The following is a 115343-nucleotide window of genomic DNA, read 5'->3' as shown; positions in this document are numbered from 1 at the left end:
GGCCTTACGCTTGGGCTTACTGGGCGATGATGACGTGTAACGTAATCTCTCCGCAGTTATTCTGGTTCAAGAAGATCCGTACGAGTATCCCTATCTCTTGGATTTTATCAATCGTGGTAAATATTGGGATGTGGTTCGAACGCTTCGTGATCATCGTGACCTCGTTACACCGCGATTACCTTCCATCATCTTGGGCGATGTTTTATCCAACATGGACAGACGTTGGTATCTTCGTTGGTTCAATTGGTTTATTCTTTACACTGTTCTTGTTGTTCTTACGTTTCTTACCGGGTATCGCGATTGCAGAGGTGAAGTTGCTGTTGAAATCAGCTTCATTACAGCAGAAGACTAAGCTGGCTCAAGAAGGCGCATTCCCGGCAGAGCAGGTGCAGCACTTTGCTAACTCACTGGACAAGTACGATTCAGTTACACAAGAGGACATTAACGCATTAAAACAAAAATAATAGCAATGAGCAATACAAAATATATATTAGGTAGTTTTGCTGATCCTGATGATATGATGCACGGGATTGAGAAATTGCAAGCAAACAATATCAGCATATATGATTGTTTCACGCCAATGCCTATTCACGGAATAGAAGCTAAATTGGGTGTAAAACCATCTCGCTTACCCATTGCAGCATTTGTTTTCGGTGCCTTGGGAACCTGTCTAGGTTTTAGCTTGTTATATTATACGATGGCGCATGATTGGCCGATGAACGTAGGGGGGAAGCCTTCCTTGCCTTTGCCAAACTTTGTTCCGGTAACTTTTGAGGTGACAATTTTATTGTGTGCACTTGGTATGGTGGCAACGTTCTTTTTTCGCAACCACTTGTTCCCAGGCCGTACTCCTCGTGTAATGGACTTGAGAGCGTCGGACGATCGTTTTATTATTGCGGTTGATGCTCATGAAAATACAGATCACGCTTTGGTTGAATCATTATTGACAGATGCTGGCGCGGTTGAGGTTAAATACAATGAAAGAAAATATGTTAGCTATGAATAAGAAGAATTTTCTTGGATCTGTATGTGCTGCATTTGCTTTGGCTGCAGTAGTTTCCAGCTGCGGCGATGGAAAGACACGTAGTACCGGATGGGAATTCTCCAGAAATATGTATGATCCGATTGCGTTCAATCCGGATCAGCCAAACGAAAACTTTAAGAACAAGATTACGGCACAGTTACCACCAGCAGGCACAAATCCAATAGGCTTCGAGCGTTTTGAATTTGCTAATTCTCTAGAGGAATATGAGCGTGCCGGAAGAGAGCTTACTAGCCCACTTGCAGTGACTCAAGAGAACCTTGCGAAAGGTGATGCTTTGTTCCATACGTACTGTGCGGTTTGTCACGGTCCGGAAGGTAAGGGCGATGGTCCTATTACAAAAGAAAGATCAGTTACTGATTCTAGAGGCACACGTGCGTTGGAGACATTCCCGCCGCCACCATCTTATCAGAAGTCAGATGCAGCATCGTCTTCAAGAGGTGGTGCGATGAGCGAATTGAGCGACGGTAAAATCTATCACACGATTTACTACGGTCATAACTCGATGGGGTCTCACGCCTCCCAATTATCGCCAGAAGAGCGTTGGCAGGTGGTCATGTATGTACACGAATTACAAAAAAAATAATCTAACATCAATATAGTAAATGGGAACTCACAATCATCATCACGATTATAATTTCAGCGAAAAATTCCAATTTGCTGGTATCGCCAAGATACTCAGTCTAGTTGGTATTGCCGTAGGTATTATAGCCATTGTTATGGGCCTAATATCAAGTGACCATATTATGGTTGAACGTACTTACGCAAACCTATTATTGATGGGTTATTATTTCACTTGTGTATGTGCTGCCGGGGCATTTTTCGTCGCCCTTCAAATGGTTACACAGTCAGGTTGGTCAGCAGGTTTACTGCGTATTCCACAGGCTATGGCTGGTGTTTTACCTATAGCTTCTATCATCCTATTGATTATCGTTGGCCTAGGTTTAACATCACATAATTTATATCATCATTGGAATGCTGATGGACTAACAGATCCAAACAGCCCAGCCTATGATAAACTTGTTGCAGGCAAGTCTGCATTTTTAAATGTCCCTGGTTTTTTGATCCGTCAAATTATCTTCATGGGTTCGTATAGCATTTTCGCTTTTGTCCTTACTAAATTATCATACAAGGAAGATTTAGAGGGCGGCCTGAATTCGTACAAAAGAAGCTTTAAACTTTCTGCCATCTTCTTAGTGATCTTCGGCTTCACGACACCAATTTGGTCGTTCGATACGATCATGTCATTGGAAGCGCATTGGTTCTCAACGATGTTCGGTTGGTACAACTTCGCAGCGATGTGGGTGAGCGGTATTGCAGCGATCGTTGTTATCGTGATTCTGGTAAAGAAAGCTGGTTACTTGGCTTGGGTTAATGAAAACCACTTGCATGATTTGGGTAAATTGATGTTTGGATTCTCCATTTTCTGGACATACGTTTGGTTCGCGCAGTTCATGTTGATATGGTATTCAAATATTCCAGAGGAAACGGTTTACTTCTACAAAAGATGGGAGCCTGAATACAAGCCATGGTTTTGGTTAAGCATTATCATTAACTTTGTAGCGCCATTATTGCTATTGGTTGACCGTGATGCTAAACGTAAAAACGGTATGATGTTATTTGTAGCGATTTTGCTTTTATGCGGTCACTGGTTGGATTATTATATTATGATTATGCCGGGTACTGTAGAGTCGCATCGCGGATTTGGCTTTATCGAGATTGGAACAGCTATTGGCTTTGTCGGTTTATTTACTTTTCTAGTGATGAGCAAACTGAGTAAACATCCATTGGCTCCGAAGAACCATCCATTTATGGATGAGAGTTTAAATCATCAAATATAGTTAGTTTCTAATCATAGCATAAAACGTTTAAACGTCTTAATAAGAAATGAAATTCAAAATTAATAACAGATTCAAAGCCGCGTTGGGATGCTTACTAGCCGTAGGATTATTGTTTTCTACACCTAGTTTTGCCCTTCAGCAAGATTCAACAGCGCAAGATACAACAGCTTCAATGGCTGCTGATACTTCTGCTGCTGCAGACACGGCTGCTGCTGCACCAGCAGCGACAGATTCGGTTTCTACAGTTTCTGCGGCAGGCGCTACCGCTGCTACAGCTACTGCAGCACCAGAGCCAGAGAAACAGATTGATCCGCAGGTTTACAAAAACATGACCTACTACATACTTTTGTTTTTGATCGTATGTACTATTGTTGCTGTAATCGGAAAAGTATTGTCAATTTATGAATTGACAAAGAAAATGAACGGAAAGTACAATCCGTTTGCTAATAATACGTTTCAAGGCGTTTTATTTATTGTCTTTTTAGTAGCGTTTTTGGCCTTCACTTATTACGGTTATGCTGTATGGGGTAGTTGGGCATGGCGTGACGCTGTGACCGAGCATGGACAGAAAATCGATACCATGTTTATCGTAACAACGGTAATTATCACCTTCGTGTTGGTGCTTGTTCATCTTCTGTTGCTGACGTTTCCCTATATCTACCGGATGCGTGCCAAGACTAAAGCTTACTACTACCCGCATAACGATACTATAGAGAAAATCTGGACTATCGTTCCGGCTATTGTATTAACGGTATTGGTATTGTTCGGTTTCTTTACGTGGAGATCCATCACTAACGTTCCTGAAGATTTACAGAAATCGGCTTTGCAAGTGGAAGTTTTGGGTGAGCAGTTTCAGTGGCAAGTGCGTTACCCTGGCGCTGATGGCGTGATTGGAAAGCGTAACTATAAGATGACTACACCGACCAACTCTTACGGTATAGATTTCAACGACAAAAGCGCGTGGGATGATATTCAAGCATCAGATATCGTTCTTCCCGTGAATAAGTCTGTACGCTTTCATATTATTTCCAAAGATATTATTCACTCGTTTTACATTCCTGACTTCCGTGTGCAAATTAACGCTGTACCAGGTATGACAAACTACTTCCAATTTACGCCGACTGTTACTACAGAGGAGATGCGTGAGCGTATGAACGATCCAAAATATGATTATGTAATGTTATGTAACAAAATCTGTGGCTCGGGACACTTTAACATGCAGAAGAAAGTGGTTGTTGTAACAGAAGACGAGTATAGAGAGTGGTTAAGTACGCAAAACAAATATTTTACTGAAGATTTGCAGAAAGAGTTTACAGCGGTAGATTCGAAAGATTCGAAAGAACTTGCTACAGCTTCACTAAATTAATTGAAATAAGAAATTATTAAAAGAATATGTCAAGTACAGTTATATCGCACGGCGCAGCTCATCATGATGCACATGATCATCATCATGAAACCTTCTTAACTAAATACATATTTAGTCAAGATCATAAGATGATCGCGAAGCAGTTTTTGATTACCGGTATCGTGATGGCGGTTTTCGCTATGGTGCTTTCAATTTTATTCCGTATCCAGTTAGCATGGCCGGAAAAAGATTTCCCAATCTTAGAAGTCTTTTTAGGTAAATGGGCTGAGGGTGGACGAATGAAGCCCGAATTTTTCTTATCCTTGGTGACTATCCACGGTACGATGATGGTTTTCTTCGTATTGACGGCTGGTCTATCAGGTACATTCAGTAACTTATTAATTCCTTATCAACTCGGTGCACGAGATATGGCATCTCCGTTGATGAATATGTTATCGTATTGGTTTTTCTTCGTTGCCTGTGTGATTATGGTTGCCTCTTTCTTTGTGGAAAGTGGACCAGCAGCAGCAGGTTGGACGATCTATCCGCCGCTATCCGCCGTGCCTACCTCTATTCCAGGATCTGGATTAGGAATGACGCTTTGGCTAGTGAGTATGACCTTGTTCATCGCTTCGCAGGTTTTAGGTGGTGTGAACTACGTAAGTACAGTGTTAAACATGCGCACTAAAGGAATGGATCTTTGGAAAATGCCATTGACCATTTGGGCTTTCTTCTTAACAGCGATAGTGGGTCTTTTGTCGTTCCCGGTTCTTGTTTCTGCGGTGGTTCTTCTGTTCTTTGACCGGTCTGTTGGTACATCATTCTACCTTTCTGATTTGGTTGTTCAAGGACAGATTCTTCCGAACGAAGGCGGTTCGCCGATCTTGTTCCAGCATTTGTTTTGGTTCCTAGGTCACCCAGAGGTATATATCGTGGTAATGCCTGCATTAGGTCTTACTTCAGAAGTAATCTCAACGAACTCGCGTAAACCGATCTTCGGTTACCACGCCATGGTTTATTCCCTAGTAGGTATTACGGTTCTTTCGTTTATCGTTTGGGGTCACCACATGTTCGTAACTGGTATGAACCCGTTCTTGGGCGGTGTATTTATGATCACTACGTTGATTATCGCGGTGCCGTCTGCGGTAAAAGCATTCAACTATATTGCGACACTATGGAGAGGTAATATCCGTTTCACTCCAGCGATGATGTTTGCTATTGGTATGGTATCGTTCTTCGTATCTGGTGGTTTAACAGGTCTTTACTTAGGTAACGCAGCATTGGACATCAATTTACATGATACGTATTTCGTTGTTGCCCACTTTCACTTAGTAATGGGATCTGCCTCTATCTTCGGAATGTTATGTGGGGTTTACCACTGGTATCCTAAAATGTTCGGTCGTATGATGGATACTAAATTAGGATATCTACATTTTTGGCTAACATTTATCGGAGCCTATTTGGTATTCTTCCCAATGCACTTTATGGGTATTGATGGTGTGCCTCGTCGTTACTATGCATTCACTGCATTTCCTTTCATGGAGAAATGGGTTTCTGTAAACATGTTGATCACTTGGGCAGCGATTATCGCCGGCTTAGCGCAGGTAGCCTTCCTTTGGAACTTCTTTAGCTCAATCTGGAGAGGTAAAAAAGCGACACAAAACCCTTGGAATGCAAATACATTGGAGTGGACAACACCAGTGGAGCACATCCACGGCAACTGGCCTGGCGAAATCCCGACAGTATACCGTTGGCCTTACGATTACAGTAAGCCTGGTCATGATACGGATTTCATCCCGCAGGATGTTCCTTTCTCTGAGACGATGAGCTCAAACTTACCACATGATTTTGAAGGTAATGAAGAAGCTATTCGCATTCAGAACGAGTGGAATAAAGCAAATAATAGAGAAATAATAGAAGGGTAGGTTTTTACCTACCTCTCTTTTACATAAGGTAAAGTAGAAGAAAGAGAGGATTCCATGTATCCGCGTGCAGAAAGACGGTTTATCAGGACAAATAGAATTACTATTATCGTCTTGTTTTTAGTGATCGCTGCGGGTGGGATCGTCAGAAGTACCGGATCGGGAATGGGCTGTCCGGATTGGCCAAAATGCTTTAATCGTGTGATACCGCCAACCGACATTACGCAACTTCCTGAAGGTTACGAGCAGCAGTATATAGACGGGCGTGCTAAAAAGAACCAGCGATTTGCGAAGATCGTCGAATTTTTTGGTTACCCGGATATGGCTGATAAGATTCGTCACGACGAGTCTATCCTAGAACATGAGTCATTTAACGCGGCCAAAACCTGGACAGAATATATCAATCGATTGGTTGGTGTTGCTGCCGGATTTGCCTTGTTGTTCTCTGCGGTCTTTTCTTTTACCTATTTAAAAACTAAGCCATCCATAGTAGGGTGGAGCGTTCTAAACGTTTTCGTTGTGGTTGTTCAGGCTTGGTTGGGATCGATCGTTGTTTCTACCAATCTTATGCCTTGGATCATTACCGTGCATATGTTGTTAGCATTACTCATTGTAGGCATTAGCATATACACCTTTTATCTGGCAACCACATCGCGAAATAAGTCCATTTTAAGCGGACAAAGCGTAGGGCCTTTAAAATGGCTAGCCATTTTAGCGTTGACACTAACCGTTGTTCAGGTTGTGTTCGGAACGGAGGTTCGCGAGACTATCGATCATTTAAATGATCAGGGTGTAGAGCGCGCAGATTGGGTAGCCCAATTAGGCCAACCTTATTTTATTCACCGTGTTTTGGCTTACACATCGCTAGGATTAAGTATTTTGCTGTTTTTCCTAGTAAAAAATAAGTTTAGTTCATTGACATTGCAAAGTAAGTATGCTTGGATAGTAATCGTGTTAGTGGGGATCCAGATGATGTCAGGAATAATCTTGGCACGTTTCAACGTCCCTGCGTTTGCACAAACAACCCATTTAGTCGTTGCCAGTTTGTTTTTCGGAGCACAATATTATTTGATGCTATTAATGACAAAATTAAAACGATAGTTTGTACAAAGTTGCGGACATTTGTGGCGCCTATTAACGGTTTAACAACGTATTAGCATAACGTATTCATGAAGGAGTTCATTTCTGATTTCAATAAATTAATTAAGCTTAGGCTGACTTTGACCGTCGTCTTTTCTGCATCTATCTCTTTTTTGATAGGGGCTAAGCAGCAAGGCGACATCATATGGTTAAATTGGTTGATTCTAACTATTGGCGGTTTTTTGGTAACCGGATCAGCAAATGGCTTCAATGAGATTATCGAACGTGATCTGGATAAGCTCATGAAGCGTACCGCAGATCGTCCGTTGCCGACAGGCCGGATGACGACCGGGCAGGCATTGGTGTTAAGCGTGTTTATGGGGATATTCGGCACATTGCTACTCGTTCGTTTGAACTTTTTAGCAGGGCTGTTGTCTGTTTTTTCCATTATTTTGTATGCCTTTGTGTACACGCCGCTAAAGCAAAAGTCACCAATTGCTGTTTTCGTAGGAGCATTTCCCGGCGCATTACCACCATTAATCGGTTATTACGCTGCCTTTAAATCTGCAGGTTTCGGTTTTGAATATGCGGCCGTGAGTGAAGCAGCTATCGTCATCACGCCTTGGGTGTTGTTTTTAATCCAATTTTTTTGGCAGTTTCCCCATTTTTGGGCAATTGCCTGGGTTGCTGATGAAGATTATAGAAATGCTGGATTCAGGCTTCTTCCAACGAAAGAAAAGGATAGCCTTTCTGCATGGATGATTTTTATATCCGCTATGTTGATGGTCCCTGTCGGTTTCTTACCGCTTTATTACGGTTTTGGCGGATGGGTGTTTACAGTGATTTCGCTCTTGGGCGGTTTGTTGTTTACCTATTATGGTTTTCAGCATGCTATGCAAAAGACGGAAGCGACAGCAAAAAAGGTGATGTTCACATCATTTTTTTATCTGCCCTTAACGCAGTTAGTTTTATTATTTGATTTTAATCCTTTTTCATAATGGATACAACAGAATACAAAACGGAAGAATTACTCCAATCCAGAAAAGCCAAGAAATTTAATCTTTGGCTTGGTATGATTGGTATGTTTATGATGTTTGCAGCACTATCAAGTGGATTTATCGTTTATACTGCAAGTGGTGTGGATAAGGGTATTAAAACCTTGTTGCCTGTTGCTTTTACCTACAGCACGATTGTGATACTTGTAAGTAGCTTAACATTGCACTTAGCCTTTCGTGCTGCAAAGCTCGAGCAATTGAGCAAGCAACGTATGCTGTTGTTGGTAACTATCGTTTTGGGCCTTGTGTTCTTTGCTATACAATTACATTCGTGGTCAGTGTTGGCTGAGCGCGGTATTTACTTTGTGAATAATAATGCATCGCAATCCTTTATCTATGTGTTTACAGGATTGCACTTAGCACATATTATTGCGGGCTTGATCGTATTGGTTCGTTGCTATCTGGGAGCGCTTAAGCCGATCCCTTTTCCGGACAACCAATTCCGCATGAATTTAGCCATTATATTTTGGCATTTTCTCGATCTTTTGTGGATTTATATTTATGTTTTCTTACTTTTGAATCAATAATAGTAAAAAATGAGTACAACAACTGTATCGCAATTAGATAAGGTAAAAGACGGCCCTTGGAGCGGTGGTAAGTCGCCTTGGAACTTAGAGTATGGAAAGATCATGATGTGGTTTTTCTTGGTATCGGATGCTTTTACATTTTCAGCATTCTTACTCTATTACGGCGCACAAAAATTTGCGCAACCTACATGGATTGATGCCGATAAGATTTTCCAATCGGTACCAGGCATCGTTGAGCACGGGCAACCATTGGTTTTCGTAGGTATTATGACTTTCATCCTGATCATGTCATCGGTTACGATGGTGCTTGCAGTGGATGCCGGACATAGAAATCAGAAGCAAGAAGTTGTCAAATGGATGCTATGGACTATTTTAGGCGGTATTTGTTTCGTCGGCTGTCAAGCTATCGAATGGACACATTTGCACCACGAAGGATTTTGGTTCGGAAGAAATCCAGCTACGGGACTGGAAGGCGATGCTGTAGCACAGGCTTTAGCTCCTTACTTTACCAAGGAAATTTCTTACACAGCTGCTTTACAGTTCTCTAATTTATTCTTCACTATTACGGGCTTCCACGGTTTCCACGTGTCTGTCGGCATCCTTTTGAATATCATTATTTTGTGCATGACACTAAATAATACATTCGAAAACCGCGGTACATATTTAATGGTCGAAAAAGTTGGCTTGTATTGGCACTTTGTGGATTTGGTTTGGGTATTCGTATTCACCTTCTTCTACTTGATCTAATTAGTTTCAGCATAATAATTTATATTAAGAAATGTCACATCACCACGAAAATATAGCAGCACACGACCACCACGATCATGGTGGAATGGATAAAAAGGGAATTTGGAAAGTATTCTTTATCCTTTTGGCCTTAACTGCTCTTGAATTTTTAATAGCCTTGGGCTTTGTACACCATTGGGGTGTCATCGAAAAAGGTATGGTCTTGAACGCTATTTATATAGCATTAACTTTGGTTAAAGCGTATTATATCGTTGCCTACTTCATGCACTTAAAATTTGAGAAATCAGGTTTCATTATTTGCTGTAGTATCGGATTTATATTTATTGTTTATTTTATCGTATTGTTATTGATCGAAGGTGATTATTTATTGCATCACTTGCAATCGCACCCTTTGTTTCCAAACAACTAATAAATTAAGAGGAACTCAATGAGTAACCGTACTCAAGGAAGGAAATCAAAAATAATTCTCCTGGCATTAATATTACTAGTGCCAGGATTTTTATATATAGCCGTCAACAGGTTGGGATCCAATCATTACGTTTCATTGCCTGTTTTTGGCGAAAAAAGGCTAAGCGGCGAGATGAAACGTAACTGGGGTAGAGAATATCCGGATACTATCTTTCATACATTGGGAGCGCTCAACTTCACCAATTTTGACGGTAAACCGGTAGCGTTTCCTGCATCAGATACAACAATAAACGTCGTCCACCTGTTTTATTCAAAAGACAAATCTTTTTCCAGGTTGATGATGGAAAATGTGCAAGGTCTTTCTGATCGTTTCCAGGAAAATCCGTTGATAAATTTCTATTCTATATCGGTTGATCCGTCAGAAAACGAAGCTTCCTTACTTTCCTTCACCAAATCATTCAAAGGACTGCAAAACGGACATTGGAAGATGGTTTTTGCTCCTTCATCCGATATCTTTTCCTACGCGAAAGAGCAATTGCTGATTGATGCGATGATTGATCCGACGGACTCTACCCGCTTTTTGATTAGTAACCAATTTGTTCTAGTTGACTCTAAACGACGTATTAGAGGATTCTACGACGTGAGTCAAAAAGGAGAGGTGGATCGACTGGAAGATGAAGTTAAGTTGCTCGTGGTTGAAGAGATTCGAAACAGACCTGCTAAGATAGCACAGAAATAGTTTTATGATTACCGAAGAAGAGAAGAAATATAAAAAGTGGATCGTCTTACTATCCATTGTTATCCCTTTGGCTGTTGCCGTTTTATTTGGGGTTAATTTAAGAAAGCTTGGCTACGATGTAACGCCGTTATCGTTTTTACCTCCAATATATGCGACTATCAACGGCTTAACGGCCGTGCTGTTATTCGCTGCAGTGGCTGCGATTAAGAAGGGGAAGGTCAAGTTGCATGAAAACTTGGTAAAGATATGTATGGCTTGCTCATTAGCCTTTTTAGTTATGTATGTAGCCTATCACATGACTTCCGATTCTACACCATACGGTGGCGAAGGTTTGATCCGCTATGTTTACTTCTTTATCTTGATCACACATATACTGCTGTCGGTAATCATTATTCCTTTCGTACTTTTTACTTTCGTTAGGGGAATTGCGGGCGCTTATGAACGACATAAGAAGCTTGCGAGGATCACGTATCCGATGTGGATGTATGTTGCAGTCACCGGGGTAATCGTGTATTTAATGATATCGCCTTATTACGTCCATTAATCGCTAGGCACATGAAAAGAGTTTGGATTTACCAAAGTAACCGTTTTCTGAAGACAGAAGAGATTACTCGAATAGAAGAAATTTTACAGGAATTTGTTTCGCAGTGGACAGCGCATGGCAGCCAGCTGGCTGGAAGCTTCGTCATTCGTTACGATTTATTCCTGATGCTGATGGTCGACGAAGAGCAGGCTATGGTGACAGGCTGTTCGATTGATAAATCCGTCCATTTGCTAAAGAAGATTGAACAGGAACTGGGCATAACTTTGTTCGATCGAATGCAGGTAGCCTATAAAACAGCAGATGATGAAGAACTACGCATCGCTAGCCGTGATGAATTTGCTGCATTAGTAAAAGGTGGAGACGTGAATAACGATACGATCGTTTTTAACAACATGCTTACGACAGTGGACGAAGTTGCGGAAAAATGGGAGGTACCTTTGAAGGATAGTTGGCACGCACGCGTGTTTTTATAAGGCAAATAAATAGGGCAGTTCCGCGGAACTGCCTTATTTATTTTACACGATAGCCTTCAGTAATTGCGGTGATGCTTGCCGTATTTCTTCACTGGCCTGTTCCTGATAGGCCTCAAAATTTTGGATAAACAAGCCTGCTAACCTATTGGTCTGCTGATCGTACGCATCTTTGTCCTCCCATGTATCTCTCGGATTTAAAATAGCATCTGGAACGCCGGAGCAAGACTGTGGCACGAGAACCGAAAAAGATGTGTGTGCGATAAAATGTGCATCACTTAGTTCGCCATTTATGGCCGCACGAATCAGGCTTCGTGTGTAACGTAAACTAATGCGTTCACCTATTCCATAAGCACCACCTGTCCATCCCGTGTTTACTAACCACACGTTTACGCTTGGGTTTTCATCCAGCTTTTTGCCGAGCAAATTCGCATATGTGGTAGGGTGGCTCGGTAAAAAGACCTTTCCAAAGCAAGCCGAGAACGTCGTCTGTGGCTCTTTAACGTCTACTTCCGTACCGGCGACTTTAGCGGTGTATCCCGACAGGAAGTGATACATAGCCTGTGCATTTGTCAACTTAGATATAGGTGGTAAAACGCCAAATGCGTCGCAAGTCAAAAAGAATATATTGTCAGGCGTTTTCCCTATTGATGGTGTCTTTGCTTTGTCAATATAGGCGAGAGGGTAGGCTGCGCGCGTGTTTTCTGTAATTGTACGGTCACTGTAGTCGACGGTGGTTGTGCCCTTGAAAAAACGCGTGTTCTCTAGCAAGCTTCCTGGACGTATGGCTGCGTATATTTGTGGTTCTTTATCGGCATTTAAATCGATGCACTTGGCGTAGCATCCGCCTTCAAAATTAAATATTCGATCTTGCGCCCAACCGTGTTCGTCATCGCCGATCAATTTTCTTGCGGGGTCAGCGGAAAGAGTCGTTTTTCCTGTGCCGCTGAGACCAAAGAAAAGTGCAACATCGCCAGCCTCTCCCTCATTTGCAGAACAGTGCATCGGTAAGACATCTTGCTGAGGCAGAAGGAAATTCAACACAGAAAAGATGCCTTTCTTCATTTCTCCAGTGTAGGCGGTTCCGCCGATCAAGATCATCCTTCTACTGAAATTTATGATGGAGAAATTTTCCTGTCTGGTGCCATCTACCAACGGATTAGCCAAAAAATCAGGCACTTGAAGAATCACCCATTCCGTTTGAAAATCGCTTAATTCTGCCTCTGTAGGATCAATAAAAAGATGATGGCAAAACAGATTCGCCCAAGGCGTGGTGTTTATCACGGTCACATTAATTCTATACTTGGGGTCTGCACCAGCATAGCAGTGACGCTTCCACATCTCTTTCCCTTGGATAAAGGCACTCATTTTCTTCAGCAGCGCATCGAAAACGTCCGTAGTTACTGGAATGTTGATTTCCCCCCAATCAACCAGCGTTTCCGTGGTCTCGTCTTTAACAATAAACCGATCTTTGGGCGAACGCCCGGTGAATTTTCCAGTTGTAATACAAAGTGCACCACGATCATTTAGCACGCCCTGTTTACGTTCCAGAGCTTGTTCGACCAAGCGGTTTGCTTCAAGCTGTACGTGTACATTTTCAGACAGACTAAGTAGGGACTGCCTCATGTTACATGGATTTGGATGTTTGTTTTCCTTTACCATACCATAATTTGTTTATGGCGCTAAGTTAGGCAGAATATGGCTGGGATAAACTGTAGGGATATTTTTAGTAAATAATCGAATAAAAAAGGTTAATCATTGAAAATCTGTTAGGATAAAATAGCAGACCCACTCTGTTTAGAGGTTTATGTCCTAAAATATTATTAATTTAAAAAATGAATTTACGGAAGTATTGATGCTAATCGAGGTAATTTATTGAAGTTTCTTCGTTTTCGATGCGTAAATACACCGTTTTCCCTAAGATTAAACTATGATTATTTTCGATGTGACCGGCGGGATAGCCGAAACAAACTGGAAAATCATATTCCAAGACTTTGTCCAGAATGATTTCCTCAAAACGCTGGCCGAATGATGGGTCGCTATCTTTTAAGCTGCTAAAGCCGCCTACGATTAAACCTTGAAGCTTTGCTAGTTTTCCTGCGCGTTTTAGTGTCCACAGCATACGGTCGATATTATAATACGACTCGCCTACGTCTTCAATGAATAGAATTTTACCATCATATGATCCGTCGGACGGCGATGCCAGGACGCTGTGTAAGATGGCTAAATTTCCGCCGATAAGCTGTCCATTTCCTGCTCCGGAACGATTTGGAAATCGGGATTGTTGATAGTGAAAGTCTATGCTTTCCCCGAATATTGCCTTTCTTAGCGATTCAAGAGCTTCCGCGGTACTATCGTCAAAAGATTTGGGCATTTGTCCGTGAATACTGGCTGTATTTAGATTATGTTGCAAATGGCTATGTAGTACAGTGATGTCACTGAAGCCAATAATCCACTTCGGCTGTTTTTCGAAACGGCTAAAATCCAAGCTATCGATAATACGGACAGTACCATAGCCGCCGCGCGCGGCAAATATTGCCTTAACATCGCTGTTGTCCAGCGCCCTTTGCAAGTCGCTGGCACGTAGCTCATCAGTCCCCGCAAATTGATTATACTGCGCGGTCACGGTTTCGCCAATGTCTACCTGTAATCCCCACTCTTGCAAGGCGGTCACGGCCACATCGATGGAACCCTTGATGTAGCTTGCCGGGCACACTATTGCAACCTTATCACCAGGTTTAAGAAATTCAGGTATTTTCATGCTGTACGCTTATTTTAAGCGCAAATTGAGTTATCTTTGTCAAAGAAACAAGTCTTTTGTTTACTTTTTCAGTCGTTATTGTTATTTAAAAATCGTTATACCTTGAGTATTTTATCCAAAAATCGTTTTACTATCACTTCGGCTCTTCCTTACGCGAATGGCCCTTTACATATCGGCCACCTTGCAGGCGCCTACATTCCAGCAGATATATTCGTTCGTTTTTTACGTTTAAACAATAAAGAAGTAGTATTCGTATGTGGTTCTGACGAACACGGAGCAGCAATCACTATTAAAGCGAAGAAGGAGGGCGTAACACCACGCGAAATTATCGACAAATACAACAAGCAGATCAAGGATAGTTTTGAAGATTTCGGGATCGATTTCGATATTTATCATCGTACTTCAGAACAAGTGCATCATGAACTTTCTCAGGAGTTTTTCTTGAATCTTTATGAAAAAGGGGAATTTATAGAGAAATTTTCTGAGCAATATTATGACGAAGAGTTTCACCAATTTCTTGCTGATCGATATATCGTGGGCACCTGTCCGCATTGCCATAACGACGGCGCGTACGGCGATCAATGTGAGAAATGCGGCACCTCTCTGAATCCGACTGATCTCATCAACCCGAAATCTACACTTAGTGGTAAAACGCCAATTTTAAAAGAAACAAAACACTGGTATCTGCCCTTGGATAAATATCAGCCTTGGCTGGAAAAGTGGTTGATCGAGGGTAAACGCCAAGAATTAAAATCCAATGTTTTCGGACAATGCCAGTCATGGCTGAAATCTGGACTGCAACCGCGATCGATGACACGCGATTTGGACTGGGGTGTTGATGTGCCGTTAGAAGAAGCCAAAGGGAAAAAACTATATGTATGGTTAGATGCGCCGATTGGCTACATATCTGCCACCAAACAATGGGCATTGGATAATGGAAAAGATTGGGAGACTTATTGGAAAAAGCAAGCAAACCCAGCAGATGAATCTACCTTGATCCATTTCATTGGTAAAGATAATATCGTTTTCCACTGCATTATCTTTCCTGCAATTTTGCATGCGCATGGCGAATACATTCTTCCAGAGAACGTACCCGCAAACGAGTTTTTGAATTTGGAAGGCGATAAGCTTTCCACATCTAGAAACCACGCGGTGTGGTTGCATGACTATCTTGCCGAGTTTCCGGGCAAACAGGATGAGTTGCGCTATGTGTTAAGCTCTATTCTACCTGAAACGTCAGACAGCGAGTTCACTTGGAAAGATTTTCAGTCGCGCGTAAATAATGAATTGGTTGCTATTTTAGGCAATTTTGTCAATCGGGTGATGGTGCTGTCACATAAATATTTTGCTGGAAAGGTGTCTTTAGGCTCTGCATTGACGACGCAAGATCAATCAGTGCTGTCCGAATTGGCCAGCTTTCCGAAAGATATCGAACAGTCCATTGGGCAATACCGTTTCCGCGAAGCGCTAAGCCATTTTATGAATGCAGCGCGCTTAGGCAATAAATACCTTGCCGATGAAGAACCTTGGAAAGTCTATAAAGAAGATCAAGAACGCGTAAAAACGGTGCTTTACGTTGCGTCACAAATTGTGGCCAACTTAGCTGTGCTTGCGCAGCCTTTCCTACCACGTACGGCGACGAAGTTATTTGCTATGTTGAATCTTACTGCGCAAAGTTGGGATCGTGCAGGTCTTGCTACCCTTATTTCTGAAGGACATGATTTGGGTGAAGCCGTCCTTCTTTTTGAAAAGATCACGGACGAGCAGGTAGCATTTCAATTGGAGAAACTGGCAAATGCGAAAGCTCAAAATGCTGCCAATAGCGCGCAAGCTGAGCCTGCAAAGGCAAATATCAGCTATGACGACTTTATGAAGATGGATATTCGTATCGGAACCATCTTGGAAGCAGAAAAAGTAGCCAAAACTAAGAAGCTGCTGAAATTAAAAATTGATACGGGGATTGATCAGCGTACTGTCGTATCCGGCATTGCCGAATACTTTGCCCCGGAAGATATCGTTGGTAAACAAGTTTCTATACTGGTGAATCTTGAACCCAGAGAGATTAAAGGCATTACCTCCCAGGGGATGATCTTGATGGCCGAAGATGCCGATGGCAGATTGGACTTTGTGCACCCTACATCGGCAATTAAGCCGGGAAGTAGCGTGCGCTAACTGACGAAGACTTTAGATGAAACGCGAGCGGACATAAAATTGTCCGCTTAGCATTTAAAAAATGCGTCATTGCCAGGAAGAATGGCGATCGCTGAAGGCAGCTCCGAAGGAAGCCAATCTGGCCTTTTTATAAACGTAAGGTCGCCTCGTCGTCGTTCCTACTTCTCGCGATGACGTGAATGTTTTGCTTGTCAGGACAGCCATATTTTTTTAATCGCCAATTTGTGCTGCTCATTTAAGATTGCGTCGTGTTTCCTCGTAGACACTCTATGCCCCAAACAAGACAAAACGCAATAAATGAAGGAACGACCCACCCCAGTTCATAAGAAAAGAATGGGATTTTGTTCAATACCGCTAATTGGTGGGGAGCAAGTAGCCCAAGAATATTCAGAACATTGCAAACGGCTATAATTGTGGATGAGATCAACGCCGCTATATAAGGCGACTTCGAGCTTACCAGTCGTCCGAGAAACACCACATACAATACCAAGGTAATCACGATGGGGTAGACAAAGGCTAATGGCGGATAAGCAAACTGAATGATATTGTCGACACCTGTGATTGATAACACAGCAGAGACAAGGCACGTAAGTGTGACAAGTAATTTATAGCTAAGTTTGCCGTTCGTGAGTGCGCTGAAAAACGTACCCACGGCAGCTGCAAGTGCAATGGCAGTAGTGAGGCAAGCTAGGGCTATACTTAATGCGATCGCCAAAGTGCCATATTTTCCCAATATACTATTTGAAATATGGATCAATAGTTCAGAACGTTTTATAGATGTATTTGCTATCCCTGCGGTAGCGCCGAGATAAATAAGTCCGCCATAGATAAACAGAAGACAAACGGCAGCCAGCGCCCCTGAAGCAATAACAACTTTATTTTTTTCACGAATCGAATGATATCCCTTGGCTTTTGTGGCCGCAATAATAATCCCTGCGAAAATGACAGAAGCTAATACATCTAAGGTTTGATAGCCCTCAGTAAAGCCCAACGCAAAGGATTCAGCGGTTGATAGCGCGCTTGCATCTGGCATTGCCGTTGGGTGCGCGATACCAGCTACGATCAATAAGGTAAGAATGACTAATAAAAAAGGCGTAAGAATATTGCCCACTAAATCCACGACTTTTGATGGAACGATAGCAAAAAGCCAAACTACAATAAAAAAAACAAGAGAAGTCCATAATGGATTACTGTTGGGAAAAGAGGGTAGGATACCAACTTCAAAAGTTGTTGCCGCCGTTCTAGGAAGCGCAATTAGCGGCCCGATACAAATCATGATCACCGCGCCCAACACGGTGGCTAAATTTTTGTTTACACGATTTCCAAGATCGTTGAATGTTTCTCCAGATTGTGTAACGGAAAGAATCCCAAGAAAGGGGAGTAAGATTCCGGTGAGGCCGAAAGCCAATATCGTTATCCAAATGTGGCTACCTACGTTTACTCCTATGAACGGCGGAAGTAGCAAATTGCCTGCACCGAAAAACATAGCGAACAAGGCAAATCCAATGGTAGCAATATCTCCAATTTTTTTCATATTCTTCTAAAAAAGTAAATCTCCGACTTGTTTAGCTTCCTTGACATCGTGCACGCGAAGGAGTTGTACACCTTTGGACAACAATAGGGTATTCAATGCGATAGTCCCCGTTAGAGCCTCTTGTGCTGAGATCCCCAGCTTTTTATAGATCATCGATTTTCGGGAGATGCCACCCAAGAGTGGCAAGCCAAAGTAGTGTAACTCATCCACGCGATGCAGTAGTTCGTGATTCTGTTCAACGGTTTTTGCAAAACCAAATCCCGGATCTAAAATAATGTCTTTCACGCCCATGGTGCGGAGCTGACTGATTTTGTCACCTAAGAAGGTAGCCACATCAATCACGATATCGTCGTAATGAGTAAGTTCTTGCATATTTTCGGGCAGACCACGCATGTGCATCAATATGTAGGGCACTTGTAGGCGAGCGACCGTAGCAAACATGTTTTCATCAATTGTACCAGCAGAAACGTCATTGATCAGTTGTACACCCATTTTCACCGCTTCCTCTGCCACACTAGCACGGAAGGTATCAATGGATAGCTTACTTTCTGGATACTTTACACGTAATGCTTCAATAACGGGTAATGCCCTATCCATCTCCTCCTGTGCGCTAATCAATGCTGCGCCGGGGCGGGAAGAAAAGGCGCCGATATCTAAAATGGTTGCTCCATCTTGCAGCAGCTGATCAGCTTTGATTAAAGCCAGTTCAACAGCATTATGCCGTCCGCCATCAAAAAAGGAATCGGGGGTAACATTTAGAATACCCATAATCAGTGGCCGATCGAAGCTAAGCAGATGTCCGCCCATATTCAGCGATTGTGCGGCCGTCGTTTTTAAGTGCGTCATGTGGCACGAAGATAAAAAAAAGTAGGAAAATTTAGGAAGCGGGCTGGTGCGTGGAACATTTCACTTAAGCATGGTGGACACGTTTTTTATAACGTAAAAAGGTTACTTTGCTACAAGTAACCTCCTTTCAATTGTTAGAAAGTGCCTGATTAAAGCACAACAACACCATCCGCCACGATACTGATGTCGGTCTTCGGTTTTGTGATTTTAGCAATTTCTTCTTTCGAGGCACCTTTGTCTTCTGCATAATGCTGTAACCATTCTACCGAGGTTTCTTTGATCTTCGCACGGCCTTCGACGGTAATTTTCTTTCCCACGATGTCAGCGGGAACAAAGTATCCGTAATCCGTAAAACGAACCATGACCGACTCGCCATCTGCACGTTTCAAGGTAAGAAAACACCCTTTTTTCTTGCACACTTCCACTACCTCGCCAGTTATTTTCCCGTTAAAGTTCTCATTTTTCTGCAGCTTCTTTTCCAGATCAGCAACAGAGATAGCGTTTTGGGCATCAATCTTTTTGCCATACTGAACACCTTTTTTCGCGGGTGTGATCTGTTGCTGTGCAAAGCTCATGTTTAACGCAACAAATGCGCAGATGAGCAGGCTGATGATTTTTTTCATGATATTAGCTATTTACGTAAAAATTCAAATTTTCCACTGGGATCAAGCTTTAGAACCGTTGATGATTTGCCATCTCCTTTTTCATGTTGTCCATATTCCACCACATAATCCACGCCGCTGAGAATCTGTTCCGCAATATCGGGAAAAGATTGGGGTGAAACATCCCCGCTAATATTGGCGCTGGTCGATATAATAGGTTTCCGAAAGCGTTGTAGCAACTGCTCGCAAAAAGGATGGCGCACGATCCGTATGCCGACACTGCCATCTTCTGCGATAGCGTTTTCGGCAAGGTTTTTCGCTTTGGAATATACGATCGTAAGTGGCTTTTCGGCATATTCGATCAATTCGTAAGCAACCTCTGGAATGTCGTTGACGTAGCTCGCGAGCTGGTTGTCGTTGTGTAATAGCACAATCAAACTCTTGCTCTTGTCTCGTCCTTTTAAGGCAAAAATCTTATCGACGGCTTCTTTGTTGGTTGCATCGCAACCAATACCCCAAATGGTATCTGTGGGATAAAGAATAAGCCCCCCGTTTTTCAACGTTTCAAGGGCTTTATTCAAATCTTCTCTATCAATAAATGCACGATGCATTAAACGGCTACATTGTGTTCGCGTAAAGCATCATTCAGTGACGTTTTCTTGTCTGTGGATTCTTTACGTTGACCGATGATCAAAGCACAAGGCACTTGGTATTCGCCTGCTTCGAATTTTTTAGTATATGATCCAGGGATAACGACCGAGCGTGCCGGCACGTAACCTTTGTACTCAATAGGTTCTGGTCCGGAAACGTCGATAATCTTTGTAGATGCTGTCAATACCACATTTGCGCCTAAAACTGCCTCTGTTTCCACACGGATACCTTCTACCACAATGGCGCGTGAACCTACGAAAACATTATCTTCGATAATAACCGGTGCAGCTTGAACTGGCTCAAGCACGCCGCCAATACCAACACCACCACTTAGGTGAACGTTTTTGCCGATTTGTGCACAAGAACCTACTGTTGCCCAGGTGTCTACCATCGTCCCCTCATCCACATAGGCCCCAATGTTAACGTAGGAAGGCATCATGATTACACCTTTGGATAGGTAGGCACCGTAACGGGCACTAGCACCAGGTACCACACGAACACCAAGTTCTTTGTAGTTTGTTTTCAACTTCATTTTGTCGAAATACACAAATGGACCATTGTCAATTTCTTTCATTTCCCGAATTGGGAAGTACAGAATAACCGCTTTTTTAATCCAATCGTTTACATGCCAGCGTGTGCCAATAGGCTCGGCAACACGAAGCTCACCTTCATCCAATTTTTGGATAACCACCGTGATGGCTTCAAAGTATTCTTTATATTCTAATAGTTGTCTGTCTTCCCAAGCGTCTTCAACCAACTTCTGCAGTTTCTGTAATTCCAATTCCATTTTGCAAAATAAAAAGTAAAAATTTAAAAGTAAAAATTCGAAAGATGAACCACTGCTTGCCTCTGTATAACAGCGGATCCTCTTTACCACAAAGATTATAATTTTTTAGCGAATCAACACGCTAGCCGTTCTAAAATTCCTTTTATTTGCTGTAATTTTGCATATATGGAAGCAGCAACTGGGAAAGAGAAACTGAGAATAGACAAATACTTGTGGGCTATTCGCATTTTTAAAACAAGAAGTTTGGCTACCGAGGCTTGTAAAGCGGGTCGTGTAAAGCTGAACGGTCAAAACTTGAAGGCTTCGGCCGTTGTTAAGATCGGAGACGTTTACGCTATACAGAAAGGGCCTGAGCGTAAAGTAATTTTGGTAACAGGATTATTGGAACGTCGTGTCGATGCAAAAACAGCGGTACAATTTTATCAAGATCAAACTCCCGTGCAGGATACCCACGCTTTTAAGTCTGTCTTCCAAGCCCCTATTTTAAAACGTGATCGCGGCACCGGGAGGCCAACCAAGAAAGATCGTCGAGAGATAGATGACCTGAAAACCGACTGGTGGGAAGAGGAAGAAGAAAAGTGATGGTGTACCTTTGCGCTATGCCTTTCCGTTATAACCTCGTTTACTTTCTAATCCTCTTTATCCCCTGCATATCTCGTGCTCAAGCAGACAGTACAGCGCAAGTGCTGGAAGAGGTATTCCACGCGAAAGATAAGATTGAGCAGCAGAAAATCGAACGCTTAGTCGTACTAAAAAGACGGTTTGCGCAAGAGCGTATGCCAACCAGGAAGTTAGACTTGGCGAAAGAACTCATACTTGCCTATCGCAAATATCAGGTTGACTCAGCTATTCATTACACGCAGCTATATCGGCAATTGGGCGAGCAGCTTACGGACTCCTTAGTGGTTAACCAAGCCAATTTTTATCTGGCGAGCCTCTATTCATCGACAGGAAAATTTATTGAAGCCGAGAACTTGCTCCGTGGTATCAAGCGGAGTGCATTACCTAACGACTTAGTGCCTGCCTATTTCGAAGCATACACGGCATTTAGTAGCCATTATGGCCAAAGTAGTAACAACGAACAGTACTTCAAGCTCAGTGAACGCTACCGCGATTCACTGTTGAACCTGTTGCCCGATACATCGTTGCAATATCGCATAGCATTGGCAACAAAATACCTTTATCATAATCGGGAAACAGAAGCCGAACAAATACTAAGATCACTTTTGCTAAAGACTGACGATCGTTATACCGAACGCGGACTAATTGCTTATTTGCTCGGCCTCATGTATAAAAATAAAAACGATATCGATCAAGCGACGTATTACTTTTCGTTATCGGCCATATCAGATATTAGACATGTGGTGAAAGATAACGCATCGCTGCAAAGCTTAGCCCAATGTTACAATAGTCATGGCGATATCGATAAGGCTTACCAATTTATTCAGGCAGCAGTAAACGACGCCGCATTCTGCAACATCCGGTACCGCTCGCTTGAAAACTCATCTTTCTACGGTATTATCAACACGTCTTTCCAGGAAAAGGAGCTTGCGCAGAAGCGCGCGCTACGGCAAAACCTAATTGTTATTAGCTTACTTTCCATGTTCCTTGTTCTTGCACTCTTCTTTCTTTACACTCAAATCAAGAAACTTCGAAGGGCCCGAATCGAACTACATCAGGCGAATGCCGAGCTCAAGAAATTGAATACTCAACTTTTGCTGAGTAACACTAATTTATCAGAGTCAAATCATATCAAAGAGGAGTATATAGCTCAATTCTTTGACATCTGCTCGAGTTATATCGATAAAATCGATGAACAAAGAAAGTTGCTTCTGAAACGGTTTGCCCAAAAACAATATGATGATATCAATAAGATCCTGAAATCGCAGGATGTAGTTAAGAATGAATTGGAAGAACTGTATCGTAATTTTGACATTATCTTTCTTAATCTTTATCCATCCTTTATCGAAGACTTTAACCAATTGCTTCGCTCGGAGGAACGTATCAACTTAAAAGATGGCGAGTTGCTAAACACCGAACTGCGCATTTTTGCCCTCATTCGTTTAGGAATTACAGACTCGACAAAAATTGCAACTTTTCTCCGTTACTCCTTGCGAACGGTATACAATTATCGGGTGAAGGTACGTGGGAAAGTAGCCGGATCTAAAGACGAATTCGAAGCTAAAATTCGCGATATCGGTGAAATTCGATCTTTCTAAAGGATATTATCAGTTACTTTTTAGCTCGCTATCATCTTTTTAATCAATTGGTAGTTAGTGTGTTGATTGTTTTTTGGAGTTACTTTTCGATCTCTACCGTCCTTTAAGGCGGTATTTTTTCTGCATACCGTATTAACTTTGCCATTGCCTCTCGGGGCGAGCAATTATAATCCAAGCAAAAGATCAAATTATAAGACCTATGGCATTTTCTACAAGAATGACGCGTCCTATTTTTCTTTTCGTTTTTTTGTTGCAGATGTTATCCCTGCGCGCACAAACGATAGTGTCTCTACAAGGCACAGTGAAGGATGGACAAACCAACGCGCCCATCGTCGGGGCTACCGTTTCCGTAAAGGGAACAACGAACGTCACATCAACAGATGGAGATGGGAATTTTACGCTGGTTAATGTGCCGCGTGCTGCACAATTATCTATCTCATACATTGGTTACGCAACTGCCGAAGCCACTGTGCAAAGTGAAACAATAGCGATAATCTTGGAATCCAACAGCTCCGCTTTGGAAGATGTCGTCGTTATTGGCTATGGATCCGTAAGACGAAAGGATGTCACCACAGCGATTTCGAGTGTCTCTTTGGAAGATCTTAACCAACGACCCATTGTTTCGGCGGGACAGGCTTTGCAAGGAAGAGCCGCCGGTGTGTCAGTGATACAACCCAACGGTGCGCCTGGAGGAGAAACCTCCATTCGTATTCGTGGAACTACTTCGTTCAATGCTAGCAATAATCCACTCTACGTCGTCGATGGGGTACCGGTAGACAACATCAATTTCCTGTCGCCAAATGATATGGCGGATATTCAGGTATTGAAAGACGCGTCCTCGGCAGCAATCTACGGCTCACGCGCCGCAAATGGTGTTGTTCTGATTACTACAAAGCAAGGTAAAGCAGGTGATGCCAAGATCGCTTTCAATGGTCAGCTTACGCAAAATAGCGTAGCGAATAAACTGGAATCCCTCAACGCTGCACAGTATAAAGAACTTCAGGATGAGATTGGACTGGTAAATCTTCCCGATGGCCTACCGGATCGTACAAATTGGTCCGATGAAACTTTCACGAAGGGTTTAATGCAGAACTACCAAATCTCGATTTCCGACGGAACCGAGAAACTTAGATATTTCCTTTCCGGAGGCTACCTCAATGAATCGGGCGTGATCAAATCGTCATTCTATCGACGTTACAACTTTCGTGCAAACATCGATAATGATGTACGCAGATGGTTAAAAGTAAGCGCCAATGTGGCCTATACGGATGATATCCGCAATGGTATCAATACGGGAAATGGGGCGAACCGCGGTGGCGTAGTGTTATCGACTATAAACACCCCAACCTATGGTGCCATTTGGGATCCTGACTTTCCGGGCCAATATTATACCGATTTCTATGGTGTTAACATCACTAGCCCCTTAGAAAACATTGCGCGTACGAAAAACAATAAAGGTCGCGAAAACCGCCTAATCGCTTCTGGAAGTGCAATGGTAACCTTTACGCCTGATTTGACCTTTAAAACCATGCTGGCCCTTGATCGTAGGAACGGTTTAGCGACAACGTTTTTAGATCCGCTTTCCACCACTTGGGGGCGGACACTGTATGGTGAAGGATCGGACAACCGCAACATGAACACGGTGCTCACCTTCGACAATGTACTGAACTACAAGAAGCAGTGGGGACGTCATGGCATTGATCTGATGGGCGGAACGTCCTGGACGGCATCTGACTACACGAATAGCTGGATCAATGGAACACATTTCAGAAACGACTTGATTGAGACCTTAAATGTAGCCAATAAAATTTCGTGGACTGGAACGGGCAGCGGCGCTTCCGATTGGGCAATTATGTCTTTATTTGGACGTGCATCCTACAATTTTGATGGGAAGTACTTGCTGACAGCTAATTTACGGGGCGACGGTTCATCCAAATTGCATCCCGACTATCGCTGGGGAGTGTTTCCATCAATGTCTGCTGCTTGGCGTCTTTCTTCGGAAGACTTTTTGGAAGACGTATCTTGGATAAACGATTTGAAGATCCGTGGCGGATGGGGGCAAACAGGAAACCAATCGGGCCTGACGGATTACGCCTACCTACAAATGTACAATGCTACACGCGTTGCTTGGTTTGTCACCGGGCAGGAAAATGCGCTGCCGGTCACTTCATTCAGCGGCAATCTTCGCACACGTGATCTGCGTTGGGAGACTACTACGCAAAGTAACATCGGTGTCGATTTTACAGGATTTGCTAATCGGCTGACAGTCAATTTGGACTATTATCATAAGAAAACGACCGATATGTTGATGACGGCCACTGTTCCCACGGGTGCAGGGGCGTCAGGAACTATCATGCGGAACGAAGGAACAATGATCAATAAAGGGTTTGAAGTAAATGTGAGTAGCAAAAATCTCGTGCGAGATTTCCTATGGTCTACCGATTTTAATATTTCCTTTAACCGCAATCAGCTAACGGATTTGGAACTCCAAAAGATATACAGCACAGGACGAACCTCCGATTTTGTAGACGATAATGTTGTGCGTAATGAGCCGGGACGGGCATTGGGCGGATTTTTTGGCTACATCAGCGATGGAGTAGATCCAGAAACAGGTGATCTTCGCTACCGCGATATAAATGGCGATGGCCGTGTTTCTTCGTCAGACAGAACCTACATCGGGGATCCGAATCCAGATTTTATATTTGGCTTGACCAACAATTTGTCTTACAAAGGTTTCAATCTTAGCGTATTCTTGCAGGGATCTTATGGCAACGATATTTACAATGCTTCTCGTATGGAAACTGAAGGGATGTATGATGGTAAAAATCAGTCTATCCGCGTGCTGGACCGTTGGCGTATACCAGGCCAACAAACGAGCATTCCGAAAGCGGGTTTTGACCTAAAGAACTCTAGCCATTTTGTGGAAGATGGAAGTTTTCTACGCGTGAAAAACATTTCCCTGTCTTATGATATCAAGACAACGCGTTTAGCGAATGCGGGGATCAGCCGTTTGCAGCCTTTTGTTTCGGCTAGTAACCTATTGACATGGACCAAGTATACCGGCTTCGATCCAGAGGTCAACCAATGGGGAAGCAATGGCCATATACAAGGTATCGATTGGGGGACTTATCCACAAAATCGATCCCTTGTGGTCGGACTAAACCTAGAGTTTTAATCGTAATCAGATGAACATGAAAAGATATTTTAGTTACTGTATAGTGTGGGTTGGAATTGTCGCCTTCCTGCAAAGTTGTTCGCTTTCCCGCGATCCTTTAGATTCTTTTTCGGACGTGACGGAGGGGGTAGATGAAAAAGGAGAGTATGTAGCTTTCAAAGATAAGGGCGCTGTGCTGAGTCATCGCCAGGCGATGTATGACCAGATCCGAAATAGGCAAGAGCATTGGTATCTAGACCTGTTACTTGTGGGGGATGCACATGCTGATAACGCGTATGCGGGCACTACAGGTGCCGAAGTGCTGCCGTTCGAAAATAATTCGATCGAAGGTTCAAATTCAGTGCTTGCCCGCGACTGGAGCCGGTATATGGAAGATGTAGCCCTAGCGAACAAAATGGTTCAGTATGTGGACTCTGTAAACGACAATAGCCTGACTAGTGCTGAACGCGGCCAATTTAAAGCCGAAGCCCAGATCTTTCGGGCTTTGGTATATTTCGATATGGTTCGGCTTTGGGGTGATGTGCCTTTGGTAACAACGGTAGCTAAAGACATTACATCAGAAAATATCAAAGAAGTATACCCTTCCTACTTCCCGACCCAGAGCACGGAGAAGGAGGTTTATGAACAGATTCAAAAGGATTTGCTGGAAGCAATTCCTAACGCGCCAGCCAATAACGCTGCAAATAAAACGATCTTTAGCAAATCGGTGGCACGCGCTGTATTAGCAAAGATTTATGCTGAAAAGCCGTTGCGCGACTATAATAAAGTAATCCAATATGCGGATGAGCTGGCAGCTGATGGCTTTGCTCTAGAACCAGAATTCAGTAATCTTTTCGGGATGAATGAAAATAATACGGATGCAAAAAAAAGGAACACTCAAGAGTCAATTCTGGAAGGACAATTTTTTGCCGGAAATGGAAATTGGGTTACTTGGATGTTTGGGCGTGACCTCACGAACTATAACTCCAACTTCACATGGGCCAAATGGGTAACTCCATCTCGTGATTTGATCAATACATTCCAGCAAGAAGGTGATCAGGTTCGTTATGCCCAATCGATTGTCTTTTATCAAACGACATGGAGCAACTATTATCCGGCAAACAACTACCCCTTTATGTATAAATTGCGCTCTGCAGTAAATAGTCTAATTAAATATCGTTATGCAGATATTTTGCTACTTAAAGCCGAAGCATTAATACAACGCGATGGAGGCGACCTAAATGCAGCAGCAGATATTATTGATCAGGTACGCACCCGTGCGAAGCTGACCTTGTTGCCATCTGCTACGCGCAGCAGCAGGACGGCTTTGCTAGACGCTTTGCTTAAAGAACGTCGTTTAGAGTTAGCCTTCGAAGGACAGCGTTGGTTTGACTTGGTACGATTAGATAAGGTTGAAAGCGTGATGAATGCGGTGTATGCAAGAGACAGCGGACGCCGTACACAGGTGTATCCTTTTACCAACTATTCTTACCGGATGCCGATACCACAAAGTATCCTCGATCAAAATCCTAATTTAAAGCAAAACTTGGGCTACTAGCCCACTCTAAAAACCAACTTATTGAAATGGAAAATTTAAAGAAAACGATACTCTTCAGCAGTTTATTCAGCCTGATGATTATGGCCTGCGGATCTAGCGGCACAACAGAGGCGGTGCCCGAGCCACCTCCTGGCAAGCAGTCGGGTGATGTAACGATTTATACCACCACTGCTGCACGCACGCAGGAGTTTCAAAAGTCTTTCGTTGACTTCGGCAATGGGGAAAATATGTCTCCGCGGACTATTCGTCTTAATGAGCAGCAGCGCTACCAGACGATGGATGGTTTTGGTTCAGCGATCACGGGATCGACAGCCTACAATCTCTTAAAAATGACGCAGGTAGATCGTACACAGTTCCTTAAAGAAACATTTAGCGTGAGCGAAGGAATGGGGCAAAGCTATATTCGGATTGCCATCGGCTGCTCTGACTTCTCGCTTAGCGAATATACGTTGAACGATAAGGAAGGCATCGAAAATTTTGCGCTACAAGAGGAAGAAACGAAATATGTAATTCCTATTTTAAAAGAGATTTTGGCAATAAATCCACAGATTAGGGTACTCGGATCACCATGGACAGCGCCGAAGTGGATGAAAGTAGCTGACTTGACAAATCTAGCTCCTTATGATTCTTGGACGGGAGGCCATCTAAACCCTAAATATTACCAAGACTATGCGACCTATTTTGTGAAGTGGATTCAAGCCATGCAAACCGCAGGCGTTGCGATACACGCAATCACACCGCAGAATGAGCCGCTAAATCCTAAGAACTCAGCCTCTATGCTGATGTATTGGTCGGAGCAAAGAGACTTTGTGCGCGACGCGTTAGGGCCGAAGTTACAGCAAGCGGGGTTGCATACAAAAATTTATGCGTTTGACCACAACTATAACTATGACAACATCAGTAGCCAGGAAGATTATCCGATAAAGATCTATGAAGATCCAAAAGCTGCTGCTTACTTTGCCGGAGCAGCATACCATAACTATGGGGGTGATAAAGCGGAATTGTTGGATGTGCACTTGAAAGCGCAGCAAAAAGAGTTGATCTTCACGGAAACTTCTATTGGAACATGGAATACCGGGCAAAATTTAGGGAGAAGGCTATTGGAAGATATGAAAGAAGTGGCATTGGGCACCGTTAATAATTGGAGCCGGGCGGTAATTGTGTGGAATCTGATGTTGGATTCCGAGCGAGGTCCTAATCGCGAAGGCGGTTGCAAGACCTGTTTTGGCGCGGTAGATATCAATTCTTCCGACTATAAGACAATCAAGAAAAATTCACACTACTTTATCATCGGGCACCTATCTGCGGTCGTTAAGCCGGGTGCCGTGCGTATCGCTACAGAAGGCTTTACCGAAGATGGGGTTGTGTTTTCCGCATTTAAAAATCCCGATAGCAGCTATGCTGTAGTTTTAGCAAATGAAAACACGAAAAACACCCGTATTACCTTCGCAGATGGTCAACGCTACTTCAGTTATGACATTCCTGCACAATCGGTAGTTTCTTATACTTGGAAATAATGAGAAAGCTCTTACAATACATCCTTCTTTTTGTTGCACTGGCATCCGTGTGGGCCTGTAAAGAAGAATACCGCTACCCATTGGGCGGTGGAAAGCCAATATTGATGGTGGAGGAACTCGCAACGAATGCTTATTTCGGAGACAGTCTGAGTTTTAGAGTCGCTGTGGCAGATGACGGAACAGAACTTTCGACCGTAAAAGCTCAGCTCTATTTCAGCGGCGACAAAGTCGCTGAGACCATTATCCGAACCAAAAGCTACGGCAGCTACGATGCAAAGATTTATGTCCCATTTTACAAGGATATTCCTAATGGAACTGCTGAACTGCGATTAGTCCTTGAAAATGTAGGCATGGTCAAAGTTGAAGAAACCAAGGAACTTGCTTTAAGCCGGCCGGACTTTCCTTTCCTCAACCTTATTACAGATACGGAAACTATTCGTTTGGAACGCATGGGCAACAATCTCTATACGGTTACTAAGGAGCTTCCTCAGAAGGTTAAAGGTTATATTCAGGCACCTGCTTTTGGAACAAATGGCAATACATTGAGTTTTGGTTGGGAAAATGAAAAGGTGACACAAGGGAGCACGCAACAAATTCCGTTTTCGTATCTCTCCGCCGGTGAATATAGGATTTCGTTTAATACGATGACCTATGCGGCTTCGCCATTTCAAAGCTACAAAGTAAATGGTGTGGAGATGCGAATGTTGGATGATAACCACTATACTGCCGATCTTACCCTTGCAGCAAACCAAGAGATCGCATTCACGGATTTCCCATCACTTGATAATTGGTGGCTGGACAAGGATTTTTTAGGTCGTGAAAATGGACAGATTCGCTTTCATGCTGCTCCTGGTAAATATCGTATCACCGCAGATTTCGATCGTCGTTATTTTGTTGTGGAGGCGATGACCGGCAATAATTTGGCGACGTTAAATGCAGATGGCACTGGAGCAATTTGGATTATCGGGGAAGGTATAGGTAAGCCAAACCTAAGCAATCAAGTCGGTTGGACGACCGAGAAAGCACTGTGCCTAGCACCAATCGGGGGTAAGAAATACCGCATCACCCTCGTTGCTGGAGAAAATATATCGACAAATTCCATCAACTTTAAATTCTTCCATCAGAAAGGATGGGGCGGCGAGTTTAAAAATGACGGGCTATCCAGCAGTAGCGATGTCATCTTCGTGGGCAACGGTTCCAACGGACGAGATCCTGGAAATCTGGGAATTATAGCCGGGAAGCAACTCGTGAGCGGTGCGACCTATGAATTAACGGTGGATTTATCGGCTGGAAATAACCAAGCGGTCTTGACCGTTTTTAAAAAATAAGCTGTGCAACTATGCGATGAGCGGAGAAGCTGGACATTTTTGTCTGGCTTCTCTCATTATTCAAGTATAAATCTGTACCTTGATTGCTATTGACAACAGACGAATGATGAAACAAACACGCTTAACCTTTATCTGCCTCTTCTTGATGGTCCTCGCTCTATGCAGCCATGCACAACAGGCTACTCCAAAACGTTATGTGCTAGCCATACACGGTGGTGCTGGAACGATTTTGAAAAAAAATATGAGCGATTCTCTGGAACGGGCGTATGTGGCGGAGCTGACGAAGTCATTGAGAGAGGGTTATCGGACATTACAGTCTGGGGGCACAAGCATAGATGCAGTAGTTGCTGCTATACAGATCATGGAAGACTCTCCTCTTTTTAATGCTGGCAAGGGTGCTGTTTTCAATCACAAAGGTGAAAACGAGATGGACGCCTCCATTATGGATGGCAAAACACTAGCTGCTGGAGCTGTTGCTGGTGTGCATACCATCAGAAATCCAATCACAGCAGCAAAGGCGGTAATGGAACAGTCGGAGCACGTGATGATGGTAGGCGAGGGAGCAGAAGAATTTGCCCACTCCAAAGGAATTGTGCTGGTTGAACCTTCTTATTTTTGGACAAAGCCACGTTGGGATGCACTACAAAAGATCTTGGAGCGCGATAAAGATGCAACGGCCTTGGATCATGACGACAAGCAGAGTAACACCAAAAAATACATTGATGAAAAGTTTGGGACGGTAGGCTGTGTCGCGTTGGATCAACAGGGCGGGTTAGCTGCGGGCACCTCAACGGGTGGAATGACGAATAAAAAATATGGGCGTGTAGGTGATGCGCCAATAATTGGCGCAGGAAATTATGCGAATGATCAAGTCGCTATTTCTTGCACAGGCTGGGGGGAATATTATATTCGCACGGTGGCGGCTTACGATGTTGCTGCGAAGGTGGCGTATGCGAATTTACCACTTGCCAAAGCTGCGCAACTTGTTATTGATAAAATTGCTGCATTAGGCGGCGATGGCGGAATGATTGCGTTAGATAAAGATGGTCGAGTTGCTATGCCTTTCAACACGGCGGGAATGTACCGTGGTACAATCACTGCCGATGGGAAAGTGGAGGTCGCTATCTATAAGGATTAAGGATCACTATTCTGGAATCCGATAAAAACTGATATACCTTACTATGCTATTTGCGCGTCGGTTGACGTATGCTGAAGGCCTTCTTGCGTCCCATTTTTGCGGACTCGGAAGGATTGCAATGATTAGGGCAGCTTCCTTCTTACTGAGGCTCTTGGCTGATTTGTAATAGTAATATTGCGCTGCGGCCTCTGCGCCATAAACCCCTTGCCCCATCTCAATGACATTGAGGTAAACTTCTAATATTCGCTTTTTGCTCCAAAGCACCTCAATCAATACCGTGAAGTAGGTTTCCAGTCCTTTGCGGAGCCAAGAACGTTCGGGCCATAAAAATACGTTTTTAGCAACTTGCTGACTAATTGTGCTGCCGCCCCTTAGCTTTTTGCCAGCTTGATTTTTTTCAAAGGCCTCGCGAATGGCTTTGGTGTCAAATCCGTTATGAGTTAAGAAGTGCGCATCTTCGCCAGCTATGGCAGCTCGTTTCAAGTTATCGGATAATTCGTCATAACTCAGCCAATCTTTTTCAATCTTCCATTCCTTGCCAGCAGCTTTCCGCTCAAAGGCGCGTTGCAGCTGTAGAAAGGTGACCGGCGGATTCATGATTTTCAATAGCAATACCCAAAAAATCGTAAATGCGAAAAACAATAAGACGATGCGGGCAGCCCAAATGCCAACACGTTGCTTCCAAGATACCTTGTAGCTTTTTGTTCTTGTATTTTTCTTTATTGTTGTAGAGCGTTTGATTGCCATGACCTCAAATTGTGCTGCAAAGCTAGGCGATTTTTTGCTATTCTCCTAGCAGACTCTTTATAGGGTCTGTGTTTGTTGGTTTATTCATGCAGCCATCTTACTATATGGCCCAAAATGACTAGTTATGCGTTCGCGCGCAAAAGCTCTTCGGTCTATAAATGTCTTGTCAAATCGGGCCATTTACCTTATTTTTACGGCTCACAAAAATGTAAATATCAGTGGCAAAAGAGAAAAAGCAAACCCCTTTAATGCAACAATATAATACCATCAAAGCCAAATACCCAGGTACTTTGCTGTTATTTAGAGTGGGTGATTTTTATGAGACCTTTGGCGAAGATGCCATTAAAGCTGCTGGTATTTTAGGTATTGTGCTTACAAAAAGAGGTAACGGATCAGAATCTGAAACAGCTTTAGCTGGCTTTCCGCATCACTCTTTAGAGACCTATTTGCCGAAACTTGTGCGTGCGGGACAGCGTGTTGCTATTTGCGACCAGCTAGAAGACCCTAAGCAGACCAAAACAATTGTAAAGCGCGGCGTAACGGAGCTTGTAACGCCCGGGGTATCTTACAATGACAATATTGTTCAGCAAAAGTCTAACAATTATTTGGCGTCTCTATACGAAGAGAAAGGTCAATATGGTATCTCTTTTTTGGATATTTCCACCGGCGAGTTCCTAGTGGCGCAGGGCAGTGCGAGTTATATTGATAAACTATTACAGGGCTTCAAGCCTACCGAGATTATTCTGGCAAAAAAACAGTACAAAACCTTCTTGGAACATTTTGGAAGCCAGTATTATACGTATACATTAGACGAGTGGCCTTATACAGGCGACTACGCGTCCGAGATGCTACTAAAGCATTTTGAGGTTAAGTCGATGAAAGGATTTGGTATAGAGCGAATGCCTTTGGGGATTGTTGCTGCAGGGGTTGCTTTGCATTACCTTAATGAAACAGAACATCGTAACCTACAGCACGTCTCTCATATCGCGCGGATAGAAGAAGATCACTTCATGTGGTTGGATCGTTTCACGATTCGTAATTTGGAGTTGATAGGATCAGCCAATGAAAATGCGACGACACTTTCTGATGTATTAGATCAAACTGCTTCGCCAATGGGCGCGCGATTGTTGAAAAGATGGATGGTGATGCCATTGAAAGATCTCAAATCGATCAATGAGCGGCTGGATGTCGTTTCATATTTTTCCGAAAACCGCGATTTGCGCGATGAGCTTATCAAGGAGATTAAACAGGTTGGCGACTTGGAGCGCCTCATTTCGAAAATAGGCTTACAGAAAGCTAATCCGCGTGAAATTACGCAGTTGAAGCGCTCTCTATACGCTGTGGAAAAGTTGAAAACGTTGACGGACATCGAATCTTCGGAAAGTCTACGCGTTATCGCTGAGCAACTAAACATTTGCCAGATCATTCGCGACAAAATGGATCGCATGTTGCAAGCAGAACCTCCTGTTTCCATCCTTAAAGGAAATGTCATTGCAGATGGTGTGGATCCTGATTTGGATAAATTGCGAAAGGTGGCGTTTGGCGGTAAAGATTATTTGCTGGAAATTCAACGGCGGGAGTCGGAAGCCACTGGTATTCCTTCGTTGAAAATTGCGTTTAATAACGTATTTGGTTATTACTTGGAAGTAACCAATACGCACAAAGATAAGGTGCCAACAGAATGGATTCGGAAGCAGACCTTAGTCAATGCCGAACGATATATTACGGAGGAACTAAAGGAATACGAAGAACAGATTCTTGGTGCCGAAGAAAAAATACAAGCCATCGAGAATCGCATTTACGCCGAGCTTTTATTGGATATTACCAATTATATCAAGCCCATTCAACTCAATGCACAGTTGATAGCTAAGCTTGATGTGCTACTGAACTTTGCCTGGATTGCGGAGAAAAATTTCTACATAAAGCCTGTCGTCACCGACGATAAATTATTAGATATAAAAGGTGGCCGGCATCCCGTTATTGAGAAAAACTTGCCTATCGGCGAGGATTACATCACCAATGATACCTATCTCGATCCCGAAACCCAGCAAATAATAATTATCACTGGGCCGAACATGGCGGGTAAATCTGCTTTGCTGCGACAAACGGGCCTCATTGTGCTGATGGCGCAAATCGGTTGTTTTGTTCCTGCGAAAGAGGCGACAATTGGTTTGGTCGATAAAATCTTCACGCGGGTGGGCGCATCTGACAACCTATCATCTGGTGAATCTACGTTTATGGTGGAGATGAACGAGACCGCTAGTATTATGAATAATCTTTCAGATCGTTCGCTGATCTTGCTGGATGAAATAGGGCGGGGTACAAGCACGTATGACGGTATTTCTATCGCATGGGCTATTGCTGAATTTTTGCATAACCATCCTACGGCTCGAGCCAAAACGCTTTTTGCCACCCATTATCATGAGCTGAATGAGTTGACAAACTCCATGTCTCGCATCAAGAACTTCAATGTTACGGTAAAGGAACTGAATAATAAGGTGATCTTTTTGCGGAAGTTGGTGCCTGGCGGCTCAGAGCATAGCTTTGGTATTCATGTTGCCAAGTTGGCTGGTATGCCTAACAAGTTAATCGGTCGGGCAGGGGAGATCCTAAAACGGCTGGAGCAAGAACGCACTGGCGGGGAACAAATTAAAGACAGTATGCGTAAAATTCAGAAACAGGCTTATCAACTACAAATGTTTGCCATTGATGACCCGGTTTTAGAAAAAATCCGTGATATGCTGAATAATTTAGATGTGAATACGCTAACACCCGTGGAAGCTTTGATGAAACTGGATGAAATCCAGCGCTTGCTAAAGAACTAGTTTGACATTTCATCGCGCTTGCAAGTGTTAGATGTTTTTATCTATTAAAAGCGGAAAAACAATTGTAGGCTAGCGTAATTTGGTTGTATTGTGGTGATTAGGCTGCTGTCCCAATTATAAGGGATATAATGATATGCTGCTTCAAGGCCAATATATTTCTTCCCCGCGATGTGATGCATTACATTTAATCCCAACGTAGTACGCATCGTGTTCACATTGTGATATTGCACACTACTACCGCCTTCTTCATACTCATCGTAATAATAGCCATCGTCGTAGTAATTAACTTCACTCAGTCCGGTAGTTGTAACGTCAAAATACAAACCTGCTTTTGGGGCAATAATGATTTTATCATTATCAAATGCCTTTATGCCGACATTTCCTCCTATGCTGAAACTTGCCCCCGAGTTGACATGTTCAATTTCATTATAGAGATTATAGTCGAAGGAACGGTCGTTACTATTTATGCGTATTTTAAGTCCGCCCTCCAGTAAAAAGAGTGACGAAAGTCCGGATGCATACATGACGCTCACGGTTGGGTTTGTTTTGAATAAGGGGTCAGATCCGGTAATGGGGAATTCAGCTCCCGCAGCGATGACAACACCCGCCCTTTTGTTATAATCGTACGTGGCACGCGGAACATTTTCTGCGACTACGGGTTGTGTTTCCTCGACGATAGGCTGGGGGGCTTCTCCGGCGTAAGATTGGTAAAACTTATCTAATTGGTCGGCAAATAGGTAAGAGATTTGCTCTTCTTGTGCGGTGAGTGTGTAAGAGGATGAAACCAAAAGTGCATTTGCCTTCAGCTTAGTTAGTGAATCTATTGGGTGGTTAAGCGGGATATAGTCAAAGTCGGCCTTATTGTCTTGATAGATGCGTCGGTATTCTTTTTCCACGGAGTAATCCCAACGCATAGTGAGCACTTCATGGTAGTTATGAGAGAGATAATCGGCAATCAGGTCGGCAGTTGTTTTTTTCTCAATTAGGGCCTGAATAATGCGCATACGTTGCGTGAACTCACTTTCGCCACAAGCACTTTGGACAGTGCTCAGTATACTTTCCAACTGTGTATAGTCATTCTTTTGTAAAGCAGGAATAAGTTTTTCCAGCGCGATGGCTGTAATCTGCTCACAGTTTTGCAAATTGTTATTCGCGCGTATAAAAATGGGGGAGGCAAGAAGTTGCAGAAAAAGTAGGAGTGTGAAAAGTTTCGCCATGACATTAATCTTGTATCAATAATAGTAAAATTAATTTGCTTATTAAAGGATGGATAGCTAGGAGCCCCAAAATATAAGCTTAACTTTGTATATGGCTTCCATTTTTAAGTTTAAGCAATTTGAGGTTGATCAGGGAGACTGTGCAATGAAGATCAATACGGATGGTGTAATATTGGGAGCTTCGGCTTTTCACTACGATGCGCAACGCATCCTTGACGTAGGTACGGGCACGGGTGTCATCGCGTTGATGCTCGCACAACGTCATCCAGCAGCTTTTGTCGATGCAGTGGAAATTGATCAAGGAGCCAGCGCACAAGCAGGTTACAACTTCCAGAGGTCTCGTTTCTCTGGTCGTTTGCGTTCGATTAATAGCGCTTTTCAGGAACTTCAACCCGAAGAATGCTATGATTTGATCGTGTCTAATCCTCCATTCTATACTAACTCTCTACACAATCCCGACCCGCGTAAGAAATTGGCCAAACATGCCGATGAACTATTTTTTGAAAGCTTGCTAGACTTCGTAGGAAAGTACCTTTCTCCTGATGGTAAATTCCAATGCATCCTTCCGGGTTCCTTAGCTGATTTAATGGTTCGTCAAATGTTGCCTGGGCGAGAGTTGTATTTAGAGCATGATTTGAGCATTTCTTCGTATATGGGGGAAACTCCTATTCGTAACTTGCTCAGCATTGGAAAGATTCCAAGTAAATCCTTGCAAGACGAATTGCAGATCTATGAAAGTCGTGGAGAACATACGGCAGCTTATAAGTCCTTATTAAAACCTTATTTTTTAGCATTCTAATTATGAAAAAAATTGGATTACTGTCCGATACCCATGGCTACTTGGACGATGCCGTTTTCCGGTACTTCGAGTCTTGCGACGAGATTTGGCATGCAGGGGATTTTGGTTCAATAGACATCATTGATAGCTTAGCAGCATTTAAACCTTTTAAAGGTGTTTGGGGAAATATTGACGGAAAGGATATCCGGCTGGCGTGTCCCGAACATGAACGCTTTATGTGCGAGGATGTGGATGTGTGGATGACGCATATTGGCGGATATCCTGGAAGATATGCGGTTCAGGTAAGGCCGGATATCACGCTAAATCCGCCGAAACTATTTATTTGCGGGCATTCCCATATTTTAAAGGTACAGTATGATCCAAAATTGAATCTGTTACATTTAAATCCCGGAGCTGCAGGCAAACAAGGCTGGCATAAAGTGCGGACATTGATGCGGTTTCAAATAACGGAAGATCGAATAGAAAATCTTGAAGTAATCGAATTGGGAAATCGATAGCCTATAAGCTATCCCGCACTTCTAACAAAAATTTCTTTAGGCGTTCCAAGGAATCAACCACGCGTTGATTCTCCTTAACCTCATTTTTGTTGGAACGTAAATACTCTCGGGCACCTTGGAGGGTGTAGCCTTTGTCTTTCACTAAGTTAAAAATAATCTTGAGGTTGGAGATGTCTTCTTGTGTAAAAAGACGATTACCTTTCTTATTCTTTTTTGGTTGTAGAATATCAAATTCACGTTCATAAAACCGAATCTGAGAAGCATTTACGCCAAACATTGTGGTCACTTCTCCCATCGTATAATATAGCTTATTTATCTCACGTTCTTTGTACGGCATAGTTTACGTTCTACTCTAGCAAATATACGAGCTCTCTTTGATTTTCAAAATTTTTCAGGGTTGTAATGTATCGCCGAAACTTTTTAATTTTGATATATGAAAGGCATCGTAATTGTTAGTAGGTTTTGGACCAATGTTTTTTCGGCGGGTCGTGCCACCGGCGTAACAATTTTTCCTTTTATTTTCTTGAGGTCACGAGGACTTAAGGCTGATAGAATTCTGCTACAACATGAGCGTATACATCTTCAACAAGCCTTGGAATTGGCTGTGCTACCTTTTTACGTTTGGTATTTGGTGGAGTTTTTAGTATGGTTTGTTCAACACGGTAATTTTCAACAAGCCTACCGGTCTATTTCGTTCGAGAAAGAGGCTTACGATCATGAGCGGGAGATGCGGTATCTGCAGATTCGTAAGTGCTGGGCTTTCTTCAGCTATTATAAAAGGTCTTAAAAAAGCAGAAGCTCCTTTTTTATAGGAGCTTCTGCTTTTTATCAAGTATGTCTTAGGAATAAACCAAACGAAGATAAGCTGCTACTTTGGCTTTTAGGTTTCTTCTGTCTACGATGAAGTCTAAGAAACCATGTTCCAATACAAATTCGGATGTCTGGAAGCCTTTTGGTAAATCTTTTTTTATAGTTTCCTTAATAACGCGAGGTCCGGCAAAGCCGATAAGTGCGCCTGGTTCTGCAATGTTTATGTCGCCTAACATGGCATAAGATGCGGTTACCCCTCCTGTAGTGGGATCTGTCAACAGACACACGTACGGGATTTTTGCTTTCGCCAACAAAGCTAATTTTGCAGATGTTTTTGCCATTTGCATCAAAGAGAAGGCTGCTTCCATCATACGGGCGCCACCCGACTTAGATATCAACATAAATGGCACCTTATGTTCCAAACAGTAATCAATAGAACGCGCAATTTTTTCACCAACTACCGATCCCATAGAACCTCCTATGAAATTGAAATCCATACAGGCAATGACGATGTCTTTTCCTTCCATCTTGCCGTGTCCGCATCGGATCGCATCCTTCAAGCCGGTTTTCGCTTGGCTATCGGCTAAACGGACAGGGTATGGCTTTGTATCAGAAAACTGTAATGGGTCTCCGGAAGTCAGGTTTTCAAAAAGTTCTGTGAAGTTGTTGTTGTCGAAAAGTATAGAAAAATAGGCTGCCGAGCCAATGCGAATATGATAGTCGCAATACTGGCATACATATTTATTTTCAATTTGCTCGCTGTTCAATAACGGCTTCTTACAATTCGGACATTTATTCCACATGCCGTCAGGAGCTTCCTTTTTATTTTCGGTTGCAGTACTGATTCCTGCCTTGTTTCTTTTAAACCAACTCATAAGTTTTCGATAATTCGGACTACAAATAAACAAAAAATATCATGAAAAATAGTATTCAGGGCGGAATAGTGCGTCGAAGCGAGCTTCACAAATCTTCTTTTATTGTTTGTCGGAGTGGATGTTTAGGAAAAGCCAGTTCTTAGACACTTGTGAAGATGGAGCGAAAGACAGTGTCTGCTTTTTTTTAAAACGATGCGAAATATTTTTATTCAGTTTTGTCTTCGGGAATAAGGCGCAAACGATTATGAATAATATCTGCAGAATCTTTATAGTTTTTTACATTTTGAAGAAGGTAAGCAATGTGATCGTAATGCGAGGCTTCATGGAGGAAGTCCAAACTAGGATTGCAATACAGCTTGAATTTGGTGAGGGAGTCGCCCCGCAACGTGGTGTATTCAAGTAATAAAGGTTCCCATATTTCGGTCGCCAGATCTTGCTCGTATTCCAATTCAAATCTTCGTTGCAGTTTTCTCGCAGCTCGCCCCCTATGACTGAAATGATTATATAGTTTTTGAATGTTGACAGCTATACCGCCGAAAGGAGAGAATGTGAACATGTCTTTATTATCACCGAGCAGATATATCTCCTTATGGTAAGCCTTTTTGGCTTCAAAGATAGATCGTGGATCCATTTTTCTACTAATCAAAATTTCTTCGATTGCAATAGTGTCTGTCTTCAATGTATCCTGTGTCAATACTGGAAAACGCATATTCTCGCCTTCAGATGGCACGCTGCAAATCATCGAAATACTGCTTGCGATAAGTACTAAGGTTCGCATCTCCACTGTTTTTTTAAATTTACGATAAAACATTTATCGCTGTACATCTTTAACATTTATTGACGAGCCGCTTTTAATAATGTCGTAAAGAAGTAAAATATTTGACGTAAATAGGATATTTTGCGACAAAAATGTATATTTGTGTCGTGGTCAGAGTTTGTACGTGGCGGAATAGTCCGAAATTTGACGTTATATATTTTAGGGAGAGATTTCCATGGCTAATAAAAAAGTGATAAGTAATGAAATTGATCAAATTCTGTCCACATTGGGAGAGTTTGATAATGGAGCAACACTTCATGAAATACGGAAAGCAGGAGGGATAAATCTAGAAACAAGATCCTTGCAAAGACGGCTCCATCAGCTAAGTAAGGATGGTTCAATTACCATATCTGGCAACACGCGTTCAAGAGTTTACCATCTGCCCGATAACGCATACAATCGGCATACACCAAAGGCTATTCAATTGGTTCATGAGCTATCAGCAGAAATCCTGCTCTCAAGTGCAGGTTTGGAAATTAAAAATCTCGTTTCCCAGCCAGTGTTCCAACGAAAGCCTGTTGGGTATCGACGCGATTTTCTTATGTCTTATCGTCCCAACGTGGATAGTTACCTCACCGATGCGGATAAAGATCAACTTGCTTACATTGGCAAAACCAATACATTGCAGCAGCCTGCAGGGACATATGCTAAATCAGTTTTGGAACGTCTGATAATAGACCTTTCATGGAATTCTAGCCGTTTGGAAGGAAATACGTACAGTTTGCTTGATACACAGTATTTAATTTCTAAGGGAAGAGCCGCTGACCAGAAAGACACTGCAGATGCTCAAATGATCATAAACCATAAGGAAGCCATTGAATTTCTAGTTCAGGGTGAAGATGAGATAGGTTTCAATAATTATACAATCACTAATTTACATGCTTTACTGTCTAATAACCTTCTGCCTGATCCTGCGGCTTCAGGAAGGTTAAGAACATTTAGTGTGGGGATTACCGACTCCGTTTTTACGCCATTAGCTGTGCCACAATTGGTGGATGAGATGTTTAGGGTGATTTTAGATAAAGTCGATTCAATTAAAGACCCCTTTGAACAGGCCTTTTTTATTATGGTTCATTTACCCTATCTACAGCCTTTCGATGATGTGAATAAACGCGTTTCTAGATTAGCGGCAAACATCCCCTTCAATGCACACAATTTGTCTCCACTGGCATTTGTAGACGTTCCTCAAAAACTGTATATACAGGGCCTACTTGGCGTTTATGAATTAAATAGGGTTGATCTTTTGAAAGACGTTTTTCTTTGGTCTTACGAGCGATCAGCACTTCGTTATGCAGCCATTAGACAGTCTTTAGGTGAGCCTGATCCTTTACGTGTTACCTATCGTGATGATATCCGCCATATTATGGGCGAGGTTGTTAAAAAAACATTGCCTCAGGAGGAAGCTGTCAAAGCGATAGCAAACTTTTCAGAAAATCTACCACAAAAGGATCGCCAAAAATTTATTGAGATCGTCGATACTGAATTGCTTTCCTTGCACGAGGGAAATTTTGCGCGATTCCGAGTCTCACCATCCGAATTTAAAAAATGGCAACAGGTTTGGAAAATATAAAGAGGTAGTCTTGTGCAGCTATAAATAAGGATCAAAATTTCTTTTGCTGCGAAGAATGCAGGCCGATGCGGTTTGTATCGGCCAACGTATATGCTCCTTAAAAGTCCATATTACGTTTACAAAATATGTTCTGGACTATTATTTCTCTCGCCTTTCATTGATCTTATCTCCAATGTAATTAACCTCCTCGTCCATTCCGAACATGGGAAGTTCGGTTTCAGGGTGCAGTTTCAGCCAAGCGGTATCATTATCTCTGATTATTTTTAAGTATTCTCTACCATCCTTAAAAATAACAAAAACATCTTCTTCTTCCGGAAAGACGGAATAGACGACATCCCCTAACTCAATATCAAATGGTTCCTGTGCTCCTTCTAATTTCATGCGCTAAAATTTTAATCAAAGTTAGAACTTTTAAACAAAATTCTTATTTTTAAGATTCCAATTATGAACAAGATTCAGCAAATAGCACTCACCAAGATCAAAGGTGTAGGTCCTAGGACCGCACGTATACTGTTGGCTTACTGCGGTTCGGTAGATGCAATCTTTGGCGCAACGCGAAAGGAACTTCTAGCTATTCCCTCTATCGGTAAGGTGACAGTAGATGCTATTTTGTCTAAAAATTACTTGGAAGAAGCTGAGCGTGAATTTCTTTTTATCGAAAAGCATCGTATTCAATTGTTATGGATAGAGAACCCTGATTACCCCAAACGTTTGCTGCACTGCGAAGATGCCCCTTTACTCCTTTATTACAAAGGAGCCGCCAATTTGAATGCTTGTCGTGTTGTCAGTATTGTCGGTACGCGTAATGCTACGGCTTATGGACGACAACTTTGTGATGAACTCGTTGCGGAGTTGCCTGAAGAGGAGATTTTGGTGGTGAGCGGATTGGCTTATGGTATCGATGTTTTGGCTCATCGGCTGTCGATTAAGCATGATGTGCCTACTGTGGGCGTGCTTGGACATGGCCTCGATATTATATATCCGGCGGCGCATCGAGAAGTGGCATCCCGCATGCTGGACAAGGGGGGCTTACTTACGGAGTTCCCTTCGGGCGCCGCCCCTGAGCGGAACAACTTTCCCGCCCGTAATCGCATCATAGCTGGTTTGGCGGATGTCACCGTAGTCGTTGAAGCAGCTCGCAAAGGGGGAGCATTAATTACAGCGGAAATAGCTAATAGCTATAACCGTGACGTGTGCGCGTTTCCGGGACGGATTGACCAAGAATATTCGGCGGGATGCAATTATCTTATTAAAACCAACCGGGCACATCTAATTCGCAACGCGCAAGATCTTTGCTACCTGATGGGCTGGGAAGATCGCGGGAAGAGTGAGCAGGGCATTCAGCTTCCATTGCATCAACTTGACTTGACGAAAGATCAACAGAAGGTTTATAATTTTCTTCAAGATAAAGAACAAGCTATGGTAGACGACATCGCGCTTCACTTGGATTGGCCAATGAGTAAATTGGCTATGGTTCTTTTAGAAATGGAAATGAACAATGTCGTCTTCGCCTTGCCGGGTAAAATTTACAGATCTTTGTGACGCTAACTTTAAACCTAAACAAATATGCATAACAGCAATAAAACATTGTGGAAAGTAATTGGCGCGTCCTCCTTAGGAACGCTAATCGAGTGGTATGACTTTTTCATTTTCGGGAGTCTTTCTATTGTGTTATCCACGAAATTCTTTCCGGCAGACAATCCTACTGCTGCTTTTCTATCTACATTGGCAACTTTCGCAGCGGGCTTTGTTGTGCGTCCTTTTGGAGCTCTGTTTTTTGGCCGCTTAGGCGATCTAATCGGTCGTAAATATACCTTCATGGTCACGCTTATGTTAATGGGCGGAGCCACATTTCTTATTGGTTGCACACCTAGTTATGAAAGTATAGGCTTTTTAGCTCCGCTTATTGTTTTGCTGCTGCGTCTTCTGCAGGGTTTGGCATTGGGTGGTGAGTATGGCGGCGCAGCAACATATGTTGCCGAGCATAGCCCGGAAGGTCAGCGAGGCTATTGGACATCATGGATCCAGACTACGGCTACATTTGGATTGTTTATATCCCTGGTGGTTATCCTCTTAACACGTTTGCTGCTGACTGAAGCACAATTTGACGAATGGGGCTGGCGGGTGCCGTTCGTGCTTTCCATCTTTATGGTTTATGTTTCTTATCTTATTCGGAAGAATATGGATGAATCCCCCGAATTTAAACGGGCGAAATCGGAAGGGAAAACGGCAAAAAATCCACTACGTGAAAGTTTTGGGAATACTTATAATTTGAAATTTGTGTTGCTGGCGCTATTCGGTGCAGCGATGGGGCAGGGGGTGGTCTGGTATACTGGCCAATTTTACTCCATGAGTTTTATGAAAACAGTCATGTTTCTCGATACTGATCAGGCGGATCTTATTTTGGGAATCGCGCTGTTGTTCGGTACACCATTTTTTGTCGTATTTGGGCGTTTAAGCGATAGATTGGGAAGGAAATGGGTCATGTTGGCAGGAATGCTGCTCGCGATATTGACTTACCGTCCGATTTACGAAGCTATGTATCAGCTTACTAATGTTAGTCGAAAGACAGAACAGATTGACTCACGCGAACAGGTCACTGAAACTAAGCCAACAGAAGCTGGGACTGTTATCGAGACGACAACCATACTGCATTATACAGATGGGACCGAAGTAAAGCATATCGACACGTCAATGCAGGTGAACGAGGGGCGTGCTTCGAATGACGAGTCGCAACTCAAGCCATCCAGGAAGACTATAGTGCTTATAGCAGGCTTAAATTACGTCTATCTGGTCGTACTCATCTTTATACAGATCATTTACATTACATTGGTTTATGGTCCTATAGCTGCTTTCCTTGTCGAGATCTTTCCTGTGAAAATTCGATACACCTCAATGTCCTTACCTTATCATGTAGGCAACGGGATTTTTGGAGGACTATTACCTGCCGTGTCCACGTATTTAGCGACAAACGCGCAGCTACATGGTGAACCAGATTTTTACTTGGCTGGACTGTGGTATCCAATCGGAGTCGCAGCAGTTTGTTTTGCAATAGGTGCAATCTATATTTCTAAGTCAATGACTGCTAACTCTAAAAACTCTTAAAAGATGGAATCGTTAAAAAAAATATTAGGTATAATTTGGATCCTATTAGCTTTGCTTACTGCTTATTTCTGTATTTTCCATTTTGGGATACCAAAACTACACACGGGGCATCAGGAGGATTTGGTCTTTGGGATTATTATTTTATTTATCCTAACACCCATTATTAGCATTGGGTTGGCTATTTTCGGCTATTTCGCTCTGCGTGGTGAATATGAAGAGGGAAAGATGTGATTTTTGTTAGTTGACTATCAGAGAGCTATCGGCAGATTTCTAAAAAAATTTGGGGAACGTGATTTTTTTGCTACTTTTGTCGCGGGCAAGTCTCCTACGACCAGCTCCCGATGACTCCCCCAGGTTGGGAACAAAGCAAGGGTATTTGGTTGAGCGGTGCGATAGGAGTAGCTTGCCCTTTTTTATTTCCTTAAATAGGATGAGGCGCTGTCGAAGCGCTTTTGTTATTTTAGGACGATCCATACTTCCGATGATCGCGAAAAGTTTATCCCGGGAGCTCAATTTTTGCAGCCTGTTTTTTACAGGTTACAAAAAGTATAAAGTAAGCCCGCTAGTTCACATAATAAGAATTAGGCTTCACTTACATTGGAACGTACACTACGTATTTTGTATCGAAGAAATCTTCGCTAAAGTAATCCGATAAGGGATGAAGCTCGGCTTTCAAACGGGCCTCTTTAATCTCCTCTTTCAAATCACCACCTTTTAGGTAAAGTATGCCGTTCGGAATCCCATTTCTATCTTTTTTCTCAAACTTGTTACGAACCCAAGGGGCGAAATCGGCGAAGCGCGTGACTGCCCGGGATACAACGAAGTCATACTTATAATCCAATTCTTCAGCACGGATGTGATCTGCTTCAACATTTTGAAGACCTAACGCTTCAGCAACTTCGCGAACCACCTTAATTTTTTTGCCGATTGAATCTACCAGGTGGAATTTTACCTCAGGGAAAAATATGGCTAGGGGGATACCAGGAAATCCGCCGCCTGTTCCGACATCGAGAATACGCGTGCCTGCTGTAAATTCGTTTACAAATTTGGCTATACCTAGTGAATGTAAGACATGGTGCAGGTAAAGGCTTTCGATGTCCTTGCGCGAGACAACATTAATTTGGTTGTTCCAAAATGGATACAGCTCGGCGAGCTGGGCAAATTGTGATTTTTGAATTTCCGAAAGTTTCGGGAAGTATTTGTAGATGATTTCGACAGTGGGATTCATAAGTTGTTGTTTGTCGTCCTTGTGCGGCGTATGTAATGTAACTAAGTGTTGGAATACCGCTATTTCCAAGAAGTTTGTTTTTTGGTGCGGTTGAATATTCCGTTGATACAGATATAAAAATAGTAAAAAAGATCGAGGAGAGGGATCCACAGTAGGAGTCCGCGTAGTTCAAGCTTTTTATAGATATTACCAAAGACAATAAGTTGGCTTATTAGGCGAATGAAATACATCGACAATGGAATAAACCAGAGCGAGGGATAGGTTGCTATGCAAATGGCGAGCAATATATAAAAAAGCACGGCAGAAAGCAGCTGGGTTGCTAACATACGTTTGTGTTTTGGTTTATATAAAACGGAGGCTCCCGCATGTCGGCCCTTCTGTTTGTAATAACTCTTCCATGTTGTCTTAGGTAATGATGCTACATGGGCATCCGGATGTAGTACAATTTGCACATTTCTGGGGGTAGCGTTGTGGTTTACAAAAAGATCGTCATCGCCCGATTTGATGTGCATGTGTTTGTTGAAGCCTTTTCCTCTAAAGAATAGTCCTTTTGTGTAAGCCAGATTCCGACCGACGCCCATATATGCATTTCCGCGCAGAGCGTAGGCCAAGTAACTCATGGCTGTATGAGCAGTTTCAAAGCGGATTAACTTATTCAGAAAACCTTGTGCTTTAAAATAAGGGGAGTATCCGACAATCAATTCCTTTTCGTTGGTAAACGCACCTGCAATTTCCGCCAGCCATCGGTTGCTCAATGGCTGGCAATCGGCGTCGGTAAAAACAAGATGCTCATGTTTCGCAGCCTTGATGCCCATAGTCACTGCAAACTTCTTCGTGTTTTTCAAACGGATGTGTTCCTTAATTTCTACAATTTTAAACTTTTCGGGGTATTGATTTGCAAAATCTTTTAGGATCCAAGGTGTGTCATCATCCGAACAATCATCAACCACGACCACTTCAAAATTAGGGTAGTCCTGTTCGAGGATGTGAGGAAGGAATGCTTTTAGATTTTCCTGCTCATTGTGTGCACAAATTATAACACTTAACGCTTTCTCTTCTGCACGGTCTTGAAAAGACTCCACCTTATAAACGGCCAATTTGCCATAGACAAAACATATGTAATAGAGCTGTATAACCAGCAAAAGCGCTAAAATTCCAAAAGGAATGTGCAGCAACAGAGGGGAAAATTGTTCGAGTTGTAGCATACAGAATAGCAAAGATAATGTCTTCTTATAAGATACCGCGGACAAATAGTTAACTTTTATTAAGATTTTGTGGTGAACTCGTTTCCTGCGGATTTTTATCCTATTTTTGTAGCGATTTTATCACAGGGTAAGAGGGAAAAACACATATGAAATTTACGCTTGAGGCAAAGGATAAGGGATCGAATGCACGCGCTGGCGTCGTGGAGACTGCACATGGAAATATTCAGACGCCGATTTTTATGCCAGTGGGCACTGCAGGAACGGTGAAGGCAGTTCATCAACATGAATTAGTCCAAGATATTCAGGCCCAAATTATATTGGGAAATACCTATCACTTATACCTGCGTCCGGGGCTTGACGTTTTACAAAAGGCAGGAGGTCTACATAAGTTTAACCATTGGGACGGTCCAATTCTTACGGACTCTGGAGGATATCAGGTCTATTCGCTTACAGAAGTTCGCAAGATTCGAGAAGAAGGCGTAACATTTCGCTCTCACATCGACGGATCGAAACACCTTTTTACCCCAGAGAATGTGATGGATACACAGCGCGTCATCGGTGCTGACATCATCATGGCTTTTGATGAATGTACGCCTTACCCTTGTGAATACAGTTATGCACGTAAATCACTTGACATGACCCACCGATGGTTAAAGCGCTGCGTAGATCGTTTTGATAGCACGCAGCCGCTTTATGGGTATGAGCAGACGCTGTTTCCGATCGTACAAGGATCGGTGTATAAAGACCTCCGCGAGAAATCCGCTGAAGTTATTGCATCGTTCAACCGAGATGGCAATGCGATAGGTGGCCTTTCTGTAGGTGAGCCTGCGGAGGAGATGTACGCAATGACTGAAGTGGTGACAAATATATTACCGCAAGACAAGCCGCGTTATTTGATGGGCGTCGGAACGCCAATTAACATTTTGGAAAATATCGCTTTAGGTATTGATATGTTTGATTGCGTGATGCCTACTCGGAATGCGCGCAATGGCATGTTATTTACACAAAACGGTATTATCAATATAAAAAACGAAAAGTGGAAGGATGATTTTTCACCTATTGAAGCAGAAAGTGATCTTTTAGTGGACCAAATCCATACGAAGGCCTATCTGCGACACTTAATCCGCTCGCAAGAGATATTAGGAGCGCAAATTGCGTCGCTGCATAATCTCCATTTCTACCTTTGGTTGGTGAAACAAGCTAGAGAAAAAATTATTGCGGGGACCTTTTACGATTGGAAAGAAAAAATGGTGAAAGTTCTCGGGCAAAGGTTGTAGTAGGTAGTGTGTAGTGCGTATTGCGTACAGCGAATTGACCACTCGAGCTAAAGGCATGCACTAGTTTATGGTAGCAGAAATTTTAATTTTTGGCTTTCAACCTGGTGAATTAGGTTTTTAGACGGTTTTTTTACTTTTTACTTTTTACTTTTTAATTTTGACTTTTTACTTTTAAAAATTAGGCTTCTGGACGGTTTTTTTTACTTTTTAATTTTGACTTTTTACTTTTAAAAATGAACATTATAGATCGCTATATCATTAAAAAATACCTAAGCACTTTCGTGTTTACGGTGGGTATTTTTATTGTGGTGATTGTTGTGTTTGATGTGTCTGAAAAGCTCGACGACTTTCTTAAAAACAAGGCACCCATGTCTCGTGTGTTCTTGGAGTATTATGCTATGGGAAGTATTCCGTTCTTCTTAAATATGTTGACGCCCCTGATCAATTTTATTGCTGTTATTTTCTTTACTTCAAAGATGGCAGATCAGACGGAAGTTGTGCCTATATTAAGCGGAGGGATGAGCTTCAACCGTTTCCTGCGGCCTTATATGATTTCTGCCGGATTGATTTTTACTTTTACCTTAGTATCTAATATTTGGATCATACCCTACACAAATAAAATAAAGGTAAACTTCGAAAATGTATATGTGAAGCCGCAAAAAGTAAGTGGTTCGACGATGTCGACGCATATGCAGATTGATTCTAATACCTATGTCTATATTGACAACTTTGATACGCGAAGAAATATAGGGTATAAATTTTCTATGGAAAAATTCCGTGACGACCAATTGATAGAGAAGCTTATAGCTGAACGTATCACTTGGGATTCAGTGGTAACCAAGTGGAAAATCGAAGATTACACCGTGCGCACCATTGACGGTTTGACTGAAAAGATGGATAAAGGTACTAGTCGTGACACAACGCTCGATATGTTGCCTCGCGATTTTGAAGTGTATGACAATGTGTTTACAGCGATGGATACGGACGAACTGAATGATAGGATTAGTAAAGAGGAAACCCGCGGAACCGGAATGATGACCGATCTATTGCTTGAAAAGTATAAGCGTTACATTGGTCCATTTTCTGCATTTATTCTGACATTAATGGGGGTTTCATTGTCTTCCAAGAAAGTTCGAGGCGGTATTGGCTTGAGTTTGGGAATAGGTATTGCGCTAAGTTTTACATTTCTTGTACTAGTTCAGTTTTCTACGATGTTTTCTTTGAAGGGTGGGTTACCTCCGCTCATCGCTATATTGATTCCCAATATCTTATTTTTAACGTTAGCCTTTTGGTTAAAGTACAAGGCGCCCAAATAATATGGCAAAATTTCTGATCAACAAGAACGTACTCATCTTACACTTTACAGTTTTGATTTGGGGGTTTACAGGTGTTTTAGGTGAGCTTATTTCTATTTCTGCCCTGCATTTGGTTTGGTATCGCGTGCTCATCGCTGCTTTATCCCTATTTATCTACTTTATTTTTCTCGGGAAATCGCTACACGTCAGTCGGCAACACCTCGTCCAATTTTTGATCGTGGGCGGTGTAGTAGGTTTGCATTGGGTATTGTTTTTTCATGCTATTAAAATTTCAACTGTATCTGTCACGTTAGTGACGCTATCATCAGTCACGCTCTTCACGTCTATTTTGGAGCCTATTGTCAATAAGAAAAAAATTGCGTTATCGGATGTCGGCGTGGGATTAATTATTGTTTTTGGAATCTATCTGATCTTCAAGTTCGAATTTCAATATCTATGGGGAATTATTTGTGGTTTGTCCTGCGCGCTGTGTGCGAGCATATTTTCTATTATGAATGCTCGTATGGTAAAGAAGACCAGTCCCACAGTTATTACGTTTTATGAAATGTTAGGCGCATTTCTTTGGATTTCACTATTTATGCTTTTTATGGGCGGTTTCAGTGATAAGATGTGGCTCCACGGATCTGATTGGACCTATCTTTTATTGCTGGGCGTGCTTTGTACAGCCTTCGCTTATGTGTTGGGAGTTGCTGTAATGAAAGAGCTTAGTGCCTTTACGGTAGCACTTACTACAAATATGGAACCGGTATATGGTATTATTTTGGCCGTATTGATTTTTGGACACAAAGAAACCATGAGCTTTGGTTTTTACCTAGGAGCTTTAATCGTGTTAGGTGCCGTATTCCTATATCCCTATGTAAAGACACGAATCGAAAATAAGGAACGGCGTTTAATAAATAGAAAACTGCATTAGGTAATATGGGGTATATAGCTGCTACCTATTATTTCTTTTTTCTTATAATAAAAGCTTCTTTTCTTACATTAGTGTATGCAAGGCTAAAACGGATTAGTTTCTGTAGCCATTAACCTCATACATGTAAACCCAATGATGAAAAGAATTTTATTACTCGGTCTAATCATATCCGTTTTCACGAATTGTTTCGCCCATATTAACAATCAAGCAGAGCCGATAGATCTTAAATGCGAGCATTTAGTAGATCCGATTGGCATTGATAATACTCATCCACGTTTGATGTGGATGCTGAAAGATGAGCGGCAAGGGGCTTTGCAAACCGCCTATCAGATTTTCGTTGATACAGATTCGTTAGCTTTAGTGGATCAAGGTGGTGCGGCCGCGTGGAATTCGGGAAAGCAACTAAACTCAAATACATTAATCACATACGCTGGGAAGCCTTTGGCACCTGCAACACGTTACTATTGGCAAGTAATCGTGTGGGATAAAGATGGAAAACCCAGTAAATCTGCTGTTGCTTCGTTTGAAATGGGCTTAATAAAGGCTGGCAATTGGAGGGGAAGTTGGATCAGTGACGGGCATGATGTGCATCGTAGGGAAGCCCCTTATTTCCGCAAGGAATTTCAGGTGAGCAAGAAAGTCAAATATGCACGTGCCTACGTGGCGGCGGCAGGACTATTTGAATTGTCGATGAATGGCGAACGCGTAGGAGACCATCATTTGGATCCGATGTATACGCGTTTTGATCGGCGAACCTTATATGTCATACACGATGTGACGTCACACCTGCAGTCTGGGGGCAATGCCCTTGGGATAATATTAGGGAATGGCTGGTACAATCATCAATCGCTTGCTGTTTGGGATTTTCATCGCGCACCTTGGCGGGCAAGACCGGCCTTTTGTCTCGAGCTGCACATACAGTATGAAGATGGGAGTGATGAAGTTATTGTTTCCGAACGGGATTGGAAAACATCATCTGGGCCTATTATCGCCAATAGTATCTACACAGGTGAGCACTACGATGCCCGTTTAGAGCAGGACGGTTGGGATAAATCCAATTTCGACGATTCTAAATGGCAAAGTGTTCACTATCGTGCTGCCCCATCAGAAAATATCGTCGCCCAACAAACAGTGCCTATTAGACTCGCACAATCTTACAAGCCAATTTCCAGCAACAAAATTGACGAGCAGACCTATGTTTTTGATATGGGTCAAAATATGTCTGGTGTAAGCAAGTTGAGGGTGAAAGGACCGGAAGGAACGGTTGTCAAAATCAAACACGGTGAGCGCTTGCTGCCCGATGGGCGATTGGATATGTCCAATATTGATGTTTATTACCGCGGAGACAAAGAGAAAGATCCTTTTCAAACAGATCTTTTGATATTAAGCGGTAAGAAGGAGGATGTCTTTATGCCCAAGTTTAATTATAAGGGTTTTCGGTACGTAGAAGTGAGTAGCTCGGCTCCTTTGACGCTGGATGAGAAAAATATAACGAGTTATTTCATGCATAGCGATGTTGCGCCTGTCGGTAGCGTGGAAACTTCATCGAAGTTGGTAAATGATTTGTGGCGAGTGACTAATAATGCATACCTCTCCAACCTGATGGGCTACCCTACGGATTGTCCGCAACGCGAGAAAAACGGTTGGACAGGTGATGGACATCTTGCGATCGAAACGGCACTTTATAACTATGATGGTATCACCGTTTATGAAAAGTGGTTGGCAGATCATCGCGATGAGCAACAGCCCAATGGCGTGTTGCCCGATATTATTCCGACTGGCGGATGGGGATATGGCACAGCCAACGGCTTAGATTGGACAAGTACTATCGCGATTATTCCGTGGCAGGTATACATGTTTTATGGTGATAGCCATTTGCTACATCAATGTTATGAGAATATCAAGCGCTATGTAGATTACGTAGACCGTATCAGCCCTACAGGGCTGACTACCTTTGGCCGCGGGGATTGGGTTCCTGTAAAAACCACCTCGAACTTAGAACTGACATCTTCGGTATATTTTTATACTGATGCCCGTATTTTGGCGGCGGCGGCAGCGCTTTTCGGCCACGACGAGGATCATAAAAAGTATGAAGCGCTGAGCTTGAAAATCAAGGATGCGATCAATACTAAATTCTTGGACAGGCAAGCTGGGATTTATGCGGAAGGCTCGCAGACGGAGCTTAGTGTACCGCTTTACTGGGGCGTGGTGCCAGAAGATATGAAAGCGAAGGTAGCGGCAAATCTTAACCAACGCGTGGAAGCTACTAATTTTCATTTGGATGTGGGTGTATTGGGAGCAAAAGCTTTGCTCAATGCGTTGAAGGAAAATGGTTATGGAGAAACCGCTTACAAAGTTGCTGTGCAAGACACGTATCCGTCGTGGGGCTGGTGGGTAGTTAATGGTGCGACTACACTGTTGGAAAATTGGGATTTGCAAGCTGAGCGCGATATCTCGGATAATCATATGATGTTTGGAGAAATAGGTGGCTGGTTCTTTAAATCCATTGGCGGTATCTTTCCAGATGAACAAATGCCGGGCTTTAAACATATACAACTTCGACCAATATTTCCTGCTGAACTGGAACATTCATCAATAACGCATAAATCACCTTATGGTGACATCAAGTCTAGCTGGAAGAAAAACAAGAAAGCGATTGTATATGACGTGGTGATCCCTGCGAATGCTACGGCAACCTTCTATCCGCCCAGTAACCTACTGGATACCGCTGCTGTCAAGTTGGAAGCCGGGAAGCATCGGTTGAAATTAAAAATTAAAAATTAAAAAGTAAAAAGTGATAAGTCAGAAGTGATAATTCAGAAGTGATAAGTCAGAAGTGATAATTCAAAAGTCAAAATTGAGAAATCAAAAGTAATAAGTTGACATTGAAAAGTAAGAAGTCTGAAATGATAGTAGAGAAGTAATGAGGGTTAACTTATGAAGTTATGACAGTAATCTCTTGGTTTAGCAAACTTTATCTCCTATCTAGTTCAATACAGTTGTTCTTGCCAAAAGCTTAATTTTGTATTACGCAATAGCCATTACGGCAGATTATATAAAACAAAAAACCGGACCTAGTCCGGTTTCTCACTTTAACTAAAGTATATGAAATTAAGCGTATGAGACAGCTTTATCTTTGCGCTCTAGTTCCGAGTAACCCATAAGGAACTCGTCTACTTTGCGCGCACATTCGCGACCTTCGGAGATCGCCCAAACAACGAGGGATTGGCCGCGACGCATGTCGCCAGCTACAAATACCTTATCCGTGGATGCTTTGTAGTCTGTTTCCGTTGCATCTACATTACCCCGCTCGTTTAATTTTACACCTAATTGCTGTAACAAGCCTTCATGTTGCGGGTGCAAAAAGCCCATGGCTAGTGTTACCAACTCACAGGGCAATTCACGTTCCGATCCTTCGACTTCTTTAAATTTCAATGGCCGTCCGAAAGCATCGGTTTCCCACTCTAAATCAACTACGAGTGCAGCACGTACATGGCCATTATCATCGCCTAAAAAGGCTTTGGTACTGACACTCCAGTGGCGTTGGCAGCCTTCTTCATGAGATGTCGTAGTTTTCAATAGCATAGGGTACGTAGGCCAAGGCATTGCTACGGTGCGGTCTTTTGGTGGCTGCGGCATTAACTCAAATTGTGTTACGCTTTTAGCACCATGACGGTTGGATGTTCCAACGCAGTCAGAGCCGGTGTCGCCACCACCAATCACCAATACATTTTTTCCGGTAGCATGGATTTCTTCCACTTCTATAGGAGAGTTGCCCACACGCTTGTTTTGTTGTTTCAGGAACTCCATAGCATAGTGAACACCTTTCAGTTCGCGTCCCGGAATTGGAAGATTACGCGGGATAGTGGATCCACCAGCAAGCACAATAGCGTCATACGTTTGCAATTCACTAGCTGGTACATTGACACCTACTTCGGCATTGGTGCGAAATACGACGCCCGACTGTTCCATCACGGCCACGCGACGGTCGATGATCGACTTATCCAGCTTAAAATCTGGAATGCCGTAACGTAATAATCCGCCCACTTTATCATCACGTTCGTAAAGTACTACATCGTGGCCGGCCTTATTTAATTGTGCCGCTGCTGCTAAACCAGCAGGCCCACCACCGATCACAGCAACGCTTTTACCTGTCTTGATGAAGTTTTTGTTCGGCTTTACGAAGTTGTTCTTGAAAGCAATCTCGATGATATGCTTTTCAATTTCTTCAATTGCCACCGGTGATTTATTGATGCCAAGCACGCAGGCGGCTTCGCAAGGCGCAGGGCATATCCTTCCTGTAAATTCCGGGAAGTTATTTGTTGATATCAATATGTTATAAGCTTCTTCCCAGCGACCGTCGTAAACTGCATCGTTGAATTCCGGGATCACGTTTCCGAGTGGACATCCCGAATGACAAAATGGGATGCCGCAGTTCATACAACGTGCTGCTTGATTATTCAATTGATCATCGGAATAGCTGTGCACAAATTCCTGATAATTTTGTTTTCTGCTTTCTACAGTGTCTTTCTGAGGAAGCGTTCTCTCGTATTCTAAAAATCCTGTTGGTTTGCCCATGTCTGTTTCCTCCTCTATATTAAGCTTCCACTAATTTTTTACGTAACACATTCTTGTACTCCCTCGGAAATACTTTGATAAATCTACTTCTCTCGTTCGCCCAATCTTGTAAAATGTAGTTGGCACGCTCGCTGTTTGTCAGGTTAATGTGACGCTTCAATAGTGCGATAATCGCATTTTCATCTTCGGTATCCAATGGGTCTAGGTCTACCATCTCTTGGTTACAGTTGTCGCGGAAGGTGCCCGAGATATCGTATATCCAAGCAATACCGCCGCTCATTCCTGCTGCGAAGTTTCGGCCAGTAGGTCCTAAGATTAAAGCACGACCGCCTGTCATGTATTCACAACCGTGGTCGCCAATACCTTCTACGACGGCTGTTGCACCCGAGTTGCGGACGGCAAAACGCTCGCCTGCCATACCGTTGATGAAAAGGTGACCTGACGTAGCGCCATATAGGGCCACGTTGCCGATAATGATGTTATCATGGGCGGTCAATGGACTGTCTTCTGTAGGATAGATGGCTAGTTGCGCGCCAGATAAACCTTTACCAACATAGTCATTGGCCTCACCTTCCAGCTCGAATGAAAGGCCTTTTGCACCGAACGCACCAAACGATTGTCCAGCAGAACCTTCGAACTTGAAGTTTATGGTGTTATCAGGTAAACCTTCAGCACCGTAAACTTTCGATATCTCGTTAGATAGCATCGTGCCTATGGTTCGATCTGTATTTTTGACTTTGAACGTGCCGAATGCAGGTGTTTTGGTGTCTAGTGCTGACTTAGCTTGTTTCAATAAGCCCCAATCTAGAATCATGCTCATGCCATGATCCTGCTCTTGCGTATTGTATAGGCTTTCCGATGGCTCGTTTCGCGCCACATAAAGCACTTTAGAGAAGTCGATTTTTGACGCCTTCCAGTGGTCGATGTTTTCCCGTTTTTTTAGGAATTGTGCACGTCCAACCATTTCGTTGATGGTGCGGAAGCCCAATTGTGCCATAATCTCGCGGATCTCCTCAGCCAAGAAGCGGAACAGGTTAACGATGTCTTCCGGTTTACCGGAGAATAGCTTTTGCAATTCTGGATCTTGTGTAGCGACACCGACCGGGCAGGTATTCAGGTGACACTTACGCATCATAATACATCCGCCTGCTATTAATGCAGCGGTAGCAACTCCCCATTCTTCAGCACCAAGCAACGTAGCAATAACGATATCCCTTCCTGTTTTCATTTGGCCATCGGCTTGTAGCACAACGCGGCTACGCAATTTATTTTGTACCAACGTTTGGTGTGCTTCGGCTAAGCCAAGTTCCCAAGGTAGGCCGGCGTGTTTGATCGAGCTGATCGGTGATGCGCCGGTACCTCCGTCATATCCTGCGATCAAGATCACGTCAGCATGTGCTTTCGCAACACCGGCAGCAATCGTGCCTACACCCGCTTTAGAAACCAACTTGACGTTGATGCGGGCAGCGCGATTTGCATTCTTCAAGTCGAAGATTAATTGTGCCAAATCCTCGATCGAGTAAATATCGTGGTGCGGTGGCGGCGAAATCAAACCTACACCGGGTGTGGCGTGGCGAAGGCGTGCGATAAAATCATTTACTTTATGGCCAGGCAATTGACCGCCTTCGCCTGGTTTTGCTCCTTGTGCCATTTTTATCTGGATCTCATCAGCCTCAGTGAGGTAATGCGATGTCACCCCAAAACGTGCGGAAGCCACCTGTTTAATAGCTGAGCGCATCGAGTCGCCATTAGCCAAACGTTCGAAACGTGCCGGATCTTCACCACCTTCTCCCGTGTTACTTTTTGCCCCAATTCGGTTCATGGCAATTGCCAATGTGCTGTGTGCTTCGGTAGAGATGGACCCCATAGACATGGCACCTGTTGCAAAACGCTTCATGATGTTTTCGATGGGTTCTACCTCGTCGATTGATAGCGGCGTTCTATGTTTCGCAAAATCCAATAAGCCACGGAGCGTATACATGCGCTCCTTTTGGTTGTTGATAATGGATGCGTATTGCTTATAGGAGTTGTAGTCTGTCGTACGGCAGGCCTTTTGCAAGAGGTGTACCGTTTCAGGACTCCATAAGTGGCCTTCGCCACGACGTTTCCATTGGTACAAGCCACCTTCCGGCAATAGTTTTTTCTCCACGCGTGATTCGCCGAATGCTCTCCAATGTTTTGAAAGCGCTTCTTTAGCGATATCGTCTAATTTCAATCCACCGATGCGAGATACGGAACCACAGAAGTAGTCGTCTACTACAGATTTGTCGATACCCAATACTTCGAAGATCTGCGCACCGTGGTAAGATTGAAGTGTCGAGATTCCCATTTTAGAGAAAATCTTTAACAAACCTGCACAAATGGCCTTCACATAGTTTTTCTTCAGGTCGTCCCAAACCAGGTCTGTTTCAATTTGCCCCAGCTCCTTCATTGTACGGATAGAAGCCAAAGCCATGTACGGATTGATTGCTGTCGCACCAAAAGCCAACAGACAGGCGAAGTGGTGTACTTCCCATACGTCGCCAGCTTCAACGACAAGGCCTACAGCACCACGATTTCCAGTTTTGATCAGATGGTGATGTACCGCGGATACGGCAAGGATCGACGGAATGGCGGCATGTTGTGAATCAATCGCGCGATCAGAGAGGATGATTACCTCAAAGCCATCCCGCACAGCATCATCTGCGTAACGGCATAGCCTTTCCAAACCAGCTTCTAACGAACCGGGGTTTCCATCAGCTTTAAAGTAAAGCTGTAATGTTTTTGCTTGAAAGATACCCGTATCAATGGAACGCAGTTTTTCCAATTCACTTGACGTTAAAATCGGATGTTCCAAAGTGACGCAATGACAGAATTTTTTATCTTCAATCAAGATATTTCCGGCATTACCGATAAAGGTGGCCAAGCTCATTACCAAACGTTCGCGGATTGGGTCGATTGGTGGATTGGTTACTTGCGCAAAAAATTGCTTGAAATAGCTTGATAGATGTTGCGGTTGATCGGATAAGATGGCCAATGGCACATCAGTACCCATAGAGCCGATCGGTTCGTAGCCCGTCAGCGCCATAGGCGTTAATATGGTTTCCAGGTCTTCGCGAGAATAACCGAAAGCCTGTTGGTATTTGAATACGGATTCTTGTTTAAGATAGGTATAGGTTACGCGAGGTTCTTCCAACTCGTCCATACGGATTTTGTAGTTGTCTAGCCACTCGCTGTAAGGCTGCTGACGGATCAATTCGCCTTTTACCTCTTCGTCAGAACGGATCTTACCTTTCTCCATGTCTACCACGAAGATTTTACCAGGCTGTTGCCTTCCTTTTTTGATAATTAAGCTTTCAGGAATCGGCAAGGCACCAGCTTCGGACGCCACGACAACGCGATCGTCTGATGTGATAGCAAATCGCAAGGGGCGTAAGCCGTTGCGGTCTAGTGTGGCACCGATGGTTTTCCCGTCGGTGAAACAAAGGGCAGCGGGACCATCCCAAGGCTCCATCAAAGTTGCATGGTACTCGTAAAAAGCTCGTTTTAACGGATCCATCTGCGTATTGCCATCCCATGCTTCTGGAACGAGCATCAACATCACGTGTGGTAGGCTTCTGCCGCTGTGCAATAAGAGTTCAACCACATTATCCAAACATGCTGAGTCAGATTGCCCACGATCGACCACAGGCAATAAGATTTGCATTTCTTCTTCTGTAAAGTATGGCGAAGATAAGGCGCGTGCGCCAGCATAAAACCAATTTAGGTTTCCAGTCAGGGTATTGATCTCCCCATTGTGCGCAATATTGCGAAATGGCTGTGCCAGTGACCAAGAAGGGAATGTATTTGTTGAGAAACGCGAGTGTACCAAGCCAAATGCAGAAACAACACGTGCATCTTTCAAGTCATCGTAGTAGGTGCCCACTTGGTAGGTCGTTAATTGACCTTTGTAGATTATCGTTTTGCAAGAGAGCGATGCAATGTATAAAGGCAGCGGATACTCCTGTTGTTTTTTAACCAGTTGAATGATGAGGCGTCTCAAGACGAAAAGTTTACGTTCGAAATCCTCAGTGGTGGAGACGCCATCGGGACGGGAAACGAAAAACTGAACAATTTCCGGCTCGGCGCTTAAAGCAGTTGGCCCTATGCCGTCACGATTTACAGGAACATCACGGAAACCCAAAAACTTCATGCCGCGGCTTGCTGTGGCCTCAATAATGGCTTCACGACAAATAGCATTCAGGTCGGCTTCCTTCGGTAGAAACACCATCCCGGTACCGTAATATCCAGGTTCTTCCAGTTGAATACCTAGATTAATACATTCTTCCCATAAAAACTCATGCGGCAACTGGATCATTATACCAGCACCATCTCCACTCTCAGGATCACAGCCACAAGCACCTCTATGCTCCATGTTTTCCAACATGGTTAACGCATCTCTCACTTGCTGGTGCGACTTTTGACCCTTGATATGCGCTACAAAACCTACGCCGCAGGCATCGTGCTCAAAGTCGGGGTTATATAGCCCTTGTTCCGGTAATCTTTCGTTTATCATCTTCTCCTCAAAATATTAGGTTGCTAATATATGAATAAAAAACTAATTTCATTACTGATTTTATAAAAAAAATAGATTGTCGTTAGTTTATTTCTAATTTAAAGATGTTTTTTTGTTGATATTGCATTCTTGTTTGAAATCTTTCTAAGCAAGGAAAGATCGTTCTGCCGCAAGCGTTATAGAGCGAATAATTGTTGAAAGGTAGATGGAGGAGAGTGAAGCTTAATCGGCCTATGTTGAGTTCACTCGCGAACAAAAAAAGGATCCTGCTGGAATCCTTTTTTTGTTTTTGTTAAGTACTGTTTATGAAAAGCCTAAAATGCCCTATCCTCTAGATGTTTCGGGAGTGCCATAAAGTCAATTCCTTTGGACCACCAGTCTGGTGCTTCTTTACCTTTGAGGTAATGGTCGAAATATTCCATCATGCGCACCGCATAATCCTTTTGGTTTACTTCTTTGGCGAGGCCGTGGTTTTCACCGTTGTAGGTCAGCATAACTACCGGCTTGTTTAAGCGACGTAAGCCGTTAAAATATTCTATGCCCTGCGTATAGTCTACAGCACCATCCTTATCGTTGTGCATAATGATAAGGGGTGTTTGCACGTTTTTAATATGGAAGATAGGTGAGTTGCGTGCGTATGCATCCCAATTGTCCCAGTAACCGGTGGTTAAGCGTCCTTGGCTGGATTCAAAAATACTTTGGTTCGTTGACCCCGAGTTCCAGTAAATCAATGAATACATGGAAATCATATTGGTCAATGGAGCGCCAGCAACGGCGGCCTTAAATATATTCGTTTGCGTAATGAGGAAAGACGTTTGGTATCCGCCCCAGGAGTGTCCGTGGATAGCTACATTTTTTTCGTCAACTATTCCTGTTGCAACAGCAGCTTTGACCGCCGGCACTACGCAGGCTACCGCAGACATACCCGGATCATTGAGCTTGTACTTGATGTCGGGCATTAGCACCGCATAGCCATTGCTGGTGTACATCGCGCGGTTAAAACCACCCCCCGGGTAAGCCGGAAGCGAATAACTGTTTTTGTTGTTGGTGAGGCGTTCGTAGATATAGGTAATCGTCGGATAAGCTTTACCTTCTACATAATCCGCAGGTAGGTACAATACTGCTTGCAGGGTGTCGCCATGATCGCTAACATAACTAATCAATTTACTACCTGCAGACAGAAGCTGCTTTGCGCTATCCGCGATAAGCTTAATCGGCGTTTTCAGCATCTTGTCATTAGACATGTATAATTCTGGCGAAACAGTGGGCGATTGCTTTGTGAAAAAATAAGCTGCAGCGTGTTTCACCTTATTTATCGGGCTAACGTAAGCGTCTTCCAGTCCTAAGACCTGGATCTTATTACTTTTTGCTGGCAAGAGCGCAATTCCGGTCTGCTTTGTGTTTTCGTCAATCACCGTGAAATATTGGTCTTTAGCCAGATCAATCTCATCATCATCTGGATATGTATTGTTGTAAGATGTCGTTAGCAGTTTTCTATCTTTCCAGTCGTCCGTTAATTGGATGTGCGATTTACCGTCGTAAGCCACCTTCCACAAATCATAATTATCTTTCAAAATTACAAAACGACCATCTTGTGTCCATCCATAAGTGCCTGTTGCTGGTTTGGAAACATTATGGTCTTCGTTTTTATCGATAAAAGTACTTGGGATAAGTTTGGTAATATTTGTCTTTGCTAAGGTATGAACATCCAACACATAGTAATCGCCGTTGCTATAGTAAAGTATGTGGCTGGATTTTGGCGAAAAGCTACTACTGAAGCTAGCATTGAGGTATAGCTTTTCGATAGCCAGTTTTCGCGTTCCAGAAGCGATATCGACAAGGTATACATCGGCGAAGCGCTGTCCATCTAAGCTCGATGTAAATTCGTAAGGGGAGAAGTCAAGACCATAGCCTATTTTTTGGTTAGGAGCTAAGCTGATTGATTTTAGATTGCTGTCAGCCAACGATACAAATTTATTGTTCCCAATCTCCCATAGGCTCATGATGTTGAATTTCTTGTCGCGTTCCAGTTGCGTGCGTTGGGATGATTGCAGTCTCTTGTCTTGCCAGTTCCAAATGGTCATATCTGGCTTTTCGAGATCCTTTTTGTTGACACCAGTTTTTTGTGATGCGTTAGCGGTTTTTACATTGGTCGAATCCTGACGAGCCTGTACGCTATCAGTCAGATTTGCTGTTTTTTGGACGAGGCTATCTACTTTCGCGTCTTGTGCTTTTTCTCGTTCAGCTTTCGTTTTTTCCAGCTTGGCGATGCCAAAGAAAATACGGCTGAGATCCTTGCTCCAATAAGGGGCGGTGTTTTCGCTTATGCCATAGCCAGCGGTGATCTGTTGCTCGTCTAAGCCGCTGTAGCTATAGACTTCGGGATTCGTTGCCAGTACATTTTTGACGCCGATAAGTGTGTAGATAGGCGTTGTGTAGGCTTTGTCTTTTTTGGATTTCAAAAGCGAAAATGCTGTCCCTTCCTTATTCCAATTAAGTTTTGAAAATGTGGCGGCATCATTTTGTAATAAGGTGGTGAGTCCGTTCGTTAAGTTAAGCAGAAATACCCCATTACCATTTTGGCCAGCGGCATCTACTGTATACGCCAGTAATGTTCCGTTTTTATTGAAAGCATAGTCGTGTACACTACCTATATTAAATTGCTGTTTGTTAGCGAGGTTGTAGAGTAGTAAATCGCTGCCTCTTCCTGTCGTGTCATTTTTTTGTGCTGGAACGATCGGTTCAAACCGGAGGCCTATCCAGCCGCCCTGTTCATTGGAAAAATCAAACTTTTGCACATTATTGAATACCGTCGAAGCAGTATCTTTCAATGAAACTAAATGAAGTTTCTTACGGATTGGTTTTTTTGATTTTTGGTTGGCTTTTATTGTTTTATGGTCAGGGGACTGGTAAAAAGCAATAAAGCTGCTGTGCTCATTAAACCTTATTGGTGTAATTTGTCCACCGATGGCATATTGGTATTGCCGGTTATTTCCGGTATTTTTCACCGTTAATGTCAAATCTCCTTGCGTAGGTCCAGACACATAGGCCAACCATTTCCCATCCGGGCTGGGCGTGGCATCGTTTGTACGGATGTATTTCCAGTTCGGGATGTCTTGCCAGGTTAGGGGAGATTGTTTTTCCTGGGCATGAGGCACGAGCCAAGTTAATTGACTTATAAACAATGCGAGCAAATGGTATCTCATAGATGTGGTAAGTTAATGATAGAAGCTAAAATATTGTTTTTCTTCGATATTTAGCGGATTGAAAACGCAAAATGGGCTGTAAGGGATGAGAAAGTGCTGTGTAATAATGATAAATCAATTTTTTTGAGCTGATAGCTTTTGAATAATGAATTTCCATGATAAATAAATTAAATTTTATAGCTTTATTGCCAACATCTAACTTTTAAAAGCCCAATGATCATTACTTCCGTAGATATTTATCGACTTAGTATTCCGATGGAGCCCTTCGTTATTGCGACAGGTGTTATGGATTACGCACAAAATACATTTATACGTATCCATACGGATTCGGGTCATTATGGTGTTGGGGAATGCTCTGCGTTTCCGATGATCGTAGGCGAAACGCAGGATACGTGCTTGGTGCTCGCGCGTGATTTCGCACGTATTTGGAAAGGCAAGAACCCCTTGGCGATTACCGATCGGATGGCAGAGCTTCATCTTTTTATTGCGGGGAATACGACGATAAAATCGGCTTTTGATATGGCTCTGCATGATCTTGCTGCTAAGGAAGCGGGCCTGCCTCTGTACAGGTTTTTGGGTGGACAGCGAAAAGATATCGTGACGGACATCACCATTGGACTGGCCGAGCCAGAAACTATGGCGCAAAAAGCAGAGAAATTCAAGGCTGAAGGCGCTGCTGTGCTTAAGGTAAAGCTTGGCAAAAAGCCAAAAGATGATGTGGCTAGGATACGTGCCATTCGTCGTGCTGTAGGTTTCGATATTCCTTTGCGTATAGATGCAAACCAAGGTTGGTCTTTCGAAGAGGCCGTGGAAGCGCTGAACGGCATGGAATCATTCAAGATTCAATTCTGTGAACAGCCCATGCGCAGCTATAACGATCATTTGCTGCCCGAATTGCGTAGCCAAACGATCGTTCCCATTATGGCCGATGAGTCTGTTTACAATGCACAGGATGCTGACCGACTTTGCCGGAATGACGCTTGCGATTACATCAATATTAAATTTTCTAAATCAGCAGGTATTTCTGAGGCGCTTAAAATACAAGCGGTGGCAGCGGAGTACGAGGTTCCGTGCATGATTGGCGGGATGTTGGAATCGCGGTTAGCGCTATCAGCAAAGGTGCATTTTGCATATGCCGCCGCCAACGTTAAATTTTACGATCTAGACACGTGTATGATCGGGCATCTTTTGGATCCGGTTGTCGGCGGGGTAGAGTTTCAGGGATATCATGTATCGGTCAATGACGAACCAGGAATCGGTGCCGACATCAATCCTCAGTTCTTGGAAAAGTGCGAGCAATGGACGGTTTAAATAAAGACTTGTGCTACCAAATTATATACTGTGGACGATAGGTACACAAGAAATTGTAATCCTCATCATACTGGCTATTATCTTGCTTTTCTTTTGGCAGATTTTCAGGCGTTTGCTAAAAAGAAAATAATATAGAAAGTTCGCTATTTGCATTGTAATCGAAGTCTTTTTGGCCTACATTCGCTCATAATCTCTTCGAAGATAATGAATATATTCCCTACCTTTGCGTGATTAGAAAATTAGAAACTATGAGTACACAAAAAGGTCCTATTTCACAATTTTTGGAGAAAAACTATCTGCATTTCAATGCGGCAGCATTGGTTGACGCAGCGAAAGGTTACGAAACTCACCTGTTAGATGGTGGTAAGATGTTGATCTCTCTAGGCGGTGCTATGAGTACAGCAGAGTTGGGAATATCCTTGGCTGAAATGATACGTCAGGATAAAGTACAATTTATATCTTGTACAGGCGCAAACCTGGAAGAAGACGTGATGAATCTGGTGGCTCACTCACATTACAAACGTGTGCCTAACTATCGCGATCTCACGCCGGAGCAAGAAAGGGAATTACTTGATCAACATTATAATCGTGTAACAGATACCTGTATCCCTGAGGAAGAAGCTTTCCGCCGTTTGCAAAAACATTTGGAAGATGTGTGGCATAGTGCTGAAGAAAAGGGTGAGCGTTATTTTCCACATGAGTTTTTGTATCAGGTTGTAAACTCAGGTGTTCTAGAGCAATACTATGAAATTGACCCTAAAAATTCTTGGATTGTAGCAGCGGCGGAGAAAAATTTGCCGATTGTATGTCCAGGTTGGGAAGATTCGACTACTGGAAATATCTTCGCTGCGAATGTTATTAAAGGTAAACTACAGGCGAGTACAGTGAAATCAGGTATCGAATACATGATCTACTTGAGCGAATGGTATCGTGCGAATTCTGGCGGCAAAGGCGTCGGTTTCTTTCAGGTAGCTGGTGGTATTTCTGGTGATTTTCCGATCTGTGTTGTGCCGATGATGTATCAGGATTTGGAATGGGAGGATGTTCCTTTTTGGGCATATTTCTGTCAGATCTCTGATTCAACAACGTCTTATGGTTCGTATTCAGGGGCTGTTCCGAATGAGAAAATTACCTGGGGTAAACTGGATATCGACACGCCCAAATTCGTCGTTGAATCCGATGCGACAATCGTTGTGCCTTTAATTTTTTCTTACGTGTTGGGACATTAGTCTTAAAACAATATATACATATTTTACAGGCGCAAGAACACCATGTTCTTGCGCCTGTAACTATACAATAGGGTAATTTAAGAAAGATGAGCAACCTGGTTACACATAACCCAGCAGCGCTGCAGGCTCTCATGTCTGAAACGATCTTCATCAATGGAGCCGAAACAGTAATGTCCCAGGTAGACGGGGGAGAGGTCATGGCGACACCGCAGGAAGCGCTAGCAGATGCTGAAGAATTTGTCTACACAGGCGATAAATCGACAGGTATCTTGTTTATTCTTCGCTATCCATCCTATCCCTACTTTTCTCCACAAGCAGAAGAGGCCTTCGTAAAAACTATCGGCGCTTTGAAGTTGACGTTAGCAAATGTCGCTGTCGTGAATTTGGCGAACGCGCAAAACCCCAATGACTTCAAACGTATCATGACCTTTTTCGAGCCGAAGAAAATAACACTGTTGGGTGTCGAACCAGCGTCACTAAACCTTCCCGCTATAGGACATAATGCCTACATGAAAGGCCGCGTCGCAACAGTGTTCAATACCTTTAGTTTCGAAGAGATGTTCGCCGACGTAGAAAAGAAGAAGCTTTTTTGGAACGAGTTTAAGACGTTTATTAGTAGTTAGATATTGGATAATAGTACTTAGATAATAGTACTTGGAATAGAGTAGTTAATCAGATCTTAGTATTTAGATAATAGATTATAGTAAATAGATGGAAGTACTAAAGTCATAGTAGGTGAGGGGATTTTACTTTTTTTACTTTTGAATTTTAACTTTTTACTTTTTCAATTTTAACTTTTGACTTTTCAAAAAATGCTTGAACTCGTATTCGCAACAAACAATGCCCATAAACTAGAAGAAGTACAATCTATTGTCGATGGTAAATTCGTGATTAAGTCATTGGCAGATATAGATTGTCATGATGATATTCCAGAGACGGGTGTGACCTTTGAAGAAAATGCACAGCAAAAGACAGATTATTTGGTCAACAAATATGGATTGTACTGTTTCGGTGATGATTCGGGACTGGAAATCCAGGCGTTAAATAATGAGCCTGGTGTTTACTCTGCGCGCTATTCTGGCAGTAGAGATATGGAAGAGAATATTGATTTGGTGTTGGAGCGTTTGGGTGCAAGTACAAATCGTGCTGCTCGGTTCCGCACGGTTATCTCGCTTTACCTAAACGAGCAGCAGCACTTCTTTGAAGGCGCCATTGACGGATCTATTGTTGCCGAACGTCGTGGTGTAGCCGGATTTGGCTACGATCCTATTTTCATTCCTAATGGGTATGATAAGACTTTCGCTGAAATGACTGCTGCAGAGAAAAATGCCATTAGCCACCGTTCGATTGCTGTCGCCAAGCTTGCTGATTTCTTACTTCGCAAGTAAGAAAAGTCACCGTACTGCGGATGTATAACCGCAGTTGCAAGAGAGCTGCAAATGGATTGATTTGCGTCTCTACATAGCGTTTTTTAAACTAACGTGTAGGCGGTGCAGTGCTTTCCGACTCGCTCTTTTTTTCTGCTGCGGTAGTGGGCTTTTCGCTTTCTCGCACCGTTGGTTTTGCAGGTTGAGAGGGTGCTGCGGTATTTACATCAGGGGGCGTTGTTCCATTAGCAGGATTTCTTTCTTCATTTCCCTCCTCAGGGCCCTCTCCATCTTTGGGTATCTCTCGCTTGCGATTGATCATATCTTCTTTAGACTTTGGTCGATCTTGTGGGCGCCAAATAAAGCCGGGAAGTACCTCGTTCTCTTGATTCACTAAACGGAAAGGGTATACCTTTTGATCCACTTTACGGATAGTAATATAGTCGATGATCTTTTTGCCTTCCATCTTGATCTTAATTCGGGCTCCTCGATCGTGAAACATCTCGGTAATGGTATGTGTTTTATCATTGGTGGAAAATACCAAGTTTTCCGCATTTCCATCTACGTACAATCTGTCGATGGAGTTGTTGGCGAAGAAAGCAGTGATCTTTCTCCCCTTCAACTGATTATACTTAATAGAATCCAAAACAGCGTTTACCATGAATGCATTCGCAATCAACAGGGCATTATCCATTTTTTGGTTTCTAATCTGCATATAGATAGTATCGGAAGATATTTGTGATCCATCGGCCCATATCATAGGACGTCCCATAAAGCGAAACATCGAGTCGGCCATACCATAGTAAACGGAATCCGCAACAGCTTGCAGATCTGATTTGAACATCCGTACATTGTAATAGGCCTTCACGATACGCGTTCGCGCCGTGTCCAGATACGCTTGATTAGACGTGTCTTTAAAAGCAGTATCCGGCTTCTGGGCAGCGCTTAGCGCTTGGTTGATTAAGCTATCCGCCTCCGCTTCGCGCGGCACAACTGCCCGTTGACGAATGACGGAATCTTGCTGCAATGTTTTTGCGATATCCGTTTCTGGTGGAATGCGTGCAGGCGGTGTTTTTGTAGTTTGTTTCCCTGTCGTCTTTTTAATTTCAGAATTCTTTTGTACCGGCTCTTCTACTTTTTTAGGCAATTCCTTTTTTAGTAAACTATCAATACGCGTGCTGTTTACCTGTATGGAATCTTGCATAGCATCTGTCCCTTCAGAACTATCAATAACATCCATACCTTCATCGTCGCCATAATCCACATCCTCTTCTACATCCAGCTCGCCTCCGCTGCGGTCGAGGTTGAATTTCAGCGCCTTGTAATCTTTCAATAAGATCATGCGCGAATAAAGCGTGTCCGAAGTCATGTATACTGAATCTACGGCGGGTTTCGCTGTCTTTGGTGGTCTTACGGCGGTGGAATCACTGCTCATAGCTGTCGCGTCATCCGCTACCTGCTCGACTTGTTCGTTTTCTTTTTTTCTATCTTTTCTGCGTTTGCCCTCTTTCGGATCATCGTCAGGGGGTATCACCATTGTGCTATCCGCGCTTGCCGTATCTGTAGAGTCATTTTTTACCACCATCGTGATGAGCGGCTTCTCCGTCATCGTAATGGACTCGTCTACCTGATTATAAAGACCATAACCACCCTGCGCATAAAACTTATCGAGGGTATCCACAAAAACCACATTGCGGAAAGCTTTCCCGATGCCCGATGCCCGTTCATAATGTAGGCTATCCCCTTTTAGAAACCGCGTTCCTTCGGTGTAGAGATTGTTCTTCGAAAAGTTCGCAACCCCTGTCTCCGTGTTGTAGTTTCCCTTTTCAGTATACAGATTTTCGCCTTTTGTACCTTTGATGTTCGTCGGTCCGAAGAAATACGTGACGCGCTGCGCGGAATTATAGCGCATTGTGTCTGTGTATATCTTTACAGTAGGCGTACGAACAACTACTTTATTTCGAAAATACGCATCCTTCGTGTTCTCGAAATAATAGGCATTTTTTGAGGTGATGGTGTCGCCTTTGGAGATGATGCGGCCGCCGCCGGTGTATGTTCCTATTTTTTCACGCATTTTGTACACGAGAAAATTTGTGGTTAGGACGGAATTGGCGTCCACCATGCGTACATTGTTGGTCAAGGTGGCGACCTGTGGTGTCGCATCGTAATGCAGACGATCAGCATAGATGATAGTTCCTGAGGGCTGCGTGATGACCACGTTACCAAAGGCCTCAAAAAATTGACGTTTTAGTTCGTCTTCATATAAAATCCCGCTATCGGCCGAAAGCGTGCTTCCATTATGTTCATACACGGGCACTATACTGCTGATACTGTTTTGGTTAACAATACTCGAATATCGCGATGAAATGATTCTTACTCTTCCGTCTTGTGCGAATAAGGATTGAAAGCAGATCAGCGCTAATAAGAAGGTTAAACAGTGTTTCACGGGGCAAAAATAGCTAATAAAAAAGCAAAAAAATGTTAAAGGACAAATTTTACCAGTAAATACTTTTCGCCGGAATATTGTCTTAACTTTGAGGTATGGATTTGCTTTATCGATTTCAAAAATACCTTGTTGAAAGCTTATCTATTTCTGAAGAAAATAGGATATTACTGGCTGTAAGCGGAGGGCGAGATTCCATGCTTATGGCTTATCTGTTTATAGAGGCTGGTTTGGATTGTATAATCGCACACTGCAACTTCAACTTGCGTGGCGCAGAATCAGATAAAGACGAGGAATTAGTCCGTGAATTTGCCGGAGCTCATGGCGTGTCGTTCTTTAGTCATAACTTTGATACCGAAAATTACGCCAAAGAAAAGCGTATCTCGATACAGATGGCTGCTCGTGAACTTCGCTACGCCTGGTTTGCGAAATTGCGACTGCAGGAGCGAGCAGATTGGATTGCAATAGCGCAACACCAGAACGACCATATTGAGACGGCATTGCTCAATTTGACACGAGGCACAGGACTTCGTGGACTTCGTGGGATCTTACCAAAACAAGGCCGCCTTATCCGACCTTTACTTTTCCTTTCCAGTGCAGAGGTCACCGCACAGGTTGCTAAACTCAGCATACCTTTTCGAGACGATCAATCCAATTTTTCAACGAAATATGCTCGAAATAAGATGCGCTTGGAGGTTATTCCTAAGCTGAAGGAAGTCAACCCGGACTTCGAGACGGTTATGATTGATAATATCACTAATTTCCAAGAGTCATACCAGCTGCTACAATCGTTTATTTCACCGATTCGGGAAAACCTTTTTAGGTCTAATGGAGATTATATAGAAGTTTATAAAACTGCGTTGGCATCTTATATTGGCAATGGAAGCTTATTGTTTGAACTATTTCGCCCTTTTGGCTTTACTAAATCAGTATTGAGAGACCTTCAGGACGCTTGGAACGGGGAATCCGGAAGATACTTTCAGTCCTCGGGTTATGAAATGCTTTTAGATAGAACGCTCATCCGCCTGCGGCCGTTGATGGACTCCAAACTTAAGGCGGATACTGTGCAATTACATTCAGATAGTGTGTTAATTAATTTCGATGGACGCATTTTCGAAACGAAGCTTGATACTGATGTATCTATTATTCGGGAAAATGCTATTGCTAAACTGGATTTTGATCACTTGAGTTTTCCGTTGCAGATACGATATTGGAAGGAAGGCGATATATTTCACCCGTTGGGGATGTCGGGACGGCAGAAAGTAAGTGATTTTTTTACCCAGCAGAAGATAGATCGGTATGAGAAGGAGCGGATACCATTGTTGATTAATGGAAATGGCGATATCTTATGGATAGTTGGCTATAGAATTGATAACCGCTATCGGATTACGGAAAGTACAAAAAAAGTTTTTACTTTAGTTTACAAATAAGGACTATGGATGAACAGTATATATTTCAGGAAAAGCAATACTTAGGACGTGATGCGACTTGGCTAAGTGTACGAATGATCTTGGTATTATTTTGCTTTGTTGCTTACTATCTAAATCTTAATCATTTGGCTTCAAGCCAACTATTTTTCATTGTCGGCGTAAGCATCATCATCGTCTCTGTGATTATGATTTATATGGTGCACTACAAAACCGTGGTGGCTGATAAGTTTCTTATAATTAGTGGGCTTTGGTCTTCGCGGCTGGTAAAGATTGATTTATACAATATTGTCAAAGTGGAACGCAAACCCTACAGTTTGTTCATCTTTAATAACCCTGTCTATAATCTCCATAAAAATGGGAAGATTCGCTTTTATTCCGGCGGAAAGGATTCTGTATGGCTGACGGATAAGGAAGGATTAGTTTATATCATTGGATCTTATCGTGCTGCGGAACTAGTTCGGGCGGTCACAGAGGCGAAGGCCAAATTGAAAAGTTAATCACTAAATACGCAATTGACGTTAAATTCTGTTAACGAACTCATGCTGACATTTTGTTGACGGAACGATTTAGAGAATTTTAGTAAATTTGATAAAATAGTTTTGAGCATGGAATCTTTATTGAAGTTTGTTGTTATATTTTTTCTAGTTTTTTACGGCGTAAAATATCTGTTTCGTTTATTGATGCCCTTTGCATTGCGAAAAATGACAGAAAAAGTGATGCAAAAAGCACAACAAGGTCAGGCCGGGCGGGGACAATATCAATACCAAAACGGTAATCCATTTGACCAGTTCAAACAAACGAAGTCGGCGGAGCATCAAGGAGAGATACGTGTAGATTATGTACCAGCAGATGACGCGAAAGATCGGAAAGGTACGCAGACTGCTGGTGAATTTGTAGATTTCGAAGAGATAAAGTAGGTCTATAGTTCATAAAAATATTTAATAGGATGGGGCAAAGATTTTTGCCCCTTTATTTTTAATAGTTACTTTTGATTTTCCCTTATTCTACATGTGGCTAAAACACCTTTCCGTTTTAAATTTTAAAAATTACACAGAATCATCTTTAGAGTTTTTGCCGCAAGCGAATGCTTTTGCCGGCACCAATGGTGCAGGTAAAACAAATTTGCTTGACGCCATTCACTATCTGGCGCTCTGCAAATCATATTTTAATCCTATCGACACGCAGCATATCAAAAAAGGAGAAGATTGGTTTATGGTACAGGGCGAATTTGATAAAGAGTTTACTGCGGATACGATCTCTTGTAGCCTGAAAAGAAATCAAAAAAAGCAATTCAAGAAAAATAAGAAAGATTACCAAAGGCTTGCTGACCATATTGGTCAATTTCCATTGGTAATGATTTCGCCTAGTGATACAAATATTGTAACGGAAGGAAGTGAAGAGCGGCGTAAATTTATGGACAATGTGATCTCGCAAACGGATAACCATTATTTGGATATCTTGATTCAATACAATAAAATTTTACTGCAGCGAAATACCCTATTGAAACAAATCAAGGAAAGAGGAGTGTTTGATATCGGTTTGCTAGAAGTTCTAAATTTACAGCTAGCTGATGTAGGGGAACGTATTTTTATACGTAGGAAACGCTTCATGGAAGCATTCTTGCCAGAATTTGAACGTTATTATGCATTTCTTGCAGAAGGGGCGGAGACCGTTTCTTTGGTCTACGATTCGCCGCTTATGCGGGATGGTTTTGAAAGCTTATTAAAAACATCATTGGAAAAAGATCGTGTCCTGGAGCGTACGACGCAGGGAATCCATAAAGATGATCTTTTATTCACGATACATGATGGCATGTTGCTTAAGAAGTTTGGTTCACAAGGGCAGCAAAAATCATTTTTAATCGCTTTAAAACTTGCGCAGTATAGTTTTTTGCGCAGCTGCAAAAGCTACAAGCCTTTGCTTTTACTCGATGATATTTTTGATAAATTAGACGCGCATCGCACACGTAAACTGATGAAACTGGTATCTGACGACGAGTTTGGCCAAATTTTCCTTACTGATACTGACGGCGAAAGAATAAGACATATTTTTGAGGAAATAGGAAAGCCAATTCGTATTTTTGAAGTCAAAGGAGGTACGGTAGATGTATAAAAAAAAATTTGATGAGATCCCTACGAAGGACGATGTGGGGATTAAGGAAGCCGTTGAAAAATGGATAGAAGTCTATCGGCTACGCTCCAAATTTGATGAATCCTCTATTGTTACTGCCTGGCCTAAAATAATCGGTAGCGCCATAGCCAATCGTACGCAGAAGATTTATATCCATGATAAGAAGCTCTTTGTGCGGGTGGAATCTGCGGTTATTAAAAATGAACTTGCTATGATGCGTCGACAGATTATTGGACGTGTAAACGAATACGTCGGGCATGTGGTGGTAGAAGAGTTTATTATTCTGTAATTATGGATATCGCTCGTGTCTTTTGTGAAACATTTAATATAGCAGAAACCGACGCGCAAAAATTCAATAGCAAGTTTGTTCACGAATCTCTTCCCAAAAACTCATACTTCCTTCGGACAGGAGAGCGATGCAGCAAATTCAGCTTTATAGCGTCTGGCTTAGTTCGTGTCTTCGCGGAAACTGAAAAAAAAGAAGTCACGCAATGGATTGGAAATGCCGGATACTTCCTCACGGATGTTTCTTCCTTTTTATTTCAGCAGCCTGCACGCTGGAATATCTGTGCGTTATCGGAAACTACGCTTTGGACGCTCTCCTATGACGATTACATTCACTTTGAGAAGGACTTGCCGGAATGGAATATGTTAGAGAAGCGATTTGTAGCAAAGTGTTTTGCCATGATGGAAAGTCGCATTTTTGATTTCATTTCCTTATCGGCTGAAGAACGTTATGCGCAGTATTTCAAACTTTTTCCTCATCATTTTAATCAGGTTCCTTTGCAATACATCGCCTCAGTGTTGGGCATGAGTCCAGAAACCTTAAGTCGGATTCGAGCAAGATAAATTTTCTTGATTTTTGTCAAGCGGAAGGCAGTTCTGATCCGCTACTTTTGTGCTATGGGAAAGATTGACATAGAATTAGAGATTACAATAAATGCAACAATGGTGGACGTATGGGCCGTGTTTTCGGATTTTAAGGCTTATAGTGATTGGAGTCCGACGCTTCATTTCATAGCATCCGCGCCGGAGGTAGGTAAAAAAGTGGCGGTTTTGCTGCACCAACCAGATGGGAAGAAAATGACCATGCATCCCAAAGTACTTCGATTGTCTGCTGGTAAAGAACTGCGTTGGTTAGGCCGGGTGTTTCTTCCGGGTATTTTCGATGGTGAGCACTATTTTATACTCAAGCCCAACGCTGATGGTACAACGCAATTTATCCAAGGAGAAAATTTTAATGGGATATTGGTTCCGTTCTTGAAGAAAATGATTTTGGGGCCTACAAGGGAAGGTTTTGAAGCATTTAATATTGCTTTGAAGAAGCGGGTAGAGGATCGGAAAAATACCGGTTTATAAGTATTCTTCGAGATCTCCTTTACCTTCGCGAACAATTTCAAATTCACCAGATGTAAGATCGACAACGGTAGAAGCTACGTTTCCACCATAACCGCCATCAACAACAATGTCAACGAGGTCTTGATATTTTTCATAGATCAATTCTGGATCTGTCGAGTATTCAATGATTTCGTCTTCGTCGTGAATGGATGAGGAGACGATGGGATTTCCCAATTCCTTCACAATTTCACGTACAACGTTATTATCCGGCACCCGAATTCCGACAGTTTTCTTTTTCGAACTTAATAGTTTTGGTACCTGCCCACTTGCATTGAAGATAAAGGTGAATGGCCCGGGCAATGCTTTTTTTAATACACGGAAAACGGCGGTATCGAAAGGTTTCGTATAATTCGAGATATCGGTAAGGTCATAACAGATGAAAGACAAGTTTGATTTATCGGGCTTCAGTCCGCGTATCTGGCAGACGCGTTCGATAGCCTTATGATTGGTGATATCACAGCCTATACCATAAACAGTATCCGTAGGATAAATAATTACACCACCCTTTTTCAAAACATCCACGGCCTGTTGGATAGCCTTGGGATTGGGATTGTCTTCGTATATCTTTAGTAACATCTTGCTTCTTTTTTGTTAATCTGCTTATCGACAGCTCACTGTCTTCATTTTCATAACAAGTACTCCTGTAAAATAGAACCGCCGAACGTTAAAAATGTTCGGCGGCAGTATGTATTGCTTAAAACTCTGCGTTTTTAGGTGTCCTCGGAAACGGTATGACATCCCTAATGTTTGTCATGCCGGTAACAAATAGCACCAAGCGCTCAAATCCAACACCAAAGCCGGAGTGGGGCGCGGAACCGAATCGACGTGTGTCCAAAAACCAATCCATTTCTTCCTCGGGAATACCTACTTCCGCCATACGGGTCAATAATTTTTCCAAGTTTTCCTCACGCTGTGATCCGCCCACCATTTCGCCGATACCGGGGAATAGGATGTCCATCGCACGCACGGTTTGGCGTCCGGAAGCATCTGGTTCGTTTTGTTTCATGTAAAACGATTTGATTTCACGCGGGTAATCGGTAAGAATGACTGGCTTTTTGAAATGTTTTTCCACCAAATAGCGTTCGTGTTCTGATTGCAAATCCGCTCCCCATTCTTCGATAAGGTATTTAAATTGCTTCTTTTGATTTGGCTTGCTGCGCTTCAGGATCTCCACGGCATCTGTGTACGTGACGCGCTCAAACTCATTTTGTACCACGAATTGTAATTTTTCTACCAAGTCCAATTCCGAGCGTTCAGCCTGTGGCTTCGATTTTTCTTCTTCAAGCAAGCGGTTTCTCAAGAATTCAATTTCGTCAGAACAAGCCGTCAGCGCATAGTTAATGACATATTTCAGAAGTTCTTCTGCAAGATCCATATTGTCCTCTAACTCGTAGAAAGCCATTTCCGGTTCGATCATCCAAAATTCAGCCAAGTGGCGTGTGGTATTCGAATTCTCCGCGCGGAAGGTCGGTCCAAATGTATAGATATTACCGAAGGCCATTGCCGCCAATTCTCCTTCCAATTGTCCTGAAACAGTAAGGTTTGTCGACTTCCCAAAGAAATCCTCCTTAAAGTCGATTTCGCCAGTTTCCGTTTTCGGCGGGTTGCTTAAATCCAATGTGGTTACGCGAAACATTTCGCCAGCTCCCTCGGCGTCTGAGCCCGTAATTATCGGGGTATGCATGTAGACGAAATCCCTGTCGTAGAAAAACTTATTGACCGCGAATGCCAGCGCGTTACGTACTTTAAAAATCGCATTAAAGGTTCCCGTACGGAAACGTAAATGTGCAATCTCCCGTAAAAATTCCAGGCTGTGTTTTTTCGGTTGTAATGGGAATTTTTCCGGATCAGAATCTCCTAAAATAGAAAGCTCCGTTACTTTGATTTCCACACGTTGGCCTTTTCCAAGTGAAGCTACGAGCGTTCCTTTCACGCGAAGCGCCGCACCAGTCGTTACTCTTTTTAATAGCGTCTCATCGGTGTTTTCGAAATCAACTACGGCTTGTATATTGTGGATAGTTGAGCCGTCATTGATTGCAATAAACTGATTATTGCGAAATGTTCTGACCCATCCTTTGACAATAACTTCCTTGCCAATTTCTTCTGACTGTAACAGTTGTTTTATACGTGTATGTTCCATGAGTATACAATAATGAGCGTCTTATGCTGTAGAATTTGAGCTTACAAAAATAGTTTATTATTTCTTAAATATGCCTATAAAGTTAAGAAGGTTAACAAAGTCCACCATCGAGCGAAGCGATATCCTAGCGCACATACCTTAATCCATTTTTCTTATGCTCTAATTGCATAGCCTCGGCTCTTTCCTAAATACTTAAAAAAATAAAAAAGCCTTTAGGAGATTCCCAAAGGCTTTTCGAATTATATAAAAAAGAAAATTATCCTTTTAATACTTTAGTAACCAATTCAGCTGCTTCTTTTAATAAAATAGCTGAATATACTTTTAAGCCTGAATCGTCGATCAATTTTTTAGCTTCAGCAGCATTTGTTCCTTGAAGACGAACAATGATTGGCACAGGGATATCACCAATTTCATTGTATGCATCAATAACACCTTGCGCAACGCGATCACAACGAACGATACCGCCGAAGATATTGATTAGGATCGCTTTCACGTTAGGATCTTTTAAAATGATGTTGAAACCTGCTTTAACAGTTTCAGCGTTAGCTGTACCACCCACATCCAAGAAGTTTGCCGGTTCGCCACCTGCGATTTTGATGATGTCCATTGTTGCCATTGCTAGACCAGCACCGTTAACCATACATCCCACGTTACCATCTAGTTTTACGTAATTTAAGTTAGATGCACCTGCCTCAACTTCTGTAGGGTCTTCTTCCAAAACATCACGTAAAGCCGCATAATCAGCGTGGCGGTACAATGCGTTTTCATCGAAATTTACTTTTGCATCAACCGCTAAGATCTTATCATCAGAAGTTTTCAATACAGGATTAATTTCAAACAATGACGCATCAATGGTATCGTAAGCTTTGTATAACGCACTGATAAACTTTACCATTTCTTTATGAGCTGGGCCAGAAAGGCCTAGGTTGAACGCAATCTTACGCGCTTGGAACCCTTGTAAGCCGGCCTTAGGATCTACCTCTTCTTTGAAGATTAAGTGCGGTGTTTTTTCAGCTACCTCTTCGATGTCCATTCCACCTTCTGTAGAGTACATAATAATATTACGTCCCTTTGCACGATCTAGCAATACAGAAACATAAAATTCTTTGATTTCGCTTTCGCCAGGGTAGTAAACGTCTTGTGCAACCAAAATTTTGTGAACTTTCTTTCCTTCTGCACCAGTTTGAGGAGTAACCAACTGCATACCGATGATGTCAGTTGCACGTTGTTGTACTTCATCGTGGTTCTTTGCTAACTTCACACCACCGCCTTTACCACGGCCACCAGCGTGAATCTGTGCTTTTACAACCACCCAGTCTGAATTAAAATCTTGTTTTAATTTTTGTGCAGCTTGAACAGCTTGCTCTGGAGTTTCCGCAAGAATTCCTTCTTGAACTCTTACACCAAAACCTTTAAGTATTTCTTTTGCTTGATATTCGTGAATGTTCATCTTAAAAAATTTGTGGTAAAAATATGGTTTTTAAATGGAAGGGGCAAGTAATTCTTTGGTAAAAAACGATATAATGAAGGCGAATTTTTAGCCTTCGCAATCGCATGGAAAACTTCTAACAGATTTATGCCTTTTTGCTTACCTTCGCAATATGATATTGAAGGCAAGTCAAATACACAAATCGTTTGGACAGCTACCCATCCTTCGCGGTGTAGACCTTGCTGTAGGGAAGGGAGAGATTGTGTCTATCGTTGGGGCTTCTGGGGCGGGTAAAAGTACCTTGCTGCACATCATCGGTACCCTCGATAAACCTGATCGTGGACGATTGGTCATAAACGATGTTAATATAAGCGAACTAAGTCAAAAAAAGATGAGCTTATTTAGAAATGAGCATATCGGCTTTGTTTTTCAATTTCACCATTTATTACCTGAATTTACGGCTCTTGAAAATGTTTGTATACCTGCCTTCATTAGTGGTAAAAACAAAAAGCAATCCGAGCTACGCGGTATGGAACTGCTTGATAGATTAGGTGTTAAGCACAGAGCAGAACATAAGCCTTCGGAAATGTCTGGCGGTGAGCAACAACGTGTTTCTGTAGCTCGCGCATTAATGAATAATCCATCGTTGATTTTGGCTGACGAGCCATCGGGTAACCTGGATTCTGAAAATGCTGCTTCTTTACACAAGCTATTTTTCGAATTGCGTGACTCCCTAAACCAAACATTCATTATTGTCACGCATAACGAAGAATTAGCCAACATATCGGATAGAACGATTCACATGCGTGATGGGCAAATACTTTAGCAGATGGACAAATTATTAATTACATATGGCACACGGCCTTTTGCGCAGCGACTTGGGAAGATTTTATCATCAAAATTCGCTTGTCATTACGCGAGTTGTGAGCAAATTCCAACTATATTATTAAAAGGAGATTACCGGCAAATTCCAACGGGGTTGAATCCTACTTTCGCTCACGAACTACTAAAACTTTGTTTAGATGAAGGATTTACGCGTGTGCTTCCTTTGGGAAAAGGCGAATTGCAACCGATCAACGAAACACGCGTGTTATTTGAAGAATATGGAATAACGATTCTGCTGCCCTTACACTTGGAGGAGCATTATATTTTGGAGAATCCCGCGTCTTCCCTGCCCGTGCATATCGTAGAACAGGGCAGAAATATATTAACCGCTGAAGAATTGCTTGACGTGACATTTTCCGGCGTATTTGTTTTGGCGGATGATGGTGAAGAGCCCGCACTCTGTCTGGTGTAAAGCATAAGATATGAAGTTAGATAGATCCGTCTATATGTTCGAGATAGACGATATACTGATACCTAAGCGCGATTACTTATTACAAGTTTACTATTTGTTTGCCAATTTCGTGGAATACACAGAAGGGCGGGAATGCAGTAAAGAATTGCTCAAGTATTTGACAGCTGCTTTTGAGAGCAGGGGAGAGGAAGCTGTTATCCCAGCCGCGTTAGAGCACTTCCAGCTTGAAAATAGTTATTTGGAGAATTTTGAACGCTTGCGTACCAACGCCCATTTACCCCTTAAACTTTTTTTAAGGGAGGAAACAAAATCCATCATGCTGTCTCTCTTTGCCGCCGGGAAGGGCGTCGGCATACTTACCGATGGAAATCCTGTAGAACAGCTCAATAAATTAAAACACATCGACTGGCAAGAGTTGGGAGAATATCTTCCGTTGCTCAAAGTATACTTCATAAAAGAGCTGAGTTTTAGAAAACTTGATCCCGTAGGGTTCATTGCACAGGATTACCAAGTTTCACCTCATGATATTCTTATAGTCAACGATTTTGGAAAGCAAATCGTGATGGACTAAAGAAATATATACGAAATATTGGCTTCAAATTTGTAAAAAAACACTAAGTTTAGATTTCCGTTATTAAATAGGGCGGAATGTGAAAATCTTTACTTATCACAATAGCCAATAGTATATGAAAAAGAAGCCTGCCACGATAAAAGAAATCGCACGCAAGCTGAAGATTTCAGCATCGACAGTTTCGCGGGCCTTAAATGACCACCCAAGTATTGGCTTGGTAACAACCATGCGCGTAAAAAACATGGCACAAGAGCTGCACTATGAGCCTAACCAAACAGCCATTTTTTTCAAACAACGGCGAACATTTACCATCGGTGTTATTTTGCCTAGTTTGTCTGAACCCTTTTTTTCCTCTGCCATTAGTGAAATTGAAAATGTAGCGGGCGAGCAAAACTACACCGTATTGATGGGGCAATCTCACGATGATGCGGAGAGAGAGTTGCAGATTATACACACGTTCAAAAAGCATCGTGTGGATGGAATACTGATGTCATTAGGCAAGAATACAGAAGATTTAAGCTTTGTGGATATGCTTAAGGAATCAGAAGTGCCTATCGTATTTTTTGACTGCGTGCCTAAGATAGAAGGGGTGAATAAAGTATATAGTGACTTGTCATCCGGCATGCGGGAGGCTATTCAATCTTTCGCTTCGATAGGGCATAAAAACATTGCATTAATAAACGGTCCTGAAAACCTGCTAGCTTCGCAAGAACGTGCAGATGCTTATAAACAAGCGCTTTTAAAAGAAGATATAGCATTCGATGAGAAGTATGTCGTGAATACCGATTTGACAGAAGCTGGAAATATAGAGGCGATGGAAAAGCTGTTGCTGCTCTCGGATCGTCCTTCGGCGATCGTATCATTCAATGATTTTGTAACATTAGATGTGATTAAGTATGCCCGGCAAAAGGGGCTTGTGCAGAAGCGGGATATTTTTTTTATTAGCTATGCGAATTATCCCCTTTGGAAATATATGGAGAATCCGCCGATGGGTAGTATCGAACAGTATCCTGATCGCCAGGCAAGGCGCGCTGCAGAAATGCTTTTCGCACAAATTGGAAGCACCGAGGATATGAAGCCCGAAGCGGTTGTTTTTGAATCTAAACTAGAACTCAAAAACTAGATAACCGTAGATGTTGCGATAATTATATGCTTGGTAGAAAAAGTACATCTTATAGCTACCCTGATGAAAAGTGGCTTCTTCATTTTACAATCACCGTTGGACATACTGTTCATTTGCCAGTAGCCTAAAGGTAGATGAATTTTCAAGCAAAAGGCTTTGAAGGCCCGGCATTGCAAAGAAGGAAGACGAAGCAATTTGCATTTTGTTAAATGCAGGATTGCTTCGTCTTTGTGTTTTTTTAATAGCGCTTCCGACTTCCTACTAAATCAGCGCGTTTTATTTACTTATCTTTCGCGACCAATCTCTATAGGTGAATTACCTCACCATAAGCATCAGCTGCTGCTTCCATAATCGCTTCACTCATGGTAGGGTGAGGGTGGATAGCTTTGATCATTTCGTGGCCTGTTGTTTCCAATTTTCTAGCGACAACGATCTCCGCGATCATCTCTGTAACGTTTGCTCCGATCATGTGTGCGCCTAGTAATTCACCGTATTTCGCATCAAATACTAATTTCACAAAACCGTCCTTCGCGCCAGCGGCAGAAGCCTTTCCAGAAGCAGAGAATGGAAATTTACCCACTTTTACTTCATAACCAGCATCTTTGGCCGCCTTTTCTGTATAACCCACAGAAGCGATTTCTGGTGAGCAGTAGGTACAGCCCGGAATGTTATTGTAGTCGATAGGTTCCACGTGAAGACCCTTGATTTTCTCTACGCAAGTGATACCCTCGGCTGATGCAACGTGTGCCAATGCTTGTCCCTTAACAATATCGCCAATTGCGTAAACACCATCTACATTCGTTTTGTAATAGTCGTCAACAAGCACACGACCTTTGTCTGTTTTGATACCAGCTTCCTCTAGGCCTAAGTTTTCGATATTTGGTGTAATACCAACTGCGGAAAGTACAACTTCTGCTTCGATAGTCTCCGTGCCTTTTGCCGTTTTGATGGATACTTTGCTCAAATCACCGGATGTATCGACCGATTGAACTTCCGATTTTGTCAAGATTGTGATACCAGCCTTTTTGAGTGACTTTTCAAGTTGTTTCGAAACTTCTTCGTCTTCCACCGGAACTATTCTGTCCATGAACTCTACAATAGTAACCTGTGTGCCAATTGCGCTATAGAAATATGCGAATTCAACACCGATCGCTCCTGAACCTACTACCACTAATGATTTAGGCTGTTTAGGAAGATTCATTGCTTGGCGGTAACCAATGATTTTTTTACCATCTTGCGGCAAGTTTGGTAATTCGCGGGAACGCGCGCCCGTTGCCAAAATTGTGTGCTTTGCACTGTATTCTTTCACGGCGCCGTCTGCACCTTTTACCTCTATTTTACCACCTTTTTTCACTTTGGCAGTACCCATGATGACATCGATTTTGTTCTTCTTCATTAAGAACTGAATGCCTTTGCTCATGCCATCAGCCACACCGCGGCTTCTCTTTACAATAGCAGAAAAGTCAGCCTCGCCACCTTCCACCTTGATACCGTATTCCTCGGCATGGTTCAAGTACTCGAAAACCTGTGCACTCTTCAACAAGGCTTTGGTCGGGATACATCCCCAATTTAAGCAGATTCCGCCTAATGCTTCGCGTTCAATAATTGCGGTTTTGAAACCTAATTGGGATGCACGGATAGCAGCTACATATCCTCCAGGACCACTACCGATTACTACGATGTCGTAATTCATATGTATGTTAATTTTTAACGTCTTAAGTGTATCTGTCGCGCAGTGAATTATAGCACGATAGTCCACTCAATAATATTTGTAGTTAAGACTTTTGTTCTTCTACTGAACTCTCAAAAATACATATTTTTTCGGGTAACAACCAACCGTTTTTTTGGTTTGTTAGCGGCTAAAGATTGGTTTGCGGCGATACTTGTCAGTTTTTGGTCAATAGATAAGTAAATTGTCACCGCTCTTTGTTTTTGGCGTATGTTTGCAGAAATTATTTGTGGATCAGTTATGTTACGAATTTTTCAACAGATAGCCTTGTGGGAAGCTATTTCTACGGTTGTTTTATTTTTCCTGGCTATGCCGCTAAAGTATTTGGCGGATGTTCCTGAAGCCGTAAAGGTCGCGGGATCAATACATGGGTTTTTAGTCGTGCTATTTGTCATCTTGCTAATCATGTGCTGGAACGAATACAAATGGCCGATCAAACGGGTATTGACCTATTTTGTTGTATCGCTAATCCCTATTGTTTCATTCTGGGTGGAGCGTGACTTAAAAAAGCAAATAGCTTCTAAAAAGTAGAAGCTATTGATTGGTCTTTTCTATTCCGCTGTAGGCGTAAGTAATCTCTGATTTGTTGTGTGGCGTGGGATTCCCCTCTCCGTCGAGATTTACAAATACTAGCTTGTCGATCGACAGGATGATCTTTCTGGTAATCTTATTTCTAACTACACAACGCATGGTTAGAGAAGTGCGCCCAAAGTTTACTGCCTCGATACCCATTTCAATGATATCACCTTGTTTTGCAGAGCTGACGAAGTTGATTTCGGAAATATATTTCGTGACCACGTGTGGATTACCCAGTTGTACGATGGCATAGATGACAGCCTCCTCGTCAATCCAACGCAGCAAAGTTCCACCAAAGAGCGATCCATTAGGATTCAGATCTTCTGGCTTTATCCATTTTCGTGTATAAAAGTTCATGGTATTATCTTATGAAAAAGCAAGATGGATTTTCATCTTGCTTTTTCTATTTTTTAAGCGTGAATAGCTCTGTTTGCTGTTGCCGCTAGTGCTGCTTCTTTCAGTGTTTCGGTATAAGTTGGGTGTGCATGGCATATTCTTCCAATATCTTCGGCAGATGCTCTGTATTCCATAGCAACCACAGCTTCAGCAATGACATCAGCAGCACGTGGGCCAATGATGTGAACACCTAATACCTCGTCAGTTTCACTGTTTGCCAACACTTTGACGAAACCGTCAGTATCGCCAGAAGCTTTAGCGCGTCCTGAAGCTTTGAATGAGAATGAGCCTGATTTGTACTTAACACCTGCTTCTTTCAATTGCTCCTCTGTTTTTCCTACAGATGCAACTTCAGGCCATGTATATACGACACCAGGGATCAAGTTATAATCAATGTGTGGTTTTTGTCCTACGATCCTTTCAGCTACATAAATTCCTTCGTCTTCCGCTTTATGCGCAAGCATAGCGCCTTTCACCACGTCTCCGATAGCGTAAACACCTTCAACAGATGTTTCTAAGTGTTCGTTTACCGGGATTTTATTGCCACGTTCTTCAGGTTTAATACCGATGCTTTCTAATCCTAAACCTTCTGTATATGCCGTTCTACCAACAGAAACGATACAATAGTCACCTTCTAATTCAACCGTTTGTCCCTTAGCGTCTTCAGCTGTAACAGTTACTTTTTCTCCTTCTGTAGTAGCGCCTGTTACTTTATGACCTAAGAAGAATTCCATTCCTAGATTCTTTTTTAATACGCGTTGCAATTCTTTTCCTAAGCCACCATCCATGGTTCCGATGATTGATTTAGCAAATTCTACTACGGAAACTTTAGCTCCTAGACGCGCGTATACAGAACCTAATTCCAAGCCGATTACACCACCACCAATAACGATTAAGTGTTTCGGAACTTCTTGGAGGTTTAACGCTTCTGTAGACGTGATAATGCGCTTTTTATCAATAGGTAAAAAAGGGAGTGCTGTAGGTTTCGAACCTGTAGCTATAATAACATTTTTGGCTTTCAGCTCTTCCGTGCTGCCATCGTTTTTTGTTACTTTAATGGTGTTTTTGTCAATGAATGAACCAACACCCTCATAACTATCTATTTTATTTTTCTTGAATAAAAAAGTAATACCGGCGGTATTTTGAGCAATTACATCGTTCTTACGATCGATCATCTTTTTGACATCAATTTTCAAATTGCTCAGTTCGATACCGTGTGTCTCGAAGTTGTGCGCGGCATTGTGATAATGTTCGGAGGTGTCCAATAAGGCTTTAGAAGGAATACAGCCTACGTTCAGGCACGTCCCGCCAAAAGTGCTGTATTTTTCAATCACAGCTGTTTTAAGGCCTAGCTGTGCGCAGCGAATAGCTCCAACATATCCACCTGGACCACTTCCTATAACGATTACGTCGTATTGCATAAAATTTAGTATATAGTTACGGTATCAAAGTTAGGCAATTTATGTAAACTAAATTGTATTTAAGTTGTAAAAAACCAAGTGTATACAAGCAACAAAGCACTTATCGACCGATAAGTGCTTTGTCATGATACCTAGCGTCAAGGTACTATTCAGCAACGATTTTTCCTTGCATTACACCATAGTGCCCTGGGAAACTACAAATGAATGTATAAACCCCTTTTTCTAGCGTAAACGATATTTTATCCTCTTCACCCGGGCCTAACAATTTTGTATGTGCCGCGATCGAAGAAAGCGACGTTTTTGGAATGTAGTCTGCATCTGCAGCAGCAGTAGCTTCACCCGCAAATGTAGCGATATCCACACCTGGTTTCAATACAATCAAATTATGCCCCATAGATTCTTTAGGTAGCGTACCTACGTTTTTTAAAGTCAATGAAACAGCTTCGCCTGCTTTTACACGAAGCAACTCTTTATCAAATTTCATCTGATCGTTGGATTCAACCACGATCGTGTTTGATAATTCAACATTTTCAATTCCAGGAACTGTTTCGGTTGTTGCGCTTTCTGCAGAAGAAGTAGTTTCCTCAGTGGTTGTAGATGTATTTTTATTCTCACTACCTCCACATGCCGCAAGCGAAAGGACAAGAGCAATCGCTGGAAAAACAAATAATCTTTTCATTTTACAAATTAAATATGTGTGCTTTCAACAAAGCTAATAATTATTTTTTAATCGTACTGTACCCTTTTCTTGCTGATAAGATTGCTTATTTTCTGATGTAAGTCCAAGGGGTCAAACGGCTTTCCAATTACACTGTCGGCTCCAGCTTCGTAAGCAGCAGCCTGTTCATGCTCCAATACGGATGCAGAAATTGTGATAATTGGTATGAACGTCTTTTGCGTGTTTGAATTTTTTTTAATCTCCTTTATTGCTTCAAACCCCGACATAATTGGCATGTGGGTGTCCATCATGATCAAGTCGTAATCATACTGATTTACTTTTTCGACGGCTTGCCTCCCGTTTTTAACATTATCGACCTTGCATCCCCAAGATTCAAGCATGTGTGCCAGCATAAAGCTGTTAAGGTCATTGTCTTCTGCGATGAGAATGTTTAGATCATCAAATTTTTCTAGCTTTGAAAATACTTTTTTATCCATTTTGTCATCATTAGGGAAATGTTCGGCATGTTCGAAAGTCGCCTGAAATGAAAAAGCCGACCCATCACCATAAACACTTTTAGCACTTACAGTTCCATTGAGCAGATCCGCAAGACGCTTTACGATTGCTAATCCAAGCCCTGTGCCTCCAAATTTTTTGGTAATACCGTCATCAGCTTGTTCAAAAGCAAGGAAAATTTTGTCTATCGCATCCGCTTTTACACCAATACCGGTATCTGAAACGGTAAGTTTTACGGTGGAATTTGTTTTAGATTGAGCAAGCACTTCAGCTTTTAAAGTGATTGTTCCTGATTCGGTGAATTTGAGACTGTTAGATATAAAATTGTTCACAATCTGCTGTATCCGTAACGGATCACTTTTTACATATTCCGGCAGCCGAGGATCTATCTCCATTTCAAAGCGGAGCTGTTTGTCAAGTGCTTTTACTTTAAAGATCTTTCGGATGTCTTCCAGCTTTTGTCGTAGTGAGAAGCTTTCGTTTTCAACTTTCATCATGCCCGAATCTATTTTAGAAATATCTAAAATATCGTTGATAATTAGAAGCAGTGAGTTCGAGGCAATATCTAACCGTTGAATCCAATCTTTTTGTTCCATATTGAGCTCGGAATTGCGAAGCATATGTATAATCCCGATAATTCCGTTTATGGGCGTGCGGATTTCATGGCTCATATTCGCGAGAAAGATTTCTTTTGATTTTCGTGCTTCTTCGGCGTCTTCTTTGGCTGCTAATAATTGTTTTCGAGACTCCTCTAACGCTATATTTTTCTGCTTTATTTCTTCTTGGATGTGTATCTGATTCACAAAAGAAGTTACTTTCGCTACAGTAATTTCTGGGTTAAGGGGTTTGTAGAGATAATCGATAGCTCCACTTTCTAATCCCTTCAATAAATAGCGGTCTTCCTTAGAGATCGCCGTGACCATAATCGCCATGATATGATTGGTCTTGGGATTCGATTTTAAAAGTGATACAAATTCAAAGCCATTTATATCAGGCATTTGAACATCTACCAATGCAATGGCGATATCATTTTTCCAACATATTTTGAGCGCCTCATTCGGATCCGTAGAACTGATGATATTAATATGCTGAACATCCGCTAGTAGGGCTGACAGGCTGATGATATTTTCCTCCTTGTCATCTAAAATAAGAAGATTTACATTTTTCATAGACTTTTATCTTAGATTCCTGAAATAGGAAATGATCTCTTGATCCGTTAATATATTGATTTCCTGATTGGCGCGTATCGCATTTTCCGGCATGGTGCGCATGAGTGCTTCGTCTGGTGATTGAGCAAAAGTATTTCCCCCCATTTTTTTGACCATCCTTATACCGTCGGTCCCATCTTTATTCGCTCCTGAGAGTAAAAATGCTGTGCAGCGTTTTCCATAGGTTTCTGCCGCAGTTTCAAAAAGCACATCAATAGATGGCCGGGAAAATTGAATTTGCTCGGAATTATCGAGGGAAAAGGTACGATCTGGCTCAACGAGCAAATGATATCCGGGCACAGCGAAATAGATCATATTTTTAGATACGATCGTTTTATCTCCGGCTTGTATGATGGGCCGGTGCAGCCTCGCAGCCAAGGTGTCTTCAATCCGTGTGGTGAACTTCGGGTTGCGATGTATAATAACGACGATTGCATATAGAAAATAGGACGGCAAAGATTCTATAATTGCTACAATGAGATTGTAAGAACCCGCGCTTCCACCTATTAATATAATGTCATCGGCTTTGCTCATTACCTAATTTTTTGGTAAATGTTAAATTCCTTATTGATGACTTTAAAATTAGACATAATATCTCTGTTTAATAATGTTTCTTTCGATCCTAAGCAAAGAAAGCCAAACTCGGCCAAAGAATTGTAAAATAAATTGAAGACTTTGTTTTGCAGCTCCATGTCAAAGTAAATCAATACATTGCGACAAGATATGAATTGAAATTCATTAAAGATGTAGTCGGCTGCTAGATTGTGCTGTGAAAAGAGTATGTTCTTTCTTACTTCTGTATTCACAATAGCCGCTTCGTACATCGCGGTGTAATAGTCAGACAAACTACCCCGCGATCCGGATGCGTTGTAGTTTTCGCTGTAAACTTTTATTTTCTTTAGCGGATATATCGCTTTCCTAGCCGACTCCAATACATTTCCGTTGATGTCTGTGCCGTAAATGAAACTTCTATCATACAGCCCGCTCTCCATCAATAAAATGGCGAGTGAATACACTTCCTCGCCTGTCGAACATCCAGCACTCCAGAATTTCAGCTGCGGATATGTTTGTAGATAAGGGAATACATCGCTACGTAACGCAGCATAATAGCGTGGATCTCTAAACATCTCTGTCACGTTAACCGTAACTTCATTCATAAGATAAGTCTGAAAACCCTCGATATTGGTGATTGCGTTTTTGAGGTCAACGACATCCATACGTTCTAAATCCAAGACACGTTGGATCCGCCTTTTTAGCGACGATTTACTGTAGCCAGACAAATCATAGCCTGATACGTTGCCCAATAAGTCCACAATCTCTTGAAGCTCGATGAAGCTTATATATGATACGCTTAACTTAGCCATACGCGCATTAGTGATACAAGTTTGTCGATATCAATGGGCTTGCTCACGTAATCGCTTGCGCCGATCTGTATAGATTTTTCCCGGTCGCCTTTCATAGCTTTCGCGGTGACCGCTATGATCGGTAGGTTAGCGTATGTTTTATCTCTTCGTATCTCCGCTATTGCCTCGTAGCCATCCATCTCCGGCATCATAATATCCATTAACACAATATCGATTTTTCGCGTACCTTGTTTTACAATATCTAAAGCTTCCTGACCATTGTTAGCAATCTCAATTTCCATGTCATATCCCTGCAGCGTGGTGGTTAGTGCGAAGATATTGCGCATGTCGTCATCGGCTATCAAAACAGTTTTTCCCTGCAAATTGTCCGTGCTACTTGCTAGTTTGTCTAGCTTGCTAATGTTTTTAAGCGGCGTATAATCATCCGAGATGATCTTGTTTAGGAACAATTTAACTTCATCGATCAAGCGGCTGTTACTCTTTCCTGATTTAAGTACCATCGCTTTGGTATACTGTTGTATGTGGTCTATCTGTTTTTTCGATAGATCATACGCCGTATTAATAATTATTGGCGTGTCGGTATAACTTGGCATTGATTTAATTTGGTCCAAAACATCTAGTCCGTCGGCATCCGGCAATTTGATATCGAGGATTACGCAATCGATATTCTTCTCTGTGTCGAGTTTGCTGAGTCCCATTTTTGCAGAAAAAGCCTGAATCACATTGATATTTTGCTCTGCAAATGCAGATTTTATGATTTCACTTTGAAATTCTTGGTCCTCAATAAGAAGCACTTTTCTTATCCCGCTGTTGATGTTTAAGCGAATGTTGTCAAAAACCTTTTTCAGCGAATCTTCGGATACAGGCTTCGATAGAAATCCTATCGCACCATTCTCTATAAACTCGCGTTGCGTAAAATTCGCAGCAGACATCATGTGGATAGGTATATGCTTGGTTTCTGGTATTCCTTTCAATGTTTTAAGTACTTCCCATCCATCAGACAGCGGAAGCATGACGTCAAGTATAATAGCATGCGGCTTAAATTGCTTAGCCTTTTGTATGGCATCGACTCCATCATGCGATAGCATCACTTGAAAACCGTGTACATGAGCAAAATCACGCAATATATCAGCAAATTTAATATCATCTTCCACGATTAGAAGATTTTTGTTCTTCGATTCCTCAGGCATTTCAATACCCAAGTTTTCGGAAACAGGAAGAGCTTCGACCTTGTTGCTCTCATCATCCGCCAGCGGGCTACTGGAAGTTTTATTCTCAATTTCTCGTGGGTAGCGTATGGCTGTGGCGGTTTTATAAGGTATAATTAGGGTGAATGTACTTCCCTTATTAAGTTCACTAGCGAGAGTGATGCGCCCGCCTAAGAGCGAAGCAATTTCTCTGCTGATGGAAAGACCAAGGCCAGTGCCGCCATATTTGCGGCTGGTTGAGCCGTCTTCTTGGCGAAAGGCTTCGAAGATCAGCTGCTGCTTTTCTTCGGAAATCCCCTTTCCGTTATCTGTAACGATGAATTTAAGATTTTCATTGACAACTTCTATGGTTAACTTTACAAAGCCTTTTTTTGCTGTAAACTTAAAGGCATTGGAAAGGAAGTTTTTAAGGACCTGTTCAATACGATATTCATCGCTCACGAAGTCAATAGGTATCGGTTCTTTTTGGTCTATAGCAAAAGTGATATCCCGTTCCTCAGCAGTGGTTGTAAACAGATTTTCAATATTGCTGAGAAATTCTTGCATATTGATGCGTTCATAATTTAACTCCACTTTTCCGGATTCTATTTTTGCCAGATCTAACAATTCATTGATCAGCTGTAACAGGTCGCTACCCGCGCTGTGGATAACAGAAGCATATTTTACTTGGTCTGGCTGAAGATTTCGATTTTTATTGTCTTGAAGTAATTTCGCCAAAATAAGTATACTGTTCAAAGGAGTCCGTAATTCGTGACTCATATTTGCCATAAACTCAGACTTATACTTACTGGCAAGTTCTACCTCTTGAATTTTCTCTTCTACAATCTTCTGTGCCGTATTCAGCTCTTGATTACGGACTTCAAGCTGTTTAGCTTTCTCCTCTAATTCTGAATTTGTCTGCTGAAGTTCTTCCTGCTGTACCCGCAACTCTTCTTCAGAGGCCTCTAACAAATTTGTTTTATAGATAAGCTCCTCGTTCGTAATCCGTAATTCTTCTTGCTGGGCTTCCAGTTCTTCAGTTTGCTGCTGCGTTTCCTCCAGTAGGCTTTCAACGAGCATATGGCTTTGTCCGAATTTTATAGCCATGGCGAGGATAAGCGATATCCGTTCGAGGTATTGCAGCGTTTTCGATAAGGATGTTTCGTCGAAAGCACCGCCAATTTCTAAAATTCCCAAACATTTTTGTTCGAATACAAGCGGCACAAGTATAATCGTGCGGATTTGGTTTCCGTTTAAACTGGAAGAAGAAGTTAAAATATGCGCTGTATCGTTATGAAGAACCTTTATCTCTTTACCTTTTGTAGCACCGCCCAGCAGCCCTTCTCCGTGGCGAAATGATGCAAACGGAGGTGTGTTGCTATCAATCCCGATTTGCTGTTTTAAAATATACTCATAGGAGTCTATTCGGCGGATGTACAACGCGCCTGCATAAAACTTAATGGAATTTACTAGCGTACTAAAAGCCGTCTCAGCTATTAGGTTTTCGTCATCAATCCCTGTTAATTTTTCGCTGAGGAGACTGGATTCTGCCAATACCCAATTGGATAATTCGATGTTCTGCTGCGCAAGATAGATTTCCTGATTTAACTTTTGTGATTCTTTCGAACGACGACTCAGCTCACGAATAATTCTAACAACACGATTGAAAATAAATAAAATGAAAATTAGGGGTAGCCCGATGAGGAGATACGCCGTGTTTTTTAAAGTAGCTACGGAATTATGAAAATCGGTGGATATCTTCTGGCGTTCGTGCAGTATCATCGTCCGTAACCTGAGTATACTATTATTTACTATAGACTGTTCTTTTAGCAATAATTCCTTGTTGTCACTGATACCGTTATCCTTTTGTGTTTGAATAGCATCGATATCAAACATCCGTCTATTAGCCGCTTCGAACACGTCAACTTCCCTATCGAAAGGGTGGTTTTTTTGAAAACCTTCTTTCAGGTCTGTGGCAGCATGTTCAACGAACTTTAGGAGATTGGGAAAATTGTGCAACTCTTGGGATTCATCTTTCAATAAGTAGCGAGTTTTCTCTTGAACTGAAGTGAAAATCTGTTGATCAATTTCATTGAGGATGTTCGCTTTTTTCTGAAGTCGATCGTTAGCTATCTTCACATGCTCGACTTTCGTTCCTAAAGCGGTGAAAAAATACACCGCAGTACCGATAATGATGAGGTAAGCAACAATTATTCCGATGAATAATTCCCATTTCAGGACTGCTTCTTTTTTGAATTTCATTTGATGAGCGCTTGTCTGATAGTCTGCTATTTCCAGCAAAAATAGCTATTAATTATAATGCTTTATATAGGTTGCAACAAAATTAGGCTTTGTTACCTTACGTTAATTCGGACTTTGCGTTCACGATATGCATAGTTTGTGTCCACACAAAGGTTGACAAATCTGTGCTAAAAGGTAAGTTTAGGCGCGCTACTTATGGAATATCCTAAATAAAATGATATCTTTAAGCTATTACTTAAATTCAAAAATTTATGGATCCAGGAATTAGTTTAATTTTAATTATTGTTGGTGGCGTTGTCGCATTTTTTCTTTTGCTTTACTTGTTGCCGGTAAATCTTTGGTTTACGGCGCAACTTTCAAATGTGAAGATAAGCCTATTAAACTTGGTGTTGATGCGGTTAAGAAAAGTGCCGCCTTCGCTCGTGACAAATGCCATGATTACCTCGACAAAAGCAGGGCTTCGTATAACTTCTAATGAAATCGAAACGCATTATTTAGCGGGCGGTAACGTAAATAAGGTAATTAAAGCGCTCATTTCTGCAGATAAGGCAAATATTCCTTTGGATTTCAAGCTTGCAACGGCAATTGACCTTGCAGGGCGGGATGTGTTTGATGCAGTACAACTGTCCGTGAATCCCCAAGTTATTAATACGCCGCCCGTAGCTGCGGTAGCCAAGGATGGTATTCAGCTTATCGCGAAGGCTCGGGTAACAGTCCGAGCAAATATCAATCAATTGGTAGGAGGAGCTGGCGAAGAAACCATTCTAGCGCGTGTAGGCGAGGGGATTGTGACCACAATAGGCTCATCTATCAACCATAAAGAGGTATTGGAAAATCCTGACCGTATTTCGAAAACGGTACTGTCAAAGGGTTTGGATTCAGGAACTGCTTTTGAAATTCTTTCGATTGATATTGCAGATATCGATATTGGCGAGAACGTAGGAGCAAAACTACAAACCGATCAAGCTGAGGCAGATTTAAAAGTAGCAAATGCACGTGCAGAAGAGCGTCGGGCGATGGCAGTAGCCAACGAACAAGAAATGCGGGCTAAAGCACAGGAGGCCAAGGCCAAAGTGATTGAGGCGGAAGCACAGGTGCCTATGGCCATGGCAGAAGCATTTCGCAATGGCAACCTAGGTGTGATGGATTACTACAAAATGCAAAATATACAAGCCGATACCGATATGCGTACTTCTATAGCAAAGCCCGGAGGCAATGATAAAGGAAAAAGCTAACATTTTGTTTAAACATCAGTTGTTATAAATACAAAACCCTGACGATGGGCGTCAGGGTTTGCTACTAACCAATTATAAACCTAAATTATGAAAAGACAATTTTAATGCTGCGATCGGGCTTATAGCCTGATCACGATACAAATGTACGCTGAAAATTCTTCCAATCCTCACTTTTCATTAATTTAGTTGTGATAACAACTAAATTGTGACAAACCCTTGATACATTGTCCAAAACGAATAGGCTTTTGTCTTTTTTAGATTACAATCACTTTTCCAAAGTTGTGCCTAAGATTTGTTATTTTTGAACCTATGGTTTTAAAGCAGTTTGCAAAAATTAAAGCTGTCGTTTTAGATGTCGACGGCGTGCTCACCGATGGTACTGTATTAGTGACCGAAACTGGCGAACAGCTCAGGCGTTTTTCCATCAAAGACGGTTATGCGATCCAACTCGCTATGAAAGCAGGTTTACAAATCATCGTTATCAGTGGAGGAAACTCGCAAGGTGTGTTGCAACGGATGAGGGGACTACACGTGGAAGAGGTGCATTTGGGTGTAGCAGATAAACTTACCCTGATGCAGGAGATCATCGCCCGTCAGGGATTACACAAAGAAGATATTGCGTTTATGGGTGATGATATTCCGGATTTACTTTGTATGAAAGAAGTCGGACTAGCTCTTTGCCCCCAAGACGCCGTAGATGAAATAAAAAATATTGCGGCTTATGTTTCACCCTATCGTGGAGGTGAAGGATGTGTACGCGACGTACTGGAAAAGATATTGCGATTACGGGGATTATGGAATTTAGAAACCGGCATTAAAAGTATATAATATGTTGATCAAACAGCTAGAAGGCGTCCGCATAGTATTAGGATCGCAATCACCGCGCAGAAAAGAACTGTTGGCTAATCTCGGTATTGATTTTCAGGTGATTGTAAGAGAGACATCGGAAGACTTCGACCCAAAACAACCTGCAGAGGATATTGTAAGATGCATTGCGCTAGACAAACTAGAAGCATTTCATGATGATACTTTCTATGACAGCTTAGTAATTACGGCAGATACTGTTGTGGTGCATGAAGGGCAAATATTGGGTAAGCCAAAAGATCAGAATGAAGCCATTGCTACACTTTCGGGATTGCAAGGAAAAGAGCATGATGTGCTTACGGCGGTAGCCATCGGCTATCACGGTAAAGTTTATTCTTTCGTAGAACGTACAGGTGTATCCTTTTATCCACTGCTGGAACAGGAGATCGTCCATTATGTAGAAAGCTTTTTACCGTTAGACAAGGCAGGTTCCTACGGTATACAGGAATGGATTGGATTGATCGGTGTGAAAGCTTTACAGGGTTCTTACGAAAATGTGGTTGGACTGCCCACAGCACGATTGTATCAAGAGTTGAAAGCGATTATTTCTGCGGTATAACATGGTGTAAACATGCCGGATGTGGAAAATCTTGCCAACCCTCGGGCTAGCAAGATTTTTTGTTTTCAAAGGCTACCGGCATATACTTTTGTTGTCCGGATCTTTCGATTATTTGATATTATACCTTACACCTGCGTAAAAAAGCCTTCCTGCGATCGGTCCCCAAAGTAGATTCGTATCGAAAAACTGTCCGAAAGGTTCGTCGAAAGCCAGTATAGGGTTCTTTTGGAAAAAGTTGGTCAGATTTTCACCTCCTAAGTAGATAGTAAGATTCTTCTCTTTTCCCAGACTTTTACTAACCTGTGCATTCATGGTGACGTAGGCATCCGAATAGGCCTGCAACTGATATTGAGCAGGGTTTTCGATGGTCGATGGCAGTCTTTTCTTTCCAACCATATTCAAGGTGTAGTCAAAACTCCAACCGCTATGTAAGTTATAAGCCATGTTCACAAATCCTCTGTGTTTTGCCGTTAAAGGCTTTTGCAATCGGCCAGATTGGTAATCGGTTTGTACATCTAGCAAACGGTAGGCAAAGCGTGTTTCAAAATGTTGTATAGGCATAAACCGAAAATCTGCTTGAAGACTGTTGGAAAATGATTTGCCATTGAGGTTGTAAAATGACACAGCGCGAGGGTTTTCCCAATCCACAACTACTTGATTGCTAAAATTGTTATGGAATAGTTCGACCGAGAAGCCTGACTCTCTTCCGAAAAGCTGAAAATCTTGATCGAATGTAAGCCCTGTATTCCAGGAAACCTCAGGCTTTAAACCATAAGCCGCATTAGTTGACGAAGTAAGCTGCGCGTAGTTTATCGCACGGCTTGAAGCGAAAATGCCCATGTTTTCCGCAAATACATTGGCTGTACGCTGTCCTCTACCAGAGCTTAGGCGAAGCGTGGTATTTGGAGCAGGCGCGTAGCGCAGTACTGCTCGCGGTGTAGTGAACCAGCCATATATGCTATTATAGTCTTGGCGAATCCCGAGGACAGCATCAAATTTTTCATTGGGAGCGAATGTGTATTCTAAAAATGCTCCCGATACGGCTTCGGTGCGGCGGAAATCATTCGCGACGATCTGCTCATTGTATTTATCATACGATAAAGAGAGACCTGCTCTATACTTATGCATCACACTGCCCAGCACATCTTGATACAATAGATTTGCATAACCGCTATTTTGCTCGCTATTGTAAGTTGTTAAACCGAAATAGCTGTCTTGACGGTAATGTGCACCGGATACCTGCAACCCTATGCTTCGCAATTTATGATTGGGGAAGACATAGCCAATTTTAGCAAAACCTTCGATGCGGTCTATATCGAACCCCAAGCCGTACCTATTGGTTGTGAGCTTGTCTGTGCTCTCATTGAAATTGATTTCCCCACCCGTACGGTCGTCACTTAAATATTTGAGACCAAACTGGGCGATAAGTCCTTTCCCATTTTCGTAATGCCATCTGTTGACGCCAGAAAACACATTGCCTACAGGCATATCGCGGAAACCATTATTACTGAAGTTCATAGACTTGTTGTACATGAAGTTGTCGTGCAATAATAATCCCACCGACCATTTATCGCTTATTTTTTTGGCTAAATTTAGGTTTACATCTGTTCTCCCCATATTGTTAGCGTAGGCATTGAAGTAAAGCTGATCACTATTGTGCGGTTTTTTAAGCTCCACGTTGATTTGGCCAGACATACTTTCAAAACCGTTGGCTACCGATCCCATTCCTTTACTGATCTGTATCGATTCGATCCAAGGGCCGGCCATGCTATTCAATCCGAGTGGCGCAGCGAAGCCTCTCGGGCCGGGTAAGTTTTCTACCGTTAGCTGCGTGTAGACACCGCTCAAGCCGAGCAGCTGAATTTGTTTTGCGCCTGTAACGGCGTCACTACTGACTACATCGACGGAAGCATTGGTTTCAAAGCTTTCACTCAAATCGCAGCAGGCAGCTTTAAATAGTTCTTTCGCCGTAATCATTTCTATACGGTTGGGCGAGAGTTTAGATATATAGTTTGATCGTTGTTTTCGGGAAACGACGACCTCTGCCAATACATTATCTTTCGCATGGATAACTAAAACCTCGTGAAGATTTTTTACGAGAATAGTGTCTGCTTTCATCCCGACGAAGCTGACGATAAGGTTGGCATATCCCTTCTCATGAGCGATGTCGAATACACCGTTTTCATTCGTCTGCACTTGTTGTTTTGGGTTTTCTTTCCAACTGATGTTGACGCCGGCAATAGGAGTGAGTTCTCCTTTTCCATTTTCCTGCACGACTACACCGCGTACGGTATGATCATGGTCATGATGTTCATGATCGGTCGAGTCATTTGTTCTCGCAGTAGAACCCAACCGTTCGTACAGGCAACATTCGTGCAGTTTGGCGTATACGTCGTCATTGGCGCGTATTTCATCGGTGTCGTGCCCGACATTGGCAATAGCTTGTTTGATCTCTTGGCTGGTAGTCTTCTCTTTATTGTAGGAAACAGTGGCCATATTGGTCTCCATGTCCCAGACGGCTTCATCAACTCCTTTAATTTTGGCTGCTTTTTCGATGCGTTGTTTACAGAGTCCGCAGTTTCCTGCTACTTCAAACTGTATCGTTTCTTGCTGCTGCGCAAAAGTAAGGGTATAAATAAAAGTAAAGGCAAATATTGAAAGTGCTTTAAATATGATGTTCATGTCACAAAATTTGATAATAAAACTAAAATGAGGTGTAACGAACGCAAGGCGTCACGTTGACAATCGAATTCAGCTTAAAATCAAATACGGAAGTTACAATGAACAAGGTAGGGAGGTGATGCGGCGACCGATGCCAGTGGCGATCGGAAATCAGCAGCATTTGAAATTATGGTTTTGCTATCAGGAATCGGAACGATCCAAAAGAGCGTCAATATCGCCGGTGACGTACTGAAAAGAGGAAGCATATTCGATGCGTTCTCCATCTTCGTTTCACTTTTTCTCAGATCGAGCACGATCTCCGAACAGCAATTTTCTTTTTCATGACAAGCCGTCGGTGCATCTTGATGACTTTCTTCAGCACTTTCCGATTCGGCACAGTGCGGACAACTATCATGTATCAAATCTTTTTTTGTGTCGAAAGCAATAAGAGCGCCTTCCTGACAGCGGTGCATATATACCGTCATCCCAGTGCAGGTCGCTGCATAGAGAATTAACAATATATAGGCAAAGATTATTTTCATGTGCTGCAAATATAAGAAAATAAATTTTAAACGGGATAAGCACGGGATGTCCCGCATGCATCACGCGCAGTCAGGAAGTTGCTAGCAGCAGTTATCGCTGCTGGCAACTAATATGTTAAGACTTTATGTTCTCGATAAAAGGCCCGATCTCCTGCAGATAATTAGGCGCAGATAGCAATTTGACAAATGCGGAGCCAATTATCGCACCGTGTGCATAAGCGGTTGCTTTTGCAAAAGTTTCAGCATTTGATATTCCAAAACCAATAACAAGTGGATTCTTCAACTCCATCTCTTTCATTCGTTGAAAATAGACGGCAGAAGATTCCCCTACTTCTAATTTTTTTCCTGTTGTAGCGTTGGAAGATAACAGATAAACAAAGCTAGTCGATAGCTTGTCTATTTTTCGAATCCTTTCTGCCGAGGTTTGTGGCGTTACCAAAAATATATTGCTAATTCCATACTGACGAAATATACGCTCGTACAAATCTTCGTATTCATACATCGGTAGATCAGGAATAATGACGCCGTCGACGCCCACTTCCTGACAGGATTTGCAAAAATTTTCTATACCATATTGTAGTACAGGATTAAAATATCCCATTAAAAAAACCGGTATCGAAACGCGCGAACGCAACGCTTTTAATTGTTCAAAAAGAACTTTTAAATTCATGCCGTTTTGCAATGCGACCTCTGAACTGTTTTGGATAACCGGACCATCTGCTACGGGATCAGAATACGGAAAGCCAATTTCCAAAAAATCCGCACCGGATTTTTCCAACTCCGCAGCGATGTCGATCGTGCTCTCTAGCGTAGGGTAACCAGCAGTGTAGTATATGGAAAGCAGTTTTTTTTGCTTGCTCTTGAATATGTTTTCTTTCATCTGTTAAAAACCAAAATATTTCATGTAGTTGTCCAAATCCTTATCTCCTCTTCCTGATAGGCAGATCACCACATTTTCACCGCCTTTAAAGTTCATTTTCTCTAGGTGAGCGAGCGCATGGGAGCTCTCTATAGCCGGAATAATACCCTCCAATTTAGTTAAAAGTAATCCAGCTTGCATGGCTTCATCATCCGTGATACTTACGTACTGTCCTCTGCCGCTTTTGAATAGCCATGCGTGCTGTGGGCCAATACCTGGGTAATCGAGCCCGGCAGATATGGAATAGGGCTCCACCACCTGGCCGTCATCTGTCTGCATAAGAATGGAACGGCTGCCGTGCAACACGCCGTCTTTTCCCAAAGCTGTGGTTGCCGCAGTTTCTCCGCTATCAACGCCATGCCCCGCTGCCTCCACGGCAATCAACTTCACCTGTTCATCATCCAAGAAATGGTAAAACATTCCCGCAGCGTTAGAGCCGCCGCCCACACATGCCAATACATAGTCTGGGGTCGTGCTTCCCGTTTTTTCTTCCAGTTGTTTCTTTGTTTCTTCGGAAATTATGGACTGAAAACGCGCTACCAAATCGGGATAGGGGTGAGGACCAACTACTGATCCGATAATGTAATGGGTGTCTACTGGATTGTTTATCCAGTCGCGAAGCGCCTCATTGGTGGCATCTTTCAAAGTTTTACTACCGGATGTAGCTGCCACAACTTCTGCACCCATCATTTTCATGCGCGCAACATTGGGTGCCTGACGCTTTATGTCAACCTCGCCCATATAAACCACACATTCAAGACCTTTTAATGCACATACCGTCGCGGTGGCAACCCCGTGCTGCCCAGCGCCTGTCTCCGCAATAATACGCTTTTTACCCAATCGCTCGGCTAATAAAATTTGCCCTACCGTGTTGTTAATTTTATGTGCGCCTGTGTGATTCAGGTCTTCCCTTTTCAGAAATATATTTGCACCATATCGCTCGGAAAGCCTTTTCGCATGATATAGTGGAGATGGGCGACCTACATAATCCTTTAGTAGAGCATGAAATTCTTGCTGGAAAGTTTCCTCCTGCATAATCTCCAGGTATTTAGACTGGAGCTCTTCCACGTTTGGATAAAGCATTTCGGGGATATATGCCCCACCAAATGGTCCGTAATATCCTTTTTTGTCAACTTGATATTTACTCATCTTTAATAATTTTCAAAGCGTTTGCTATTTTGTCAATGTCCTTAAAAGCAGGCGCAGATTCGAACCTTGAATTTAGGTCTAAGCCCTGAAGCCGCGCGTCGCCTAAATTCTTTGCCTCTTCCATGTTTGTCAACGAAAGTCCCCCACTTAAGAAATAGGGTACCTGAAATGGATATTCAGCCAGCAATTTCCAATCGAATGCTACGCCTGTTCCCCCATGCGCATCACTTTTTGTGTCGAATAGAAAATAATCAACCGCGTCAACATATGGATATAATTGTTGCCAGTTGAAACCTTGGCTTATCCCGAAGGCTTTTAGAACTACCAGACCTTGCTGTTTAAACAGCAGGCATGTCTGGGCTGTTTCAGTTCCGTGGAGTTGGACCCCCTGTAATCCCTCTCCAACTTTCTCCTGTATATATTTTTCTGAAGCGTTTACAAAAACACCAATTTTCGTTAAGTTTTCCGGGATTGATGTCATCTTCGGAACATGGGAAATGAATCGGGGTGATTTCTCGTAAAAAATAAAGCCGATGTAATCAATCGGGAGCGCGGCCAGCGCTACTATATTTTCCGGATCCCGCATCCCACATACCTTCACTTGCAAGTCCATATTATTTACCTATTAGCTGATTAAAACTTTTCAGTGCTTTAAAACCTAATAGCGATTCTTCGGCTTCGTAGAAACAGTCGCCAAAAGTTTTTTCCGTATGAATGGTTTTGATTGCGAAAGCTGCATTCGTGAGTACCACGTTATTTTGAGTGGATGTTCCTGTACCGTGGATAATTTGCTGGAAGATTTGCGCTGCTTCGCCAACTGTACTCCCACCAGCGAGCTCGATAGCTTGAATAGGCGTGAAGCCAATATCTTCTGTTTTGTAGTATTTTTCACCTTTATTATTGATGATCTTAAAATCTCCAGTCATAGAGATTTCATCATAACCGTCTAGTGCGTGTATGATGCTGTATTGTTTACCGGTATTTTGATACAGGTAATTATATAGGCGCGCCAGTTCGAGGCTAAATGTTCCCACAGCCTGATATTTTGGGTTTGCAGGGTTTGTAAGCGGTCCCAACATATTAAAAAATGTTTTGACAGCCAGCGCGCGACGGATAGGCGCCACAGTCTTCATGGCGGGGTGAAACAGCGGCGCATGCAGAAAACAAATGCCTGCTTCATCCAATTGCCGAGTCAACTCTGCGGTATCGTTTGTGAAGCGATAACCGAGCTGTTCCATGACATTTGATGATCCGCAACCTGACGAAACGCCCACGTTTCCATGTTTTGCAACCTTATAGCCTGCTCCGGCCACAACAAAGGAAGCTAACGTGGATATATTGAAGGTGTTTTTCCCATCACCACCTGTACCGCACAAATCAATCAGTTCATATCCTGGAAAGTCTACCTTCACACAGAGATCATACATCGCATTCCGAAAACCGCTTAACTCCTCCACACGGATGCTACGCATACCATAAATCGTCATGAACGCGGCAATTTGATGGGAATCATATTTCCCTGTAGCAATGTTGGTCAGTATGGTGTATGCCTCTTCCTTTGTAAATGTTTTGTACTCAAATAAATGAGCCAATATTTCTTTCATAACCGTGATTCTGTAAAAATAAAAAAGGCTTACCTATTCAGGCAAGCCACTATCCGTTGATGTAAAATTCAAGCAATAGGTTTTTGCCACAACTCTAATAGTTGTGCCACCAGCATGCTTTATTTACATTGATTGTTTTCATCTGTAGTTCGTTGTAAACAAATATCTAATATTTATTAATGAAGTGCAAATTTTTTAGAGAGAAATTAGTAAGTCACGAAATGCGCTACATTGTTACCTTTAGATACTAAAGTGAAGGAAGCGATCTTATTCTCTTTCAAATACAAAGCAAGCATCTGTCGCCCCTTATAAAATAGAAAATACATGTCATCGGTAGACTTTCCTTCGGGATCAATATCCCGGGTTTCTTTCTTCGGAAGCTCCCTGAATGGGATGGCCTCAATTTCATTTAGTTCTTTGCTTTGCACATTCAATCTGATTTCGCTTATGCTTGCTTCCAAGTAATCGTAGCCTTCGTCTGTGTCTGTTTTTTCTATGAGTACGTGTTTGCTCAGAATAACATCCGGCCGGACGGATGCATCATCTACGTCTGTCAAAAACGAATCAATAAGTGAAAAATCACGGTCTTGTTTGCTTTGTTCTTGACCATGTCCCATAGCTGTTGAAAGAACCAGGAAAGTTAAGGCAATAAAAAACTTAAAATACATTTGTCATTTGTTTAATCAGTAAGTTAGACAAGAGCGTGCAGCTAAGGATTAATACGAAATAAAAAACGCCTCGGAGCGAGACGTTTTTTATGTTAATTTAATACTCATCTTCATTAAAAAAGAAGTCATCCTTGGTAGGATAGTCTGGCCAAATCTCTTCGATGTTTTCGTATGGCTCTCCGTCGTCCTCTAAGGCTTGAAGATTTTCAATTACCTCAACCGGGGCCCCCGAACGAATAGCATAGTCAATTAACTCATCTTTAGTTGCTGGCCATGGCGCATCTTCCAAATGCGATGCTAATTCTAGTGTCCAATACATATCTAATAATTTAAATTGCTATTTTCCGCAAAAATAACATTATTATCAAATAAAACAAGTTAAATGAATGTTATCATTTTTTTTATAATATAACAAGTTGTTTGTGAGGTTATTAAATTTATATTTTTTCGAAATCAGAACCCTTTTCTTTAAGTGCATCTAGGCGTGGTATCACAGATTTTATCTGCGGATTTTGGTAATCATCTTCGATAAGCCCATCACGCATCCGAACAATGCGATGGGCGTGCTGCGCGATATCTTCCTCATGCGTCACTAAAATGATGGTATTTCCTTTCGCGTGAATATTTTCCATTAACCCCATAATTTCGATCGAGGTTTTCGTATCCAGATTTCCCGTTGGCTCATCCGCCAAGATAATAGAAGGTGCATTTATCAATGCTCGAGCGACAGCCACCCGTTGACGTTGCCCGCCAGAGAGTTCATTAGGTTTATGGTCTACCCGGTTTCCTAAACCAACATCTTCCAGCGCTTTAAGTGCCTGCTCATCCCGTTTCTTTTTGCTATAGCCTGCGTATATCAACGGAAGTGCTACATTCTCCAATGCTGTGCTTTTCGGCAATAGATTAAATGTTTGGAATACGAAGCCTATCTCCTTATTGCGCACTTCTGCCAACTCATTTTCACTCATGTCCGATACGTTGATACCGTTGAGGATGTATTGCCCTTTGCTCGGTGTATCCAGACAGCCTAGGATATTCATCAAGGTAGATTTCCCTGATCCAGAAGGCCCCATCAGTGCTACAAATTCGCCCTTTTTAATATTTAGCGAAACGGATTTTAAAGCGTGAATTTTTTCTGTGCCGATGATGTATTCTCTACCAATATCATCTATTTGAATTAAAAAATGCTGTTCCATACATTTAGCGCTCTAGCATGTTATGAAGTTACGATTTATTGTAGAGATCCCAAGAGTCTTTCATTTTATTATAGACCTCTCTTTCGAGTTGCATGACGTTATCCTTTCCCAAAGCCTTAGTTTCTATAGGCGCGAGTACATTGACATGTATCACCCCCGGCTGTGATCCAAATTTTTTACCATCATCCCACAATATTTTCCAAGCATCTTGTATGACCACGGGTAGTATGGCAATGTTGTAGTCTGTCGCTAATCGAAATGCACCAGGTTTAAAAGGGTGTAATACAGGTGGATAGTTGTCGTCAATCTTCCCTTCAGGGAATATGACTAGAGATTTTCGATCGTGAAGAATTTCCAAGGCCTTCTTGTAGGCTTTGAAGGAAGATATCTTACTGTCTCTTTTCACAGGTATATCAATTGTTTCAAAAAATATACGAGCGATAGGGTTTTCCAATAGCTCTTCCTTGCCCATGAAAGAAAATGGCGTTTTGCACAGGAAGGTGAGAACGGAAATATCGAGAAATGAGGTGTGGTTTGGACAGATGATATAGGTTTGTGTCCAGTCTACAGGTGTTTCAAAATTTACCTGAACCCGTATTCCTACTGCGTACATTCCGGCAACACTTATCCATTTTCGAAAGGAGACTATTTTATTATAATTTTTATGGGCACTCCGCGCATAAAGAAGAAGGAATGGATAACCCAAAGCGAAGAAAAATAAAACCGAAGCAACGTAAGCGTAGCGGTGTATTTTTCGCAATAGTCTAAGCATGCCCAAACATATGTAAATTTGATCTAATATACAACGAGGTACTTGTTATCTGCTACAAACAGATTGATTCAGGTGTTGTAGCTCATAATTATCAGCAGAATGTGCATGATGCTGATTTATGTTTTTGGTGGAATCTCTTAGAAAAGCCTGCCTGTAATCGGGTACAGGCAGGCTTATTCTCTATTTGCTTAATTCGGCAAAATATCTGAAAAATGCCGGAATGGTCTCGATACCTTTCAAGTAGTTTTCTATGCCATACTTTTCATTGGGAGAATGTAAGTTGTCACTATCCAAGCCAAATCCTAAGAGAACGGTTTTAACACCAAGCTCTTTCTCAAAAAGAGCAACGATCGGTATGGAACCTCCGCCACGCGTAGGAATAGGTTTCTTATTGAAAGCATCTTCTAGTGCTTTCTCGGCAGCTTTGTAAGCAACGCTATCTGTCGGAGTCACAACGGGCTCGCCTCCGTGGTGCGGTTTAACTTTTACCGTTACGCAACTTGGGGCAATTTTTTCAAAGTGCTCTTTAAAGAGGTTGGTAATGCGTTCCGAATTTTGATTAGGCACTAAACGCATCGAGATTTTAGCAAACGCTTTTGATGGAAGTACGGTTTTAGCTCCCTCACCGATATATCCGCCCCAAATGCCATTTACTTCCAGGGTAGGGCGCGTGCCCGTGCGCTCAATACTGCTGTATCCCTTTTCTCCCCACACATCCGCGATACCTAAGTCATCCTTGTATTCTTCTATATCAAAAGGAGCCTTATTTAATGCATCTTTTTCCTCGTCACTTAACTCAATGACATCATCATAAAAGCCTGGTATAGCGATGTGGTTGTTTTCATCGTGAAGCGAAGCAATCAATTTCGCTAGTATAGTGGCCGGGTTGGCCACAGCGCCGCCGTAGACTCCAGAATGCAGGTCGCGATTCGGACCTGTAACTTCTACCTCTACGTAGGAAAGACCTCGTAAGCCTGTCTCTAGCGATGGTTGTTCCATACTAATCATAGAAGTATCCGAGATAACAATAACGTCATTTTGTAAGCGTTCCGTATTCGCTTTCACGAATGTTCCCAAGTTGGCGGAGCCCACTTCTTCCTCTCCTTCGATCATGAACTTAATATTACAAGCTAAGGCGTCGTTACGCATCATATATTCGAACGCTTTAACATGCATGTAAAACTGGCCTTTATCATCTGCTGCACCGCGTGCGTAAATTTTCCCATCGCGCACAGTTGGCTCGAAAGGTGGCGTATCCCATAACTCCAAAGGATCTGCAGGCTGCACATCATAATGGCCATATACTAAGACTGTTGGTAAGTCATTGGAGATAATTTTTTCACCATAAACAATAGGATTTCCTGCTGTCGGACAGACTTCTACTTTATCAGCGCCAGCTTCTTTAAGCTTTTCCGCAATAAAATCTGCGGTTTTCTCCACATCTTTCTTGTAAGCGGGATCTGCACTGATGGATGGAAAACGTAGTAACGCGAACAACTCTTCTAAAAATCGCTCCTGATTGGATTCAATATATTCTTTTATAGTCTGCATGTATTTTGTGTTTTCACAAAGCTACCAATTATAATTTTATTCTAAAGTGAAACGGCTTTCGCTGCTGGGAATGAAGGGTTGTTAAATAAATGTTAAACATTTCAAAGGTGTTTGAATAGTGTGTGAATTATGATATTTTCGTAGATAGAATATTGAGATACTGCCAATTTTTATGAAAAGACTGACCACATTATTTGTGTTCATCCTCATGACAGTTTTTGCCGCCGTATACGGGCAAGTAAAAGTCACTGGCGAGGTTGTGGATGACGCAGACGAAGCCATAAAATTATCGAATGCTTCGATTATGCTATTACGCGCGAAAGACTCCATTTTGGTGCAACATACACGAGCTGATCCAAGCGGAAAATTCTCTTTATTGCGGCCTGATACTATTCCCTACTTGCTTATTATTACCTATCCAAAATATGGCGACTACTATAAAACTATCGTTGAAGAAAGCGACGCTTCCTTGGGTACAGTGCGTTTAAGCAATGTGAGCCAGTTGTTGGAAGAGGTTATTGTGACCGGTAAAATCCCAGTTGTTATCAAAGGGGATACCACAGAATATGATGCGTCGAGTTTTGCCGTAGAGAAAAATGCCAAAGTGGAGGATCTATTGAAGGTGCTTCCTGGAATATCGGTAGATGCGAGTGGAAAGATAACGGCACAGGGAAAGACGGTAGAGAAGGTTTTGGTAGATGGTGAAGAATTTTTTGGTAACGACCCAACCCTGGTAACACGCAATGTGCGTTCAGATATGGTGGATAAGGTACAGCTTTACGAGAAGAAGTCGGAAGAGGCAGATCGTACCGGAGTGGACGACGGGCAACGTACACAAACCATAAATTTAAAGCTTAAGGAAGATGCGAAGAAGGGCATGTTTGGAAAGACCGAGGCCGGCGCCGGAGGCGATACGGATAGGGGATTCTATACGGGAACCCTTGCCTTTAATAAGTTTAATGGCAGCCAAAAAATAGGTCTGTTCGGCCTGACGTCAAATGATGGTACCGTATCGCTGAATTGGGAAGATAGCGATCGGTTTGGATTTTCTGATTTAAGTTCGGAAGTCTCAGACGATGGTTCTGTATCATTCTCCTGGCGGGGCGATGACATGGATTACTGGAACGGCCGGGGGCGGCCCAGAGCGCTAAGTACTGGTGTCTCTTTCGCGGACGCCTGGAAGGATTCGAAACATAAGCTCAATACGAGCTACAAATTTGGAATCATCGAAAACGAGGAGGAGAGTTCACGGATTATGCAAGAGAATTTGCTAGATGCAGTCCTGAATTCTAATGAAGAAAGCTACAGCAAGGCGCAGAATCAAAAACATCGCTTTAACGGGCGTTATGATTTGAAGATTGATTCACTCACTACATTGACCGTTAGTGTTGGTGCGACCGTAGGCAATGTGGAAAGCCGGCGATCCCAGCAGACCAATACTTTTGATGGAGACGGCAATCAGATTAACGATAATATTGCCAGCCAGCATATGCAATCGGACAATCTTTCGGTTGATTATAGCGCTTATTTAACGCGAAAGCTTCGCAAGGAAGGGCGGTCACTATCTTTGCGTGTTAACGGAAATCGTAACGAAACAAGCGGGGAAGGTTGGTTAAATTCTACGGCAAACTTTTTCGTTTTAGATAGTATTTCCGAGATTGACCAGCGTAAAACAATGCAGTCGGTCGGAAATAACATCCGCACTTCTATTGCCTATACGGAACCTTTATGGAAGCGGTTGAGCTCAAGCTTACAATATGAGTTTAGTAGGGGGGTATCAACCTCTATCAACAATTCCTTTAATCAGGTGGCTTTAACCGGCGAGTATAATGAGCTTGACCGTGAGTTTAGTAATGATTTTGATTTTAATACAACGCGTCATGCGGCCAACTTGTCATTCAATTATCGTTCAGAACTGCTTGATGCAAATCTCACCAATAACGTGCGCAATGATGAGCTCTACCAAGTGAATAATTACGAGGGAATGGATCTCAGCAGAAGCTTTCTAACCTATAACCCCACGTTGTTTGTACGCTACAAAATATCTAAAGCGAAAAATCTGTCCTTCCGGTTCAACCGAAATAATAGCCTTCCCTCATTAATGCAAATACAGCCCTTGCGTCAGAATGCTGATCAATTAAATATCGTTGTTGGGAATGAAAACCTAAGACCTTCGCAAAGTAATTCCTATAACGTAAGCTTCGATACATACAATATGCTAAAAAATCAGTATGCGTATGTGTCTTTAAATTGGTCGCAAAGGTTCAATAACATTCAACAGAATATCCTGATTGAAGATGGGCGGCGAACCTTGTCTTACGCGAACTTAGATCGTGTAGCGAATACGATGAGTGTGTGGGGTAGTATTGGTCGGGATTTAATAAAGAAACAAAAGGTGAGGGGAAATATCTTTTTCGACGCAACCTACAACAATTATTTCAACTACATCAACGGTGATTTGAGCGAAAATGATAATATCGATTTTTCCCTATCACTAAATTTTAGTAGAAACGTAAAAAAAGGGTTTGATTTCTCCATTGGATTTACACCAGGCTATAGCCTCCTCCGCAACTCTCTTCAGCCTGATCTTAACAGCAACGGTTTTGTATATAGGGGCAATGCAAATTTAGAGTATCATATGCCCTGGAAAATCAGAATCTACTCCAATTTAAATTACCTCTATCAGGCTCCTACCAGAGTCTTTACCGAAAAGCTAGAGCGATTTTTATGGCAACCAGGTGTAAGTAAGAAGTTTTTAAAAGATGAGTCATTAACCCTGAATTTTTTCATCAACGATGCTTTAAACCAGAATATCGGTTTTACTAGGCAGCAGAATGCGAGTACGTTGGTGCAGGACCGTTACAATACCATAGCAAGATATTATATGTTAAAAGTGAGTTGGGATTTTACATCTATGAATGGAGGAAAAGAATGATGAAAAGATTTATATTATTAGTCGTCGTGAATGCACTGTTGTCCTCGGTCAGCTTCGGACAATATGCTCATTTTCCAGAGAGCGGTGTTATACATTTTGAGAAGCGTGTTCATCTCAAAAACTTTATGAAGCGAAAGATGGCCTTGTCGAAAAGTGATAATTTCGATCGTTCGTATATGGATCAATTGATGAGTAAAGCGCCTGAATCGTATGTCTACAAAAGCATTTTGTCATTTAATGGCTCTGAATCAAGATACGACCCGGTGAAGGAAGAGCAGACGGCTATAATGCGAAATTTGGAATGGTACGGGTTTGACTACGCTGGCAGTTATTATCAGCATATTGATAAAGGATTGTTTAAGAATAAGATGAACTATAACGGTGGAGACATTCTTTTGGAAGACTCCTTGTTGAATATCAAGTGGAAAGTAACAAATGAGTACCGAGATATTGCAGGCTATAACTGCCGTCGGGCTAATGGTGTGTTATTGGACTCTATATTTGTGGTTGCCTTTTACACGGATGCTATTCCGCTCTCTTCTGGGCCGATTGGTACAAATGGCTTACCCGGTATGATTTTAGGACTCGCTGTGCCTGAGCAGCACTATAATATTTACGCCACAAAAGTTGAAATGGGGCAACCACAGATTACCAGTGAATTTGCCAAGAAACGCGACAAGCCCATGCGAAGAGCCGACTTTCAAGCCTTTATGCGAGATCGACTTCGCGTAGGAGATTGGTATACGGAGGCTGAGTTCAACTATATGATGGTCAATATGTTGCTGTAAAGCGTTGCCAATTTCCATGTATATGACAAAAAAATCCCCTGCGTCACGCAGGGGATTTCCTATTAAACTCAAAAAATTATTTCTTTTCGTCGTTTTTCTTTGAGGTTACTTCGTTACGAATCTCTTGTGCTAACGTTTTGATGTCTTGTAAGCCTTTACGTACACGCGTTCCCGCAGCTGAATTTCCGTTATTGAAGAACTTGTCTGCATCAGCTTCGATGGAAGCTACTAAGCTTTTTAATTTGTTGTAATTTTCCATTGTCAATTATATAATTTTAAGTTTCTCTTAATTCTTGTTCTAAGATATAATAAATATTCAAAAACAAAGAACTAATATCCGATTTTTAAAATAAAAACCCAATTTATTTATGTGTAAAGCCCTTATTCAACGATTTTCAGTTCGTCAATGATGTTTTGCGCCCCTGCAAATTTGTCTATAATAAATAATACATACCGGATATCTACAGAGATTGTCCGTTGAAGTTTTGGGTCAAAAATTACGTCACCGGCCATTGCTTCGATGTTTCCATCAAAAGCTAAACCGATAAGTTCTCCATTGCCGTTTAAAACCGGTGATCCTGAATTACCTCCCGTTATATCTTGATCGCTTAAGAAATTGACAGGCATATACCCTTCCTTATCCGCATAACGGCCATAGTCTTTTGCTTCGTAAAGCTCCATTAAGCGTTTCGGCAAATCAAATTCTTCATCGTTTGGTTTGTATTTTGCAATAGTGCCTTTTAGCGTCGTGTAATTATTAATTTTGGCGTCGTTCCGTGAGTCTGCTGGCAAAGCTCTTATAGTGCCATAGGTCAAACGTAACGTTGAATTTGCATCTGGATAATACTTACCCTTTGGATTAGATGCTAATACGCCAGCAATGTACTTGCGATGAGCGGCTTGATATTTGTCCGTTAGGGCATCAACTTCCGGTGTTTTTTCGCGGTATTTATCCATTAATGATTTCGATATAAGATACAACGGATCCGCATCGATAACTTCCGCTGAAGGATTTGCTAAGAACGCTTGCAGTTTTTCTGAGGAAGAAAAGATACTTTTATCGAAAGCGGCTTGCACGTCAGCTCCGAATGCTCCGCCGTTCTTTTTGTTAAGTTCGTCGATATATGGCGCGATATTTCCTGCTTTCTTCGCATAAAGATTAAGTTCATCCGCCAATACATCTATTTCTAAAGGTAGGTAGATGTTTTCGAAGGTCTCTGTAAAGCCATTTTCGAAATTCGGGCGCATTTCTGCTCGCTTAGCTTCGTTGGCCGCTGCATACTGTTTTAAAGCAGCGCCTAAACTGTATGGCAATGCCGCAAAGGTAGAGGAACGTAGCATCCCGATAAGGTAATTATCGTGTCTAGCTTTTTCGTTTGTAGCATCGTAGTACGCGTTGATGGTTGGGAGAACATCGCTATAAAGCGCTTTATTTGCTTTTTTATTTGCCCATTTTTGAAACTGCGCCTCTGCTTTACGTTTCGTTGCCGCGGTGTTGTGTTGCGTTAAAGCGTCGATCATACCTTGGCGGTTTTTCCAGTAGTTGGCGACGCCAGAATAGGTTGAAGCATAGTTCAATTTCACTGCCTGGTCTTTGTCCATATGCTTTTTCATGGCATCCATACCTACCTTAGAAGCCTCCACCCAAGCAGGGTATGCATAATTTACGTTTTGATCGATTCCCGCTGCGGTCATCCATCGATTAGTCCTTCCTGGATAGCCCAAGATCATGGAGAAATCACCCTCTTTAATACCTCTCAAGCTTACGGGAAGGAAATGCTTAGGTTTTAGCGGTACATTTTCTGTTGAATAGGTTGCCGGATTACCATCTTTGTCACCATAGACGCGAAAGATCGAGAAGTCGCCTGTGTGGCGTGGCCATTCCCAGTTATCCGTGTCGCCACCAAACTTTCCGATGCTGTTTGGAGGAGTGCCTACCAAGCGTACATCAGTATAGTCCTGGTAAACGAAGTAATAGTATTCATTTCCGTTGTAAAAGGACTTTACCGATACAACATATTTCCCTCCTTCGCTATTTTCCTTTTCAATCTTTGCAATTTCCTGGTTGATGATCTTTTCACGTTCTTTCTCGCTCATATCATTATTAACCAATCCAAGGATGCGTTTCGAGACATCATCCATACGTACAAAGAAACGAACGAAAAGTGATTTCGGCTTCAATTCTTCTGTCAACGATTTTGCCCAGAAGCCATTGGTAAGGTGATCGTTTTCCGGCGTCGATAATTCTGCTATGGCGCCATATCCACAGTGGTGATTTGTAAAAACTAAGCCCTGTCCAGACACAATCTCCGCGGTACATCCACCATTGAATTGTACAATTGCATCTTTTAAAGATGAATTGTTGATACTGTAAATTTCTTCAGCGGTGAGTTTGAGACCTTTCTTCTGCATGTCAGCCTCGTTAAGCCGCTTCAAATGCATTAAAAACCACATTCCCTCATCAGCGAAAGTGGTTATGCTTACCACAGAAAGTAGTAAGAAAATCCAGATTTTTTTCATGTTATCAACCAATTAATATGGCACAAAGTTGATTTAAATCCTGTTCAAATCAAAATTTAACAGGAATTTAGTGGCAAGATAAAGCGCAGTGTCATATCTACGGAATAATAAAACCCATGTGGATTCATTTCTTTATCTTTGCCGAATGGCATCATTTGAAGATTTCAAACTTAACAGGCAACTGCTTAACGCAATTGAAGAGGCTGGTTACAGTACTCCGACAGAAATACAACAGAAAGCAATCACGCCGATCTTAGCTGGGCAGGATGTGATGGGGATTGCGCAAACTGGTACAGGGAAAACCGCCGCTTTCGTCTTGCCATTGTTAATGAAATTGAAGTATGCCCAAGGACAAGATCCGCGGGCACTTATATTGTCACCAACTCGTGAACTTGCTATGCAGATCGAGGAAAATGTGCGAACATTTTCCACCTACTTAGACCTACGGACTATTGTGCTATACGGTGGTTTAGGCCCGAAAACTCAAAAAGAGCAGCTCGCTCAAGGCTGCGATATTATTGTTGCGACGCCTGGACGGTTTCTAGATCTATACTTGGAGGGAGATATCAATCTTAAAAGTTTGAAGTTTTTGGTAATGGATGAAGCCGATAAGATGATGGATATGGGTTTTATAGGTAAAATCCACCGTATTTTAGAGGTTGTGCCCAGAAAACGCCAAAACTTACTTTTTTCAGCTACCATGAGTGAGTTGGTGCGTAAAATCTCTGGCGACTTCTTGGCTTTCCCCACAGTGATTGAAGTTACAGAGCAAGCAACACCTGCGCAAACGGTTTCCCAAAGCTTGTATGAGGTGCCTAATTTAAAAACGAAATTAAACCTATTGCAGTACTTACTGCTAGATAGCGAATCGTTCCACCGAATAATCGTTTTTTGTAAAACTAAAAATGTGGCGGATAATGTGTTTCATTTTCTAGAACGCAAATATGGCGACGAACATGTGCGGGTAATACATGCCAATAAGGGGCAAAATACACGTATCAACTCTATAAACGCTTTTAAAGAGGGCTTTATTCGGATTTTGGTCGCAACAGACGTGGCCGCTCGTGGGCTGGACGTCTCCAATGTGAGCCATGTTTTTAATTTCGATGTGCCTATCGTGGTCGAAGATTATGTGCATCGGATCGGACGTACGGGACGTGCTTACAACGAAGGTGATGCGATTACATTTTGCAATCCGGCTGAATTTTACTACATCGAAAAAATTGAAAAATTAATTCGACAAGAGATTCCGAGGAAAGAATTTCCAGCGAATGTGTTTGTTGAAAATACGGGCTTTGAGGAAAAGCAGGATATAGCGCGAGAGATTGATGCGCAGAAGAGAAAGGAAAACCCCGACTTTAAAGGCGCTTTCCACGAGAAGAAACATGCACATAAAAGCAATAACAGACAAAAAGTTGCTGGGAAAAAAAGATCGGGTGTAAAAACTAAAAAGGGACGTTCGTAAATGAAATTGACTCCGCTGAATATCGTTCTTGCTTGTGTGCTAACTTGGATAATATCCGAATTGGGGAGTGGGCAGTTGCTGTTGCCCTGGTGGCAAGTTGCACTGTTGATCGGTAGTATACTTCTGGCGGACATTCTGTTCAGAGTCTTCATAAAGGATATAAAGAAGCTGTGGATCTTGGAAATAGTGTTTGTGCTTGTTTCGGGTATCCTTGCTGTTGGTTTAAGAATATTTTGGAATTAATCGGGAAACCATCACGGATTATCGGATACGCCGCATATCGGAGTGATGTGTGAGGGTTCACCACCATTAAATAATAACTTATTAAAATGAAAAAAGCAGAAATAAAACTAAACGTTGTCTTGGATGAGAATAACGTTCCGGATAGTATCGATTGGTCCTCAACAGATGGCGAGACAGCCGATCAAATGCCTGCCAAAGCAATGTTCCTGGCTTTGTGGGACGCACAATATAAAAACTCATTGCGTATTGATCTTTGGACGAAAGATATGCCTTATGATGAGATGAAAAGATTTTTCTACGAAACCCTACAGACTTTAGGAGATTCGTTTTTGCGCGCATCAGGAGGAGATCCTATGGCAGAAAAGATTATTGCTGATCTACGTGACTATTGTGCACATTTTGGTGATAAAATGGAGGTTTTAGAGCAAGAATCATAAATAGCAGACTATTTTAGATAAATGTAATACCATGAATTATTTCCTTGTCAAGTCTGAACCCTTCAAATACAGTTGGGAACAGTTTAATAAAGATGGAGAAACTTTTTGGGATGGTGTACGGAATTATCAAGCCCGTAACAATCTCAAAGCAATGAAGAAGGACGATCTTGTGCTTTTTTATCACAGTAATGAGGGAAAGGAAATCGTTGGTTTGGCAAAAGTGGTAAAGGAATTTTACCAAGATCCTACAACTGATGACGAGCGCTGGGTAGTAGTCGATCTTGCGCCGCTGGAGACGTTCAAAACCCCTGTGACGTTAGAGGCAATCAAGGCCGACGAATTTTTGCAAGATATAGCGCTTGTGCGCCAGGGTAGACTTTCTGTTATGCCATTAAAGGCAGAAGAGTTTGATCGTATCATTGCGCTCGGAAACGAGTAGCAACGTTGGAGCGGCCTCACAAAGGTGATTGGATACAGAAAAAATTTCGCCTAGTGAGGGAGCACGACAAGCGCCGAAGGAGCTACCTTCGGCGCTTGTCGTCGT

Annotated in this window: 102 protein-coding genes and 1 other RNA gene (1 of these 103 running past the window's edge); 60 read left to right on the top strand and 43 right to left on the bottom strand. The window is 42.4% G+C overall.

From position 1 onward, the window contains the following. From nrfD to DI53_RS04700, 14 genes are all read left to right on the top strand, one after another. Positions 1-464 carry the final stretch of an NrfD/PsrC family molybdoenzyme membrane anchor subunit gene (gene nrfD, locus DI53_RS04765; RefSeq protein ID WP_037496028.1) on the top strand. 1018 nt of this gene lie to the left of the window's left edge, so 464 of the gene's 1482 nt are visible here — the last part of the coding sequence; the start codon falls outside the window, past its left edge; the stop codon is at positions 462-464. Positions 465-469: 5 nt separating this feature from the next. Beyond that, positions 470-1006, top strand: coding sequence for a DUF3341 domain-containing protein (locus DI53_RS04760; RefSeq protein ID WP_037496025.1), 537 nt, complete (start codon positions 470-472; stop codon positions 1004-1006). After that, positions 999-1628 (top strand): c-type cytochrome, encoded by a 630-nt coding sequence (locus DI53_RS04755; RefSeq protein WP_420804739.1) that lies wholly within the window; start codon positions 999-1001, stop codon positions 1626-1628. The genes DI53_RS04760 and DI53_RS04755 overlap by 8 nt, the downstream gene beginning before the upstream one ends. A 19-nt stretch (positions 1629-1647) precedes the next feature. After that, positions 1648-2883, top strand: coding sequence for a quinol:cytochrome C oxidoreductase (locus tag DI53_RS04750; RefSeq protein WP_037496019.1), 1236 nt, complete (start codon positions 1648-1650; stop codon positions 2881-2883). 46 nt (positions 2884-2929) lie between these two features. Next, on the top strand, positions 2930-4249 hold the full coding sequence (locus tag DI53_RS04745) for a cytochrome c oxidase subunit II (RefSeq protein ID WP_241462372.1): 1320 nt from the start codon (positions 2930-2932) through the stop codon (positions 4247-4249). Positions 4250-4275: 26 nt separating this feature from the next. Beyond that, on the top strand, positions 4276-6153 hold the full coding sequence (locus DI53_RS04740; RefSeq protein ID WP_193790630.1) for a cytochrome c oxidase subunit I: 1878 nt from the start codon (positions 4276-4278) through the stop codon (positions 6151-6153). Between the two features lie 54 nt (positions 6154-6207). Next, positions 6208-7251 carry a COX15/CtaA family protein gene (locus DI53_RS04735; protein ID WP_037496016.1) on the top strand — a complete coding sequence of 348 codons (1044 nt, stop codon included), beginning with the start codon at positions 6208-6210 and terminating at the stop codon, positions 7249-7251. Between the two features lie 68 nt (positions 7252-7319). Beyond that, positions 7320-8228 (top strand): heme o synthase, encoded by a 909-nt coding sequence (cyoE, locus tag DI53_RS04730; protein WP_037496014.1) that lies wholly within the window; start codon positions 7320-7322, stop codon positions 8226-8228. Then, positions 8228-8812 carry a cytochrome c oxidase subunit 3 gene (locus DI53_RS04725; protein ID WP_037496013.1) on the top strand — a complete coding sequence of 195 codons (585 nt, stop codon included), beginning with the start codon at positions 8228-8230 and terminating at the stop codon, positions 8810-8812. The genes cyoE and DI53_RS04725 overlap by 1 nt, the downstream gene beginning before the upstream one ends. Positions 8813-8821: 9 nt before the next feature. Beyond that, positions 8822-9559 (top strand): cytochrome c oxidase subunit 3, encoded by a 738-nt coding sequence (locus DI53_RS04720; protein WP_037496010.1) that lies wholly within the window; start codon positions 8822-8824, stop codon positions 9557-9559. A 31-nt stretch (positions 9560-9590) separates the two neighbouring features. Continuing rightward, entirely contained in the window at positions 9591-9968 is a 378-nt protein-coding gene (locus DI53_RS04715) for a cytochrome C oxidase subunit IV family protein (RefSeq protein WP_037496007.1), read from the top strand. A 171-nt stretch (positions 9969-10139) separates the two neighbouring features. Beyond that, positions 10140-10706 carry an SCO family protein gene (locus DI53_RS04710; RefSeq protein ID WP_131555176.1) on the top strand — a complete coding sequence of 189 codons (567 nt, stop codon included), beginning with the start codon at positions 10140-10142 and terminating at the stop codon, positions 10704-10706. Between the two features lie 4 nt (positions 10707-10710). Beyond that, positions 10711-11250, top strand: coding sequence for a DUF420 domain-containing protein (locus DI53_RS04705; RefSeq protein ID WP_037496002.1), 540 nt, complete (start codon positions 10711-10713; stop codon positions 11248-11250). Between the two features lie 11 nt (positions 11251-11261). Then, complete coding sequence (locus DI53_RS04700) at positions 11262-11723, top strand: hypothetical protein (RefSeq protein WP_037495997.1); 462 nt, start codon at positions 11262-11264, stop codon at positions 11721-11723. 42 nt (positions 11724-11765) lie between these two features. Here the strand turns inward: DI53_RS04700 and pckA are convergent, their stop codons facing one another. Both pckA and DI53_RS04690 read right to left on the bottom strand, forming a co-directional pair. Continuing rightward, positions 11766-13346: a phosphoenolpyruvate carboxykinase (ATP) gene (pckA, locus tag DI53_RS04695; protein WP_206537986.1), complete on the bottom strand. Its 1581-nt coding sequence runs from the start codon at positions 13344-13346 to the stop codon at positions 11766-11768. A 232-nt stretch (positions 13347-13578) separates the two neighbouring features. Beyond that, on the bottom strand, positions 13579-14481 hold the full coding sequence (locus DI53_RS04690) for a S66 peptidase family protein (protein ID WP_037495992.1): 903 nt from the start codon (positions 14479-14481) through the stop codon (positions 13579-13581). Between the two features lie 102 nt (positions 14482-14583). Between DI53_RS04690 and metG the strand changes: the two genes are divergently transcribed. Continuing rightward, positions 14584-16653 (top strand): methionine--tRNA ligase, encoded by a 2070-nt coding sequence (gene metG, locus DI53_RS04685; RefSeq protein ID WP_081939384.1) that lies wholly within the window; start codon positions 14584-14586, stop codon positions 16651-16653. A 235-nt stretch (positions 16654-16888) separates the two neighbouring features. Here the strand turns inward: metG and brnQ are convergent, their stop codons facing one another. The 5 genes from brnQ to DI53_RS04660 form a co-directional block, all read right to left on the bottom strand. After that, positions 16889-18187: a branched-chain amino acid transport system II carrier protein gene (brnQ, locus tag DI53_RS04680; protein WP_037495989.1), complete on the bottom strand. Its 1299-nt coding sequence runs from the start codon at positions 18185-18187 to the stop codon at positions 16889-16891. A 6-nt stretch (positions 18188-18193) separates the two neighbouring features. Further along, positions 18194-19033 (bottom strand): dihydropteroate synthase, encoded by an 840-nt coding sequence (gene folP, locus DI53_RS04675; RefSeq protein WP_037495987.1) that lies wholly within the window; start codon positions 19031-19033, stop codon positions 18194-18196. A 149-nt stretch (positions 19034-19182) separates the two neighbouring features. Beyond that, positions 19183-19656 carry a DUF4920 domain-containing protein gene (locus DI53_RS04670; protein WP_037495984.1) on the bottom strand — a complete coding sequence of 158 codons (474 nt, stop codon included), beginning with the start codon at positions 19654-19656 and terminating at the stop codon, positions 19183-19185. Between the two features lie 8 nt (positions 19657-19664). After that, the gene (locus tag DI53_RS04665) at positions 19665-20246 is read right to left on the bottom strand and encodes an L-threonylcarbamoyladenylate synthase (protein ID WP_037495982.1); all 582 of its coding nucleotides are present in this window, start codon (positions 20244-20246) and stop codon (positions 19665-19667) included. Further along, the gene (locus DI53_RS04660; protein ID WP_193790629.1) at positions 20246-21073 is read right to left on the bottom strand and encodes a 2,3,4,5-tetrahydropyridine-2,6-dicarboxylate N-succinyltransferase; all 828 of its coding nucleotides are present in this window, start codon (positions 21071-21073) and stop codon (positions 20246-20248) included. The genes DI53_RS04665 and DI53_RS04660 overlap by 1 nt, the downstream gene beginning before the upstream one ends. Before the next feature lie 165 nt (positions 21074-21238). On the opposite strand from DI53_RS04660, the gene DI53_RS04655 reads away from it, so the two are divergent. The 7 genes from DI53_RS04655 (at position 21239) to DI53_RS04625 (ending at position 31987) form a co-directional block, all read left to right on the top strand. Then, positions 21239-21655 carry an RNA-binding S4 domain-containing protein gene (locus DI53_RS04655; protein ID WP_037495979.1) on the top strand — a complete coding sequence of 139 codons (417 nt, stop codon included), beginning with the start codon at positions 21239-21241 and terminating at the stop codon, positions 21653-21655. Further along, on the top strand, positions 21631-23292 hold the full coding sequence (locus DI53_RS04650; RefSeq protein ID WP_241462371.1) for a DUF6377 domain-containing protein: 1662 nt from the start codon (positions 21631-21633) through the stop codon (positions 23290-23292). Before DI53_RS04655 ends, DI53_RS04650 begins: the two co-directional genes overlap by 25 nt. A 199-nt stretch (positions 23293-23491) precedes the next feature. Beyond that, positions 23492-26467, top strand: a complete 2976-nt coding sequence (locus DI53_RS04645; protein WP_037495974.1) for a SusC/RagA family TonB-linked outer membrane protein — start codon at positions 23492-23494, stop codon at positions 26465-26467. Positions 26468-26483: 16 nt separating this feature from the next. Beyond that, a complete protein-coding gene (locus DI53_RS04640) occupies positions 26484-28004 on the top strand; it encodes a RagB/SusD family nutrient uptake outer membrane protein (RefSeq protein WP_037496183.1) in 1521 nt (506 codons plus the stop codon). Between the two features lie 26 nt (positions 28005-28030). Continuing rightward, complete coding sequence (locus tag DI53_RS04635; RefSeq protein WP_037495972.1) at positions 28031-29521, top strand: glycoside hydrolase family 30 protein; 1491 nt, start codon at positions 28031-28033, stop codon at positions 29519-29521. Then, entirely contained in the window at positions 29521-30849 is a 1329-nt protein-coding gene (locus DI53_RS04630; RefSeq protein WP_037495970.1) for a DUF5125 domain-containing protein, read from the top strand. Before DI53_RS04635 ends, DI53_RS04630 begins: the two co-directional genes overlap by 1 nt. 103 nt (positions 30850-30952) lie before the next feature. After that, the gene (locus tag DI53_RS04625) at positions 30953-31987 is read left to right on the top strand and encodes an isoaspartyl peptidase/L-asparaginase family protein (protein WP_117624841.1); all 1035 of its coding nucleotides are present in this window, start codon (positions 30953-30955) and stop codon (positions 31985-31987) included. Positions 31988-31993: 6 nt separating this feature from the next. On the opposite strand, the gene mtgA is transcribed toward DI53_RS04625, so the two are convergent. After that, a complete protein-coding gene (mtgA, locus tag DI53_RS04620; RefSeq protein WP_037495967.1) occupies positions 31994-32734 on the bottom strand; it encodes a monofunctional biosynthetic peptidoglycan transglycosylase in 741 nt (246 codons plus the stop codon). 218 nt (positions 32735-32952) lie between these two features. Here mtgA and mutS point away from each other — a divergent pair, with 218 nt between their 5' ends. Then, the gene (gene mutS / locus DI53_RS04615; protein WP_037495965.1) at positions 32953-35559 is read left to right on the top strand and encodes a DNA mismatch repair protein MutS; all 2607 of its coding nucleotides are present in this window, start codon (positions 32953-32955) and stop codon (positions 35557-35559) included. A gap of 44 nt (positions 35560-35603) precedes the next feature. On the opposite strand, the gene DI53_RS04610 is transcribed toward mutS, so the two are convergent. Further along, entirely contained in the window at positions 35604-36776 is a 1173-nt protein-coding gene (locus tag DI53_RS04610) for a hypothetical protein (RefSeq protein ID WP_052072068.1), read from the bottom strand. A gap of 91 nt (positions 36777-36867) precedes the next feature. Between DI53_RS04610 and DI53_RS04605 the strand changes: the two genes are divergently transcribed. Both DI53_RS04605 and DI53_RS04600 read left to right on the top strand, forming a co-directional pair. After that, positions 36868-37575: a tRNA1(Val) (adenine(37)-N6)-methyltransferase gene (locus DI53_RS04605; RefSeq protein WP_037495963.1), complete on the top strand. Its 708-nt coding sequence runs from the start codon at positions 36868-36870 to the stop codon at positions 37573-37575. Between the two features lie 2 nt (positions 37576-37577). After that, on the top strand, positions 37578-38072 hold the full coding sequence (locus tag DI53_RS04600; protein ID WP_037495961.1) for a metallophosphoesterase family protein: 495 nt from the start codon (positions 37578-37580) through the stop codon (positions 38070-38072). Between the two features lies 1 nt (position 38073). Here the strand turns inward: DI53_RS04600 and DI53_RS04595 are convergent, their stop codons facing one another. Next, positions 38074-38409 (bottom strand): MerR family transcriptional regulator, encoded by a 336-nt coding sequence (locus DI53_RS04595; RefSeq protein WP_037495959.1) that lies wholly within the window; start codon positions 38407-38409, stop codon positions 38074-38076. A 96-nt stretch (positions 38410-38505) separates the two neighbouring features. Between DI53_RS04595 and DI53_RS04590 the strand changes: the two genes are divergently transcribed. Continuing rightward, positions 38506-38859, top strand: a complete 354-nt coding sequence (locus DI53_RS04590) for a hypothetical protein (protein ID WP_052072066.1) — start codon at positions 38506-38508, stop codon at positions 38857-38859. 52 nt (positions 38860-38911) lie between these two features. On the opposite strand, the gene accD is transcribed toward DI53_RS04590, so the two are convergent. Both accD and DI53_RS04580 read right to left on the bottom strand, forming a co-directional pair. Further along, on the bottom strand, positions 38912-39757 hold the full coding sequence (gene accD / locus DI53_RS04585; RefSeq protein WP_037495956.1) for an acetyl-CoA carboxylase, carboxyltransferase subunit beta: 846 nt from the start codon (positions 39755-39757) through the stop codon (positions 38912-38914). Positions 39758-39962: 205 nt separating this feature from the next. Beyond that, positions 39963-40535: a hypothetical protein gene (locus tag DI53_RS04580; protein WP_131555174.1), complete on the bottom strand. Its 573-nt coding sequence runs from the start codon at positions 40533-40535 to the stop codon at positions 39963-39965. 214 nt (positions 40536-40749) lie between these two features. On the opposite strand from DI53_RS04580, the gene DI53_RS04575 reads away from it, so the two are divergent. Beyond that, the gene (locus DI53_RS04575) at positions 40750-42144 is read left to right on the top strand and encodes a Fic family protein (RefSeq protein ID WP_037495951.1); all 1395 of its coding nucleotides are present in this window, start codon (positions 40750-40752) and stop codon (positions 42142-42144) included. A gap of 138 nt (positions 42145-42282) precedes the next feature. On the opposite strand, the gene DI53_RS04570 is transcribed toward DI53_RS04575, so the two are convergent. Further along, positions 42283-42525 (bottom strand): hypothetical protein, encoded by a 243-nt coding sequence (locus DI53_RS04570; protein ID WP_037495949.1) that lies wholly within the window; start codon positions 42523-42525, stop codon positions 42283-42285. A 63-nt stretch (positions 42526-42588) separates the two neighbouring features. Here DI53_RS04570 and dprA point away from each other — a divergent pair, with 63 nt between their 5' ends. From dprA to ffs, 4 genes are all read left to right on the top strand, one after another. Next, positions 42589-43686, top strand: coding sequence for a DNA-processing protein DprA (gene dprA, locus DI53_RS04565; RefSeq protein ID WP_037495947.1), 1098 nt, complete (start codon positions 42589-42591; stop codon positions 43684-43686). Positions 43687-43710: 24 nt separating this feature from the next. After that, positions 43711-45249, top strand: a complete 1539-nt coding sequence (locus DI53_RS04560; RefSeq protein ID WP_037495945.1) for an MFS transporter — start codon at positions 43711-43713, stop codon at positions 45247-45249. Between the two features lie 3 nt (positions 45250-45252). After that, complete coding sequence (locus DI53_RS04555; protein ID WP_037495943.1) at positions 45253-45480, top strand: DUF6814 family protein; 228 nt, start codon at positions 45253-45255, stop codon at positions 45478-45480. An 83-nt stretch (positions 45481-45563) separates the two neighbouring features. Further along, an RNA gene (ffs, locus tag DI53_RS19825) (signal recognition particle sRNA small type) lies at positions 45564-45661 on the top strand. A 180-nt stretch (positions 45662-45841) separates the two neighbouring features. Here ffs and rsmG read toward each other — a convergent pair. Next, positions 45842-46477: a 16S rRNA (guanine(527)-N(7))-methyltransferase RsmG gene (gene rsmG, locus DI53_RS04550; RefSeq protein WP_037495940.1), complete on the bottom strand. Its 636-nt coding sequence runs from the start codon at positions 46475-46477 to the stop codon at positions 45842-45844. A 59-nt stretch (positions 46478-46536) separates the two neighbouring features. Then, on the bottom strand, positions 46537-47682 hold the full coding sequence (locus DI53_RS04545) for a glycosyltransferase (RefSeq protein WP_071790458.1): 1146 nt from the start codon (positions 47680-47682) through the stop codon (positions 46537-46539). A 146-nt stretch (positions 47683-47828) separates the two neighbouring features. On the opposite strand from DI53_RS04545, the gene tgt reads away from it, so the two are divergent. From tgt to DI53_RS04525, 4 genes are all read left to right on the top strand, one after another. After that, positions 47829-48959, top strand: coding sequence for a tRNA guanosine(34) transglycosylase Tgt (gene tgt / locus DI53_RS04540; protein WP_037495937.1), 1131 nt, complete (start codon positions 47829-47831; stop codon positions 48957-48959). Positions 48960-49192: 233 nt separating this feature from the next. After that, positions 49193-50275 (top strand): LptF/LptG family permease, encoded by a 1083-nt coding sequence (locus tag DI53_RS04535; RefSeq protein WP_037495934.1) that lies wholly within the window; start codon positions 49193-49195, stop codon positions 50273-50275. Between the two features lies 1 nt (position 50276). Next, positions 50277-51188, top strand: coding sequence for a DMT family transporter (locus DI53_RS04530; protein ID WP_037495931.1), 912 nt, complete (start codon positions 50277-50279; stop codon positions 51186-51188). Positions 51189-51320: 132 nt separating this feature from the next. Further along, positions 51321-53972, top strand: a complete 2652-nt coding sequence (locus tag DI53_RS04525; RefSeq protein ID WP_241462370.1) for an alpha-L-rhamnosidase — start codon at positions 51321-51323, stop codon at positions 53970-53972. Positions 53973-54299: 327 nt separating this feature from the next. On the opposite strand, the gene DI53_RS04520 is transcribed toward DI53_RS04525, so the two are convergent. From DI53_RS04520 to DI53_RS04510, 3 genes are all read right to left on the bottom strand, one after another. Beyond that, positions 54300-55766 (bottom strand): glutamate synthase subunit beta, encoded by a 1467-nt coding sequence (locus tag DI53_RS04520; protein WP_037495928.1) that lies wholly within the window; start codon positions 55764-55766, stop codon positions 54300-54302. Positions 55767-55785: 19 nt separating this feature from the next. Beyond that, a complete protein-coding gene (gene gltB, locus DI53_RS04515) occupies positions 55786-60300 on the bottom strand; it encodes a glutamate synthase large subunit (RefSeq protein WP_037495926.1) in 4515 nt (1504 codons plus the stop codon). 314 nt (positions 60301-60614) lie between these two features. After that, positions 60615-63506 (bottom strand): alpha/beta hydrolase family protein, encoded by a 2892-nt coding sequence (locus DI53_RS04510; RefSeq protein ID WP_037495923.1) that lies wholly within the window; start codon positions 63504-63506, stop codon positions 60615-60617. 213 nt (positions 63507-63719) lie between these two features. Here DI53_RS04510 and DI53_RS04505 point away from each other — a divergent pair, with 213 nt between their 5' ends. The 4 genes from DI53_RS04505 (at position 63720) to rdgB (ending at position 67434) form a co-directional block, all read left to right on the top strand. Next, entirely contained in the window at positions 63720-64817 is a 1098-nt protein-coding gene (locus DI53_RS04505; protein ID WP_037495920.1) for a mandelate racemase/muconate lactonizing enzyme family protein, read from the top strand. Positions 64818-65065: 248 nt separating this feature from the next. After that, on the top strand, positions 65066-66046 hold the full coding sequence (locus tag DI53_RS04500) for a deoxyhypusine synthase family protein (protein WP_037495918.1): 981 nt from the start codon (positions 65066-65068) through the stop codon (positions 66044-66046). A gap of 86 nt (positions 66047-66132) precedes the next feature. Further along, entirely contained in the window at positions 66133-66669 is a 537-nt protein-coding gene (locus tag DI53_RS04495; RefSeq protein ID WP_037495914.1) for a hypothetical protein, read from the top strand. Between the two features lie 189 nt (positions 66670-66858). After that, the gene (gene rdgB / locus DI53_RS04490; RefSeq protein ID WP_037495912.1) at positions 66859-67434 is read left to right on the top strand and encodes an RdgB/HAM1 family non-canonical purine NTP pyrophosphatase; all 576 of its coding nucleotides are present in this window, start codon (positions 66859-66861) and stop codon (positions 67432-67434) included. Positions 67435-67522: 88 nt separating this feature from the next. On the opposite strand, the gene DI53_RS04485 is transcribed toward rdgB, so the two are convergent. Further along, positions 67523-69859, bottom strand: a complete 2337-nt coding sequence (locus tag DI53_RS04485; protein ID WP_241462369.1) for an OstA-like protein — start codon at positions 69857-69859, stop codon at positions 67523-67525. A gap of 95 nt (positions 69860-69954) precedes the next feature. Between DI53_RS04485 and tilS the strand changes: the two genes are divergently transcribed. The 7 genes from tilS (at position 69955) to DI53_RS04450 (ending at position 74775) form a co-directional block, all read left to right on the top strand. Continuing rightward, entirely contained in the window at positions 69955-71286 is a 1332-nt protein-coding gene (gene tilS, locus DI53_RS04480) for a tRNA lysidine(34) synthetase TilS (protein WP_037495910.1), read from the top strand. Positions 71287-71291: 5 nt separating this feature from the next. Next, positions 71292-71783 (top strand): hypothetical protein, encoded by a 492-nt coding sequence (locus DI53_RS04475; RefSeq protein ID WP_037495907.1) that lies wholly within the window; start codon positions 71292-71294, stop codon positions 71781-71783. A gap of 108 nt (positions 71784-71891) precedes the next feature. After that, positions 71892-72203: a DUF4834 family protein gene (locus tag DI53_RS04470; RefSeq protein WP_037495906.1), complete on the top strand. Its 312-nt coding sequence runs from the start codon at positions 71892-71894 to the stop codon at positions 72201-72203. A gap of 91 nt (positions 72204-72294) precedes the next feature. Then, positions 72295-73398, top strand: coding sequence for a DNA replication/repair protein RecF (recF, locus tag DI53_RS04465; protein WP_037495904.1), 1104 nt, complete (start codon positions 72295-72297; stop codon positions 73396-73398). Beyond that, complete coding sequence (locus tag DI53_RS04460) at positions 73391-73705, top strand: DciA family protein (RefSeq protein WP_037495902.1); 315 nt, start codon at positions 73391-73393, stop codon at positions 73703-73705. Before recF ends, DI53_RS04460 begins: the two co-directional genes overlap by 8 nt. A 2-nt stretch (positions 73706-73707) precedes the next feature. Continuing rightward, positions 73708-74265, top strand: coding sequence for a Crp/Fnr family transcriptional regulator (locus DI53_RS04455; protein WP_037495900.1), 558 nt, complete (start codon positions 73708-73710; stop codon positions 74263-74265). Between the two features lie 54 nt (positions 74266-74319). Further along, the gene (locus DI53_RS04450) at positions 74320-74775 is read left to right on the top strand and encodes an SRPBCC domain-containing protein (protein ID WP_037495898.1); all 456 of its coding nucleotides are present in this window, start codon (positions 74320-74322) and stop codon (positions 74773-74775) included. On the opposite strand, the gene DI53_RS04445 is transcribed toward DI53_RS04450, so the two are convergent. The 3 genes from DI53_RS04445 to sucC form a co-directional block, all read right to left on the bottom strand. Beyond that, positions 74770-75390 carry an L-threonylcarbamoyladenylate synthase gene (locus tag DI53_RS04445; protein ID WP_037495897.1) on the bottom strand — a complete coding sequence of 207 codons (621 nt, stop codon included), beginning with the start codon at positions 75388-75390 and terminating at the stop codon, positions 74770-74772. The genes DI53_RS04450 and DI53_RS04445 overlap by 6 nt on opposite strands. 118 nt (positions 75391-75508) lie before the next feature. Further along, positions 75509-76954, bottom strand: a complete 1446-nt coding sequence (asnS, locus tag DI53_RS04440; RefSeq protein WP_037495895.1) for an asparagine--tRNA ligase — start codon at positions 76952-76954, stop codon at positions 75509-75511. A gap of 256 nt (positions 76955-77210) precedes the next feature. Then, the gene (gene sucC, locus DI53_RS04435; RefSeq protein ID WP_037495893.1) at positions 77211-78404 is read right to left on the bottom strand and encodes an ADP-forming succinate--CoA ligase subunit beta; all 1194 of its coding nucleotides are present in this window, start codon (positions 78402-78404) and stop codon (positions 77211-77213) included. A gap of 151 nt (positions 78405-78555) precedes the next feature. Between sucC and DI53_RS04430 the strand changes: the two genes are divergently transcribed. From DI53_RS04430 to DI53_RS04415, 4 genes are all read left to right on the top strand, one after another. Then, complete coding sequence (locus DI53_RS04430; protein WP_037495886.1) at positions 78556-79209, top strand: ABC transporter ATP-binding protein; 654 nt, start codon at positions 78556-78558, stop codon at positions 79207-79209. Positions 79210-79212: 3 nt separating this feature from the next. Further along, positions 79213-79680 (top strand): hypothetical protein, encoded by a 468-nt coding sequence (locus DI53_RS04425; RefSeq protein ID WP_037495882.1) that lies wholly within the window; start codon positions 79213-79215, stop codon positions 79678-79680. Between the two features lie 10 nt (positions 79681-79690). Then, positions 79691-80251, top strand: a complete 561-nt coding sequence (locus DI53_RS04420) for an HAD family hydrolase (protein WP_037495880.1) — start codon at positions 79691-79693, stop codon at positions 80249-80251. 115 nt (positions 80252-80366) lie between these two features. Then, a complete protein-coding gene (locus DI53_RS04415; protein ID WP_037495878.1) occupies positions 80367-81374 on the top strand; it encodes a LacI family DNA-binding transcriptional regulator in 1008 nt (335 codons plus the stop codon). Positions 81375-81678: 304 nt separating this feature from the next. On the opposite strand, the gene lpdA (DI53_RS04410) is transcribed toward DI53_RS04415, so the two are convergent. Next, entirely contained in the window at positions 81679-83067 is a 1389-nt protein-coding gene (gene lpdA / locus DI53_RS04410) for a dihydrolipoyl dehydrogenase (RefSeq protein ID WP_037495874.1), read from the bottom strand. 276 nt (positions 83068-83343) lie between these two features. Here lpdA (DI53_RS04410) and DI53_RS04405 point away from each other — a divergent pair, with 276 nt between their 5' ends. Next, entirely contained in the window at positions 83344-83634 is a 291-nt protein-coding gene (locus tag DI53_RS04405; RefSeq protein WP_037495871.1) for a DUF3817 domain-containing protein, read from the top strand. Positions 83635-83637: 3 nt separating this feature from the next. Here DI53_RS04405 and DI53_RS04400 read toward each other — a convergent pair whose 3' ends face one another. From DI53_RS04400 to DI53_RS04370, 7 genes are all read right to left on the bottom strand, one after another. Beyond that, positions 83638-84036: an acyl-CoA thioesterase gene (locus DI53_RS04400; protein WP_037495870.1), complete on the bottom strand. Its 399-nt coding sequence runs from the start codon at positions 84034-84036 to the stop codon at positions 83638-83640. 53 nt (positions 84037-84089) lie between these two features. Then, a complete protein-coding gene (gene lpdA / locus DI53_RS04395; protein WP_037495868.1) occupies positions 84090-85496 on the bottom strand; it encodes a dihydrolipoyl dehydrogenase in 1407 nt (468 codons plus the stop codon). Between the two features lie 145 nt (positions 85497-85641). Then, positions 85642-86175, bottom strand: a complete 534-nt coding sequence (locus DI53_RS04390) for a plastocyanin/azurin family copper-binding protein (protein ID WP_037495866.1) — start codon at positions 86173-86175, stop codon at positions 85642-85644. A 47-nt stretch (positions 86176-86222) separates the two neighbouring features. After that, positions 86223-87839 carry a response regulator gene (locus DI53_RS04385; protein ID WP_037495863.1) on the bottom strand — a complete coding sequence of 539 codons (1617 nt, stop codon included), beginning with the start codon at positions 87837-87839 and terminating at the stop codon, positions 86223-86225. Positions 87840-87845: 6 nt separating this feature from the next. Further along, positions 87846-88412, bottom strand: a complete 567-nt coding sequence (locus tag DI53_RS04380) for a chemotaxis protein CheB (RefSeq protein WP_037495860.1) — start codon at positions 88410-88412, stop codon at positions 87846-87848. Then, positions 88412-89242, bottom strand: coding sequence for a CheR family methyltransferase (locus DI53_RS04375; protein ID WP_037495858.1), 831 nt, complete (start codon positions 89240-89242; stop codon positions 88412-88414). The genes DI53_RS04380 and DI53_RS04375 overlap by 1 nt, the downstream gene beginning before the upstream one ends. Then, positions 89230-92691 carry a response regulator gene (locus tag DI53_RS04370; protein ID WP_037495856.1) on the bottom strand — a complete coding sequence of 1154 codons (3462 nt, stop codon included), beginning with the start codon at positions 92689-92691 and terminating at the stop codon, positions 89230-89232. Before DI53_RS04370 ends, DI53_RS04375 begins: the two co-directional genes overlap by 13 nt. Before the next feature lie 251 nt (positions 92692-92942). Here DI53_RS04370 and floA point away from each other — a divergent pair, with 251 nt between their 5' ends. The 3 genes from floA (at position 92943) to DI53_RS04355 (ending at position 95349) form a co-directional block, all read left to right on the top strand. Continuing rightward, positions 92943-93926, top strand: a complete 984-nt coding sequence (gene floA, locus DI53_RS04365) for a flotillin-like protein FloA (RefSeq protein WP_037495854.1) — start codon at positions 92943-92945, stop codon at positions 93924-93926. Between the two features lie 309 nt (positions 93927-94235). Beyond that, on the top strand, positions 94236-94754 hold the full coding sequence (locus DI53_RS04360; protein ID WP_037495851.1) for a KdsC family phosphatase: 519 nt from the start codon (positions 94236-94238) through the stop codon (positions 94752-94754). 1 nt (position 94755) lies between these two features. After that, complete coding sequence (locus DI53_RS04355) at positions 94756-95349, top strand: Maf family protein (RefSeq protein ID WP_037495848.1); 594 nt, start codon at positions 94756-94758, stop codon at positions 95347-95349. 108 nt (positions 95350-95457) lie between these two features. Here the strand turns inward: DI53_RS04355 and DI53_RS04350 are convergent, their stop codons facing one another. From DI53_RS04350 to DI53_RS04300, 11 genes are all read right to left on the bottom strand, one after another. Beyond that, positions 95458-98031 (bottom strand): TonB-dependent receptor domain-containing protein, encoded by a 2574-nt coding sequence (locus DI53_RS04350; protein ID WP_037495845.1) that lies wholly within the window; start codon positions 98029-98031, stop codon positions 95458-95460. Between the two features lie 80 nt (positions 98032-98111). Further along, positions 98112-98552, bottom strand: coding sequence for an HYC_CC_PP family protein (locus DI53_RS04345; protein WP_037495842.1), 441 nt, complete (start codon positions 98550-98552; stop codon positions 98112-98114). A gap of 115 nt (positions 98553-98667) precedes the next feature. After that, positions 98668-99432 carry a tryptophan synthase subunit alpha gene (trpA, locus tag DI53_RS04340; protein ID WP_037495836.1) on the bottom strand — a complete coding sequence of 255 codons (765 nt, stop codon included), beginning with the start codon at positions 99430-99432 and terminating at the stop codon, positions 98668-98670. 3 nt (positions 99433-99435) lie between these two features. Continuing rightward, the gene (gene trpB, locus DI53_RS04335) at positions 99436-100620 is read right to left on the bottom strand and encodes a tryptophan synthase subunit beta (protein WP_037495833.1); all 1185 of its coding nucleotides are present in this window, start codon (positions 100618-100620) and stop codon (positions 99436-99438) included. Beyond that, complete coding sequence (locus DI53_RS04330) at positions 100613-101233, bottom strand: phosphoribosylanthranilate isomerase (protein WP_037495830.1); 621 nt, start codon at positions 101231-101233, stop codon at positions 100613-100615. The genes trpB and DI53_RS04330 overlap by 8 nt, the downstream gene beginning before the upstream one ends. 1 nt (position 101234) lies before the next feature. Further along, the gene (gene trpD / locus DI53_RS04325) at positions 101235-102224 is read right to left on the bottom strand and encodes an anthranilate phosphoribosyltransferase (RefSeq protein WP_037495822.1); all 990 of its coding nucleotides are present in this window, start codon (positions 102222-102224) and stop codon (positions 101235-101237) included. Between the two features lie 206 nt (positions 102225-102430). Continuing rightward, entirely contained in the window at positions 102431-102892 is a 462-nt protein-coding gene (locus tag DI53_RS04320; RefSeq protein ID WP_131555172.1) for a hypothetical protein, read from the bottom strand. A 97-nt stretch (positions 102893-102989) separates the two neighbouring features. Next, positions 102990-103211: a DUF2795 domain-containing protein gene (locus DI53_RS04315; RefSeq protein ID WP_002996718.1), complete on the bottom strand. Its 222-nt coding sequence runs from the start codon at positions 103209-103211 to the stop codon at positions 102990-102992. A gap of 118 nt (positions 103212-103329) precedes the next feature. Further along, positions 103330-104088, bottom strand: coding sequence for an ABC transporter ATP-binding protein (locus tag DI53_RS04310; RefSeq protein WP_037495819.1), 759 nt, complete (start codon positions 104086-104088; stop codon positions 103330-103332). A 28-nt stretch (positions 104089-104116) separates the two neighbouring features. Further along, entirely contained in the window at positions 104117-104860 is a 744-nt protein-coding gene (locus DI53_RS04305) for a lysophospholipid acyltransferase family protein (protein ID WP_037495816.1), read from the bottom strand. Positions 104861-105040: 180 nt separating this feature from the next. Continuing rightward, positions 105041-106411, bottom strand: a complete 1371-nt coding sequence (locus DI53_RS04300) for a dipeptidase (RefSeq protein WP_037495813.1) — start codon at positions 106409-106411, stop codon at positions 105041-105043. A gap of 172 nt (positions 106412-106583) precedes the next feature. Between DI53_RS04300 and DI53_RS04295 the strand changes: the two genes are divergently transcribed. Together DI53_RS04295 and DI53_RS19525 are read left to right on the top strand one after the other, a co-directional pair. Then, positions 106584-109346: an outer membrane beta-barrel protein gene (locus DI53_RS04295; protein ID WP_037495811.1), complete on the top strand. Its 2763-nt coding sequence runs from the start codon at positions 106584-106586 to the stop codon at positions 109344-109346. Further along, complete coding sequence (locus DI53_RS19525; protein WP_052072052.1) at positions 109343-110134, top strand: GLPGLI family protein; 792 nt, start codon at positions 109343-109345, stop codon at positions 110132-110134. The genes DI53_RS04295 and DI53_RS19525 overlap by 4 nt, the downstream gene beginning before the upstream one ends. A 76-nt stretch (positions 110135-110210) precedes the next feature. On the opposite strand, the gene DI53_RS04285 is transcribed toward DI53_RS19525, so the two are convergent. After that, complete coding sequence (locus DI53_RS04285; RefSeq protein ID WP_037495808.1) at positions 110211-110393, bottom strand: hypothetical protein; 183 nt, start codon at positions 110391-110393, stop codon at positions 110211-110213. Positions 110394-110515: 122 nt separating this feature from the next. Continuing rightward, positions 110516-112654, bottom strand: coding sequence for a S46 family peptidase (locus DI53_RS04280; RefSeq protein WP_037495806.1), 2139 nt, complete (start codon positions 112652-112654; stop codon positions 110516-110518). Between the two features lie 145 nt (positions 112655-112799). Between DI53_RS04280 and DI53_RS04275 the strand changes: the two genes are divergently transcribed. From DI53_RS04275 to DI53_RS04260, 4 genes are all read left to right on the top strand, one after another. Beyond that, the gene (locus tag DI53_RS04275) at positions 112800-114119 is read left to right on the top strand and encodes a DEAD/DEAH box helicase (RefSeq protein WP_037495803.1); all 1320 of its coding nucleotides are present in this window, start codon (positions 112800-112802) and stop codon (positions 114117-114119) included. Further along, positions 114120-114362: a hypothetical protein gene (locus DI53_RS04270; protein ID WP_037495801.1), complete on the top strand. Its 243-nt coding sequence runs from the start codon at positions 114120-114122 to the stop codon at positions 114360-114362. An 86-nt stretch (positions 114363-114448) separates the two neighbouring features. After that, entirely contained in the window at positions 114449-114799 is a 351-nt protein-coding gene (gene gldC / locus DI53_RS04265; protein WP_037495796.1) for a gliding motility protein GldC, read from the top strand. Between the two features lie 31 nt (positions 114800-114830). Beyond that, positions 114831-115238, top strand: coding sequence for an EVE domain-containing protein (locus tag DI53_RS04260; RefSeq protein WP_037495793.1), 408 nt, complete (start codon positions 114831-114833; stop codon positions 115236-115238). Positions 115239-115343: the final 105 nt, after the last annotated feature.

This window comes from Sphingobacterium deserti, from assembly GCF_000757725.1.
Lineage (GTDB): Bacteria > Bacteroidota > Bacteroidia > Sphingobacteriales > Sphingobacteriaceae > Sphingobacterium > Sphingobacterium deserti.
Note: the sequence above shows the minus strand (reverse complement) of the source record. Positions and strands in the feature narration are given on the sequence as shown.

What these genes read in the sequence shown, in the direction of transcription:
- DI53_RS04630 (WP_037495970.1), top strand. Translation starts at nt 29,521, where the DNA reads ATGAGAAAGCTCTTACAATACATCCTTCTTTTTGTTGCACTGGCATCC.
- DI53_RS04350 (WP_037495845.1), bottom strand. Translation starts at nt 98,031, where the DNA reads ATGAACATCATATTTAAAGCACTTTCAATATTTGCCTTTACTTTTATT.
- DI53_RS04275 (WP_037495803.1), top strand. Translation starts at nt 112,800, where the DNA reads ATGGCATCATTTGAAGATTTCAAACTTAACAGGCAACTGCTTAACGCA.
- DI53_RS04530 (WP_037495931.1), top strand. Translation starts at nt 50,277, where the DNA reads ATGGCAAAATTTCTGATCAACAAGAACGTACTCATCTTACACTTTACA.
- DI53_RS04580 (WP_131555174.1), bottom strand. Translation starts at nt 40,535, where the DNA reads ATGCGAACCTTAGTACTTATCGCAAGCAGTATTTCGATGATTTGCAGC.
- DI53_RS04660 (WP_193790629.1), bottom strand. Translation starts at nt 21,073, where the DNA reads ATGGAATTGGAATTACAGAAACTGCAGAAGTTGGTTGAAGACGCTTGG.
- DI53_RS04640 (WP_037496183.1), top strand. Translation starts at nt 26,484, where the DNA reads ATGAAAAGATATTTTAGTTACTGTATAGTGTGGGTTGGAATTGTCGCC.
- DI53_RS04740 (WP_193790630.1), top strand. Translation starts at nt 4,276, where the DNA reads ATGTCAAGTACAGTTATATCGCACGGCGCAGCTCATCATGATGCACAT.
- DI53_RS04560 (WP_037495945.1), top strand. Translation starts at nt 43,711, where the DNA reads ATGCATAACAGCAATAAAACATTGTGGAAAGTAATTGGCGCGTCCTCC.
- DI53_RS04595 (WP_037495959.1), bottom strand. Translation starts at nt 38,409, where the DNA reads ATGCCGTACAAAGAACGTGAGATAAATAAGCTATATTATACGATGGGA.
- DI53_RS04320 (WP_131555172.1), bottom strand. Translation starts at nt 102,892, where the DNA reads ATGTATTTTAAGTTTTTTATTGCCTTAACTTTCCTGGTTCTTTCAACA.
- DI53_RS04300 (WP_037495813.1), bottom strand. Translation starts at nt 106,411, where the DNA reads ATGCAGACTATAAAAGAATATATTGAATCCAATCAGGAGCGATTTTTA.
- DI53_RS04625 (WP_117624841.1), top strand. Translation starts at nt 30,953, where the DNA reads ATGATGAAACAAACACGCTTAACCTTTATCTGCCTCTTCTTGATGGTC.
- DI53_RS04600 (WP_037495961.1), top strand. Translation starts at nt 37,578, where the DNA reads ATGAAAAAAATTGGATTACTGTCCGATACCCATGGCTACTTGGACGAT.
- DI53_RS04750 (WP_037496019.1), top strand. Translation starts at nt 1,648, where the DNA reads ATGGGAACTCACAATCATCATCACGATTATAATTTCAGCGAAAAATTC.
- DI53_RS19525 (WP_052072052.1), top strand. Translation starts at nt 109,343, where the DNA reads ATGATGAAAAGATTTATATTATTAGTCGTCGTGAATGCACTGTTGTCC.
- DI53_RS04450 (WP_037495898.1), top strand. Translation starts at nt 74,320, where the DNA reads ATGGGAAAGATTGACATAGAATTAGAGATTACAATAAATGCAACAATG.
- DI53_RS04455 (WP_037495900.1), top strand. Translation starts at nt 73,708, where the DNA reads ATGGATATCGCTCGTGTCTTTTGTGAAACATTTAATATAGCAGAAACC.
- DI53_RS04745 (WP_241462372.1), top strand. Translation starts at nt 2,930, where the DNA reads ATGAAATTCAAAATTAATAACAGATTCAAAGCCGCGTTGGGATGCTTA.
- DI53_RS04375 (WP_037495858.1), bottom strand. Translation starts at nt 89,242, where the DNA reads ATGGCTAAGTTAAGCGTATCATATATAAGCTTCATCGAGCTTCAAGAG.
- DI53_RS04445 (WP_037495897.1), bottom strand. Translation starts at nt 75,390, where the DNA reads ATGTTACTAAAGATATACGAAGACAATCCCAATCCCAAGGCTATCCAA.
- DI53_RS04590 (WP_052072066.1), top strand. Translation starts at nt 38,506, where the DNA reads ATGAAAGGCATCGTAATTGTTAGTAGGTTTTGGACCAATGTTTTTTCG.
- lpdA (WP_037495874.1), bottom strand. Translation starts at nt 83,067, where the DNA reads ATGAATTACGACATCGTAGTAATCGGTAGTGGTCCTGGAGGATATGTA.
- DI53_RS04315 (WP_002996718.1), bottom strand. Translation starts at nt 103,211, where the DNA reads ATGTATTGGACACTAGAATTAGCATCGCATTTGGAAGATGCGCCATGG.
- DI53_RS04690 (WP_037495992.1), bottom strand. Translation starts at nt 14,481, where the DNA reads ATGAAAATACCTGAATTTCTTAAACCTGGTGATAAGGTTGCAATAGTG.
- DI53_RS04700 (WP_037495997.1), top strand. Translation starts at nt 11,262, where the DNA reads ATGAAAAGAGTTTGGATTTACCAAAGTAACCGTTTTCTGAAGACAGAA.
- trpD (WP_037495822.1), bottom strand. Translation starts at nt 102,224, where the DNA reads ATGAAAGAAATATTGGCTCATTTATTTGAGTACAAAACATTTACAAAG.
- brnQ (WP_037495989.1), bottom strand. Translation starts at nt 18,187, where the DNA reads ATGAAAAAAATTGGAGATATTGCTACCATTGGATTTGCCTTGTTCGCT.
- DI53_RS04285 (WP_037495808.1), bottom strand. Translation starts at nt 110,393, where the DNA reads ATGGAAAATTACAACAAATTAAAAAGCTTAGTAGCTTCCATCGAAGCT.
- rdgB (WP_037495912.1), top strand. Translation starts at nt 66,859, where the DNA reads ATGCTTGAACTCGTATTCGCAACAAACAATGCCCATAAACTAGAAGAA.
- DI53_RS04570 (WP_037495949.1), bottom strand. Translation starts at nt 42,525, where the DNA reads ATGAAATTAGAAGGAGCACAGGAACCATTTGATATTGAGTTAGGGGAT.
- DI53_RS04460 (WP_037495902.1), top strand. Translation starts at nt 73,391, where the DNA reads ATGTATAAAAAAAAATTTGATGAGATCCCTACGAAGGACGATGTGGGG.
- DI53_RS04400 (WP_037495870.1), bottom strand. Translation starts at nt 84,036, where the DNA reads ATGAACTTTTATACACGAAAATGGATAAAGCCAGAAGATCTGAATCCT.
- DI53_RS04645 (WP_037495974.1), top strand. Translation starts at nt 23,492, where the DNA reads ATGGCATTTTCTACAAGAATGACGCGTCCTATTTTTCTTTTCGTTTTT.
- DI53_RS04295 (WP_037495811.1), top strand. Translation starts at nt 106,584, where the DNA reads ATGAAAAGACTGACCACATTATTTGTGTTCATCCTCATGACAGTTTTT.
- DI53_RS04370 (WP_037495856.1), bottom strand. Translation starts at nt 92,691, where the DNA reads ATGAAATTCAAAAAAGAAGCAGTCCTGAAATGGGAATTATTCATCGGA.
- rsmG (WP_037495940.1), bottom strand. Translation starts at nt 46,477, where the DNA reads ATGAATCCCACTGTCGAAATCATCTACAAATACTTCCCGAAACTTTCG.
- DI53_RS04355 (WP_037495848.1), top strand. Translation starts at nt 94,756, where the DNA reads ATGTTGATCAAACAGCTAGAAGGCGTCCGCATAGTATTAGGATCGCAA.
- DI53_RS04280 (WP_037495806.1), bottom strand. Translation starts at nt 112,654, where the DNA reads ATGAAAAAAATCTGGATTTTCTTACTACTTTCTGTGGTAAGCATAACC.
- DI53_RS04420 (WP_037495880.1), top strand. Translation starts at nt 79,691, where the DNA reads ATGAAGTTAGATAGATCCGTCTATATGTTCGAGATAGACGATATACTG.
- accD (WP_037495956.1), bottom strand. Translation starts at nt 39,757, where the DNA reads ATGAGTTGGTTTAAAAGAAACAAGGCAGGAATCAGTACTGCAACCGAA.
- DI53_RS04305 (WP_037495816.1), bottom strand. Translation starts at nt 104,860, where the DNA reads ATGCTTAGACTATTGCGAAAAATACACCGCTACGCTTACGTTGCTTCG.
- DI53_RS04710 (WP_131555176.1), top strand. Translation starts at nt 10,140, where the DNA reads ATGAAACGTAACTGGGGTAGAGAATATCCGGATACTATCTTTCATACA.
- DI53_RS04665 (WP_037495982.1), bottom strand. Translation starts at nt 20,246, where the DNA reads ATGCATCGTGCATTTATTGATAGAGAAGATTTGAATAAAGCCCTTGAA.
- DI53_RS04520 (WP_037495928.1), bottom strand. Translation starts at nt 55,766, where the DNA reads ATGGGCAAACCAACAGGATTTTTAGAATACGAGAGAACGCTTCCTCAG.
- DI53_RS04715 (WP_037496007.1), top strand. Translation starts at nt 9,591, where the DNA reads ATGTCACATCACCACGAAAATATAGCAGCACACGACCACCACGATCAT.
- DI53_RS04470 (WP_037495906.1), top strand. Translation starts at nt 71,892, where the DNA reads ATGGAATCTTTATTGAAGTTTGTTGTTATATTTTTTCTAGTTTTTTAC.
- DI53_RS04720 (WP_037496010.1), top strand. Translation starts at nt 8,822, where the DNA reads ATGAGTACAACAACTGTATCGCAATTAGATAAGGTAAAAGACGGCCCT.
- DI53_RS04430 (WP_037495886.1), top strand. Translation starts at nt 78,556, where the DNA reads ATGATATTGAAGGCAAGTCAAATACACAAATCGTTTGGACAGCTACCC.
- DI53_RS04575 (WP_037495951.1), top strand. Translation starts at nt 40,750, where the DNA reads ATGGCTAATAAAAAAGTGATAAGTAATGAAATTGATCAAATTCTGTCC.
- trpB (WP_037495833.1), bottom strand. Translation starts at nt 100,620, where the DNA reads ATGAGTAAATATCAAGTTGACAAAAAAGGATATTACGGACCATTTGGT.
- pckA (WP_206537986.1), bottom strand. Translation starts at nt 13,346, where the DNA reads ATGAGGCAGTCCCTACTTAGTCTGTCTGAAAATGTACACGTACAGCTT.
- DI53_RS04725 (WP_037496013.1), top strand. Translation starts at nt 8,228, where the DNA reads ATGGATACAACAGAATACAAAACGGAAGAATTACTCCAATCCAGAAAA.
- sucC (WP_037495893.1), bottom strand. Translation starts at nt 78,404, where the DNA reads ATGAACATTCACGAATATCAAGCAAAAGAAATACTTAAAGGTTTTGGT.
- DI53_RS04405 (WP_037495871.1), top strand. Translation starts at nt 83,344, where the DNA reads ATGTTACGAATTTTTCAACAGATAGCCTTGTGGGAAGCTATTTCTACG.
- DI53_RS04525 (WP_241462370.1), top strand. Translation starts at nt 51,321, where the DNA reads ATGATGAAAAGAATTTTATTACTCGGTCTAATCATATCCGTTTTCACG.
- DI53_RS04655 (WP_037495979.1), top strand. Translation starts at nt 21,239, where the DNA reads ATGGAAGCAGCAACTGGGAAAGAGAAACTGAGAATAGACAAATACTTG.
- DI53_RS04260 (WP_037495793.1), top strand. Translation starts at nt 114,831, where the DNA reads ATGAATTATTTCCTTGTCAAGTCTGAACCCTTCAAATACAGTTGGGAA.
- DI53_RS04415 (WP_037495878.1), top strand. Translation starts at nt 80,367, where the DNA reads ATGAAAAAGAAGCCTGCCACGATAAAAGAAATCGCACGCAAGCTGAAG.
- DI53_RS04505 (WP_037495920.1), top strand. Translation starts at nt 63,720, where the DNA reads ATGATCATTACTTCCGTAGATATTTATCGACTTAGTATTCCGATGGAG.
- DI53_RS04555 (WP_037495943.1), top strand. Translation starts at nt 45,253, where the DNA reads ATGGAATCGTTAAAAAAAATATTAGGTATAATTTGGATCCTATTAGCT.
- DI53_RS04500 (WP_037495918.1), top strand. Translation starts at nt 65,066, where the DNA reads ATGAGTACACAAAAAGGTCCTATTTCACAATTTTTGGAGAAAAACTAT.
- gltB (WP_037495926.1), bottom strand. Translation starts at nt 60,300, where the DNA reads ATGATAAACGAAAGATTACCGGAACAAGGGCTATATAACCCCGACTTT.
- DI53_RS04610 (WP_052072068.1), bottom strand. Translation starts at nt 36,776, where the DNA reads ATGGCGAAACTTTTCACACTCCTACTTTTTCTGCAACTTCTTGCCTCC.
- DI53_RS04545 (WP_071790458.1), bottom strand. Translation starts at nt 47,682, where the DNA reads ATGCTACAACTCGAACAATTTTCCCCTCTGTTGCTGCACATTCCTTTT.
- folP (WP_037495987.1), bottom strand. Translation starts at nt 19,033, where the DNA reads ATGACGCACTTAAAAACGACGGCCGCACAATCGCTGAATATGGGCGGA.
- DI53_RS04425 (WP_037495882.1), top strand. Translation starts at nt 79,213, where the DNA reads ATGGACAAATTATTAATTACATATGGCACACGGCCTTTTGCGCAGCGA.
- DI53_RS04535 (WP_037495934.1), top strand. Translation starts at nt 49,193, where the DNA reads ATGAACATTATAGATCGCTATATCATTAAAAAATACCTAAGCACTTTC.
- DI53_RS04670 (WP_037495984.1), bottom strand. Translation starts at nt 19,656, where the DNA reads ATGAAAAAAATCATCAGCCTGCTCATCTGCGCATTTGTTGCGTTAAAC.
- DI53_RS04510 (WP_037495923.1), bottom strand. Translation starts at nt 63,506, where the DNA reads ATGAGATACCATTTGCTCGCATTGTTTATAAGTCAATTAACTTGGCTC.
- asnS (WP_037495895.1), bottom strand. Translation starts at nt 76,954, where the DNA reads ATGGAACATACACGTATAAAACAACTGTTACAGTCAGAAGAAATTGGC.
- trpA (WP_037495836.1), bottom strand. Translation starts at nt 99,432, where the DNA reads ATGAAAGAAAACATATTCAAGAGCAAGCAAAAAAAACTGCTTTCCATA.
- DI53_RS04735 (WP_037496016.1), top strand. Translation starts at nt 6,208, where the DNA reads ATGTATCCGCGTGCAGAAAGACGGTTTATCAGGACAAATAGAATTACT.
- DI53_RS04475 (WP_037495907.1), top strand. Translation starts at nt 71,292, where the DNA reads ATGGATGAACAGTATATATTTCAGGAAAAGCAATACTTAGGACGTGAT.
- DI53_RS04310 (WP_037495819.1), bottom strand. Translation starts at nt 104,088, where the DNA reads ATGGAACAGCATTTTTTAATTCAAATAGATGATATTGGTAGAGAATAC.
- DI53_RS04270 (WP_037495801.1), top strand. Translation starts at nt 114,120, where the DNA reads ATGAAATTGACTCCGCTGAATATCGTTCTTGCTTGTGTGCTAACTTGG.
- DI53_RS04705 (WP_037496002.1), top strand. Translation starts at nt 10,711, where the DNA reads ATGATTACCGAAGAAGAGAAGAAATATAAAAAGTGGATCGTCTTACTA.
- DI53_RS04345 (WP_037495842.1), bottom strand. Translation starts at nt 98,552, where the DNA reads ATGAAAATAATCTTTGCCTATATATTGTTAATTCTCTATGCAGCGACC.
- DI53_RS04760 (WP_037496025.1), top strand. Translation starts at nt 470, where the DNA reads ATGAGCAATACAAAATATATATTAGGTAGTTTTGCTGATCCTGATGAT.
- gldC (WP_037495796.1), top strand. Translation starts at nt 114,449, where the DNA reads ATGAAAAAAGCAGAAATAAAACTAAACGTTGTCTTGGATGAGAATAAC.
- DI53_RS04380 (WP_037495860.1), bottom strand. Translation starts at nt 88,412, where the DNA reads ATGAGCAAAGCCGATGACATTATATTAATAGGTGGAAGCGCGGGTTCT.
- mtgA (WP_037495967.1), bottom strand. Translation starts at nt 32,734, where the DNA reads ATGGCAATCAAACGCTCTACAACAATAAAGAAAAATACAAGAACAAAA.
- cyoE (WP_037496014.1), top strand. Translation starts at nt 7,320, where the DNA reads ATGAAGGAGTTCATTTCTGATTTCAATAAATTAATTAAGCTTAGGCTG.
- DI53_RS04330 (WP_037495830.1), bottom strand. Translation starts at nt 101,233, where the DNA reads ATGGACTTGCAAGTGAAGGTATGTGGGATGCGGGATCCGGAAAATATA.
- tilS (WP_037495910.1), top strand. Translation starts at nt 69,955, where the DNA reads ATGGATTTGCTTTATCGATTTCAAAAATACCTTGTTGAAAGCTTATCT.
- lpdA (WP_037495868.1), bottom strand. Translation starts at nt 85,496, where the DNA reads ATGCAATACGACGTAATCGTTATAGGAAGTGGTCCAGGTGGATATGTT.
- DI53_RS04635 (WP_037495972.1), top strand. Translation starts at nt 28,031, where the DNA reads ATGGAAAATTTAAAGAAAACGATACTCTTCAGCAGTTTATTCAGCCTG.
- DI53_RS04495 (WP_037495914.1), top strand. Translation starts at nt 66,133, where the DNA reads ATGAGCAACCTGGTTACACATAACCCAGCAGCGCTGCAGGCTCTCATG.
- DI53_RS04385 (WP_037495863.1), bottom strand. Translation starts at nt 87,839, where the DNA reads ATGAAAAATGTAAATCTTCTTATTTTAGATGACAAGGAGGAAAATATC.
- dprA (WP_037495947.1), top strand. Translation starts at nt 42,589, where the DNA reads ATGAACAAGATTCAGCAAATAGCACTCACCAAGATCAAAGGTGTAGGT.
- floA (WP_037495854.1), top strand. Translation starts at nt 92,943, where the DNA reads ATGGATCCAGGAATTAGTTTAATTTTAATTATTGTTGGTGGCGTTGTC.
- tgt (WP_037495937.1), top strand. Translation starts at nt 47,829, where the DNA reads ATGAAATTTACGCTTGAGGCAAAGGATAAGGGATCGAATGCACGCGCT.
- recF (WP_037495904.1), top strand. Translation starts at nt 72,295, where the DNA reads ATGTGGCTAAAACACCTTTCCGTTTTAAATTTTAAAAATTACACAGAA.
- DI53_RS04360 (WP_037495851.1), top strand. Translation starts at nt 94,236, where the DNA reads ATGGTTTTAAAGCAGTTTGCAAAAATTAAAGCTGTCGTTTTAGATGTC.
- DI53_RS04390 (WP_037495866.1), bottom strand. Translation starts at nt 86,175, where the DNA reads ATGAAAAGATTATTTGTTTTTCCAGCGATTGCTCTTGTCCTTTCGCTT.
- DI53_RS04755 (WP_420804739.1), top strand. Translation starts at nt 999, where the DNA reads ATGAATAAGAAGAATTTTCTTGGATCTGTATGTGCTGCATTTGCTTTG.
- DI53_RS04605 (WP_037495963.1), top strand. Translation starts at nt 36,868, where the DNA reads ATGGCTTCCATTTTTAAGTTTAAGCAATTTGAGGTTGATCAGGGAGAC.